Source organism: Staphylococcus sp. FSL K6-0223, assembly GCF_038008285.1.
In genome coordinates this window covers 1,672,475-1,787,817 of the sequence record NZ_JBBOYX010000001.1, presented here as the reverse complement: position 1 = coordinate 1,787,817, position 115,343 = coordinate 1,672,475, and the positions used below count along the sequence as shown (strand labels likewise).

Here is a 115,343-nt window from a genome sequence, read left to right as displayed (position 1 = left end):
ACTAATGTTAAATCTGTTATCTAGTACTTGTGACTGATTTCTTATTGAATTAATAGTTTTTTTAAGAAAAGAGTGTAAAATAATTTTATACTCAATAGAGAATGATGAAATTTCAAGAAAGGATTTGATGATATAGTGTTTCATCAAATTGAACATTGGTTTAATGTGTTACAACAATTAGGATACTTTGCAGGTTTTATTATTCTCTATTTAAGAGCTATGATTCCTGTTTTTCCTTTAACTCTATATGTCATCTTAAATGTTCATGCTTATGGTTTTATTACAGGAACCATTATTAGTTGGTTAGGGATCGTCGCTGGGACATTTACTGTATTTTATTTTTTTAGGAAATTCGTTGATGCATCTTTTATGCAAAGAGTTAAAGCAAAAAAAGGTGTGAAAAAACTTACACATTTTATAGATAAACAAGGACTTGTTCCTATTTTTATATTAATGTGTTTTCCATTTACACCTAATACAGTAGTAAACTTTGTAGCTAGTTTTTCTCATATTAAAATGAAGAATTATTTTATTATTTTATTATTTTCAAAGTTTATTTCCATCTCATTTTTAGCAGTGATGGGTAGAGAAGTGACTACATTTTTAACCCATCCTATAAGAGCAATTATTTTAATTATTGTTACTATAGTCATATGGTTTATTGGAAAAAGAGTTGAAAAACATTTTATGGGAACACATGAGGAGTGACATTTTGCGTCGAATTATAAGTACGAGTATCTCCATTATTTTAGCAATTATTTTTGTGATATTTATCCAAAATTTTTTACTAAGAAGTGCAATTGTTCATACTAATGAGATGGCCCCCACTCTAAATAAAAATGATTATATAATGATTAATAAATTGAAAGTGACATTTAATTTATTAAATGAAGGCGATATTATTATGTATCGTCATCATGATCAAATTCATTTTAGCCGTATTATTGGGAAAGCAGGCGAATCGGTAGAAATAAGGCATGGTAAATTATATAAAGATGATAGACAAGTGAATAAATATTATGCTAAAAATAGAGATATTAATGATTTCGCATTACGAGATTTAGAAAATACTGATGGGGATATTATTCCACCTGACTCATTTTTAGTGTTGAATGATAATAGTAATACATTAACTGATTCGAGAAAATATGGATTAATTAAAAAAAGTGATGTTATAGGAAATGTATATCTAAGGTATTATCCTTTTAGATCATTCAACTATGAGTTTAATAAATAGATGAGGTGTTATATTTGAAAAAAGAAATAACAGAATGGATTGTTGCGATAGCTGTAGGCTTATTGCTTGTATGGCTTGTAGTCACTTTTGTTGCCAAATCCTATACAATAAAAGGCGACTCTATGGATCCAACATTAAAAGATGGACAACATGTAATGGTTAACATTTTAGGTTATAAGGTAGGAAACATAAAAAAAGGAAATGTTATTGTTTTCCATGCTAATAAATCTGATGACTATGTTAAAAGAGTGATAGGCGTACCAGGAGATAGTGTGACATATAAAAAAGATCAGCTATATGTTAATGGAAAAAAAGTAAATGAGCCTTACTTAGACTATAATGAAAAACATAAACAAGGAGAGTACATTACAGGATCTTTTGAAACTAAGGATCTTCTTAATGCTCATCCTAAGTCTAACGTTATTCCTAAAAATAAATACTTAGTGCTAGGAGATAATCGTGAAGTTAGTAAAGATAGTAGAGCGTTTGGATTAATAGATAAACAACAAATCGTCGGTAAAGTATCATTTAGATTTTGGCCACTAAATGATTTTAAATTTAATTTTAATCCAGATAAGTAGGATATCAATTTAAAAATGAAAGTAGAATGTCAATTCAGGTGAATTCACATTCTACTTTTATTTTATCTACTTTACTTTTTAAGAACGTATGTTCCGTGGTAAAATGAGTTTAAAGGAGTGTGTAGATAATGGAATTAAATACATATCTTGGAAGAGCTGGTACCGGTAAATCGTATCATATGATTAAAAATATTAAACAACAAATGAAAGAAAATCCTCTTGGAGATCCTATCATTTTGATTGCACCTACCCAAAGTACGTTTCAATTGGAGCAATCTTTCGTAAATGATCGAGAGTTAAACGGGAGTTTAAGAACGGAAGTTTTACATTTTGAACGTTTGAGCTATAGAATCTTTCAAGAACTCGGAGGATTAACTGAAACACGTTTAACTAAAGCAGCTATTGAAATGATGATATTCAATATCGTTCAACAACACAAATCAGAAATGAAATTATATCAATCTCAAGCAGATTATTATGGTTTTAGTGAAAAATTAAGTGAACAAATCCAAGATTTTAAGAAATATTCTGTAACACCTCATCAACTTGATTCATTTTTAGAAGATAATGAATTACAAACAAGAACCCGACATAAACTAGAAGATATTTCGCTTATTTATCATTATTTTGAAGAACGATTAAATGGAGAATTTATTACCGCTGAAGACAGTCTTAATTATTTTATTGAAATAATGCACAAATCTGAGTGGATTAAGCATGCTGATATTTATATAGATGGATTTTATAACTTTTCAACACTTGAATATCAAATTATTAAAGCATTAGTACAAAATGCTAAACAAGTTACTATATTATTAACTACAGATGGTAATGAAGATCACTTTAGTATGTTTAGAAAACCTTCTGACGTACTTATTCACTTAAAAGAAATTGCAAATGAATTACATATACCTTTAAATGAACATTATTTTACAACACCATATCGTTTCAAAAATAAAGATTTATTACAATTAGAACAACAATTTGACGCACTTCAAGTTAATCCAACTCAATCACATGGTTATATTGATTTACTTGAGTCATCGAATATGAGAGAAGAAGTTAATGAAATAGCACGACGTATTATTAAAGATACACGTGATAAACACTTTAGATATCAAGATATTGCAATTTTATATAGAGATGAAACATATGCTTATCTATTTGAATCTATTTTGCCACAATACGATATTCCTTATAATATTGATACTAAAAAATCGATGACACATCATCCTATAATGGAAATGATACGTTCTTTATTAGAAGTTATCCAAAGTAATATGGGGCTTAGTCCAATGATGAGACTATTTAAAACCAATATTTTATCTCATCAATTTAAAAATAGTAGTTACTTAATTGATCTATTAGAAAACTTTGTCATTGAACGAGGTATTTACGGTAAAAAATGGTTAGATGATAAATTGTTTAATATCGATAATTTTACAAAAATGGGACGTAAAGCGCATCAATTAACTGAAGAAGAAAAAGAAGCATTTGAAGACGTCGTACGCTTAAAGGATGATGTTGTAAATAAAATACTTCGTTTTGAACAAGCCATGCTTCACTCTAAAAATGTTAGAGATTATGCAACTGCATTTTATGAAACAATGGAAGCTTTTGATTTACCTAAATATTTAATGGCTCACCGTGATGAACTAGATTTAAAAGGGGACCATGAGAAAGCAGAAGAAATTGACCAATTATGGAATGGATTAATACAAATACTAGATGATTTAGTCACAGTATTTGAAGAAGAAGAAATGAGTTTAAATCGATTCTTAGAAGTATTTGACATTGGACTTGAACAACTCGAATTTGTAATGATTCCTCAAACATTGGATCAAGTGAGCATAGGGACTATGGATTTAGCAAAAGTTGATAATAAAAAACATGTTTATATGGTTGGGATGAATGATGGAGTGATGCCACAGTCCATGTCATCTTCAAGTTTAATCACTGATGAAGAAAAACGTTTGTTAGAGGAACAGGGAAGTGTTGAATTAAGTCCAACCTCTGATATCTTACAAATGGATGAAGCATTTGTATGCTACATTGCTATGACACGTGCATGTGAACAAATGACTTTTTCATATAGTCTTATGGGGATGCAAGGAGATGAAAAAGAGAAAAGTCCATTTTTAAATCAGATTCAAGCATTGTTCAGTAATTTGGATATCCAAAATATTCATTATCTGCATCATGCTTATCCTCTTACATTAATGGAACATCCACATCAAACTAAAATTCATTTATTTGAAGCATTGAAATCGTGGTTGGAAGAAGAAGCGGTAGCAGATACGTGGCTTGATGCTTATAAAGTTATAAGTGAAAATGAAGAATTAAATGACAGTATAAACTATTTATCAACAGCATTAACATATGATAATGAAACCATTCAACTCACACCACAATTGTCAGAAGCATTATATGGAACGTCTATTAATGCTAGTGTTTCACGATTTGAAGGTTATAATGATTGCCCGTTCCAACATTATGCTACTTACGGTCTTCGTTTAAATGAACGTACCAAATATCAACTTGAAAGTTTTGATTTAGGTAATATTTTTCATAATGCTTTAAAATATATTTCGGATAAAGTAAACGGAGAATTTAGTCAACTGGATAATCAGAAAATCCATGCACTTACAGAAGAAGCTCTACAACATGTTTTACCACAAGTGCAATTTAATTTAATGGATTCCAATGCATATTATCGTTATGTATCTAAACGTATAGGTGTCATTGTTGAAAGTACTTTAAAGGCACTTCGTTATCAAAATGAGAATACAAAATTTAGACCAAAACGTTTTGAAACTGCTTTTAGAAAGAAACCAAGAACTGAAGAAGAATTGATTGCACATCCCTTAATGACGACACAAGGGATTCCGATTCATATTCGTGGACAAATTGATCGTATCGATACTTATACAAAAAATAATACAAGTTTTGTAAATATTATTGATTATAAATCATCTAATCATAGCGCCAATTTAAATTTGAAAAAAGTTTATTATGGTAAACAGATGCAAATGATGACGTATATGAATATCGTATTACAAAATTCAGAGCGACTTGGTTTAAGTTCAGAGGTTAAACCAGGTGGATTGTTATATTTCCACATTCATGATGAACGTTTAAAATTTGAAAAATGGGGCGATTTAACTGAAGAGGCATTAAATAAGAAAAATATTCATCAAGCTATTCTAAAAGAATATAAATTAAAAGGATTAATCAATAGTGATGCTGAAGTTATCGATGCTATGGATATAAGACTTAACGAGATATCTAAATCAGATATTGTACCTGTGACATTGAAAAAAGATGGAAGTATTAGTGCACGGGGAAGCCAAGTTGCTGATGAAACAACGATTCATAAATTTATTCAACACAATAAAAATAATTTTATTGAGACTGCTTCAAATATTATGGATGGTCATACAGAAGTAGCTCCACTTAAATTTGAAGACAAATTACCATGTGAATTTTGTAGTTTCCAGTCAGTATGTCACGTAGATAGCCTTATTGATAGTAAACATTATCGCCATGTAGATGAATCGATTAATCCAATTCAAGCAATTCAAGAGGTCGAATTAGAAAGCGGTGAGGACAATGAATAATATTCCGATAAAACCTAAAGACGCACAATGGACGGATGCACAATGGAACAGTATATATGCAAAAGGACAAGATGTACTAGTTGCAGCAGCTGCTGGCTCAGGAAAAACAGCTGTTCTAGTTGAACGTATTATTCAAAAAATCTTAAGAGATGAAGTAGATGTTGATAAATTACTTGTAGTAACATTTACGAACTTAAGTGCTAGAGAGATGAAACATCGTGTAGAACAACGTATTCAACAAGCTTCATTAGAGGATCCTAAGAATGAACACTTAAAAAGTCAACGTATAAAAATACATCAAGCTCAAATTTCTACACTGCATAGTTTTTGTTTAAAGGTGATTCAACAACATTATGATGTTATCCAACTAGACCCTAATTTTAGAACGATTAGTGAAGTAGAAAACGTACTTTTATTGGAGCAATCAATTGATGAAGTACTAGAACATCATTATGAAAATCCTGATATTGAATTTTTGACTTTAGTCGAACAACTATCAAATGATAGAAATGACGATGGATTTAGAGAAATTTTAAAGCGATTTTATTATTTTAGTATAGCTAATCCTTCACCATTTAAATGGTTAGATTCATTAGTTGATCCTTACGAGAATGATGAGAAGCAACAAGACTACCTTAAAGAATTAAAAATACTTGCAGAAATATATATGAAAGCAGCATTTGACTCACTTCTTGAAGCAGAAAATCTTTTATCCTATTGTAATGCTGTTGAAAAACATTTAGAAGTTGTCCAAAGAGAGAAAATGATATGTCAAAGCATATTAGAAGATGGTGTTTTGAATAGAGATGCACTTCTTAATCATACACCTGAAAAATTTCCACAAATGTCATCAAAAATAAAAAAAGAAAATGAAGATTTAGAGACACTTGAAGATATTAAATCTTTCTATAAAGAATATAATGAAACCATTCAAGATGTAAAAAATAAATATTTAATGCGGTCAGTAGATGAACTTAAAGACGATATGAAACAGTTAGCGCCTCGGATAAAATATTTAGTTCAAATCATTAAAGATATCATTAATGATTTTGCTAAGAAAAAACGTAGTAGAAATGTACTAGATTTTGCAGATTATGAACATTTTGCTTTACAAATATTAACAGATGAAAACGGGATGCCTTCTACTATCGCTAAAGATTATCGTCATCAATTTGAAGAAATACTTATTGATGAATATCAAGATACCAATCAGGTACAAGAGGCAATTATATCTACTATCAAACGTGGTGATGAATTAGATGGCAACTTATTTATGGTGGGAGACGTAAAGCAATCTATTTATAAGTTTAGGCAAGCGGATCCTACATTGTTTATGAGTAAATATCATCGATTCACTAAAGAAGGGCAACAAACGGGACTTCGAATTGACTTATCTAATAACTTCCGCTCAAGAAAGGAAGTACTTTCAACGACTAATTATCTTTTTGATCATATGATGGATGAAGCGGTTGGAGAAATTAATTATGATGCCGATGCGCGTTTATATTTCGGCGCTCATTATTATCCAGAAAAACCAATGCCGCTCGAATTACATGCGCTGATTAAATCTGAAAATGAGGACACAGACTTAGATAGACAGGAACAAGAAGCATATTATGTAGTTGAACAAGTAAAGCATATCCTTGACAATAAACTCGTTTACGATGCGAAAAACAATGCCTATCGTAAAGCAACTTATAAAGATATTGTTATTTTAGAACGTGGAATGAGTAATGCTAGACGTTTGCAAAAAGTATTTAAAGATAATAATATTCCGTTCCATGTTAATAGTAAGGAAGGTTATTTTGAACAAACGGAAGTACGACTAGTACTATCGTTTCTTAGAACGATTGATAACCCATTGCAAGATATTTATCTAGTTGGGTTAATGCGCTCTGTTATTTATCAATTTACTGAAGATGAACTTGCTGAAATTCGAGTAGTCAGTTCAAATGATGATTACTTTTATCAATCAATTTTACACTATATAAAATATGATCAAGCTAACACACAATTAGTTGATAAATTACGTCGTTTTATTGAAGATATACATTTATATCAAGATTATGGGCAAACACATCCTGTGTATCAGTTAATTGATAAGTTCTATAATGATCATTATGTCATTCAATATTTTAGCGGACTGATTGGTGGTAAAGGCAGACGTGCTAATCTTTTTGGATTGTTTAATAAAGCAATAGAATTTGAAAACTCTACGTTTAGAGGACTTTATCAATTTATAAGATTTATCGATGAATTGATAGAGCGTAAAAAAGATTTTGGTGAAGAAAATGTGATAGGACCTAATGATAATGTAGTTCGAATGATGACAATTCATAGCAGTAAAGGTTTAGAGTTTCCATATGTTATTTATTCTGGTCTTTCTAAGAATTTTAATAAAGAAGATATTCGGAAACCTTTAGTATTAAATCAAAAATATGGTTTAGGAATGGAGTACTATGATTTAACAGATAATATTTCTTATCCATCACTTTCATCTGTAGTTGTTAAATCGTTAACAGAAAAAGAATTAATTTCTGAAGAGATGCGTTTAATGTATGTGGCATTAACTCGTGCAAAAGAACAGCTCATTCTAATCGGAACGGTAGATAAAGAAGAAAAGTTAAGAAAGTATGAACGTTTGCCTATTTCAAATCAACTCATTGCACTTCATAAAAGATTATCAGTAGAACGACCTTTTAATCTGGTATATAGTATTTTAGCGAAACACTTATCTCAATCTATCACATCCGATTATCAATTTGAGACATCTATCAATCAATTAGATGACAGTTTGAAACCATATGTAGATTTGAAAATCATTCATTTTGATGAATTATCTTTAATAAGTGATTCAAATGAGACATTACATCGAACTATCAATGATATTGAAGAAGAGGCTCCGAATAATAAAGAAAACGAACAACAAATGATTCATCAATTAACGTTTAAGTATCCATTTATAAAAAATACTCAAAAGCCATCAAAACAATCTGTATCTGAATTAAAACGTCAATTAGAAACTAAAGAAGATGGAACAAGTTACGATAGAGTAAGACAATATCGCATTGGTGCTTATACTTATGAACGTCCTAAATTCTTAAGACAAGAAAGAAAACGTAAAGCTAATGAAATTGGTACATTGATGCATACCGTTATGCAGCATCTTCCATTTAGAGAACAACGATTAACTGAAATAGAGTTAGATGACTATATTCATATGTTAATTGATCAACACATTATTGAAGAAGACGCTAAAAAAGATATCCAATTTGAAAGAATTATGGAATTTATTCGTAGTGACTTATATATGAAAATTGCACAAGCTGATGAAGTATACAGAGAGCTACCATTTGTAGTTAATCAAGCACGTGTAGATGAAATACCAGATTTAGATGAAGATGTCTCCATTATCCAAGGTATGATTGATTTGATTTTTATTAAAGATAATCAATATTATTTTGTAGATTACAAAACAGATGCTTTTAATCGAAGAAGAGGGCTGACGGATCAAGAGATTGGAATACAATTACGTGATAAGTATAAAATTCAAATGAAATATTACAAAAACACCTTAGAAACAATACTAAATAAAAGAGTGAACGGCTATTTATATTTCTTCCAATTCGGTGAGATGAGCATTGAAGATGCTTTATAATATCAATCTTATTTTAGAAAAGATGCGTCAAATTTCTAAAATTTCAGACATATATATTTGTTATTTATTAATAATTAAAGTTATAATATGAAATAAGATATAGATGAGGAGTTGATAATGAATGAAATTTTTATCATTCAAATACAATAACGCTGAATCATATGGCGTTAAAGTAAAGCGTGAAGACGCTGTATGGGATTTAAAACAAATTTTTGCTGAATTTGGTGAAGGAGACTTCCATCCACAAACGTTACTTGAAGGTTTACAACAAAACCAAACACTTGATTTCCAAGAACAAGTACGTAAAGCAATAGTAGCTGTTGAAAATAGTGGAAAAGCAGATCAGTATAAATTCTCATTTAATGATATTGAATTTTTACCTCCTGTAACACCACCGAATAATGTTATTGCTTTTGGTCGTAACTATAAAGATCATGCCTCTGAGTTAAATCATGAAGTGCAACGTTTATATGTGTTCACTAAAGCAGCTTCTTCTTTAACTGGTGATAACGCAACAATTCCAAATCATAAAGATATTACAGATCAGTTAGATTACGAAGGTGAATTAGGAATTGTTATCGGTAAATATGGCGAAAAGATTCCTAAAGGCTTAGCATTAGATTATGTCTATGGCTATACTATCATTAATGATATTACAGACCGCACTGCTCAAAATGCACAAGATCAAGCATTCTTATCTAAAAGTTTAACAGGTGGTTGCCCAATGGGACCATATATTGTTACTAAAGATGAATTACCTACTCCAGAAAATGTTAATATTGTCACTAAAGTGAATAATGAAATTCGCCAAGATGGAAACACTAGTCAAATGATTAATAAAATTGATGACTTAATTCAAGAAATTTCTAAATATGTTGCTTTACATCCTGGTGATATCATTGCAACCGGTACTCCAGCGGGTGTAGGAGCTGGATTACAACCACCAAAATTCTTACAACCAGGTGATGAAGTTAAAGTAACTATTGATAACATTGGTACTTTGACAACTTATATTGCCAAATAATAATGCTAGTTATGTTTAAAAGGAGAGAAGCTAAGGCTTCTCTCCTTTTTAAATTTTAATACTTAAAAAGTGGAAATATGTTATGATAATTAAAAGAAAGTGATTATAAATATTGGAGGTAATCAAGTCTTGTTACATATGCATATTGTGAGTTGGGTTTTAACCATTGTGTTATATATTATTGCATTTTTACACATTTCAAAATCACAGGGGCCAACACCAACTTTTAAATCATTACATATGGGGCTTAGAGTCTTTATGCTCCTTACAATATTCTCAGGATTTTGGGAATTAATTGAAGAGTTTATGGCAGCGAGTCATGGTGAAGGTGGCAACCACATGCTTCTTACTTTAAAAATGTTATGTGGCTTAGGTGTTGTTGCTTTAATGGAAGTATCATTAGCTAAAAGAAAAAAACATGCACCTAGTCATGGCTTATTTTGGGCAACAATTATTTTAATTATTATTACTATGGCTCTTGGAATTATCTTACCATGGGGTCCATTATCTAAAATGTTCGGTTTAAGTTAAGTAAAAAGAATCGTTTGAGTGTCTACTCAAACGATTCTTTTTATATATTGCGTGCTTTGTAACCAATCATATTGATTAAATCTTTAGGATGACTATAAGGAGGCGCATAGGCAACTTCAAATTCAGCCAATTCATCTACTGTAAGTTGATTCATCATAGCCATTGATAAAATATCAATACGTTTATCGGCGCCTTGTTTTCCAACTGCTGCGGCGCGTATTAATTGTCTATTGTCTTTATTAAAATAGACACGTAAGTGTAGGGGTGTATTACCTGGGTAATATCCTGCGTGTGCACCAGACTTAATTTCAACCATCTCATAATTAAATAGACTTAATTCTTCAGGTTTTATTCCTACGCTCGCAAAAGTGTAGTCAAAAAATTTTACAATATTTGAACCAAGAAAACCTTTAAATGTAATATGTTTATTACCTGAGAGTTGTTCTGCTATAATACTTGCTGCACGATGAGCACCCCAAGCTAAAGGTACTTGAGCATTCATATTTACATGGCGATAATGTGAGGTGATGACATCACCTAGAGCATAAATATCAGGTATATTTGTTTTAAAGCAATCATCAACAGGAATAAAACCTTGTTTATCTATATGAATATTTGATGAACGTAAAAATGATGAATTAGGATGAGTTCCTATACCTTCAATAATGATATCGAAATCTTCATGTATACCAGATTTAAAATAAACAGTATGCGCTTGAATTGATTCAATTTCTTCATTTAATCTATATGAAATGTTTCTTTGATCAATTTCGCTAAAAATGGCTGCATTCATATCTTGGTCCATTAATTTATTGACTTTATCTGAACGATGAATCCATGTCACATCAAGACCACGTTGATAAAGGTTTTCTAATACTTCTAATGAAATGTAACCAGCACCGACAACTAATGCTCGCTTAGCTTTATGACGAGAAATATATTGATCGATTTGGTCCATATCTTCTGCATTTCTTAGAGTGAAAGTAAAATTATTAGTAAATCCAAGAGTATTCGCACTAGCGCCAGGACTTAAGATTAATTTGTCATAAGTTTCGTCGAATGTTTCGCCTGTTTGATGATTTAATACACGTACGACATGTTGTTGATCGTTTACTTCAATTACTTCATGATGTGTTTTAACTACAATATTTTTCTTCTCTTTAAAAATGTCTGGTGTAATAGGCAATATTTGATGACGATCAGAAACGAGATGTCCAATATAGTAAGGTAAACCACAATTAGCAAAACTCATATCTCGATCTTTTTCAAAAATGATAATGTCGCTTTCTTTATCTAAGCGACGAATTTGACTTGCACATGTTGCGCCCCCAGCAACAGCACCAACTATAATAATTTTAGACATACATATCCTCCATAACTAAGAAGTAAACAAGTGAGATACAATTATAATTTTTAGAATCTTACTTTAAGTACTCTCATTTTTATTATTGATAAGGTATTTCTAGTTTGAAAAATTCATTTAGGTAACGCCCAATTCCATCTTCGTTATTGGAATAAGTGATATGATTAGCGATATGTTTTAAATCATCTAAACCATTGTCCATAGCAATTCCGTATTGAGCATATTTAATCATTTCTAAATCATTATCTTCATCTCCAAATGCAATAATATTAGAAGAATTTATATTTAAATATGATTTAACATAGTCAATGCCACGAGCTTTACTAATACCTCGTTTTACGATTTCAATAACAGGAAAAGGTGCACCCCAACGACGATGTTCAATATTTTCAGCATAAAAACGAGTTAACATTTGTTTAATACGTGTGATATTTACTTCTTCAGCTTCCACTAATATGGAAGTTGGAGATTCATCAAGTTTTTCTAATAAATTGCCTGTTTGGATTTTAGGATTGCCCATTGAAAAACCTTCAAATAATCGAGGATCATGGTCATTGATAAAGACACTGTCTCTCACTTCAGCAATAATGTTTGTAACATTAGCTTTTTGAAGTGCCTCTATAATACTTCTAGCGATATCTACATCTAATACCTCATGTTTGGTTTCAAAGTCATCTGCTTTTGGATGATGAACGTAGGCACCATTAAAATTAACAATAGGTGTATTCATATTAAGTTCATGATAATATATTTGGCTTGCACGATAAGGACGTCCAGTTGCAATCATCAAGTAATGACCTTGTTTTTGTAAGGAAGTTAAAACTTTTTTTGTATAATCACTAATTTCTTTATTATCATTTAATAATGTTCCATCTAAATCTAAACAAATTAAATAAGGTTTCATAAATATCTCCTTGCATTACAGTTCATAAATATTAGTTTATTTGTATCATAGCATTTTATTGGCGTTTTGTCGGATATTTGATATATTAGTGTAAAGATAATTATTGAGAGGTGATACTAATGGAAGAAGCATTAAAAGATAGTATCCTTGGCGCTTTGGAAATGGTAATTGACCCTGAATTAGGTATAGACATTGTTAATTTAGGTTTAGTATATAAAGTAAATGTTGATGATGAAGGATTATGTACTGTAGAAATGACACTTACATCTATGGGCTGTCCACTTGGACCACAAATCATCGATCAAATTAAGACAGTATTAGCCGAAATTCCAGAGATTCAAGATACAGAAGTTAATATTGTTTGGAATCCGCCATGGAATAAAGATATGATGTCTAGATATGCAAAAATCGCATTAGGCGTTGGATAAATTTAAGTGAGCTCAACAGCATTAATTGTATGAAGCTCTTTATTATGAAGAGCTTCATATAATATTTAATAGAGAGTAGGGGATGAATTTTTCTTCTACTCTCTTTTTTAATATATAAGAATGTGACAATTTTATTTTTAAATGAGTAAAAAAGAAATGACACAATTGTAATATAAATTGAATTTACTTCTAGGTTATACTACAATACATAAGACTTATATCTTAAGAAAAGTATAATTTTCAACAATTAAGAATTAATCAATGAAAATGAATTTATATTTTATTTAATTGTATATCAAATTTTCAGTCAACTTAGTATAAAACACAGAATCATATTATACAGTATATTAAATTCATAGACTATAGAATGACCAATCATACATACAAATTTCTATAATTAACTTTATTGTTATTCTGATTTTAGTGCTTTTATATCTAATGAATTTATTGAAAATTTATTATTTAATAGGGAAAGAATGTGAACAATGAAACAAAATTTAGAAAAGGGCGTTCATGATAAAATAAAAATGCGCTATATGCCTGGTTTAGATGGTCTAAGAGCAATTGCCGTATTAGGCATCATTATATATCATTTGAATAGAAAGTGGCTAACTGGAGGTTTTATTGGCGTAGATACTTTCTTCGTCATTTCAGGATACTTAATTACAAGTTTACTTTTGAGAGAGTATGAAGAAAAAGGAATTATTAATCTTAAACAATTTTGGATTAGACGCATAAAACGTCTACTGCCAGCGGTGATAGCTTTATTAATAACAGTAGGTATTGCGACCTTATTATTTGAACCTCAACAAATTATTAGAGTTAAACATGATATTATTGCGGCGTTATTTTATGTTTCAAATTGGTGGTATATCGCTAAAGATGTTAACTATTTTGAACAATTTTCATTCATGCCTCTTAAACATTTATGGTCTCTTGCTATCGAAGAACAATTTTATTTATTTTTCCCATTCGTTTTAGTGATATTATTACTTACGATTAAAAAATATCGTAATGTGACACTTATATTTTGGATAGTATCATTGGCCTCTTTATTAGAAATGGTCATTATATCACAACCAAATGTGGGATATTCACGTGTTTATTTTGGTACAGATACTCGTTTACAAACATTATTATTAGGCGTCATATTAGCATTTGTTTGGCCACCATTTAAATTAAAAGCTAATCCACCACAACGATTACGTCGTGCAATAGATGGTATTGGTATAGGTAGCCTACTTATCTTAATTATTTTATTCTTTACAGTTAATGACGATAGTGATTGGATATACAATGGTGGGTTTTATTTGATATCTTTAGTGACATTATTTGTTATTGCAAGTGTCGTTCACCCATCTACAATGATTGCTAAATTTTTAGGACATCCTTTGTTAGTGTATATCGGAAAACGTTCATATAGTTTATACTTATGGCATTTCGCCGTCATTAGTTTTCTACATATACATTTTGTTGATGGTCAGTTACCAATATATGTATATATCTTAGATATACTATTAACTGTGGTGTTTGCGGAATTATCTTATCGTTATATTGAAACACCATTTAGACGTGAAGGATTAAGTGCATTTTCTTTTGACCGATTACGTAAACCTAAATTTATAAGAACAATCGTTACTATCATAGCTGTGATTCCATTGTTATTAATATTTATGGGTGCATTTGATCGATTTGGAAAAGATGAAATTGCAAATAAAGCAAACAGTTTTAATACAAGTACTGCTGATAAATATTTAGTCAAAATGATGCCCGGTGAAAATATTAAGTTAAATGGACAAACAAGTAAGAGTGAGAATAAAGATAAAGTTTACACAAATATCAGCCCATTACTTATTGGCGATTCAGTTATGGTAGATATTGGTGAAGAATTTAAATCTCAAGTTCCTAAAGCAACTATAGATGGTAAAGTAGGTCGTCATTTACAAGAAGCCCTGATAGTTGCAAATAATTATACTAATTATAATAAACCATCAAATCAAGTTGTATTAGAACTTGGTACAAATGGAGATTTTACTCAAGATGAGCTTGATCAACTTATTAGTAAATTTGGTAAAGCTAAAATATATTTAGTTAATACAAGGGTACCGAGAAGCTGGCAAGATAATGTAAATAAACAACTTTCAGACGCAGCTAAGCGACATAAAAATGTTGTTTTAGTAGACTGGTATAAACGTTCTGCCGGTCACACTGAATATTTTGCATCTGATGGTGTGCACTTAGAACATAGTGGGGTACAAGCATTATCGGATGAAATACTAAAAAATATGACTAAAAAATAAATAATTAAAAAGGATTAACTAGTTGAGGATGCTCACAAAGTTAATCCTTTTTTAGCATTTAAGAAAAAATTAAGGTAACAATGTTTAAATAGTAAGGTAATATGATAAGTAATGAATGAAACGTAAATGAATGCTTGATATGATAGGATTTATTGAATTGTTAAAAAGATGAGTAAAAGTGTTGATTAATTAGTAAAGAAGGTCTATAATGTAATTAAGGTCAAAGAAAGTCAAAGTCAAACGAAGGAGTATTTGACCATACTCTTATACAAAAAGTAGGGGTGAATACATTTGGATATCAATCAAATGACTTATAAAGTACAAGAAGCTTTGCAAAAAGCAATTGAATTAAGTAAAGAAAATGAATTACAAAATATTGAAATTGAAGCAATACTAAAAGGAACTTTAGAAGAAGACGAAAGCTTGTTTAAAAGTATTTTAGAACGTGCAAATATAGACACTGATCAATTAAATCAAGCGTATAGTGAAAAATTGAAACACTATCCATCAGTACAAGGTGATAATGTTCAATATGGACAATATATTGGCTCAAAAGCAAACGAATTATTAAATAAAGCTGAGTCATATATGAAAGAATATGAAGATGAATATATCTCAATGGAACATATTTTACGTGCTGCTATGGACATTGATGAAACAACACAACAATTTGTAGGAAATAAAGAAGAAATAGTCAAAGAAATTATTACTAAAGTTAGAGGGGGAAATCATGTGACTTCACAAAATCCAGAAGTAAATTATGAAGCTTTAGAGAAATATGGTAGAGATTTAGTAGAAGAAGTTCGCCAAGGCAAAATGGATCCAGTTATTGGTAGAGATGAAGAAATCCGTAATACCATTCGAATTTTAAGCCGTAAAACTAAAAATAACCCAGTATTAATTGGAGAGCCTGGTGTAGGTAAAACTGCAATTGTAGAAGGGTTAGCACAACGTATTGTACGTAAAGATGTGCCGGAATCATTGCTAGATAAAACTATTTTTGAATTAGATTTAAGTGCATTAGTTGCAGGTGCAAAATTTAGAGGCGAATTTGAAGAACGTCTTAAAGCAGTACTTAAAGAAGTGAAAGAATCAGATGGACGTATTATCCTATTTATCGATGAAATTCACATGTTAGTTGGTGCTGGTAAAACAGATGGTGCAATGGATGCTGGTAATATGTTAAAACCAATGTTAGCTCGTGGTGAATTGCATTGTATCGGTGCTACAACATTAAATGAATATAGAGAATATATTGAAAAAGATTCAGCCTTAGAACGTCGATTCCAAAAAGTAGGTGTAAGTGAACCTGACGTAGAAGATACAATTTCAATCTTACGTGGTTTAAAAGAACGCTATGAAGTTTATCATGGTGTGCGTATTCAAGACCGTGCTTTAGTAGCAGCAGCAGAATTATCAGATCGTTATATTACTGATCGATTTTTACCAGATAAAGCAATTGATTTAGTCGACCAAGCTTGTGCAACTATCCGAACAGAAATGGGATCAAATCCAACTGAATTAGACCAAGTTAATCGCCGTGTTATGCAATTAGAAATTGAAGAAAGTGCATTAAAAAATGAATCAGATAATGCAAGTAAACATCGATTAGAAGAATTACAAGAAGAACTTTCAAATGAAAAAGAAAAACAAGCGTCATTACAATCTCGTGTAGAACAAGAAAAAGAAAAAATCGCGAAAGTTCAAGAAAAACGTGCTGAATTAGATCGTAGTCGTCAAGCTTTAGAAGATGCGCAAACAGAAAGTAATTATGAAAAAGCAGCAGAATTACAATATGGTACGATTCCACAATTAGAAAAAGAATTAAAAGAATACGAAGAAGCTTTCCATGATGAACAAGGCGATAATGAACGCATGATTCGCGAAGTTGTTTCTGATGAGGAAATTGGAGATATTGTAAGCCAATGGACAGGTATTCCAGTTTCTAAATTAGTCGAAACAGAAAGAGAAAAATTATTAAACTTAAGTGATATCTTACATGAACGTGTCGTAGGGCAAGATAAAGCGGTTGATCTTGTGTCAGATGCTGTAGTGAGAGCACGTGCAGGTATAAAAGATCCTAATCGTCCAATAGGTAGTTTCTTATTCTTAGGTCCAACTGGTGTAGGTAAAACAGAGTTAGCTAAATCACTCGCTTCATCATTATTCGACTCTGAAAAACATATGATTCGTATTGACATGAGTGAATATATGGAAAAACATTCTGTTTCTAGATTAATTGGTGCGCCTCCTGGTTATGTAGGCCATGATGAAGGTGGTCAATTAACTGAAGCGGTAAGACGTAACCCATATTCAGTTATTCTACTCGACGAGGTTGAAAAAGCACATAGTGATGTATTCAACGTGTTACTTCAAATTTTAGATGAAGGACGTTTAACTGATTCTAAAGGTCGTAGCGTAGATTTCAAAAATACAATTATTATCATGACAAGTAATATTGGTTCACAAATATTATTAGAAAATGTTAAAGATTCTGGTGAAATTACTGAAAGCACTGAAAAAGCAGTTATGGATAGTTTACATGCATTCTTTAAACCAGAAATCTTAAACCGTATGGATGATATTGTATTATTTAAACCATTATCTATAAATGATATGAGTATGATTGTAGATAAAATTTTAACTCAATTAAATATTCGATTAATGGATCAACGTATTTCAATTGAAGTATCAGACGAAGCTAAAAAATGGTTAGGTGAAGAAGCATACGAACCACAATTTGGTGCTAGACCACTTAAACGTTTTGTACAACGTCAAATTGAAACACCACTTGCTCGTATGATGATTAAAGAAAATATGCCAGAAGGTACAAAAGTAAATGTTGATCTTAACGATAGTCAAGAATTAACATTTGATGTACAAAAATCTTCAGCTGAATAGTATATAAAAAGGCATTGGAAAGCAAAGCTTTCCAATGCCTTTTCTTATTATTAAACTTGTTAAGAGCGTTATATTACTCCAAACACGTAATACAATACCATTTAGACGTCTCTATTCCCTTTACGAGCGAAATCATTAGGTTTAATCATAGCACCTAAAATGGCAATAGCAATAGTAATGATGATTGCAATAATAATTGGTTTAATCACATCTAAACTGCCGCCACCATTTAAACTATTAAGTACAAAGTTAACCATTTGTGTTAAGATTAACGCCCAAATAAAAGTTACGAGGTATTTCATATATATGACCTCCAATTTATATATATTATCATTTTAAAGTAAAGTGAATTATTTGTATAGTATTAGTAGAGAATGTATAAAAATTTGTGCCATTTTTTATATGAATTATTGGCTCGTGACTGTTTAACAAAATCGTCTAATAAAGTGTAACTACTTGAGTTAGATTTAAAAAGTATGTTAAATTAATACCTGGTATTAAAAAATGAAGTGAGAAGGTGTACGTTCATGAACGTAGGTATAAAAGGTTTTGGTGCTTATGCACCTGAGAGAGTAGTCGATAACGCCTATTTTGAAGGTTTTTTAGATACGTCTGATGAATGGATTTCAAAAATGACTGGCATTAAAGAAAGACGTTGGTCTCGTGACGACCAAGATACGTCAGATTTAGCATATGAAGCAAGTAAGAAAGCAATTGAAGATGCTGGTATTAAACCGAATGATATAGATATGATTATTGTAGCTACAGCAACTGGAGATATGCCATTTCCATCTGTAGCTAATATACTACAAGAAAAATTAGGTACTGGTAAAGTGCCTACTATGGATCAACTTGCTGCATGCTCAGGTTTCATGTATTCAATGATTACTGCAAAACAATATGTTCAATCTGGAGACTATAAAAATATTTTAGTAGTGGGTGCGGATAAATTATCCAAAATCACTGACTTAACTGATCGTTCAACTGCTGTACTATTTGGAGACGGTGCAGGTGCAGTAGTAATTGGTGAAGTCTCAGAAGGACGAGGTATTATTAGCTATGAAATAGGCTCAGATGGGTCAGGTGGAAAATATTTATATTTAAATAAAGAGACTGGTAAACTAGTAATGAATGGACGCGAAGTTTTTAAATTCGCTGTAAGAATTATGGGCGAAGCGTCTACACGTGTAGTTGAAAAAGCGGGTTTAGAATCTGATGATATTGATATGTTTATACCACATCAAGCAAATATCAGAATTATGGAATCAGCACGTGAAAGATTGGGTATTGAAAGAGAAAAAATGAGTGTTTCAGTTAACCGTTTTGGAAACACGTCAGCTGCTTCGATTCCTTTAAGTATTCAACAAGAGTTAGAAAACGGAAGAATTAAAGATGATGACACTTTAGTACTCGTAGGTTTCGGTGGCGGCCTAACCTGGGGCGCTATGGTAATCAAATGGGGTAAATAGGAGGATTTAATGTATGACTGAAAACAAAAGAGTGGTAATTACTGGTATGGGTGCATTATCACCTATTGGAAACGATGCCCAAACAAATTGGGAAAATGCCTTAAAAGGTGTCAATGGAATTGATACAATTACACGCGTTGATACTGAAGAATATAACGTTCACTTAGCAGGTGAATTAAAAGACTTTAATATTGAAGATCATATTTCGAAAAAAGATGCGCGTCGCATGGATCGTTTTACACAATATGCAGTAGTAGCGGCAAGACAAGCTGTAGAAGATGCTAATTTAACTATCAATGATGATAATGCTAATCGTATCGGTGTTTGGATTGGTTCAGGTATTGGGGGAATGGAAACATTTGAAGTTGCACATACAATACTGAAGAATAAGGGACCAAGAAGAGTTAGTCCTTTCTTTGTTCCAATGCTTATTCCTGACATGGCTACTGGGCAAGTTTCAATTGATTTAGGTGCAAAAGGACCTAATGGTTCAACTGTTACTGCTTGCGCAACAGGTACAAATTCTATCGGTGAAGCATTTAAAATCATTCAAAGAGGTGCTGCTGATGCTATGATTACTGGTGGTACTGAAGCACCTATTACGCATATGGCACTTGCAGGATTCAGTGCAAGTCGTGCATTATCAACAAACGATGATAAAGAAACAGCATGTCGTCCTTTCCAAGAAGGACGTGACGGATTTATCATGGGTGAAGGCGCTGGTATCTTAGTCATTGAATCATTAGAATCAGCACAAGCACGTGGCGCACAAATTTACGCTGAAATTGTAGGATATGGTTCAACTGGAGATGCTTATCACATTACTGCACCAGCACCTGAAGGCGAAGGTGGTTCTCGTGCAATGCAAGCGGCTTTAGATGATGCAGGTATTGAAGCTAAAGATATTCAATACTTAAATGCACATGGTACAAGTACGCCAGTAGGTGACTTGTATGAAATTAAAGCGATTAAAAATACATTTGGAGATGCAGCTAAAAACTTAAAAATTAGCTCAACTAAATCGATGACAGGACATTTATTAGGTGCTACTGGGGGAATTGAAGCAATTTTCTCTGCATTATCTATTCGTGACTCTAAAGTTGCACCGACGATTCATGCAGATTCACCAGATCCAGAATGTGACTTAGATATTGTTCCAAATGAAGCACAAGATTTAGAAATTGAATATGCAATGAGTAATAGTCTAGGTTTCGGTGGGCATAACGCAGTATTAGTATTTAAAAAGTTTAAAGATTAAAAATTAAGTTAAGAGTAGAAAACCATGCAATAAGATGCATGGTTTTCTTATATTATAGAAAAAGTGAAATGAGAATAGTCAAAATGAAGTAAAATGCACATAGTATTAGAGCAGGTAGTAACCATGTTGAAATGGTATAATGCTCTTTTTTTACTTGTTTTGGATTGAAAAAGTCATCGTTCTCTAAAGTTTTTTTCTTAGAGCGAGAAGCGAGTTGATAACGCATGCGTCTAAAACCAAAACTTGTAGCATCAAATATACCTTCTTGTACAAGGAGAATTAAAAATAACAATATAAATAATACAAGTGATATATAAAATAAGATATTAATAAATGAGACAAACGAATATTGAGTTACGAACATCCAAAGTAAAAAAGTACATATGAGTGGCAAAAAGAGCCATATAAACCAAGTTTTAATATTGTTCATGTATACCTCCGACTTTTTTATCTATATAGTCTAATTTACTGTAAACTTACTATAAATAAAATCTAAAATTTATATTCTTTTAAATAATATATATAAAAATTACACTTATATTAAGAAAATGTAAAATTATATTGCAATTTTATGAAAATAGTATATATAATATGTATAAATATTTCTGAAAATTTTGAAGGGAATGTTAATTTTGAATATTTAGTAAAGGGGGACTATATGATGACGCGATATATATTAAAACGTTTGGGATATATGGTTTTATCGTTATTTATTATCATCACAATTACATTTTTCTTAATGAAAATGATGCCTGGATCACCATTTAATGATGCTAAATTAAGTGCTGAACAAAAAGCAATTTTAAACGAAAAATATGGATTAAATGATCCAGTAGCAGTGCAATATCTTCATTATTTAAAAAATGTAGTAACTGGAGATTTTGGCTATTCGTTCCAATATCATAATCAACCAGTTTGGTCATTAATTAAACCGAGATTGATTCCTTCTATGGAAATGGGTATTACTGCAATGATTATTGGAGTGATTTTAGGTTTAATTTTAGGTGTAGCTGCTGCTACGAAACAAAACACTTGGGTAGACTATACAACTACTGTTATTTCAGTTATAGCAGTATCAGTACCTTCATTCGTCTTAGCAGTACTATTACAATACGTTTTTGCAGTACGTTTAAGATGGTTTCCAGTGGCAGGATGGGAAGGATTTTCAACAGCAGTATTGCCTTCCTTAGCATTATCAGCAAGTGTAATGGCCACAGTAGCTCGTTATATTCGAGCTGAAATGATAGAGGTACTAAGTTCTGATTACATATTATTAGCAAGAGCTAAAGGTAACTCTCCGATAAGAGTCCTTTTTGGACATGCATTAAGAAATGCATTAATTCCTATTATTACAATTATTGTTCCAATGTTAGCCGGTATTTTAACAGGGACTTTAACTATTGAAAATATCTTTGGTGTACCTGGTTTAGGGGACCAATTCGTTAGATCGATTACAACAAATGATTTCTCAGTTATTATGGCTACTACAATTTTATTTAGTACATTATTTATCGTTTCAATTTTTATCGTAGATATTCTTTATGGTGTAATTGATCCAAGAATCCGTGTACAAGGAGGTAAAAAATAATGCCTGAAAATTTTAATAAACCATTTGATGACCATTCAAATGCAGCGATGTCACATACCTCTGAGGGAGCGGTTGGGACGGATTTTGTTATTAGAGAACTCGATTTAAATAAAGAACCAGAAATACAACGTGAAAGTAAAAACTTCTGGCAAGATGCTTGGACACAGTTGAAAAGAAATAAACTAGCTATTGTCGGTTTGATTGGACTCATTTTAATTGTCATTCTTGCATTTTTAGGACCAGCATTTAGTAAACATGACTATGCTGAACAAGATGTTACTAGACGAAATTTACCTGCTAAAATTCCAGTACTAGATCAAGTACACTTTTTACCTTTTGATGGAACAGGGGCAGATGGTAAGAGCGCTTATAAAGAAGCGGGCGTGAAAGAAAATTTTTGGTTTGGTACAGACCAATTAGGTCGTGATCTTTGGACTAGAACATGGAAAGGTGCTCAAATTTCATTATTTATTGGCATTGTAGCTGCTGCACTAGATATCTTTATAGGAGTCGTTTATGGTGCTATTTCAGGATTTTTTGGGGGACGTGTTGATAATGTGATGCAACGTATTTTAGAAATTATAGCATCTATTCCTAACCTTATTATTGTTATTTTATTTGTATTGATATTTGAACCATCTATTTGGACGATTATTTTAGCTATGTCTATCACCGGATGGTTAGGTATGAGTAGAGTAGTGCGTGGTGAATTTTTAAAACTAAAAAGTCAAGAATTTGTAATGGCTTCAAGAACATTAGGGGCTTCAAAATTTAAATTAATTTTTAAACATATTTTACCGAATACACTAGGTGCCATTGTAGTAACATCTATGTTTACTGTACCAAGTGCAATTTTCTTCGAAGCATTTTTAAGCTTTATTGGTATAGGGGTGCCTGCACCGAAAACATCACTTGGTTCACTCGTAAATGATGGACGAGCAATGTTGTTAATACACCCACACGAATTATTTATTCCAGCTACAGTATTAAGTTTATTAATTTTATTCTTTTACTTATTTAGTGACGGATTACGCGATGCATTTGATCCAAAAATGCGTAAATAACAAAGGAGGCAAAATCTATGTCAGAAAGAGTGTTAGAAGTCAACAACTTGCATGTTTCCTTTGATATTACTGCTGGGGAAGTGCAAGCGGTTAGAGGAGTAGATTTCTTTTTAAATAAAGGGGAAACATTAGCGATTGTCGGAGAATCAGGTTCTGGCAAATCTGTAACAACAAAAGCAATTACAAAATTGTTTCAGGGTGATACAGGGAGAATTAAAAAAGGGACAATTAATTTTTTAGGGGAAGATTTAGCAATTAAATCTGAAAAAGAATTAAACAAACTTCGTGGTAAAGATATTTCTATGATATTTCAAGATCCTATGACGTCATTAAATCCTACGATGCAAATTGGTAAGCAAGTTATGGAACCTTTAATAAAACATCGTCATTATAGTAAATCTGAAGCTAAAAAACGTGCACTTGAGATTTTAAATTTAGTAGGACTACCTAATGCAGAAAAAAGATTTAAAGCATATCCTCATCAATTCTCTGGGGGTCAACGTCAAAGAATTGTTATTGCAACTGCCTTGGCATGCGAACCTAAAATTTTAATTGCAGATGAACCAACGACAGCACTTGATGTAACAATGCAAGCACAGATTTTAGATTTAATGAAAGAATTACAACAAAAAATTGAAACATCTATTATTTTTATTACACATGACTTAGGGGTAGTAGCAAATGTGGCTGATAGAGTGGCTGTTATGTATGGAGGGCAAATGATTGAGACTGGAAATGTCGATGAAATCTTTTATGATCCAAAACATCCATATACATGGGGATTATTATCTTCAATGCCTGATTTAACAACAAGTAACGAGACAGAATTAATTGCAATTCCAGGTACTCCGCCTGATTTATTACATCCACCAAAGGGTGATGCATTTGCAAGACGTAGTCAATATGCACTAGACATTGACTTTAAAGAAGTTCCACCATGGTTTAAAATATCACCTACTCATTATGTAAAATCATGGTTATTAGACGAACGCGCTCCAAAAGTTGAACCGCCAGAGATGGTACAAAAGAGACAACGTCAAATGCCTAATAATTACGACAAGCCACGTCGAGTAGAAAGGGTGTCGTTCGATGGAGAAGAATAAAGAAATATTATTAGAAATTAAAAACTTAAAGCAGTATTTTAATGAAGGTAAACGTAATGAAGTTAGAGCAATAGAAGATATTTCATTTAATATTTATAAAGGGGAAACATTAGGATTAGTAGGAGAATCTGGATGTGGAAAATCTACGACTGGAAAAGCGATTATTAAATTAAATGATATTACTGATGGTGAAATTCTTTATGAAGGACAAGATATTCAGAAGATTGCTAAAAGAAAAGATTTATTAAAATTTAATAAGAAAATTCAAATGATTTTTCAAGATCCATATGCTTCTTTAAATCCTCGTCTAAAAGTCATGGATATTGTAGCAGAAGGTATTGATATTCATAAGTTAGCAAGTGATAAAAAAGATCGTAAACGTCGAGTATATGATTTGCTAGAAACAGTAGGTTTAAGTAAAGAACATGCGAACCGTTACCCTCACGAGTTCTCTGGTGGACAACGTCAACGTATAGGAATTGCTCGTGCTTTAGCTGTAGAACCTGAGTTTATTATTGCAGATGAGCCAATTTCTGCATTAGATGTTTCTATTCAAGCTCAAGTAGTAAATTTAATGCTGAAATTACAAAAAGAACGAGGTATTACTTTCTTATTTATTGCCCATGATTTATCAATGGTCAAATATATTTCTGATCGTATAGCAGTAATGCATTTTGGAAAAATTGTAGAATTAGGATCGTCTGACGAAATTTATTATCATCCTTTACATGATTATACTAAATCACTATTATCTGCTATCCCTCAACCTGATCCTGATAGTGAAAGAACAAGAAAACGAATTGTGTATGAAGAAGATGAATCTAAAAATGCAGAACGTAGACTGCAAGAAATTAGACCTAATCATTACGTTTTTGTAACAGATGAAGAAGCAGTACGTTTAAAAGAACAAGATCAAACTCATCTTCAACATAATTAAGTCTGAGGAAGGGAGGACAAGAATGTGAAGAAAAAATATAAATATTTAACGCTATTAGTTATTTTCACTTTAATACTATCAGCGTGTAGTAACAAAAAAAGTTTATATTCTGATGAAGGACAGGTATTCAGAAAAATAATTACTCAAGATATAACTACTTTAGATACAGCTCTTATTACAGATGCTGTTTCTAGCGATGTTGCTGGTCAAACTTTCGAAGGATTATATTCAATAGATAAAAATGACAAAGTAACTTTAGGTGTAGCAAAAGAAACACCACAAAAAAGTAATGGTGGTAAAACGCTGACTATCAATTTAAGAAAAGATGCAAAATGGTCAAACGGAGATCCTGTAACAGCGCATGACTTTGTTTATGCATGGAGAAAAGTTGTAGATCCAAAAACCGCCTCTGAATTTGCATATATAATGAGTGATATAAAAAATGCAGATTTAGTTAATACTGGAAAAAAACCAGTAAATTCTTTAGGAATTAAAGCGTTAAATAAATATAAACTTCAAATTGATTTAGAAAGACCAGTACCGTACATAAATGAATTACTTGCTTTAAGTACGTTTTATCCACAAGATGCTAAAATTGCCAAAAAATATGATAAAAAATATGGAACGAATGCTGAAAGAGCAGTTTATAATGGGCCATTCAAAGTTATCAATTGGCAGGTAGAAGATAAAATACAATTGGTTAAAAATAATCAATATTGGGATAAGAAAAATGTCAAATTAGATAAAGTAAATTATAAAGTTTTAAAAGATCAACAAGCTGGCGCTTCTTTATATGATACTAATTCAATCGATGATACAATCATCACTTCTGAACAAGTAGATAAATATAAAGGCAGTCAAGAATTAAACTATCGTTTAACTGCTGCTACTTTTTATATTAAAATGAATGAAAAAACAGTGCCTGAATTTAAAAATAAAAATTTGAGATTAGCTATTGCACAAGCTATCAATAAAAAAGGGTATGTAAAAACTGTTTTAAATGATGGGTCTCTTGCTTCAAATAATTTCACGGGAATAGGTACAGCGAAGACGCCTGACGGTAAAGACTTCGCAAGTACAGTTGAGTCTCCTTTAAAATATAATCCTAAGGTAGCAAAACAAAATTGGGAAAAGGCAAAAAAAGAATTAGGTAAAAAAGAGTTTGCATTTACAATGAATACGCAAGATACACCAGCTGCTAAAATAGCTGCAGAGTATATTAAATCTCAAATTGAATCAAACTTACCAGGCGTTACATTAAAAATTAAACAAATGCCATTTAAACAAAAAACCACTTTAGAATTAGCTAATAATTACGAAGCGACTTATTCAGGTTGGAGTCCAGATTATCCTGATCCAACAGCATTTTTAGAAACAATGACTAAGGATAATGCTCAAAATAATACTGATTGGGATAACAAAGAATATAACAGGCTTTTAAAAGAATCAAATAGTTCATTGTTACGTGAAACAGAAAAAAGAAATGAAGCGCTACAACGTGCGGAAAGTATCTTACTTCATGATGCACCAGTAGCTCCTGTTTATCAAAAAGGTGAAGCACACTTAACTAATCCACAGGTCAAAGGATTACAGTATCATAAAATTGGTCCAGATACTACACTGAAACATGTATATATCGATAAATCAATTGATCGTGAAACAGGAAAAAAGAAAGATAACTAAAATAAGACCACGAGTATTTTACTTATACTCGTGGTCTTATTTATAATGATTTATCTCTTACGTCCTAAGCCCATTGCACGTTCCATTTTTTTCAGTGTTTTAAAAGAAGCTTTTTGAGCTTTGTCACGCCCTTGATCTAAGATGTCATCCAATCTATCTGAATTATAAAATTCGTTATATTTTTCTTGGAAATGTACTAAAAAGTCTTTAACTACTTCTGATAAGTCTGTTTTGAATGTTCCGTATCCTTCATTCTCGTATTGTGTTTCAAGCTCTTTAATAGATTTATTAGTTAAACTTGAATAAATTGTAAGTAGGTTAGAAATTCCTGGTTTATTGTCTTTATCAAACTTGATAATACCATCTGAATCAGTTACAGCGCTTTTAATTTTTTTCGCTGCAACATTTGGTTCGTCAAGTAATGAGATAAAGTTTTTTTGATTATCATCACTTTTACTCATTTTCTTTGTTGGATCCTGTAAACTCATTACACGTCCACCAACTTTTGGCATACGAATTTCTGGTTTAACTAATATATCGTTATAACGACTATTAAAACGTTCTACTAAATTTCTAGTAAGTTCCATATGTTGTTTTTGGTCTTCACCTACGGGCACAATATTTGTATTATAAATAACAATATCAGCTGCCATTAAAGGTGGATAAGTTAATAAACCAGCTGGAATACCATCTGTACGTTTTTGCGCTTTATCTTTATATTGCGTCATACGTTCAAGCTCGCCAACACTTGAAATGGTTGTTAACATCCAACCGGCTTGAACATGTGCTGGAACTTCTGATTGAATAAATAATGTTGATTTATCTGGATCAATACCTGAAGCTAAATAAATTGCTGCTAACTGACGAATTTGTTTACGCAATTTGATTTTATCTTGTGGGACAGTAATCGCATGTTGGTCTACAATACAAAAGTAACAGTTGTAATCGTTCTGTACGTCTGCAAATTGTTTTAATGCACCAATATAGTTACCTAATGTAGGTATCCCACTTGGCTGTATTCCTGAAAATAATGTCTCCATATAGATGCCTACTTTCTTTAAAAATAATTCATTTTAACTAGATTATAACAGTATTTTTTTAAATTGTAAGTTATGTTATAATAGAGATACACATGAGAAATTAGATTTTGTAGAGAAATTTTTAGAAAATTTGAAATTTCTCAGGAAAATTAGGATTTTCTCATTTAATTTTAATGTTAGCATATTATACTTATAATATAAGCTTAAGACAAATTAGCATAATTATTAATATAATGAATAATATTTATTCAATAGGAGAGTGAGATGTATGGTAACATTATTTACATCACCAAGTTGCACATCTTGCCGTAAAGCGAAAGCATGGTTACAAGAACATGACATTCCGTATACGGAGCGTAACATTTTTTCTGAACATTTAACAATTGATGAAATTAAACAAATTTTAAAAATGACTGAAGATGGAACAGATGAAATTATTTCAACTCGTTCTAAAACTTATCAAAAATTAAACGTAGATATTGATTCTTTACCATTGCAAGATTTATATACAATTATTCAAGATAATCCTGGACTATTACGTCGTCCAATTATTTTAGACGAAAAACGCTTGCAAGTTGGATATAACGAAGATGAAATCAGACGTTTCTTACCTAGAAAGGTTCGTACTTTCCAATTACAAGAAGCTCAACGTTTAGTCGATTAATATTTAAAATTTAACAACATATTATTTAACAGCACTGGCTTAGCTATAGTGCTGTTTTTTATAATAAAAAAAGGGAATATAATATGATATAGTGTCCTATTTAAAATAGTGAAATTTAATCAAACAAATAAATTGTAATTTAACTTACGTTCTAATACAATATGGTTACTATTCATCGACTGTAAGGAGTGAGATGATATGAGAATAGAACGCGTTGACGACACAACTGTGAAATTATTTATAACTTATGGTGATATTGAAGCAAGAGGATTTAGTCGTGAAGATTTATGGACAAATCGTAAGCGTGGTGAAGAATTCTTTTGGTCAATGATGGACGAGATTAATGAAGAAGAAGATTTTGTAGTCGAAGGACCTCTTTGGATTCAAGTACATGCATTTGAAAAAGGCGTGGAAGTTACAATCTCTAAATCTAAAAATGAAGAAGCAATGAACATGTCAGATAATCATGCAAATGAACAATTTGAGGAACAAGTGAATGAATTGCTAGCTAATACATTAGAACAAGAAGAAAGTATTGAAGATTTATTTGAACAACGTGCACAACAAAAACAAGCACATAAATCTAAACGTAAATCATCACAACAACGTTCTAGTTTAAGAACAATTATTGTGAAATTCGAAGACTTAGAAGAAGTCATTCATTACGCTTATCATCATAATCTATCTACAGATGAGTTTGAAGATTTATTGTATATGAGTGATTCACATTACTACTATGCAATTCACTTCGATAGTACTGTTAGCCAAGAGACAATTAATGATAGCTATAGTCAATTACTTGAATTCGCTTATCCTAGTGATAAGACAGAAGTGTATTTAAATGATTATGCTAAAATTATTATGAGTCATAATGTTACTTCACAAGTACGTCGTTATTTTACTGATTCAGTAGAATAATATATAACGATTAATCGAGAGTAGAGAAGAAATTTAAAATGAATTTCTTTTCTACTCTCTTTTTTTAAAGTAAATGAATCACCTTAAACGTTTAATAGTATGAGGTGAATGCATGTTAGTAGCGATTAATCGTAATAATGAAACTGTATATGCTCATCAAGCTATCATTACTGAAGAATACCGATGTCCATATTGCAAAGAAAAACTTCTTTTAAAAAAAGGGTTAAAAAAGATTCCGCATTTTGCTCATGTTTCTCAAACTAAAAGAAGATGTATGAAAAATGAAACAGAAAAACATTACTACGTTAAATTTTTTATTGCTCAACGTCTAAAACAATATCACTTTAATGTTGAAATAGAGCCTTATTTTTCTGAAATTATGCAGTATCCTGATATTCTTGTGAATGCAAAAGTAGCTATAGAAGTTCAATTTTCAAGAATAAGTATAAAAGAGGTCAAATCTCGATCAAGAGGACTTGAACAAATTGGAGTAGCAGTTATTTGGATTATCGAACAAGTACAATATCATAAGGGTTATTTATACTTGAACACATTTCAAGCTTATTTCATTAATCCGATTGATAGAACACTATATAGTTGGGAGCATGAAAAACAACTTATAGTAAAATATGTCAATATACAACATATTGGTGGCCGAAAATTTATTGCGCATAGACGAATGATTCAAATTTCTGAATTGTTATCATTCAATGAACAAAAGAATGAGTCATATTGTTATAAATTGTCAAATAGACATATCAGTCGTTATATTTTTAATTGTAGAAAAAAACGTTCAGTGCTAGAACCGTCTTTAAGTGCTATGTATCAATTACAAATAACTGACGATGAGGTATGTAGAGATACAGGTTATATTTTTTCGTATCAAATTTTTATTGAAAATCATCCAGTACAATGGCAACTCAAGCTGAAGTTGTTGTTAAAACATAATCTTCCCAAGCAGTATTTAATGTCCTATTTGAAATTCAGACAATTTTATCTACTGGATATTAATAAAGAAGAAATTACTTTAAAGTTAATAGATGATTATATTCAACAAATAAGCGGGAGTTTAAACGTGCAAAATAAATAAAAGAATGAGAAAATTATAACATTAATTCATTTAGGAGGTACATGTATGAGTCAACAACTTACTAGAGAAGAGCAAGAACGAAAATATCCAAATGAAACTTGGGATTTAACAACTATTTTTGAAAGCGATGAAGCTTTTGAAAAGGCATTAAAAGAGGTAGAGAGCTATCTAGGTAAAGAAGAACAATTTAAAGGACATCTAGGAGATAGTGCTAAAACTTTATATAATGCTTTAGCTTTAGAAGATGAGATTGGAACACAATTAGAAAAGGTATATGTTTATGCACATCTAAAACAAGACCAAGATACATCTAACGATAAATATACTGGTTTTGAATCTCGTGCGCATCAACTCATCATAAAAATTAGCTCAGCATGGAGTTTCTTAGTTCCAGAGATTTTGCAAATTGATGAAGAGAAATTAGAATCTTTTATTAAGAGTAACGATGATTTAAAACGTTATGCATTTGACTTGAAATTAATTAATGAAAAACGTCCGCATATTTTAGATGCTGATAAAGAAAAATTATTAACCCAAGCGCAAGATGCATTATCAACTCCAGAAAATGTCTATGGTATGTTTAGTAACGCTGATTTAGAGTTTAAAGATGCAGTAGATAAAGATGGGAAAAAACATCCTTTAACACAAGGTACATTTATTAAATATTTAGAATCAGATGATCGTAAATTACGTCAGTCAGCTTACAACAACTTATATGAGGCGTATGGTGCATATAACAATACATTAGGTTCAACTTTAGCTGGTGAAGTTAAGAAAAATATTTTCAATGCGCGTGCGCATAACTATAAAACGGCACGTGAACGCGCTTTAAGTAATAATCATATTCCTGAAGAAGTATATGATAATTTAGTTGCAACAGTTCACAAATATCTTCCACTGTTGCATAAATACACTCAATTGAGAAAAGAACTTTTAGGTATTGATGATTTGAAAATGTATGACATCTATACTCCATTAGTTAAAGATGTTAAATTTGAAATGCCATATGACGAAGCTAAAGAATGGATGCTAAAAGCCCTAGAACCAATGGGAAAAGAATATTTAGATGTAGTGAAAGAAGGTTTAAATCATCGTTGGGTAGATGTTTATGAGAATAAAGGAAAACGCTCAGGTGGTTATTCTTCAGGCGCACATTTAACTAATCCATTTATTTTATTAAATTGGTCTGATACTATCTCTGATTTATATACACTTGTTCATGAATTTGGACATTCTGCACATAGTTACTTTAGTCGTAAAAATCAACCATCAAACTCTAGTGATTATTCTATCTTTGTAGCTGAAGTTGCTTCAACATGTAATGAAGCTCTACTAAGTGATTATATGGATAAACATTTAGATGATGATCGACGTTTATTATTACTAAACCAAGAACTTGAGCGTTTCAGAGCAACATTATTCCGTCAAACTATGTTTGCTGAATTTGAACACAAAATTCATCAAATTGAGGAAGCGGGAGAACCATTAACTTCAACTCGTATGAATGAAGAGTATGCTAAATTAAATAGACTATACTTCGGTGATGTAGTAGAAACAGATGATCATATTAGTAAAGAGTGGTCTCGTATTCCACACTTCTATATGAATTATTATGTATATCAATATGCAACTGGATACAGTGCAGCTCAAAGTTTAAGTCATCAAATTTTAACAGAAGGACAGCCTGCTGTTGAAAGATATATAAATGAATTCTTGAAAAAAGGTAGTTCTAATTACCCAATTGAAATTCTTAAGAATGCGGGTGTAGATATGACTACACCAGAACCTATAGAGCAAGCGTGTGAAGTTTTTGAACAAAAATTAAAAGCATTTGAAAAATTAATGAAGCACTAAAAAGAGTGTATTCGTTTTCAATGTGTCTAATTTGTGACATTTAGGGTGGAAATGTAGTTTAATATTGAAACGACGTTTTGAGCGTGTTATATTATATACATGAAATTAATCACATAACAAACATACCCCTTTGTTTGAAGTGAAAAATTTCTCCCATCCCCTTTGTTTAGCGTCGTGTAATCAGACACGGCGTTTTTTTAATGCTTAATTATTAAATCAAGTTAATATAAAAAAAGCGATACACTTCATATAAGTGATCGCTCTTTGTTATTTCTTAGGCATTTTAGATTGCCAAAATTCGCCGTCAGGATAATTTAGTTTTTCAACTTTTTGTTGTAAAGCTAATTTTTTCAATTCTTTTACGAGTAATTTTTCCGGCCATTCATAAATAGTAAGCAATTCTTCCATCGTTACTAATTGTTTGGATTGAATATAAGTTTCGAGATTTGGAGGTAATTCTTTTTCGATAGGGCATCCCATTAATTCATTAATAATATAAGTATAAATATGATAAGGATAAAGGCCTTCGACTTTCAAACCTTCTTCATGTACATCTTCACTAAAAAATACAAGTGAAGGCGCTTGTTCAATTTCCATTTCTCTTGCAATATGCAAATCTATTTTCAAACTTTCGGTAAGTTTATTTTTTTGTAAGTCTTCTTTGAAAACATCATAATCTAAACCAGCATTTTTAATACAATTACAAATCATTTCTTCAGTGATAATATCTTTTTTCGGTATAATTTCGTTTTGCATTAAATGAATAAAACGTTCCGCTCTTAATCTACCTTGTAATTCAGCAGCTTTATATGCTAAAGCAATATTATCAAAATCTGAAGTACTTTGAGCTTGACATTTAGTCAAAACCTTTAATGAAGGATTCAAAATATGTCTGATTCGAATATATTGATTATACTCAATTCTTAATTTAGAAATAATTGCGGATAATTTAAAACAATCTTTATTAAAAGGATCAAAGAATGAATAAATTTCTATTTTATTTACAGGTGACAGATTAGTGTTTTCACGACTCGCATTATCTACAATTTTAAGTTCTTCAGCCATGTTTAACTCACCTTCAATTATATTTAGGAATTCACCATATGGTTAGCAGTTAAACGCAATCTTTCATACAAGTATTCGCCAACTCCTGCTGGAAATTGAGCTTTATTGATTGCTTTATACATATTTTCTAACCATGCATCTCTTTCATAAGTAGTAATTCTAAATTCCATATGTCTTTTTTTTAACATTGGGTGACCATGTTCTTGAGTGTATAAATCAGGACCTCCTAGAAATTGTGTTAAGAACTGCTTTTGCTTTCTACTTGTTTCTTTAAAATCTCCAGGAAATAAATGGTTGATTCTTTGATCATTCTCTACAAGAAAGTAGAAATAATCAATCATATCATACAAAGCTTTTTCTCCTATTACATCATAAGGTGTTGTAGCCATAGTATCACCAATTTCTATTAATATATTTCTAATATAACATGAATTTTTACATTTAAAAGTAATTTGACTTTTCACAAGTTTATCTCATATCTATCTTAATTGAGCTTGATATTCAAAAAAGCGTTGAACTTTATTTTTAGGAGGCTCATGAACTAAGTCAAATTGTTTTAATAAATTTTGAAATTTTTCAAAGCCTATTTGATAATCATTGACTTCAAATTCTAGTTCATAGTCTGTTTTATCAAAGTATTGACTTTTATCTAATACTAATAGTTCATTTTGAAATTCAACTTCTAATCTTTCAGTTGTCAATGCACCTAAAACACTTAATTCGTTTTCATCAATATCAAATTCAGTAAGAATTTTTTGAATATCGTTAGGTAATGTTGATTTGACAATTGTTTGTCCAATATGAGGCTTAATATCGATTGGATGATTATATTCTATCAAGCCAACTTTAGCTGGTACTTTTAGTGTGATTTCAAATATATTTTGTTTAACACGTATTCTTAAAGCAGAACGATGATCACGTAGTTTGAAACTAGATGATTCAATATAATAATTTGTTTGAGTGAATGGTGTGAGTTGTTTAAAATAAGAATCTTTAATCGCGTTATATGTATTGAAATCAATTAATTGCTTAAATTCAATTTCATTATTAGTACTCATAATTACACCTCATTAGAAAATCTTTAGTATATTATTGTAGTTCATTATGACGGACATTTGTAAAAAATTAAAGTAATAACAATACTAAAAATAAAATATATGGAGCTAAATATTTAATCGTTTAGGGCATACTTGAACTATGGTACTCTAATGTGTGTTTGAAAGTTAAATTATGTTAAACTAATAAGGAATAATAAGGAGGAACAAGCATGCGTATATATGTAAATGAAATTAAAATCAAAGATGATAGCATTTATTGCTACTCAGAAGATCCAACTGATGGATTAGATGAAGTAGGACAAATGCTTGTAGATAGTGATAATTTTAGTTTTGCTTATTTATTAGATGATGGCTCGTCGTATTCATATTTGATTTTTGTACAAGAGACGTGGTCAATGTTACATAATAATAGAGATAAAAAAGTAATTATTAACGATGAATTAGAATTAGAACATTTTCAAGATGAATTAAGTTATATCCTAGAAAATGTTGAAGGAAATAATAACTATGGTAAGGAGTTTGTTTCAGCAGTTGAAGAAACTTTCGAACTAAAGTGAAACGGAGTGGAACCATATGAATCAATGGGAGCAATTTTTAACACCATATAAACAAGCAGTCGATGAATTAAAGGTGAAATTAAAAGGCTTACGTAAGCAATATGAAGTTGGAGACAACGCCTCACCCATTGAATTTGTAACTGGTCGTGTAAAGCCTATTACAAGTATCATTGATAAAGCGAATAAAAGGAGAATTCCTTTTGATCGATTACGTGAAGAAATGTACGACATAGCTGGTTTAAGGATGATGTGTCAATTCGTTGATGATATTGATGTAGTTGTTAACATGCTTAGACAACGACAAGATTTTAAAGTTGTAGAAGAAAGAGATTATATTAACAATACAAAACAAAGTGGTTATCGTTCATATCATGTAATTATCGAGTATCCAATTGAAACATTAAGTGGTCAAAAAATGATATTAGCTGAAATTCAAATTCGAACATTAGCAATGAATTTTTGGGCTACAATCGAACATACATTAAGATATAAATATGATGGAGATTATCCTGCTGAGATACAACATCGTCTAGAAAGAGCTGCTGAAGCGGCTTACTTATTAGATGAAGAGATGTCTGAAATTAAAGAGGAAATACAAGAAGCTCAAAAATATTATACTCAAAAACGTGCAAAAAAACATGACTGATGAGGTGTCAATACATGCGTTATACGATTTTATCTAAAGGTGACTCTAAATCAAACACGCTTAAACATAAAATGATGAATCAAATGAACTCTTTTCATATGATGGAGGATACAGAAAATCCAGAAATAGTAATATCTGTCGGTGGAGATGGAACACTTTTGCAAGCTTTTCATCAGTATAGTCATATGTTATCAAATGTAGCATTCGTTGGAGTACATACTGGTCATTTAGGTTTTTACGCAGACTGGTTACCTCATGAAGTTGAAAAATTGATTGATGAAATTCATCATTCTGAATTTCAAGTGATTGAATATCCATTACTTGAAATTATTGTTAAATATAACAACGCTAAGAATGAAACACACTATCTAGCACTCAATGAAGCAACTATGAAAACTGAAAATGGATCAACATTAGTAGCAGATGTCGCAATTAGAGGTAAACATTTTGAACGATTTAGAGGAGATGGTCTATGTATTTCCACACCTTCTGGGTCGACGGCTTATAATAAAGCGCTGGGTGGTGCACTGATTCATCCTTCTCTTGAAGCCATACAAATTGCTGAAATTGCATCTATTAATAATAGAGTATTTAGAACGGTAGGTTCACCATTAGTATTACCTAAGCATCATACATGTTTGATTACACCTGTAAATCATAATACAATTAGAACAACAATTGACCATGTCAGTCTAAAACATAAAAATGTGAGCGACATTCAATTTAGAGTCGCAAATGAAAAAGTACGTTTTGCTAGGTTTAGACCATTTCCTTTTTGGAAAAGAGTTCATGATTCGTTTATTGAAAGTGAAGATGATTGATGAAATTTGTATACCATATTCATAGCGAAGAAATGCTTAAGACATTTTTACAACGTCATAATTATTCAAAGAAAACAATTAGCGCCATTAAACGTGATGGCGCTTTAATTATTAATAGGCAACCTGTGACAGTTAGATATATGTTGAAAAAAGATGATCAACTTATTGTTAAACTGCCGGAAGAAGTTCCAAGTACATATCTTCGTCCTTCAAACAAACATATTGAAATATTATATGAAGATACATATTTAATTATCGTTTCAAAACCGGTGCATTTAAATTGTGCACCTTCAAGAGAACATCCTCATGATAGTTTAATTGAGCGCGTGATGTATTATTTAAATCATTCTACAAATAAAGTACAATATGTAGTACCTCATATTGTTACAAGATTAGATCGTAATACGACGGGCATCGTTATCTTTACTAAACATGGTCATATTCATCACCTTATGTCGACATTTGAAATAGATAAGCGATATATATGTGTGTGTTACGGTAAAACTAAAGAACAATCTATGATAGAGGCACCTATTGGTAGAAACAAAGATAGTATTATTACTCGGTGTATTACGCCATCTGGTAAACATGCAAAAACTGAATATAAAACGTTGAGTAGTCATCACAGTGCAAGTTTATGTGAAGTTAAATTACATACTGGACGAACACACCAAATTAGAGTTCATTTTAAGCATATTGGTCATCCACTTATTGGGGATGACTTATATGATGGTTTTCATCCTCGGATTCAAACACAATCTTTACAGTGTTATAAAGTAAAATTTAGACATCCAATATATAATAAAGAAATCGAGATTATTTTAGACTATAAAAACTTAGAAAAAATATATCAAAGTGTAAATTAAAATTAGGAGGTACATTTGATGTCATTAAATACAGAAACAACTGACATACAACATAATAAAGTATACAATCAAAAACTACTAGATGACAGTTTAAACCGCAATGATATAGATCAATTCAGAAAAGAATTTCTAACTATACATCAATATGAACAAAGTGAATATTTTGAAAATACAACGAATCAGAATAGACAAAGAATATTCGAATTTTTATCGCCTCAAGAAGTGAGTAGATTTTTTAATCAATTAGATATTGAGGGGAAAGAATATGAAATATTATTTGATTCAATGCATGCACATTATGCAAGTGAAGTATTAGAAAATATGTCTACAGATAACGCAGTTGATATTCTAAATGAATTATCTAACTCAAAAGTTGCCAGTTTATTAGCTTTGATGGATAACAGAGTCACAGATAAAATCAAAAAGTTATTACATTATGAAGAAGATACTGCTGGCGGTATCATGACTACTGAATATATTTCATTGGATATTGGTACATCTGTAAAAGAGGCACTCATGCTAGTTAAAAGTCAAGCACCTGACGCAGAAACGATATATGTGATTTATGTCGTTGATACTGCCGGTCAACTCGTAGGTGTTCTATCTTTGAAAGATTTAATTGTAGCAAATATTGATGCTCATGTTGAAGAAGTAATGATTCGACGTGTTGTAAGTGTAAATGTAGAAGAAGATCAAGAACGTGTTGCTCAAAAAATGAAAGATTATGACTTTATTGCTATGCCTGTGATCGACTATCAACATCATTTAGTAGGGATTATCACAATAGATGATATTTTAGATGTTGTAAATGAAGAAGCAGATGAAGATTATTCACGTTTAGCGGGGGTTTCTGATACTAAGTCTACTGATCAATCAGTATTTAAGAAAGCATTGAAGAGATTACCGTGGCTTATTATTTTAACATTTTTAGGTATGATAACAGCAACGATTCTGGGTGGTTTTGAAGATACCTTGTCGCAAGTTGCATTATTAGCAGCATTTATCCCTATTATAAGTGGGATGTCAGGAAATTCAGGAACACAATCATTAGCAGTGTCTGTTCGTAATATTTCTAATGGTGATATTAAAGAAAAAAGTAAACTTAAAATAGCTTTAAAAGAAGCAGGTAGTGGGTTAATCACTGGTTTTGTATGTGCAGTGATTTTATTCTTAATTATTGTCATTATTTATCGTCAACCATTCTTGGCACTGATTGTAGGTGCAAGTTTAACTATTGCCATGACAGTAGGTACGTTAGTAGGATCAATGATTCCAATCTTAATGAATAAAATTCATATCGATCCTGCTGTCGCAAGTGGACCATTTATTACAACTATCAATGATATTGTAAGTATGTTAATTTATTTTGGACTTGCAACAACATTTATGTCATATCTAACATAGGGGGATGAAATGGAATTTTTTTCTTTGGTCATAGTCGTCGTCGCAGCATTTCTTACACCGATTATTGTTAATCGATTAAACGTCACTTTTTTACCTGTTGTCGTAGCTGAAATATTAATGGGAATTATTATAGGAAATTCATTTTTAGGACTTGTCCACAAAGATGAAATGTTAAATATTCTGTCAACATTAGGTTTTATCTTTTTAATGTTTTTAAGTGGATTGGAAATTGATTTCAGCGCATTTAAAAAAGACACAAGAAAGAGACAGGGTATTGATAAAAATGAAAAGAATTTACCAAGTCATTTACAATTAGCACTTACAGTTTTTTCATTAATAATGGTGCTTTCAATCATTTTAGCATTTGCATTTAAATGGTTAGGCTTTGTAGATGATGTATTATTAATGGTCATTATTATTTCAACTATTTCATTGGGTGTAGTTGTGCCAACACTTAAAGAAATGAATATCATGCGCACAACAATAGGACAATTTATATTATTAGTAGCAGTATTAGCAGATTTATTTACGATGGTTTTATTAACTATTTATGGTGGAATCAATGGTGAAGGCGGAGGGTCAATTTGGCTATCTGCAATTTTAATCGTGTTTACTGCAATATTTTATTTGTTAGGTTCTGTATTTAAACGGTTAAATTTTATGCAACGCTTAATGGGTGGTACAACACAAATTGGTATACGGGCCATTTTTGCATTAATCATTTTACTGGTTGCTCTTGCTGAGGGTGTTGGTGCTGAATATATATTAGGTGCTTTTTTAGCTGGTGTAGTTGTATCACTGTTAAAACCTGATGAAGAAATCATTCATACTTTAGATTCATTTGGATACGGATTCTTTATACCGATATTCTTTATTATGGTCGGTGTAGATTTAGATATACCATCTTTAATTAAAGAACCCTCTTTACTTATTATAATTCCGATACTTATATTGTCCTTTATCGTTTCTAAGTTGATTCCTGTCTTATTTATTCGAAGATGGTTTGATACTAAAACAACTATTGCATCAGCATTTTTATTAACATCAACACTTTCGCTTGTTATTGCTGCAGCAAAAATTGCTGAAGAATTAAAAGCAATTACTTCTGAAATGTCAGGAATATTAATATTAAGTGCAATTATTACATGTGTATTTGTACCTGTTGTATTTAAAAAATTATTCCCAATTCCAGATGAAGTGAACCGGAAAATTGATATTGCGTTAATTGGTAAAAATCAATTGACTATTCCAATTGTTCAAAATCTGACTTCACAGTTATATAATATAACGTTGTTTTACCGTAAAGATTTAGGTGATCAGCGTAATTTACCTGACAATGTGACTGTTATTGAAATTAGTGAATATGAAGAAAGTTTATTAGAGAGACTTGGCTTATTTAATCAAGATATTGTCGTATGTTCTGCTAATGATGATGGCTTAAATAAAATGATAGCAAAATTAGCTAAATCTCATGGTGTAAACAGAGTTATTTGTCGACTAGAAAATAGTGGTGATGATGAAGAGTTAAAAACAGATGGTATTGAAGTATTTAGTAATTTTATTAGTAATAAAATTTTCTTAAAAGGTTTAATTGAAACACCAAATATGCTAAATATTTTAAGTAACGTTGAAACTTCACTATATGAAATTGAAATGTTAAATTATAAATACGAAAATATTCTATTGCGTCATTTCCCATTTGGTGGGGACATCATATTTGTACGTATTGTTAGAAATAATGAATCCATTGTACCACATGGAGATACGCAACTTAGATATAAAGACCGTTTAATTGTAACAGGTTCTAAAGAATATGTAGATGAACTCAAATCTGAATTAGAATTTTATTATTAATCTATTTAAAAGAGAGGACAAAATAAAGGGTATCTTTGAAAAATAACATAAAAAGATACATTACTTTATGTACCTCTCTTTTTATTGAGATGATTTGAAAATTTATTATTACTTTATTAAATATTATTAACAATGGTAAAATATGTATGTTAAAAACGTTTATAATGAACGGATTAATATAAAGTAATATAAGGAGATAATTTATATGATTAATTTAGAAAATAAAACCTTTGTCATTATGGGTATCGCTAATAAACGTAGTATTGGTTTTGGCGTAGCTAAAGTATTAGACGAATTAGGTGCTCATCTCGTATTTACATATCGTAAAGAGCGCAGTAAAAAAGAATTAGAAAAATTATTAGGCCAATTAAATCAAAAAGAGCATCATTTGTATCAAATAGATGTTCAAAAAGATGAAGATGTCATTAATGGCTTTGCGAAAATTGGTGAAGAAGTTGGAACTATTGATGGCGTCTATCATTCAATTGCATTTGCTAATATGGAAGATTTACGTGGTCGTTTTTCTGAAACATCTCGTGAAGGATTCCTACTTGCACAAGACATTAGTTCATATTCATTAACAATTGTAGCTCATGAAGCGAAAAAAATTATGCCGAATGGGGGTAGTATTGTAGCTACAACTTATTTAGGCGGAGAATTTGCAATTCAAAACTATAATGTGATGGGTGTTGCAAAAGCAAGTCTTGAAGCAAATGTTAAATATTTAGCATATGATTTAGGCCCAGATAATATTCGAGTCAATGCAATTTCTGCTGGACCAATTCGTACATTAAGTGCTAAAGGTGTAGGTGGTTTGAACTTAATTCTTAAAGAAGTTGAAGAACGTGCACCGTTAAGACGTAATGTAGATCAAGAAGAAGTGGGCAGAACTGCTGCTTATTTATTAAGTGATTTTTCAAGTGGTGTGACTGGAGAAAATATCCACGTAGATAGTGGTTTCCACGCAATTAAATAAGTTTAAATTGAAAAATAGATATAAGATATATGATAAATCCAAGAGTCTGAGACAATGAGTTGTCTTAGACTTTTTTAATAAATTGACAGTTGATGACTGAGTTGAAAATGCATTTGTATCAAGCTTTATTCAATTTCACTTCCAAGGCTAGAACATAGAGACTTTTAATAAGAACATCTATATTCAACGCAAATTGGAGAGGCATAGGCATTGATGATGTAGAACGACGACTTAAAAATGAATTTTATCCCTCTTCTAGCTTTATATTATTTAATGTGATATGACATAAAAAAACTGCGAATAGAATATGTTCTATCCGCAGTAAGTAATTAAAAAGCATTAATAATTAAATTAATCTTTAACATCGCTATTTGCTTTATCAATGATACGTTGACGATACTTAAATACATTTCTTGCTACTGTTTTTAATACTGCATAAAGTGGAACAGCAATTAAAATAAGTGTGAATCCTCCTAAATCACCCGCTGCTAAGATAACAACAATGATTGTAAGTGGATGAATACTTAATGATTTACCCATGACGTTAGGTGTGATGACATTACCTTCAAGTTGCTGTGCAATTAATGTAACAACACAAACCCAAATAAATGTTGATGGACCATCGATAATTCCTAATATTGCAGCAGGCGCAAATGATAACCATGGTCCTAAAAATGGGATTAAGTTTGCTACACCAGCGAATAATACAAGCAATGGAGTATAAGGTAACCCAATAAGGGTATAACCAATATAAAGAATAATACCTAAGATGAAACTAACAGTAACTTGACCTTGAATATACGATTTTAACGTATAATTTAAATCTTTAAGTAAATCAACAACAAAAACTTTACGTTCTCCTTTGAAAAATTTACCAATTGCTGGAATAAATTTTTCATGATCTTTTAACATATAAATCAAGAAGAACGGTACCATAATCAATAAAAAGATGGTTGAAATAAGAGATGTGATATAAGTGATTGAATTTGCTAATATACCAGTTAAACTATCACTGATTGATTTCATTGTTGAATTAATTTTCGCTGTTACATCACTTGGTAATTTATCCATTTGATTTAATGAGAAATTAACCACTTGCTCTGCATCACGTTGTAAAGTTGGTGTTGCTTTGATTAAATTATTAACATTAGAAATAATAATAGGCGCAATGAAAGCTACTACGATAGCGATAATAGCGATTAATACGATAAAGATAGTTAAAATACTTGCCCAACGTGGGAAACCCCATTTTTCCAAAAGTGTTTGAAAAGGTAAGCAGATATAAAATAAAAATCCACTTAACAAGAATGGAAGAAACACTGAACCAATAATAGTTGCTATAGGTGTAAATACACTATGCACTTCCATAAATAACTTTATAAGTACGAACAGGATGATTAAGAAAATCCCAGTTCGAAACCATACTTTATTAAGCATAGACTTACTTCCTCCTAAAGTAATGAATTCATTAGTAATAAGTATATCTTAAATAAGAGATGTTAAAAAGGAAAAGTTGATTAACTAAAAAAGAATTATATTATAATATTTAGTTGTATAAAAATAGATGAGCTTAATTAAACAATTCCTAATTCTCTTAAAAAAGTATATAAAATCTAAAATAAAAAAGCTTATTATAAACGTTTATATCACTGTCACTAATAAATAAAATTGATACAATATGAATATATATGAAGGAGAGAAGATAACATGGGAGAATTTAAAGCTGGAAAAATTAATAAATATATTTTGAGTAGTGACATTCTAGAAAGAGATATCACATTGTCGATTTATCTTCCAGAAGATTTTACTGAATTATTTAAGTCTCAGGTGATTATTTGTTTTGATGGATTGGATTTTTTCCGATTTGGAAGGATTCAGCGTGAATATGAACGTCTAAGAAAAGAGGAACATATTGAACGTGCTATTATTGTTGGATTTCATTATGAAGATGTTGAGAAACGTAGAGAAGAGTTTCATCCTCAAGGTAGTCGTAGTCAAAAGACGATTCAGTCAGTAGTTAAAGAGCTTTTACCTTTCATTGATCAAACGTTCCCTACATATAAGGTGGGAAATTCTAGATTATTAATAGGAGATAGTTTAGCTGGAAGTATTGCCTTTCTTACTTCATTGACTTATCCTTCAATATTTAGTCAAATAGCTATGTTTAGTCCGCACTCAGATCATACTGTTCTTGAAAAATTTGAGACATGTAAGCAACGTAATCGATTAACGATTTGGCATGCGATTGGTAAAGATGAAGTCGATTTTAAATTACCAACGACTGGTGAGCAAGCGGATTTTTTAACTCCAAATAGAAAGCTAGCAAACCTTATTGAACAAGATGAGCGTGTCACTTACGTATACAATGAATTTAATGGTAGTCATAATTGGAAATCATGGAAACCTATGCTCGGAGATATTCTCTATTATTTTTTAAATAATAATAAATAATAGTACATATTAATAGTTTACAAATCTTTTTTGAAAGCCTTTTCAAAAAATGTTGTATCTAATAACGTATTAAATAGAATTTTGATATAATAGAAGTATGTTAAACAAAGGAGGAATTTCAATGAAGATAGGATTAGCACTTATTCCGTCACAATCATTTCAAAATGAAGTAGATGGCTATCGTAAGCGTTATGATACTGAGTATGCACGTATTATGCCACATATTACGATTAAACCTCACTTTGAACTTAAAGAAACAGAATTAGATTCATTTAAAGACGAAGTTAAACAAACATTAGATGGATTTAAACCTGTAGAGGTCCACGTGACAAAAGCTTCAAGCTTTAAACCGACAAATAATGTTATTTATTTTAAAGTAGAAAAAACAGAAGAATTAGAAAATTTATTTAATACATTTAATACCGAATCATTTTATGGTAAAGCTGAACATCCATTCGTTCCTCATTTTACGATTGCTCAAGGCTTAACGAGTCAAGAATTTGAAGATATATTTGGTCAAGTGAAGCTTGCAGGGGTAGACCATAGAGAAACCATCGATGAACTTTCATTGTTACATTACAATGAAGATGAAGATAGATGGAACATTGTTGATAGTTTTAAACTAGCATAATATGTATATAAAAAAAGAAGTCAAAACATTTTAGTTTTGACTTCTTTTTTAAGAATATTTTTGATGCTTTCTACTTTTGATAAAATAAATGCCATAAAAAATAGCGAGTAATAGAAAAATCAAAGCTGAGACATAGAATGTATTATTTAATCCATTTGAGAATTGAGCGATAAGGCCTCCGAAAAGAGGACCAATCATTGAACCAAAGCCTTGGACGCTATTAAATACACCCCAAGTTTCTTCTTGTTCAGATGGATCGATATGTCCAGCCATAAAAGTATTCCAAGCAGGTAATAAAATGCCATACATTAAACCTATAAAGGCGGCAACTATCCAAACAACAATAATATTGTTAACTAGTGAGAGACCAAAAATAAATAGCGTAAACAATATGAATCCTACAAAAATAACGGTATACATAAAGCCAGTGCTATTTTTATCGATCATTTTAGATAAAAATAACATTGATATTGCGCAACCAATACCACCAATAGCGATAGCAGCAGTATATTCAATAGTTGTTACCCCTACAACTTTTGTAGCATACGTCGGCAATATTGGAAGTAAAGCTGATATTGAAGCACCTTGCAACAAAATGCCTGGGAATAAAATCATATGACGTTTCATTACCTCTACAATTTGACCCAATTGTTCTTTCACAGGTTTAGTATTATAATTTGTGAGTTTTACATCTACAAAATAATAAAGTATCCATGCAATGATAACGACAAGAGACATCGCAAATGCAAATCGCGTTGGATGTATTTTGACTAGAACATTCATAAACGCCCAGCCTACAAGCAAACCTAATAACCATGAAAAGTATACATAACCCATTTGTTTGCCACGTTGACTTTCTTCCACACTAGATAACATGATTACCCATATTGGACTTACTGCAATCCCTAGCATAATTGCACTAATAATGATAATGATGGGATTAGCTGGAAAGAAAATAATTAGAAACAAGCTTAAAAAAGCTAATAAAAAACCTAAATTAAGGACGATTTTAGTCCCGAATTTCTTTAATAAAAATCCAATCACAAAGTTTGTAGCTGCATCTGAAATAAAATGAATAGATAGTGCTACTGAAGTCACAGCTACAGCGATAGAGGTTACAGTAGGTAAATAGTTAACATAACTTAATACATACATTCCTCTAGCAAATTCCATTAAAAATAAAATAACGAGCATTATTTTAAAGTTTTTACTTACGCTTTTATTGTTTGACAAAGAACTTGGCATATAATGGCACCTTTCCATAAATTTCTTGCTGTTGAGATGAATGATCGAGCATATTCAATAAATCGATACAAAGTCGATGGGTTGAATAATCTACTCTATCTTGACGCATTGTATTTATCATTAAAGTTAATTTGTTCGAATCATGTGTTAATTCAGAGACAATGTCAATTGCATCTTCAGGAGTATCAGCAATTCTACCATACCCTTTTTCTTGGAAATAATACGCATTTTCTAGTTCTTGTCCTGGAGCAGGATTTAAGAAAATCATTGGGATACTTCTTGTCAAACCTTCGGATATTGTAATCCCACCTGGTTTAGTGATCATTAATTGACTTGAAGCCATCCATTCATTCATATGTTTTGTATATCCTAAAATAAGAACGTTGTCGTAAGATTTAAATCTAGCTTCCAAATTACGTTTAAGTCCTTTACTTCTACCACAAATCATAACGACTTGAGAATGAGGACTTTTTTCTAAGATACGTTCTATCATATGTTCAAAACCTTTTGATACTCCAAAAGCACCTGCAGACATAAGAATAGTAGTTTTTTTAGGGTCTAAATGATATTTTTTTAGCCAAGCCTGTTGATCAATATCCGCTTCAAATTTATCAGAAATAGGGATACCTGTGACTTTAATTAAAGATGCCGGTACACCAACGTTTACAAAGTCTTCTTTTGTATCTTCAGTAGCCACATAATATCTATGAGAATTTGGAGTAATCCAGTTCTTTTGTAGACGATAATCCGTCATGACTGTTGCGATAGGAATACGCATGTTAAATTGTTCAGTTAATACTGACATCACGGGCGTTGGAAAAGTCATTAAAATCAAGTCAGGCTTTTCTTTTAAAAGTAGGTTAATTAATTTATTTAAACCATAGTATTTATAAAAACATTTATCTAATTCATCTGGTCGACTATAATAAAAGTTTTTATACATATTTCTAAAATATTTAAAGCTATTGATATACCATTTTTTACAAATAGACGTAAGGATGGGATGTGCTTCCATAAATAAATCATGCTCAATAACAGAAATATGAGATAGATTCATGTCATTCAATTGATTGACAATACTTTGTGTCACTTGTAAATGACCATTTCCAAATGATCCAGTGATAATCAATATCTTTTTATTTTGAGTAACCATTAATAGTCACCCTCCAATAATTTAAGTTTAATCCATCGAATAATGTATTACAGTAAAAAATACATACGGGTATAAATAATATGTATTTTATTCAAGAAAGTCATAAAATTCATTTATAGTGAATTATAGCATATTCGAACAATGATTACTTTAACTTTATACCCTTATCCTAGCACTAATAAAGTGAAATGTATGGGACTTACACTAAGATAAGAAAAAATTTATAAATAATTAACTTGGAATTAATATTAATAATATAGAAGATACAAAAATGATTTGATTTTGAGTAGTTCAGAATTTACTTTTTTAGGTGAGAATAAATTTATCAACAACTTTAAAATGTGTATAATAGAGATATTGAAAAAAAGGAGCGATACATTTTGAATGCGAATGAGTTGTTCAATAAAATAAGAGTTAAACAAGTTATAGGAACTTTAGATATAGATATCACTGATATTACTACAGATTCTCGAACTGCTAGTGGAGAAAGTATCTTTGTAGCCTCTAAAGGATATACTGTAGATAGTCATAGATTTTGTCAAAACGTCATTGACCAAGGAACTAAAATTATAGTTGTAAACCGTAAGCAAGAAGTTAAAGGAGAAGTCACACAAGTTATTGTACCTGATACTTTAAGAGTAGCCAGTATATTAGCGCATACATTATTTGATTATCCAAGTCAACAACTCACTACCTTTGGCGTCACTGGTACAAATGGTAAAACTTCAATCGCGACAATGATTCACTTAATTTATAGAGGATTAGACAAAAATAGTGCGTATTTAGGTACGAATGGATTTCAAATTAATGAAGAAAAAACAAAAGGGGCAAATACTACTCCTGAAACTGTATTGCTTACTAAGAAAATTAAGCAAGCTGTAGATAGTAAAGCTGAAGCAATGACTATGGAAGTCTCAAGTCATGGATTAGCTCTAGGACGATTAAGAGGGGTAGAATTTGATGTAGCTATTTTTTCAAATTTAACCCAAGATCATTTAGACTTTCATGGCACAATGGAAGCTTATGGACATGCTAAATCATTACTATTTAGTCAATTAGGTGAAGATTTATCAAAAGAAAAGTATGTGGTATTAAATAATGATGATGATTTCTCTAAATATTTAGAAACGGTAACACCATTTGAAATATTGACATATGGTATAGATAATGAAGCACAGTTTATGCCTCAAAATATCAAAGAATCTTTACAAGGTGTACAATTTGATTTTGCGACTCCATTTGGCACGTATCATGTTTCATCACCCTATGTAGGTAAATTTAATATCTCAAATCTTATGGCAGCTATGATAGCAGTGTGGAGTAAAGGAGTCGATTTCAAAGATATCGTAGAAGTGGTGAAATCTTTAGAACCTGTTGAAGGGCGTCTAGAGGTTTTAGATCCATCACTTCCAATCGATTTAATTATTGATTATGCACATACTGCTGATGGTATGAATAAACTGATTGATGCAGTGCAACCTTTTGTTAAACAAAAGCTCATCTTTTTAGTAGGCATGGCTGGCGAACGTGATTTAACAAAAACGCCTGAAATGGGGGCTGTTGCATGTCGAGCAGACTATGTTATTTTTACACCTGACAATCCAGCAGATGACGACCCTAAAATGTTGACTGCAGAACTTGCTAAAGGGGCAACACATAATAACTATGTAGAATTTGAAGATCGAGCTGAAGGCATTAAACATGCTATCGAAGTCGCGAATCCAGGTGATACAGTTGTACTTGCTTCTAAAGGTAGAGAACCTTATCAAATTATGCCAGGACACGTGAAAGTGCCACATCGTGACGATTTAATTGGTTTAGAAGCTGCGTATAAAAAGTTTGGAAAATCCAACTATGATCATTAAGCAACTTTCTGAACAAAATGAAATAATCAATGTATATCTATATGAAAATGTGGATCATTCTTATTATATGATAGCTATTCCAGATATGTTTTGGTCTGTAGAATTAAATGTACAACTCAATGAACAGGAAATAAATGAAGAGTTAATAATGCAATTATTTACATTTAAAGAAGAAAGTGAAGCATTGCGTATAGCTTCTCAGTTATCTAAGTGGATAATAAAGGATTTAAAGGAGAATAATGAATGAGTTTAAAAGAAGAAATAGAATCAAGAAAGACGTTTGCTATTATCTCACACCCGGATGCTGGTAAAACGACGCTAACTGAAAAATTATTATATTTTAGTGGTGCTATTCGTGAAGCGGGTACTGTAAAAGGGAAAAAAACAGGGAAATTTGCAACCAGTGACTGGATGAAAGTGGAACAAGAACGTGGTATTTCTGTGACCAGTTCAGTCATGCAATTTGATTATGATGATTATAAAATTAATATTCTAGATACACCAGGACACGAAGACTTTTCTGAAGATACATACCGAACATTAATGGCGGTTGATAGTGCAGTAATGGTTATCGATTGTGCGAAAGGGATCGAACCCCAAACATTAAAATTATTTAAAGTATGTAAAATGAGAGGCATTCCTATCTTTACTTTTATCAACAAATTAGACCGTGTAGGTAAAGAACCATTTGAACTATTAGAAGAAATTGAAGAAACATTAAATATTGACACCTATCCAATGAATTGGCCAATAGGAATGGGTCAAAACTTTTTTGGTATTATCGATCGTGAGTCTAAAACTATTGAACCTTTTAGAGATGAAGAGAATGTATTACATTTAAATGATGAGTATGAACTTAAAGAAGAACACACTATTAGCAATGATAGTGCTTTCGAACAAGCGATTGAAGAATTTATGTTAGTTGAAGAAGCTGGCGAAAAATTTGATAATGAAGCATTATTAAATGGTGATTTAACTCCTGTATTTTTTGGCTCAGCATTGGCTAATTTCGGGGTTCAAAATTTCTTGAATGCATATGTAGATTATGCGCCTATGCCTAATGCTCGTCAGACGAATGAAGAAGTTGAAGTTAGCCCGTTTGATGACGAGTTCTCGGGTTTTATATTTAAAATTCAAGCGAATATGGATCCAAAACATAGAGATAGAATTGCATTTATGAGAGTAGTCAGTGGCGCGTTTGAAAGAGGTATGGATGTGACCTTGCAACGTACCAATAAAAAACAAAAAATCACACGCTCTACCTCTTTTATGGCAGATGATAAAGAAACCGTCAATCACGCTGTAGCTGGAGATATTATTGGATTATACGATACAGGTAACTACCAAATTGGTGATACATTAGTTGGAGGTAAACAAAAATTTAACTTCCAAGATTTACCACAATTTACACCTGAAATTTTCATGAAAGTCTCTGCTAAAAATGTCATGAAACAAAAACATTTCCATAAGGGAATTGAACAGCTTGTGCAAGAAGGTGCGATTCAATATTATAAAACACTTCATACGAATCAAATTATTCTCGGTGCAGTGGGTCAATTACAATTTGAAGTATTCGAGCACAGAATGAAAAATGAATACAATGTAGATGTCGTCATGGAACCTGTAGGTAGAAAAATTGCACGTTGGATTGAAAATGAAGAGGATATTCAAGATAAGATGAACACGTCACGTTCTATTTTAGTGAAAGACAGATATGATAAGTTTGTTTTCTTATTTGAAAATGAATTTGCTACACGTTGGTTTGAAGAAAAATTCCCAGATATTAAACTATATAGTTTATTATAAAAAATGACAATATAAGGTTTAATTTAAAATAATAATAAAGAAATACAATATTTTTAGCTTTAACATTGTTTATATATAACAAATCTGGTTATAATACTCTTAACAAATAAATACCTATGACTTAATGTCAGAGGGGAGTAACTTGAGAATTTGAGGGGCTATATTACTAACATCTTAAATTCAGCATTTTATCGTCATTACGAAGTTGATACTTCCGGTAAAATGAGCAAATTTGCTAAGTGAGACCTTTGCTATGAATTAGCATAGGTCTTTTTATTTGTAAAAAATAAATAAAGGAGCTGTCTTTTCATGGATCCAAGCTTAATTTTACCTTATTTGTGGGTAATATTAGTGTTAGTATTTTTAGAAGGATTACTAGCAGCAGATAACGCGGTTGTAATGGCAGTAATGGTTAAGCATTTACCACCAGAACAGCGTAAAAAAGCATTATTCTATGGTTTACTAGGAGCATTTATTTTCCGTTTTATTGCTTTATTTTTAATTAGTATTATTGTGAATTTCTGGTTTATTCAAGCGATTGGTGCTGCATACTTAATTTTCATGTCTATTAGAAATCTTTGGAATTTCTTCCATAAGAAAGATGAAGAGGAACAAGTTGGGGATGAACATCATTATGATGAAACTGGCGCTGAAAAGAAAGTAAGTGCTGGAAAATTTTGGGCTACCGTATTTAAAGTAGAGTTTGCTGACATTGCCTTTGCAATTGATTCTATGTTAGCAGCAATGGCTATTGCAGTGACACTTCCTAAGATGGGTATTCATTTTGGCGGTATGGATTTAGGTCAATTTGGAGTCATGTTCATCGGTGGTATGATTGGTGTTATTTTAATGCGTTTTGCAGCAACATGGTTTGTTGATTTATTAAATAAATATCCAGGTTTAGAAGGTGCCGCTTTTGCAATTGTTGGCTGGGTAGGTATTAAATTAGTAGTTATCGTATTAGCTCATCCAGATATTGGCGTATTATCAGAAGACTTCCCACATAGTACGTTATGGCAAGCAATCTTTTGGACTGTAATGATTTTATTAGTTGTGATTGGATGGTTAACATCAGTACGAAAAAATAAAAAGAATGCTAAGCATTAGATGTAATCGATACCTTTTGAAGTTTTTTTATAAAAGACTTCAAAAGGTTTTTTCAATTAATAACTATTTGTCAAATATTTTTAGAAAATATTTGACAATCGTTTGCTTATTAACACTAATGATATTAAAATTTAAGTAATATATAAATAAATTAAGATAGATATATAACCACATAAAAGTAAATCATTTTTTAGTGATATATATTGTGATTTCAAGGTTAGGAGTGGGCATCTTTGGATAATGATAAAAAACAAGTGATACCGCGTAGTAAATATGGGCGTAAACGTCACGAATACTTTCATAATGAAGAACGTGAGGAACGTATTGAACGTGAAAGACAAAAGCGTGAACATTTAGCAGAAAAAGAACAGCATCAAGCAAAAGTAAATGAAGAACGTGTCAAAGATAATTTAAGAAAAGCTAGAATTGAGAAATTAACACAAGAAGAAATTCAACAACAACAACATTTAGCTAAGTTAAGATCAAAAAGAGATGCATCAAACACAGCTAAGAAAAATAATAGGCATCATTTAACTCTGCCTGAAGAACAACACCTTAAACAAGAAGACATACATAATGAGGAATTGAAACAGCAAAAACCAATTTCGAGTAATGACTCAAAAAGTGAAAATGAAACGAATAAATCTATAGAACCAACTTATAGTAGATTGAATAAAAATAATGAATCTCGTCCAAAGTCTAAACAAGAAAAAGACAATCAACATAATGATACAATTAAAACACAATCTAAACATCCAACAATCACTGAAGAATCATACACTTCAACTAAGGATAAAGAATCAATCCATACTGAGAAAGAACAAGTTTCAACTCAGCAACGTTCAACTCAAGTAGAACATACTAAGAGTGAACAATCAAAGCACATATCTAATTCTGATAAGAATACGACAGAAAATATATCGGATCAACAATCTCATGAATCACATGAACAATCATCAAATGATACAAAAAATAAAGTCGTTGACTTTTTAAAAGAACATTGGATTAAAATTTTAATCGCAATTGCGTTAATATTAATTTTAGTTTTAGTAAAAGCTATTTTTACTGAACCTTCACAAGAACAACATTCAAATCAAACACATACACAAGATAAGAAGTACACAACAACTATGAAAAACGCTAATAATACTGTCAGATCAGTGGTAACAGTAGAAAGTGACGCACCTAAGAATACTTCAGTTCAAAAAACAAATTCAAAATTAGATAGTGAACTTGGCTCAGGTGTCGTCTACAAAACTGTAGGCGATACTTTTTTTGTATTAACAAATACACATATTGTTGGTGAAGCAGATAAAGTTAAGATTACATATGGAGAGAATAAAAGTATAAAAGGTGACGTGGTCGGAAAGGATAAATGGTCAGATATTGCAGTAGTGAAAGCAAAAATCAATGATAAAAATATTAATTCTATCCATATTGGAAATTCAGATAAATTAGTTTTAGGGGAATCGATATTAATTGTAGGTAATCCTCTAGGAGAAGAGTTTAGAAATACGGTATCAAAAGGGATTATTTCGGGGCTAAATCGGTTGGTTCCTGTTGATTTTGATAAAGATAATAAAAATGATGAATTGATGCAAACGTTTCAAATTGATGCTTCTGTTAATCCAGGAAATTCAGGTGGGGCTGTAGTTAATAAAGATGGAGAGCTTATTGGTATCGTTTCATTAAAAATTAATATGCCAAGTATAGAAGGAATGGGTTTTGCTATTCCCATTAATGAAGCTAAATCAATCGCTAAAGAGCTTGAGAAAAATGGGAAAGTAAATTACCCCAATACTGGAATAGCTTTAGAAAATGTAAATGATTTAAATCATTATGAACGCTCACTTTTAAAATTACCTAATGATATAAATGATGGGATTTTAGTGAAAAAATTAAAAGATGACGGTTTAGGTAAAAAATCAGGTTTAAAAATTGGTGATGTCATTGTAAAATTAGAAGGTAAAACATTAAAAGATAATTTGCAGTATAGACACATCCTGTTTAACCATCGACAAGATTTAAAAACGTTAACGGCTAAAATTTACAGAGATGGAAATATTCAAGATATAGAAATTAATTTGAAATGACATTGAGGTGACAAACTAATGTCTATTTTCAGTAAATTATTCAAAAAATCAACGCCTCAACAAGGTATTGTTTTATATTATTTAATTGCAATTGTCGTTGCATTTTTATTACTCAATTTACCTTTTGTACATAAACCTGGCGTGAAGGTGAGTCCTATAGATACATTGTTTGTAGCTGTATCTGGAATTAGTGTGACCGGTTTAACGCCAGTCAGTATTATTGATACCTATTCATCATTTGGCCAACTTATCATTTTAATTATCTTAAACATCGGTGGCATAGGCGTAATGGCGATAGGTACAGTGTTGTGGGTAGTACTTGGTAAACATATTGGTATGCGCGAACGTCAACTTATCATGCTTGATAATAATAAAGACACAATGAGTGGGACAGTTAAGCTTATTATTGAAATTGTTAAAACCATCATGACTATCGAAATTGTAGGTGCACTCTTGCTTGCATTTTATTTTTACAGAGACAATCCTGATTTAAAAAATGCTTTAATGCAAGGTTTGTTTGTATCTATTTCAGCTACTACAAATGGTGGGTTAGATATTACTGGCCAATCACTAGTTCCATATGCCAAGGATTACTTTGTACAAACTATTGTAATGTTTTTAATTATTCTTGGATCAATTGGTTTTCCAGTATTACTTGAAATCAGAGCTTATATACGAAATAGAGTAAGTCATTTTAGATTTTCTTTATTTACTAAAATTACAACAACGACTTACTTTTTCCTATTTATATCTGGATTTTTATCTATTTTAGCACTTGAGTACAATCATGCATTCAAAGGATATAATTGGCATCAATCTTTATTCTATGCATTATTTCAATCTGCAACTACACGTAGTGCTGGATTACAAACCATTGATGTGACACACTTTAGTGATGCAACAAATGTCATTATGAGTATTCTCATGTTTATTGGATCTTCTCCGAGTTCAGTAGGAGGAGGTATTCGAACAACGACATTTGCGATACTTATTTTATTTGTGATTAATTTTAATAACAATACAGAAAAATCATCGATTAAAGTATTTAATAGAGAAATTCATACCATCGATATACAGCGTTCTTTTGCTGTGTTTATAATGGCGACAGTACTTACTTTTGTAAGTATCATTATTATATTAGCAGCAGAAGCCAATAATTTATCATTCTTACAGGTATTTTTTGAAGTCATGTCTGCATTTGGAACATGTGGCTTATCACTTGGGGTGACAGATAATATTAGCAGTATTACCAAGGTCGTCTTAATGCTTCTTATGTTTATAGGACGTGTCGGTTTAATATCATTTATTATTATGATATCTGGGCGTAAAGAACCTGATAAATTTAGTTATCCAAAAGAGAGAATTCAAATTGGATAACTAAAAAAGGAAAGTGGGATACATTCATTTTGAATTCGTTATCCCACTCTTTTTTGTATGTAGATAGTTATGTTTTAAATAAAAAAAGAATATCGTTATTGAAATGAATCGTGATACCAATTAAAAAAACCTTTTCTTAGTTTTAGCAACTAAGAAAAGGTTTTTATCCATGAAAGATAAGTAATAAAATGATGGCAACAATTTGACCTAAAGACGATGTAACAATACGTCTTGTATACTGATAACTCAATGATAATATGACTTGAGCTATAAAGATAAAAATAACAATCCACCATTTATCAAGATAGATAAATAAAGAACTAGAACATAATGCAGGTATTAAAATTGTTAGCCAGCGAGGTAGTCTAAATTTATTTAACTCTTTTTGTAAGACAGCACGCATGTATAACTCATGACAAGGGATGACAAATAAGATAGTAACTAACATTTGCCATTTAAAATATACACCTGTTCTTGATAATTCTTTAATTAATTCGGTATAAGTAATTTGTGACGATATAAGTGAAAATATAAGTTGTATTATCACTAATACAACACCTGTGATTACGCCCACACCAATAGAGGTTAATAGACGTTTTGATGTGATATCACGTTGATAAAATACATAACTAATGCCAGCAATTAACATTATACCAGTATATAAATACCAATATTCTTGATGTTCTCCCCACATTATAAATAAGATAAGATGAAATACAATAAAACTTGCAACAAACCAAATTAAGGGTTTAGATGTATTTTTCATTTAATATTAACCTTCTTATTCAACGATTTTATATCGTTTGTGATTAATAACTGTTTTTTCAGGTAAATCTAGTTCATTAAAATTTTCCATAATTGTCAAATCAACAATAACTGAATTATCATTAATTTTTTCAACACGGCCTCTTAAACCGTCATAAAATTCTACAATATTTCCAACTTCTGCAACAGTCATTTCGAGTCCTCCTCAAATCATAGCTAGACTATATTGTACTAAAATTTACACTACAAATAAACAAATATATACTAAAATCAGAAAATATTATATTATTTTTGAAAATAATGCCATAATTAAGTTAAATAATCGATAGTGGAAGATATATTGCATTATTAAATTTTAAAAGAAAGAGAAAGGTGAGAGCTATGAAATTTGTAAGTAATAATAATATTACTGATCCTACAATTAACTTAGCCATGGAAGAATATGTACTTAAATATTTACCTGCAGATGATAGTTACTTTTTATTTTATGTTAATGAACCCTCAATCATTGTAGGTAAAAATCAAAATACAATTGAAGAAGTTAATAAACAGTATGTAGATGAGCATCATATTCATGTTGTACGACGAATTTCTGGAGGAGGAGCTGTGTACCATGATAAAGGCAATTTGAATTTTAGTTTTGTAACGAGTGATGATGGTAACAGTTTTCATAACTTCAAGAAATTTACTGAGCCTATTGTTCAAGCTTTACAATCTATGGGTGTAGATGCAGAAATGACAGGCCGTAATGACATTCAAGTAGGCGCAGCTAAAATTTCTGGAAATGCTATGGTTAAGGTTAAAAATCGTATGTTTAGTCATGGTACATTAATGCTAAATAGTGATTTAGAAGAAGTACAAAACGCATTAAAAGTGAATCCTAAAAAAATTCAATCTAAAGGTGTGAAGTCTGTACGTAAACGCGTAGCAAATATTGAAGAATTTTTAGATGACTCTATTACAATTGATCAATTTAAGCAAATTATTTTAAAAAACATCTTTGGTGAGCATGAAGTAGAGGAATATCATTTAACGGAAGAAGACTGGAACAATATTAAGCAATTAAGCAATGAAAAATATCGCACTTGGGATTGGAATTATGGTAAAAATCCGAAATATAATTTTGAACGTGACGAGAAGTTTGAAAAAGGATTCATTCAAATTAAATTTGATGTCAAAAAAGGAAAAATTGAGCATGCTAAAATCTTTGGCGATTTCTTTGGAGAAGGAAATGTCAATGAATTAGAAGATGCTTTAGTAGGAACATTACACGATTATACTCATATAAAAGAAGTAATGGAAGACTATGACTTTTATCATTACTTTGGTGATATTGATAAAGACAGTATATTGAAGTTAATGGCGTATTAGTTTAAATATAAAAAAGGAGTCAAATTGTAGAAACATTGGCTCTTTTTTTATAAAAAAAACTCTTTACTTAAAAAGTAAAGAGTCAAATGACGGAAACGGAGGGAATGTCTGTTGCCTTTAAATAGGCGTTTTTAAGCACTTCGTTGTCGACTTGTTGTCGGTTTTAGAAAAAAGAGAGTTTTGAATCTAACATTTCGTCTTCTTGTAACTTCATTTCATCTAGTAAATGACTATACACTCGCCATGTAATTTCTATGTTGGCATGGCCAAGTCTTTTACTAACATATTGTATACTAAAGCCATGGCCTAATAACATAGAAGCGTGAGTATGTCGTAATGAGTGAAGTCCATAATCACTTTTTAATTCATGTTTGGCCAGAATATTTCTCATTGTAGTTGTCACTGCTTTATTAGTAATGAGTGAAACACCAGTATTAAATATATAGCCATCTTTATGAAGCGGTCTAGAATTGATTACTTCTATTATATGTTTCATATCTTTAGAAGTAATGGTCACATAACGATCAGCTGATTTTGTTTTAGTTCCTCTCAAATGAATAGTATTCTTACTCTTATTAATATCCATTCTTTTGAGTTTCTGAACTTCTCCAAATCTTGCGCCAGTCGCAATTAGAATATAAATCGCTAGGTATGATAAATGTGGTTTAGTTGAAGCGGTCTGTTTTAACAGTTGATAATCTTTTAAAGATAAATACTTTTGTTTTTCACTCATTGCTGCTTTTTTCTCATATATTGGCGCATTCCAAGTTGGATCTTTATAAATTAAACGTTCATTTAATGCATCTTTGAATGCTTGAGAAAAACAATTATTTAATTTTTTTACGCTTTCTTTTGTTCTTCCTTCTTTTCGACCACCAATAAATTGACCTTCAGCATATTCTTTAAGCATTTCTCTATAACCTAATTGGCTAACATCTTTGATAAGAACAGAACCAAATTTTTCTTCAAAGACATTTAAAGCGCTATAATATCTGTTTAGCGTAGATTGAGACACTCTATCTACTTTATTGACTTTTATCCATCTTTCAAAGTATTCTATAAAAGTAATATCATCTGCTAATTGGCCACCTCTACTCAAATCAATATATAATTCTTTTTCAGCTTGTGAAGCATCTCTTTTGGTTCTAAACCCTCTTTTTCTGTATCTCTTACCATTATATTGAAAGTCATAAGTCCAAGTGCTATTGATTTTTTTTACAGACATAAATTTCCTTCCTTTCTAAAGTGATGATTGTATTAAAAACTCACCTCCTTAAAGAACATACGTTCGTATTAATTGTTAAAAAATAATAAGGGTAGGTGGACTACCCTGAAATATAAGAATAAGTTATAACATAATGATTAATATATAAATATATGTTATTATTTATAAAAAAGAAGGTGGTACTATGGAATTTACAAAATCAGAAATTGCCATAATTTATGACGCTTTACATCACCTAGAAAACACTACAGATGTTTACTCAAATCCATATGATGAATCGTCTAAAGCTCGTTACACTGAATCTTTCAAAAGTGTATTTAATAAAATTGAAAATAATTATGCAGATATTGCTAAAAAAGGAGTGTTTTACTTTGAGTAATGACTGTCGATCAATGTTTTAATACATGATAAAATTATCTGACAGTCTGCTTTCGAAACTTCTCCAGGATTAGAGTGTGAAACAGAATTTCTTAAAGAATAAGTAACATCAATTCTTTTATGCATTCTGTAATTAATCTTACCTTCTTGAAGTAAACGCTCACCTAGATAATTCATCATTGTATCAGTAGCATCTTTGCTTTTTAGTTTTACATTCTCTTTATCACAAATTGCCATTAGTAAAGTTTCTAAGGCTACACTTAAAGTGGCTGCAGCAGGCAAAAACAGTTTTCTTTTATAGCATTCATTCGCTTGATTCATTTGATATTCAAAGTCATCACGATATTTTTTGCTATCAAAATTAGCGATTATTCCTTCATAATCTAAATGAGAATAAGGACTAATTTTTTCGTGATCATAGCTATCTACTGGAGTTTGATTTTCTCTGCGCCAGTCTTTAAAATCGAATTCTGCATAGATTTTGCCTACACTAGATAAATCTTTAATATAAACATCGACATCTATTATTTGTAATACATTTTTCTCAAATAATTCTTTATGATATTCTTTTAAAAAAATTTCGAACCTTTTTCGTTTATCAGTGTCCATAATAACTCTTTTTTTATCTTCAAAATCATTATTATTAACTGTTTTTATTTCTTCTAAATCTTTCATATTGTCTACGATAACCAAAAAAGAAGGTTTATGGAATATATCTTTTGGTACATTGAAAAGACAATAATTTAAATACTTACCAAACTTTAATAATGGAAAAGCATCTTCCATAGAATCACCTAAAAAGTCATAGTTCGCTGCTTCTTTTTTATAACCCTCAATAAAACTGTTAAATAGTGTTTCAGAATTCATTATTTACTCCTTTACAGTTTATTAGCTATTTGTTTCAATAACTCAATAATTTCATCATTTATCAATTTCTTATTTGAAAACAATTTTATCTTCATCATAAGCATCAACTGAATAACCTACATATGCATGTGTTTTTAATATTAAATGTTTTGGTTCGCTTTTAAATTCATATTCATAAATATTAAATTTGAATTCTTCTGTTATTGTATCGTGTTCTTTTAATTCAACATTTGTGTGTAATGTAAATGTTTGTAATTCATTTTCTAAAACAGGAAATTGACTCTTTTTATCAGGATTTTCATATCTTTCTACTAAAGTTAATGAAACTTTGTTAATAGTTTGAGAAGAATTACCACCCTCTATTCTTACAATTCCTTCCAAAGTATCATTACTATGAATACTTTTATTTTTTACTAAAGTTTCAACTTTCACAGAGTTTATTCCAATAGAAGCAAGTAGATTTTCAAACATAGAACCAAATCCTTTCTGATTAAATATTTTAATTAAACAATTACCATAACACTAATCAATTTTATGCAACTTATAAACCCTCAACGGCTCAAACTGAATGACATATTTACCATACCGAGTGGAACATCCGTATTTCTGTTTATAATGTTCAATACTTTGTAGGACAAAACTTTCTGTAACTTCAAAAAAATTAGCAAGTTCATATAAGTTATGAATACCTTGCAAGAAAGCGTTTATTAATTCTTTAAGTGGTATTAGAATTTCACTAGCTAACCTACGAGCTTTCAACTCATATTTTCTATTTTGTATGTCCTTATCATCAAGTATGTTCCCATAAGTAATCTCATGGTGTGCTAGTTCTTCAGCTAAAGTTTCCAGCTTTATTGTAGTAGGGCGATTACTGTTAATAAATATTTCGCCATTCATATAGAAACCAGACATAAATTTAGGTATGCTTCCAGTTTCGTTTATTGATATGTAATCATACTTTTTTAATAAATCTTCGTATCTCCCCATACAAAACACACCTTATTTATTTCTATTTCTGATAAATTGAATAAATTGTTCTACTTCTTTTTGCTCATCTTCAGTTAAATCTGAGTAGTCCAAATGTGCAGCCATCGTATCTTGTTGTTGGTTGAACTCAGCTCTAGATTTATCATCAATTCTTGCGCGATCTACGTCATAACCTAATAACCAAGCTTCACTTACATTTAAAATTTTAGCTAGTATGTACAACTTTTTCTGACCTGGAGTTACTTTACCATTAACATATTGACTTAAATCAGTTTTCGTAAGTTTGATACCAGTTTCCTTCTCGAGAGATTTAGCCTTATTTACTATATCTATTTGTTTTAAGTTCGACGAATTCATAGCTTGTTTAATTCTAGTGCTAGTTGTAGAGTTCAATGGGAACTCCCTCCTTCATTAATATAGTTATAGTATAAGTTCAATTGAATAAAAGTTCAAGATAAAAATTCAAAAATATTGAACTTTTGTATTGCAAACTCTTTTTTAACGTGTTAAGGTTTATGTAGTTCAAAAATATTGAACTTAGAAAGAGGTGACACAATGTGCTTTAATTATTCAGCTTTGATAGGACGCATAATTGAAAAGTATGGAAATAGATATGCTTTTGCATATGCGATAGGCCTGTCAGAAAGAAGTTTATCTTTGAAACTAAACAACAAAGTTAGTTGGAAAGATAAGGAAATTGCAAAAGCTTGTGAATTATTATCTATTCCCAAGCAAGATATACAAGTATATTTTTTTGATTATGAAGTTCAAAATAATTGAACTAATTAGTTGTCAAAGGAGAAATTAAAAAATGAATGAATTACAAGTTTTTCAAAATTCACAATTCGGAGATTTAGAAATTTTAACTATTGAAGGCAAAGAATGGTTCCCAGCAATTCAAGTAGCAGAAATTTTAGGATATACAAATTCTTATGATGCTATAACTAGACACACTAAAAAACGTGGGGTCGTGAAACACGAGGTCATCGATAAATTAGGTAGAAAGCAAAATAAAAAATTCATTGATGAAGGGAATTTATACAGATTAATTACTCGCTCTAAATTACCCCAAGCAGATGAATTTGAAGAATGGGTGTTTGAAGACGTTTTACCTTCCATACGAAAACATGGACTGTACGCCACAGACAATGTAATTGAACAAACACTACGTAATCCAGACTACATTATCAACGTACTCACAGAATATAAGAAAGAAAAAGAACACAACTTACTACTGCAACAACAAGTGGGAGAGTTAAAACCAAAAGCAGATTACTATGACCAAATTTTAAAAAGTAAAAAGCTCATTACTGTAAATGCGATTGCAAAAGACTATGGAATGTCAGCGCAAGCTTTAAATAAGATACTTCATGATTTAAAGGTGCAATTTAAACAATCAGGACAATGGTTATTATATGCAAAATATCATGATAAAGGTTACACGTCTTCAGAACCTCATAAATACACTAAAAAAGACGGAACAGAAGATTTCAAATTGCATACGAAATGGACACAAAAAGGTCGTATTTTCTTATACAACTTACTGAAAGATAACGATATTTTACCCACAATCGAACAAACAACTTAAAGGAGGAACTAAAAAATGAATGAAAAAATCAATTACGCAAAAATAGCGCTCTTAACTATTATCTTGGCAGACCTAGTTAAGAACACTATTAAAAAGAACAAAGCAACAATAACTACTGAGTCATTTATTATACCGAAAGATTCTGAAAGTGCTACTGATTCTGCTCGTCGTCTTTTAAAATCTGCCGAGCAACATTGTAAATGAGCGTTTCGGAATAAAGCTTAGAACATTCGTTCATAGCTAGTGAATATAAAAATTCTTCTGAGAAACCTTCAGAATTATCTCTTTTTAATTCTGATAATAAATCACGGAAGTATTCGCTATCGTTACCAAATTGCTTTTCAACCTCTGGTTGGAAAGAACTAAAATATTTTTCGAATTCATACCAAGTCATATCAATCACCTCCAAAGGTGATTATACCAAAACAATCGAACAAACAATTTAAAGGAGGCATAACATGAATATTTTATACAAAATAACCCTCCTCACCACAATGGCAGTTGTGATATGGAAGGTTATGAAAATTGAAAAGAATACTAGAAAAATCGATTATTCTTTATCAATTTCTACACTAGACTTACCAAAACTATCAGCAAAATCTATTGCGTCAATGTACTCATTGAAATAAAGATTACGGCGTTTTTTTAAGTATTCCCAATAATCAGCATTGCTATTAAACTCCTCTATGTCTTTGGCATGCGGGAGAGTTTGAATGTAAGCAGCAGCAAATTCTTTGGGACTATAATGTGTACCTTTAGCCATAGATAGTACACCTCCTTCCAATAAGGGATAACTACATTATACAAAAAGGAGGCATAGCAATGCTTCAAAAACTAAAAATAGCACTCCTAATCGTCATCTTGGCGGAGGAGATTAGAAGTGCTAAGCGTGTGAGTGGCCTAATCATCAGTATCATCTTCAACAAAACAATTTGCTATTAAAAAACAAGTGAACAATATCGCTATTACTGAAGAAAATACAAAGTAATTCACATATTGATCAAGAATAGTTCTTAGTAAAACTGATCCAGTAACACTAGTAGCAGATTCTACTGAAACTTTTTTTACAAATTTAGCGGAGGGATAAATGAACTTATGATTGAGCGCTTCTTTGAATATGTTGTTGTAATAATCGCGATATACCTCATCTATTGGATGGGGAGAATCGATGGTTTCACTAAAAGAAGAGACATCGACAGTATTGATAAAAGATTGTCTCAAACGATAACTAATTTTCAAAACTTCGTTTTTCTGAAAATTAGTAGAGCTTATGAAATCATTAAGAAGTTTTTCAGAAAATAAATTATTTCTAAAATTTCTAGCAATATTAATACTTGGTGCTGAAATTTTAAGCAAGTTAGAAGTATCGAAATTATTTGATTTTAATTGAATTGCAATTTTACCAATATCTTTATAAATATAATCAAATTTCATAGTTTGATTCATAACTTGTCTGATTTCTCTCGAAGGTGTAGTTGCTGTCATTGCTGCATTTCTTAATTCATAGAAATTTTTATCAATTATCGGCCTAACACTTTTTAGAGGATCAATATACATTATCACACCCCCAATCTAACGCAGTAGCGATAACTAAATTATACATGAAAGGAGCATACAGAATGAGTCAAACACTAACAGTTACCATACCAGATACACATGTACTGATACCTAAAGTAGAACTTGAAAAGTTAATTAGTCAAACATTGCCAGTCACTTGGACAATGGAAGATCTCATTAAAGAATCTAAATTGAGTAGGTATCTAATATTTAAAAGGATATTAGAAGTCCCTAGATTCAATAAGTATTTAAAAGAAAATGGCATTTGGTTTGAAGGGCAAGGTGGAAGTTCATCACATTATTTTGATGCTGAATTAATGCGGAAGTTCTTAAAAGATTATAAGAAAGAAATTTATAACGGTTAATCAAAAAATCGCTAAAAGGAGGTGATATAGATGTCGTATTCAGAAGCAGCATTTATTGTCGCAAGTCTAATATTCACATTAGTTTCAATCATACTAATTACTGCGCAATTCTACATTATGCATGCACTAGGAATTTCACTATTTGCAGCAGTAACAACGTTTCTCTATTTCGATAAAGAATTCGAGAAATTAAAAAAAGACTGAATGCTATCGGCAAATAGCAAACAGTCGAAAAGTCATTAAACGATTAATTTTATCTTACAACGGGAGGCGTAAATGTGCAAGAACCATATGTAAGTATTTTGCAAAGTGAACTACGTAATCTTTTATTAAAGGCATCTAAAGTAGAAAAGCTAACAGTTCAACTCGAACATGCAAACAATCAATTAGAAAATGCATTGGAATATATATCAGAATTACACAGACAAAATGATGATAAATCGAAAAGTATAGCAGATTTAGAAGTTAATTATAAAACGTTAGAAACAAATTACAACGAAGTTATTAGCTATAAAGCTAACTAAGTTAAGGAGAGATTTATTTGATTAATAGAGCGACGTTAGTAGGAAGACTAACAAAAGATCCTGAATATCGTGTAACACCTTCAGGGGTAGCAGTAGCGACATTTACTTTAGCGATCAATAGAACATTCACTAATGCAAATGGAGAAAGAGAAGCGGACTTTATTAACTGTGTAGTATTTAGAAGACAAGCAGAGAACGTTAATAAGTATTTATTTAAAGGTAACTTAGCTGGCGTTGATGGGCGCTTACAATCAAGAAGTTATGAAAATCAAGAAGGACGTAGAGTATTTGTAACCGAAGTGGTGGCAGATAATGTTCATTTCTTAGAGCCGAAAAATAGTAAGAGTGGCCAATCATCTAAAGGCAATGATCAACCAGTAGGTAATAATCCATTCCAAAATACTAATGGACCAATCGATATTAGTGATGATGATATGCCATTCTAAGGCGATAAGTGATGTCAAAAATTATAGGTTATCAAAGAAACGATAATGGAACGATAACTGCAGTTATTAATGATGTTCAACTAACACAAGATGAACTGCAGCTTATAGATAACGGAATAGCATTACCTATTGAAGTAAGAAGTATTGATACAAACAAGATTACTGATAAGCAAAGAAAGAAAATATTTGCATTATGTAACGATATAGAAATTGATATTGGCCAACCTAGAGATTACATGCGCTATATGTTCCAAGAATATATCAGAGTGTTATATGGATATGAAAAAGAGATTTCTTTATCGAATTGTACTAAAAAACAAGCATCACAAATCATTGAAGCCATTATTGACTGGATGTTTTTCAACAACATTACTTTTACAGTTAAAACGAGTAGTTTGCTTAAAGGTGATAAGGCAATGCTCTATTGGGCTACAGTCAATCGCCAGTGTGTGATTTGTGGTAAGCGAGCGGAACTAGCGCATTATCAAGCGGTTGGTCGTGGACGTAACAGACGGAAGATAGAACATACAAGTAATAAAGTTTTAGCTTTATGTCCAATACATCACAGAGAACAACATACTATGGGCATTCATAGTTTTAATAAAAAATATTCACTTACAGATAGTTGGGTGGATGTAGATCAAAGACTGAATCGTTTACTTAAAGGCCAGAAATTAAATCAATCATGAAAGGAGCATTGAAATGGCTACGTTTAGAGTTTTTAAAGAAAGTGGAGAGTTTGTAACTGTTCACAAAGCATTTATTCATGATGCATCACTAAGTTGGAAAGCGAAAGGCATACTTCTTTATTTACTAAGTCGTCCAGACGATTGGCAAATTTATGAAACAGAATTAATAAAGCATACGAGTGATAAACTAAGCAGCTTAAAGAGTGGATTAAAACAATTAGAAGAAGCGGGTTATATCAAACGTAAAAGAAAACGTGATGATAAAGGACGTATGCAAGGATATGAATACGAAGTATATGAACAACCTACCCACATTCGAAAATCAAATGTGGATGAAAAAGAATCTATCCACATGCGAAAATCCAACGTTGGAAAATCCAACGACGGAAAAACCAACGTCGGAAAATCCAACGACGGAAAATCCAACGACGGAAAATCGCACACTACTAATAATAATAGAACTAATAATGATAGTACTAAAAATAAAAGTACTAATAATAACGGTAGTAGCACAAGTGCTACTCAACCACCACAGCCACCTTCAGTGTTTAATTTTTATCAGGAAAACGGCTTTGGCATTTTGAGACCAGTCATTGTAGATCAAGTTAATGCATGGATAAATGACTTCGGAGCTAATGGTGAAGACATTGTAATTAGAGCATTAAAAGAAGCTGCTGAAAACAATGTTTATAAATGGAACTATGTAAATCAAATACTAAAAAATTGGTATGAAAACAATATTAAATCCATTGAAGATGTTGAAGCACGTAAGAAAGAACGAATAAAAAATAACAACCAAGCTATAGAGAAAGATTATGATAACTCTCAATACAGTGATTTGTTTTAAGGAGGTTAGTCATGAAAGGTTTTAACGAATTAAACTTCAATATCAAAACTAAAAGTAAAATCATTGAACAAAAGAATGATTTACGTTGTCCTCACTGTGGCAATCTTTACGACTATGTAAAATTCGATAATGGCCAAGAAGAAAAAATAGGATGCGATTGCAAAATTAAACAAATGGCCAAAGAACAAACTATTAGATATAAAAACAAAATTAAACGTCTTGAGATAGAAAAAGTTTTTAAAAACTCAATCATACCTGAAGACTTATTGTCCGCTTCTTTCGATAATTATGAACCTAGAAATGAAAGTCAAGAGAAACTACTAAAACATGCGAAGCGGTATGCAGATAACTTTAGTTTAGATAATAAACAGTCGTTACTGCTACAAGGAACTTATGGCTTAGGTAAATCACATATTGCTATGTCAGTTGTTAAAGAAGTTAAAGATAAAGGTTTTACTGCACTGTTTATGGATGTGCCACAACTGATTACAGCTTATAGAGATACATTCAATAAAGATAGCAATCTTAATGAAAGACAACTTGATCAAATTATTAAAAACGTGGATTTACTGGCACTTGATGATTATGGTACGACGGTTAGCCAATTCGGAAATCAGAAACTCTTTGATGTGATGAATATGAGACAAGGCAAACATAATATTCTCACAACAAATAATAGTGCAGAAGAACTTTCGAGAAATAAGGACTTTGGAAAAAACTTTAGTCGAGCTTTAAAGAATACAACAATTATTAAAGTTTATGGTGATGACTACCGAATGAAAGGAGTTAAAACTCTATGATTACTGTTGAAGATATACAGAAATATTTAGAAGTATCACCAACATATGCACAAAAACTGATTGATGATGCTAATGGTGATGAAGACAAAGCATATAAAACATTTATTAGAAAGTTGAATGAAAAAAACTCAAGACCTGCAATTATGGAGGTTATGTAATGGGTGTTATAGAAGGCGTTAAACATAAATATATTCTCTATGCCAGTGATGGTTGGGAAATGTGCAGCGTTATTCCTTTGAATGATGATTTGTATAACCTAGGAAATTTAGCTGGTATGTATTATCGAAATATCTTTAAAGGTAACGTAAGCAAAAAAGAATTAGAAAAACTTAAAAGAAAGCACAAGTTATACAGAAAAGAAGAACTGAACACTCAACTCAAACTATTTTAGGTGGAGTGATGCAAATGATAGTTAAAGTGTTTAGCAATGATAAGTCAATTGAGATTGGCAAAGATAATGTTTCGAATATCGAATTCTTAAAGCATGTGAGTGGCAATATTGATATTTATCGTCTTACTAACAAAGATGGCCAAACAATTGGATGGGAAGGTTTCTTTGTTGGCCAGTACAAAGTAATTAAGAAAGTCGAAGCGGAGCAATTAAATATATTCAATATACTGGAGGCTAAATAAATTTGAAAGTAGAAGATTTAAAAGTAGGTCAGAAGATTAGATTTGCTGCATCTGAATACAGTCTCAGTTATCCAGGCATTGTTGAAGAAAAGTATTCCGATTGTGGCCAAGATAAAGCAGTAATTAAAGTGGCCAACTACAAAATCATTATAGATGATAGTTATTTATTATTCGATGAAGCGGACGTGATCAAGTGAAACGTGAAAATCGAGTTCGTAAACATGGCAAGAAGTATTACAAGTTAACAGTAGATGGAAAAGTCTATTTAGTTCCAGAAAGATTAGGAAATTATGCTTTAGAAAATGGTGTATCTGAGCAAGCCATAAGACAAAGATTGTCTCGTGGCTACTCAGTCACTAGAGCATGTACGGAGGGAATTGTCAGATGAGTGAATTATATGAATACAATCCAGGTCAAATTAGTGAAGAAGAATTAGCAATGATTAAGCTCGAAGAAGAGCGCTTTGAGCAAGCACTAAAACAAAGACAGCAGCAAGTCCGTTTAGCACGTAAACGTAGATGCGAAGAAAACTTACGTAAATATAGTGTGCGTGGTGAATGGTTTGAACATTTAGAAAGTAACAATCTTATAGCAACAGTGAAAACTGATAGATATGGCCGAGTACAGAGGGGGTAGCAATATGACTAGAATTAAAGACTTACAAGAAAATGATGTTATCGTATTTCAAAATATTACGAAAGATATGAAAAATAATTGTGAAGCAATCGTAAATAAAAAATGGAGCGAAATCGATCTATCAATTGGAGAGAAATGGTATGCGTCGGTTGAAATGGCTAATGGTAATACAACGATCATAGATGACAACTTTGACTTTGTAAAAGTGAAACTTCCCTTCACAAGAAAAATTAATACTGATGATTGGCCAAGAACATCAAACAATGTTCCATCACATTATGAAGGTAAAGGTGGCATAGATGTTATTGAGTTTGTCAGACAACAGTTGACCGAAGAGCAATTCGAAGGTTTTATGCTAGGAAACATAATTAAATATGCTGCTCGATATGGACTTAAAGATAATAAAGTAAACGATCTTAAAAAGATTGGAGATTATCAACAAAGAATGTTGGAGGTAGTTACAAATGATTAACTTAAAAGAATGTAAAACAGCGTATCACGTTTATGAAACAAATGATTATGGACTATTTAGTTTTATAGAGTCTAATCGCAATCCAAGTAGAAAACATGTAGAAAATCTTAAAAGACAAATCAAAAATGGTTATGAATTACCTCCAATCATCGTTAGAGAAAATGGTGAGATATTAGATGGCCAACATAGATATATAGCATTAGTAGAGTTAGAAAAACCTATACAGTTTCTGATTAAAGAAGATATTAGAAAAGATGTTTTACAGAAAAGTAATTCATTCGTATCAAAATGGACAATTAATGATCATGTGAACTATCACCGTAAAGAAGGTAATCAAGACTATCAAGATTTATACGAATTTTGTCAATACAGTGGCTTAGGTGCAAACATTGCTGCAAGAATACTAGGTTCAGCTAAAGGAAACGGTATAACAACAAAAGCTATAGAAGAAGGTAAGTTCTTTGTAAAAAGTAAAACAGATGCTTATCAATTTGTAGATGATGTATTAATGAGAATCAGAATGGAACATCCAACAAGTAAAATCATTAACTCATTAAGAACACTATATAACATTGGAACAGATACTAAAACGTTAGTCACTGTTGTAAATGCATTAGAAGAAGAACTGCTGATGTTAAATAGTATTAATAAAATTTCAGAACGTATTGTGAATCTATATAACAAGAAAGTTTCAAAATCAGAAAAAATCAAAGTGACCTATAACAAAGCAGGTAAGGCGGTGTATAAATTGTGATTTATATATATGAACCGTTTAACCATCAGATTATAGAAACAACTGTTAAAGACTTTGCTAATCAAATAGGTATCTCCAAAATGACTATTCATCAATATTTATATAAAGGTATGTATTATCAAAAATTAGGTTGTTACTTATTGAAAGAAAAACCAACTTTAGCAAAAAGAAAAATCTTAAATGAGCAACTTAATCCAAAAGAAGAAATTTGGAGATTTAATGAAGAATATCAACTATATGTCAGTAACTTAGGCCGCTTCAAAAGTAAAGAAGGTATATACAAATTTCCAAGTGATGTACACGGAAGAATTACTTTATTCCAGGAAGGAAAAGCCTATAAAGCAGCAAATATTGTATATGAGACTTTTAAAGGAAACATTGAAGCGGGTTTCCATGCTTATCCTAAAAATGGAATTTATAACGATATCAAAGCAGATAACTTATATATTGCTACATTTAGTGAGTATTGCTCTACTAAAAGAATTGCAGGTCGTTCTAAACCAGTAATGCTTATTGATAGTAATAATAACATTATTGAAGAATTCACGAGTACGACTGAAGCTCAAAACTACTTATATCAAGATCGTAGTGTGATTACTCGTAAATGTAATAAGCGTTTGGAAGAAAATGGATTAACTTATATATGGGCTAAAGACTATGAGGTGATGGCATGTTGCTAAGTGACACAATTAAACAAAATTATAAATATCCATGTAAAGGTAAAACGCCAACACAAGTCGAAAAAGAATTAGCTGCAATGGGTGTAGAAGGTTTTGTTATTCACATGACAAATGTACATGTAACAATGCGAGTGCCTAAAGAAAATAAAATTATAAATAGGAAGTGTTTAAGGGATGGAAGCAGTAGAGAAGAAGTTTCTATCTAATAAGAACTTCATTAGACATCAAAGACTTTACGATGGAATGCAATATCTATTTAAAGAAGATGATACAGATAATTATTTCAGTGTAGTGAAACATCAATTTTCTTATGGATATAAAGAAGGTTTATATGAACTTGCAAAATGTAAACAAATCAATGGAATAAACCATCTTATAAGTGAACCAATCGGATATCTTTCAGTAGAACAAGTATTAGAAATTATTAATGGAGGAGAAATCAATGGCTAACTCATTAGATCAATTAGTAGAACAAGTACAAGCGTGGAGTGTAGATAAAAACTTACACAATGGTAATCCAGATAGACAAGCACTTAAATTCTACGAAGAAGCTGGGGAAGTTGCATCAGCATTATCTCGTGGACAAATGGATGCATTAAAAGACGGTATAGGCGATACAGTCGTTACATTAATCATTTTGGCACAACAACATGATATGACGTTACAGGAGTGTTTACAGTATGCATATGACGAGATTAAAGGGAGAAAAGGAAAGACAATCAATGGCACATTCATCAAAGAAGCAGACCTTAAAGAGTAAGGACATAGTAGCAGAGATTAAAAGAATACTACGCAAAGAGTAACGAGGAGTAGATAAAGTGAGTAATTTTATCGGAAGTTTCAACATGCCTAAACAACAATTAAAAGAATTGTCTGATGCAAAGTTGGCTATGCACTTTACGTATATGGAAGAACGATTTAAGCAATTAAATAAAATGAAGTTTGATTGTTTATTACCACTTGATAAAGATAGTTCAGAGATATTGGAAATACCTCATAAAACACAGAAAGAATTTAAAAATATATTCAGACAAGTTATGAAAGATAAAATTGCAGAGGCGCATGCTGAATTTGTAAAACGTAATATTGGAACATACGAAACTAATGTGAAAGAGGTGCTGGGGAAGTGACACAATTCTTGGTTAGGGAATTCACAGATAGCACAGGTTATGTGCATATAAATGTAGAACAACCTAGAGAGAATGAACGCATGACGGTGGTAGAGGCGGAGGATAAGGAAGAAGCGAAAGAGAAAGTCGAGGAGACGTACAATGGCTAAAAGACTGAAACATGATATTTATAGAGCTTTAGGAGAATACATCATTAATAAAGATTCTAGATTACTGAATGAAGAACAACTAAAAGTAGCTAAAGAGCATGAACCTATATTAACAAAAATGTATGGCAAAGTATTAAGAGAAAAAAGAAAACGTAAAATCAAAAAATTTGTCAAACAGATACCTGAATATATTTTGTCTTTTATTTATGCATTGATGTATTGGATCACAATACCTTTTGATTACATTGGCGATAAAGCAGACGATTTGAGAGTATCTTATGGTAATAATCATGGCTATGCTCGTTTTTCAAAGGCACGAAAAGAATTAAACGAGTATGCTTATAACGAAGTTTTACCACGTTTAGAAGAAAAAGAAACTGATGATATGACAGAAATTCATCAACGAATTTCAAAAGCCAAAGGTATTGTAAGAAAATCAATAAAAAGTAAGGAGTGAACAGAATGAGTGATTTCAAAATAATAACTTCAGAATTAATTAGCAAAGGCATTGAGTTTGAAATAGAAGATGACACCTTGATTGTCGGTGATTGTTCAGTAATCAATTATAGCGACGTGTATTTTTTAAAATTGTCCGGAATTAATACTCAACAAGGAATGGCTGTTATGCATCCTATAGTTATAGCAGATTTCTTATCTAGTTATTATTACTTATTAGAAGATCATAATAGTATCACTGTAAAAGATATTAATTTTAAAAGTGAGGTACGTAGTAATGATTAAACGCATACTAAAAATATGGTTCATCATTGCTGTATATGAACTTAGTAAATATATAACTAACGAATTAATTGTTATGTTGCAGAGTGAAGACGATATTGATACTGCACCATCAGATTACGCTTTGAATGATGATCAGGCAGATTTGAATGAGGTAATCGAATGAGCTGGTGGATCATTTTAATACCAGTCACTTATCTAGTATGGATATGTATAAAGAGTAAGGGGGAGCATAAGTGATGTGGATAGCATTAACCATTATACTCGGCATACTTCTACTTATAGCGATAGGTAACAACACAGTTTTACGTCAGGAGTTAGATGCACAGAGATACACGAATGTATATCTGTTTACTAAGTACGTGAGAGATTGCGATATAGAAGATGTGGAGTTTGAAATAGAAAGAGCGAAGAAACAGTTTAAGTAATGGAGGTAATCACTTGTACACACACGAACAAATCAGGGATATGATATTTGAATACCATTGGCGTAGAAATAGATTAGTAGATGAGGGATATACCAAAGAGAGTAATGGTACTGCTCAATATGGTATAGAGGCTACTATGCCTAAAGGTAAAGGACATACTTCAAATAAGATATTGAATATCGTTACACGTAATGACACATTGTATAGAGTGTTGTACAAACATATAGAAGTTGTAGAGTTTATAGATAAGTATGAACATAAGATAAATGATGACATGAATCTTAATATCTTGTATGAGTTTAAGAAAGGAAAGAACTTCACACAAGTTAAAAAGATTATGAAGATTGGTAGAGATAACTTAAACAAAAGGTTAGATGAGATTGTGAACAGTTATATCAATCAACAAGAACAACACAAACAACAACATCAACACAAACAACAACATCAACAAGATAAGCAACATCAACACTAATTTTTAATATACTTATATAAGTTTTATAATTGAGTTAACACGATATGAATATACAGGCACATCACTAATGTGGTGTGTCTTTTATTATGGAGGTGAGCTTGTGGATATTATTATAGTATATGGTCCACCTGCAAGTGGTAAGACTACATATGTTAAGCAACATATAACTAATGAAGACATGGTTTATGATTATGATGCTATATCACAATCAATCACACTAAGTGATAAATACTGTATGCCACAGGCTCATGACACTTGTATACTCATACGTAATATGATGCTCGATTATACACAACATATAAGTAAAGGTAAGTTATATGTCATTACTACTTATTTATCCAAGAAGATAACAGATAGAGTATCTAACTATCACATAGTTAGAATGGATACTGATATAGATACGTGTATCGAACGTGTGAACAATAGTGATAGACCAGATAAAGATAAAATCAAGCAAGTTATAAGAGAATGGTTTAATGATGGTAAAAGTAAACCTGCAAGTGATCGTCATGTGGATAAAGAAACAATGAGATTTTATAAATCAAAAAAGTGGCGTGAACTCAGAGAAAAAGTTTTATTAAGAGATAATTATGAATGCCAAGAATGCAAAAAGGAAGGCATAGTAAAAACTATAGATTACACAAAACACAAGTCTCTTGATATTGACCATATTAAAGAGTTAGATAGTCATCCTGATTTAGCTTACGATATGGATAATTTAGTCACGTTATGTGTAAGTTGTCACAATAAAAAGCATAATAGATATCAAAAAGGAAAAGCATTTCCTAAAAAAGAAACAAAATGGACCGGTGACGAATGGTGGTAAAAAAATAAAATACCCCCCTCCTAATTATTTTTGAATAAAATAAATTGTGGGGAAACGGGGCAGGGGAGTCTTTTCTCGAGATTTATTGTGATTTTTTCACATACGACCCCCTCCTAGATAAACTGAAATGAGGTGATATTGCGATGGAACGTAACGAAGAACAAATTAAACAACATGAAGCTCGTGTAAAAAAAGAAAAACGACGACTGGATAAAATATTTAAATCTATACCTGATGATAAAAAACGGGTAGCACAAGGTTTAATTGTTCAAGCTTCACGAATGCGTATATTATTAGATGATGCATGGTTGGACATTCAAGAAAAAGGCGATTATGAGTTATTTACTCAATCTGAGAGCGCTCCTCCATACGAAAGAGAAAGACCTATTGCTAAGCTCTTCAACTCACGAGATGCGGCTTATCAAAAGATAATCATGCAATTATCTAAACTACTTCCAGAAGAAATAGATGTTGTGGTTGATAAAGAGACTGGCAATTTAAGGAGTATGTTGAATGGAGATAAATAAACATGTCAAATGGTATATTGACAAGTACAAGCATGGAGAAATTAAACTTAATAACGATAGAATAAAGTTGATTGATCATCTAGAAAACAACATCTTATATAGAAATGATCTATACTTTGATAATGAACAAATTGAACTATGTATAGCTTTTATTGAACGGTTTTATTTCAAATTACAACCCTTTCAGAAATTTTTAATAGCATTTGTATTTCTCTTTGATGAGGAAAATGAACTTTATTTCGAACAATTCTTTTGGCTTGTTGCGCGTGGTGCTGGTAAAAACGGTCTAATAAGTGGATTATCGACATATTTCATTAGTGAATTGCATGGTATTGATAATTACGATGGTACTGTTGTAGCCAACACAGAAAAGCAAGCTAAAACATCATTTGAAGAAATGCATAGAATGATAATCAAACATAGATTATATGAAGGGAAAATCAATGACGTAGAAGGTGAAGGTGTATTCGACCCTACAAAACTTAGAATAACTTCTACTAAAACGCAAAGTAAGTTTGAGTATGCAACTAGTAATGCAGGAAGTAAAGATGGTGGTCGTGAAGGATTTATAATTTATGATGAGGTTCACAGGTATGAAAATAACGATATTGTTGATGTATTCTCTAGTGGCTTAGGTAAAGTTAAGCATCCTAGAGAATTTTTTATTGGTACAGATGGATTCGTGCGTGAAGGTTTCCTAGATAAAATGAAAGAACGTTCAAACGATATTTTAGAAGGAAGGGCAACAGATGACCGGCTGTTTCCATTTATCTGTCGATTAGATCATAAAGATGAGAAGGATGACCCATCTAAGTGGTCTAAAGCAAATCCTATGTTTGAAGAACCTATGAGTGATTATGGCAAACGTCTTTATCGTAAAGTTTTAAATCAATATAACGACTTGAAACATAGCCCAAGTGGTTATGAAAATTTTATGACTAAGCGAATGAATCTACCTGAAGAAGATTCTAGCAAAATTGTAGCATCTCGTGATGATGTACTTGCAACAAGTCGTGATATACCACCACTAAAAAATAAAACTGCAATCGGAGGCGTTGATTATGCTAGTATTAAAGATTTTGCAGCAGTAGGCTTGTTATTCAAACAAGGTGATAATGTTGTTTGGATTTCTCATTCTTTTGCTCGCAAGGAATATCTTGACCAAGCTCAGTTAAAACCTCCGATAAAAGAATGGGAAAGACAGGGGCATTTAACAATCGTAGATGAGCCTTCAATAAACCCTGCTCACATTGTCAACTGGTTTATAAAAATGCGTGAAAAGTACGCTGTTCAAAAAGTAGTTGCAGATAATTTCCGTATGGATTTAATGCGACCTTTATTTGAAGAAGCTGGGTTTGAAATAGAAGTATTACGAAATCCAAGAGGTGTCCATAGTAAGTTAGCGCCTAGAATTGAAACATTATTTGCAAATCATAGAATTATATTCGGAGACAATCCTTTAATGCGTTGGTATACAAATAATGTTGCAGTCCACGTCAAAAAGGATGGCAACAAAGAATTCATCAAGAAGGATGAACATAGACGAAAAACTGATGGTTTTCATGCTTTTTTACACGCTTTATACAGTATAGATGAAATACAAGAAATCGATTTAGATAAAGCGTTTGATTTATTAGATCAACTTAATTTTTAGTGATAAAGGAGGTGGTTAATTGGGCTTTCTGGATGCAGTATTTAAACGCAATTTAGAATTAAGAGATATGCTCGATTTAGAATTAGCAAACGACCCAGCCAATCGTTCATATTTGAAGCGTATGGCTATTGAAACTGTAATTAATTTTATATCACGGACATTTAGCCAATCTGAATTTTGGGTTAAAGATGGCCAAGAACTAAAGCAAGATAAATTGTATTATAAACTGAATGTAAGACCTAACACAGACTCAAGCGCTACTGATTTTTGGCACAAAGTTATTTACAAATTGGTTTATGACAATGAGGTTCTAATCATTAAAAGCGACTCAGACGACTTATTGATTGCTGATGATTTTTATAGAGAAGAATTTGCTGTTTACGAAGATGTTTTTAAAGATATTATTGTGAAAGACTTCAAATTCGAACGTTCTTTTAGGATGGATGAAGTTATATATTTAAATTACAACAACGATAAGTTACAAAGATTTGTTGAGAGCTTATTTGCAGATTATGGAGAACTTTTCGGACGCATGATGGATACGCAACTTCGTAAAAATCAAATCAGAGGGATTGTTAGCGTTGATTCTGGCGGTGGAAATATTGATAATGTAAAAATGACAAGATTGCAAAAGTATATTGATAAAATTTATAGTCAATTTAAGAATAATGGTGTTGCAATCGTACCTCAAGTACCAGGGTTCGAATATAAAGAATTGTCGAAAGATAGCACAACCGGTAACGATAATGGCGGAGAGAATTTGCAAAAAGTTAAGCGCATGATTATTGATGATGTTGCGAAAATTGTAGGGATACCATCGAACTTAATACATGGAGATGTTGCTGATTTAAGTAATGCTATGAGTGCATATATAGATTTCTGCATTAATCCTTTAATTTCAAAAATCGAAGATGAATTGAATAGCAAGTTTTTTACTGAAAGAGAATTTTTAAGTGGTAAACGTATAAAAGTTGTTGGTATCAATACGGTAGATCCAATCAAGAATGCAGAAAAAGTAGACAAATTAATATCATCAAGCGCAGCTAAACAAAATGAAGTTCGTGAAATGCTCGGTCTTGCACCTGTTGAAGGTGGAGACCGTTTTATTTTAACCAAAAACTATCAACCAGAGGATGAATTGAAAGGGGGTGAGAATGAAAATGAAGACGAAACAAGAGCTAATGAAAGCAACGTCTAAATATGCTTTTAAAAACGAAATGAAAGACGATAAAGTTGTTCTCACTCTTAGTGGACCAGTGGCGCAATCTTCTATCTTTGCTGATGAAACCATTAACAGTCAAGATATTGCCGAAGCATTAGATGGTGTAGATAAAGATATTGTAATTCGCTTAAACAGCCCTGGTGGTGACGCCTTTCAAGGAATTGAAATTTATAATTATCTAAAAAACCACTCTTCACACATTACAATTGAAGTTACTGCTTTGGCTGCAAGTGCGGCATCTATCATTGCAATGGCGGCCGATGAGCTCATTATGAGCAAAGGTGCTTCGCTGATGATTCATGAAGCAGCGACCATCGCAATTGGTAATAAGGCGGACGTTAAGAAGACGCTAAATGCCTTAGAGACAGTAGATGCATCTATTGTTGAAGTTTATAAGGATAAAACAGGACTTGATAATGAAGAGATTGAACAACTCATGACTGACGAAACTTGGTTTACAGCAAAAGATGCCGTAGACAAAGGTTTTGCGGACAAAACGAAAGATAAGGTTGAAACACCTAAAGAAGCTCAAGAAGATATGAAAAACAATAGTGAAATGATTGCAATGAAGAATGAAATCGAGGGGTTAAAAATTCAATTAGCCAATTTCAAAAATAGTAATAATAAACCAAAGAAAAAACGTTATTTATAGGAGGAAAAAAGTATGACAATAAAATTTAAAGATTCAATCAACAAAGATGTTGAGAATTTAAAGAATGAATATTTTGAGGCAGTAAGAAATGACGCTGACCCTGAAACGATTGAAAATAAATATGCGGAATACATGGCTGCTTTCTCTTCTAATTTGCAGAACGAAGTGTTAAAAGAAGCGCGTGAAGAAGTTTATAACACTTCGACAGATAAGCAAGTGCGTATGAATCGTGGAGAAAACATTCTTACTGCTGAAGAATCACGTTTCTTTACTAATTTAGTAGAAGATGACGCAAACTTAGACACTTACAAAGAAGAGGTTATTTTACCGGAATCTACAGTATTACGTGTATTTGAAGATATGCAAAAAGCACGACCTCTATTATCTAAAATTAATTTTCAAATCGCTGGAATTAAAACGCGTTTAATCGTTGGAGACCCTAAAGGTGCTGCTGTTTGGGGAGAAGTATTCGGTAAGATTCAAGGGCAAATTCAAGCGAATTTTAAAGAATTGAATTTCTCACAAAATAAATTAACTGCATTTGCCATCGTGCCTAAAGATATGTTGGAGTTTGGCCCAGAATGGATTGAGCGTTATGTTCGCTTACAATTAGCAGAAGCGATGGCACTTAAATTAGAAGAAGGTATTGTTAAAGGTAACGGTGCAGCATCAAACCAACCTTATGGACTAACAAAAGATTTAACATATGATACGGACGGTGTAACTATTACTGGCGCGACTGATAAAGCATCAGCAGGGACATTGACATTCGCGGATGCTCAAACTACCGCTAATGAATTAGCGCAAGCGCTTACGACGCTTTCAACTAAAGAGAATGGAGCGCAAGTAGACGTAAGTACAGGTGTAACACTTCTGGTTAACCCAGCAGATCAATTCTATGTAAAAGCACAAAACACTATGCAAACAGTAAATGGCGCTTGGGTAACGTCGTTGCCATTTAACGTAGATGTTGTAGCATCAGAATTTGTAGATCCTGATAAAGCTATTTTTGTTGTGGGAAGTCGTTATTATGCAGTCCAAACCGGCTCAGTAACAATCAAGTCATATGACCAAACGCTTGCGTTACAAGATGCTGATGTGTTTATCGCAAAACAGTTTGCACACGGTATGCCAGACGATAATAAAGTAGCTTTGGTTTACGACTTGGATATCGCATCAAAACCATCTGCTGACTCAGTATCACCTGATGTAGGCGCATAATTGAAAGGGGTGATTAAATGATCACTCAAAATCATGTTGAAGAAATGAAAAGACGATTAAAAATTTTTCATACTTTTGAAGATGCACACTTAAAATCCTTGTTAGAGCAATCCTACGAGGATATTAAGCATCGTTGTCAGGAATTTGATATGGACAAAGATATACGTGGTGCTGAATTGGTTTATGAGCGTACAAGGTATGCATATAATGATAGCCTAGAGTTTTTTCATGATAATTTTTTAGGACAAATAACCTCTTTTGCATTAGAAAATATGAAGGAAGTTGATTATGAACAAGAATTATAAACCACCTAAAATAAGTAGCGGTGACTTACGAGTACCCGTTACTTTTTTTCGTATGGTAGAAAATGACGGCCCATTTCCAGGAAGTAAAAAGAAAAAAGAAGCGTTTACGACGCTTTGTGAAGTTTACGAAAGTTCTACAAAAGATTTAGAAAAAACAAACGGTATAACTGGTGTTCATAAAATTACGATTAATTTTAGAAATCCACATACTGATTATCAAATCAATCACTCAGATACGTTCGAACTTATTTATGGATTGTATGAAAATTCTACATTTAAAATAATCGACTTTGCGCCTAATTCAAGTAATAAAGAAATGATTAAAGTAGTAGGTGTAGCAAATGGCGATTAAATTAAAAGGTATGAAGGAACTGGAACGCGAACTTGAAAACAGATATGGTAAAGCAAAAATGAAACGCATCGTGGATGAAGCTTTAGTTGCTGGTGGTCATGTAATTGTTCAAAAAATCAAAAGCAACTTTGAAACCTTTAAAGACACAGGCGCTAGTAAAGCTGAAGTAAAATTATCTAAACCCTTCACTTTAAATGGTGTTCGGACTATTAAAATACATTGGAAAGGTCCTAAGGATCGCTACAGAATTATTCATTTAAATGAATTTGGTACGATCAAAAACCCTAACCCCCGAGGGAAAGGTGCGGTAGAACGTGCTTTAAGAAGTGGGCAAGAGACTTATTTCCAAATTGTTAAACAAAGGTTGAAAAGGGGCTGATGCGATTGAGAGATATTTTAATGGAAATTTACAATGTTCTTATTGAGGATGCGTTAGTACAAAAATATGTCGGCAATCGTATTAAGTTTTATGAGTACCCCGAACCGTCAGACATGACCAAACCTTATATTGTAATGAGTGAGATTGATGATACATTACCTGTCGAATATGCTGATAATGATAACCTTGCATTAAGTTATCTAGTACAAATTGATGTATTTGTGCCTGAATCTGAGGAGTATCAAGCGTATTTTGTAAGGAATAAAGTCAGTTATCACATTTCACGATTAATGAAAGAACAATTGAAAATGGAAAACACATCAAATGCAAAACCGGAATACGACGAAGAATCAAAAATGTATAGGTCCGCTCGAAGATACGAGGGGACCTTTTATCGTTCTGAATTAAATTTATAGGAGGAATTACGAATGGCAAAAAAATATAATTCATTTACAGGTATTACAGGATTTTACTATATGCCTTTAAATTCAGAGAAAGTTTCAGGTGTAACAGATCCTGAGCGTATTAAATATTTACAAGAAATTCAGGTATCAAAAGAACAATCTATTGAAAAAGCATATGGGGATAATAGTGTTGCTGAATTAGCAGTTTCAAATGGAACTGTTGAATTAGAATCTACATTCCACCACTTACCGATAGAAGATAGAGAAGTGTTGTTCGGTTTAGATAAATCTGATGATGGTGTGATTGGTGTAGGTAATAATACACCACCGTATGTTTCAGTTATCTTCGAAAAAACAACAGAAACTGGAGCGTCTGAATATGTTGGATTGCTTAAAGGTATGTTCACATTCCCTGAAGTTAGTGGACAAACTAAAGAAGATGGTGTCGAATTCTCTCAAGACCAATCTACAGCTGAATTTATGCCTGCTGAAGTTGAAGGTTTTGATAAAGAACAAACAATGCTTTTAGGTCGTGATGAAAAAGGTGTAACTGTTATGCGTGATGCTATTTGGCAAAAAGTTTTCGGTAAGCCACACCCTAATGCGGCTGTTTCTGAGGAACCTGCTTCATCTGATATCGGAGCATAATTATAAGGAGGATTTACTTAATGGCTAAATATGAAGTATTAAAAACTTTTAAAGATTTACAAGATAACGAGAAATTATACGAAAAAGGTAAGACATTTCCACGTCCTGCCAACAAAAAAATCGACGAAGAACGTATTCTTGAGCTTTCTTCAAGCGACAATCGTCAACGTAAACCATTGATTAAAAAGATTGAAGACTAATTTTGAGGGCATATAGCCCTCTTTTTATTTGTAAATAAAAATTATTATATTAAAAGGAGATTTACACATGAGTAAAAAAATTAATTTCATTAAACTAGTAGTATTAGATAAAGAAGGTAACGCTAAAGAAGGTAAAAATGGTGATTTTGAGGTTGAGACATATTTCACACCTAACTTTATTCCATTCCGTAAAATTTATGAAGCAACTGACATTATGGAAGGTACTTCTGAAGACGGCAACGAATTAACAGAAAAAGAAATGTTCAAACGTATGACTGATTTTGTAGTAGATGTATATAACAAACAATTTACAAGTGATGATTTATTAGATCGTTTACATGCACCTGATGCAATTGAAGAGATTCAATCACAAGTACAATTTATTGCTCAAGGTCAAATGGATGAACAAAGAAAAAAGCAATTAGCGAAGATGATTTAAAGAATAAAGTCATCACATGGGCTGATCATAAACAAAATTTAAAAAAAGTAGCATATGACATGATGAAAGAGGGCGGAAAAGATATCAACGATGTCTTGGACATGCCCTTTTCTTTTTTTATGGATGTTATTGAAGATGGCAGGAAGCCAAGTAAATCAGTTGATAAAAAAGACAGCATGTTAGACGCATTCACCAATTTATAAGTAAGGAGGTGGAAATATGGCAGAAAGAATTAAAGGTTTGCAGATTGACCTATCTATGCAAGATATGGGTATTGGCTCGACATTAGCTGGCATTAGGCGCAGCTTTAGACAATTGAATTCTGACTTGAAATTATCGAGTAACAACTTTAAATACTCAGAAAAGTCTATGACAAGTTATAAAAATAGAATTCGTGAGTTAGATGCTGCGACAAAGCAACAGAGGAATAATGTTAAAGAACTGCGTAATCAATATATGCAGACTGCGAAAGAGCAAGGTGCAAATAGCGCAAAAGCAGTTAGATTAAGAACTGAATATAATAAACAAGCCGATACATTAAATAGACTCGAACACGAGCTAGACCAAACTGTAGATGGTTTCAAAAGATTCCAAAAAGAAGCGCAAGAAGCAGCTAGAGTCTCTAATAGTAGTTTTGGTCGATTAGGTCAAAAGTTTACTGATATCGGACCTAAACTTACCAGTGTCGGAGAATCGATGAAAAATGTCGGTCGTTCCATGTCTATGTATGTTACAGCCCCTATTGTAGCTGGATTCGGCCTTGCGGCTAAAAAGAGTATTGATTTTGATGATTCAATGCGTAAAGTTAAAGCAACATCGGGCGCTACTGGTGGCGAGTTTCAACAATTAAGAGACAAAGCCCTTGAAATGGGAGCTAAAACTAAGTTTAGTGCATCCGAATCAGCAGAAGCTCTTAACTACATGGCCTTGGCCGGCTGGGATACCAAAGATATGCTAGGCGGTATCGATGGTGTCATGCAGTTAGCAGCTGCATCAGGTGAAGATTTAGGTGCAGTAAGTGACATCGTTACTGACTCGTTAACAGCATTTGGTATGAAAGCGAAAGATAGTGGACGATTTGCAGATGTATTAGCACAGACAAGTTCTAAAGCTAATACAGATGTACGTGGTTTAGGCGAAGCGTTTAAATATGCTGCTCCAGTTGCAGGCGCGTTGGGATATACTGTGGAAGATACATCAATAGCTATTGGCCTTATGAGTAATGCTGGGATAAAAGGTGAAAAAGCCGGTACAGCATTACGTACAATGTTCACTAACTTGGCCAAACCAACAAAAGCTATGAAAGATAAAATGGAAGAGTTAGGTATATCTATAACAGACAGTAACGGTAAAATGCTACCTATGCGAGATGTTATGGGTCAGTTACGTAATAAATTTAAAGGTTTATCTAAAGATCAACAAGCAAGCGCTGCAGCTACCATATTCGGTAAAGAAGCAATGTCGGGTGCATTAGCTGTCATCAATGCTTCAGATGAGGACTACAAAAAATTGACTAAGTCTATTGATAACTCAACAGGTGCTTCTAAACGTATGAGTGACGAAATGGAAGGTGGCATTGGCGGTTCGATTCGAAAAATGAAGTCAGCTATAGAATCATTGGCGATTAGTATAGGTGATGTTCTAGCACCACATATACGTAAAGCCGCTGATTTTCTTGCTATGTTAGCTGATAAGTTTACAAATATGCCTGGTTGGGTGAAAACAGGAGTAGTAGGATTAGGTATATTCGCTGCAGCTTTAGGACCTTTAATCTTAACCACAGGTGCGTTTACCGCAGCGCTAGGAAGTATTATGACTACAATAGGTCCTGTGATGACAGATATCACAAAAGCTGGCGGTTTAATGAATTTCCTAGGAACTAAAGCACCGTTTGCTGCTAAAGGTTTAACTTTAGTAGGTGGCGCATTTAAATTCATGCTTGGTCCAGTAGGATTAGCAATTGCAGCAATAGTAGCAATCGGTACAGCATTTGTAATTGCTTATAAAAAATCTGAAACATTTAGAAATATTGTTAATACAGTTATAGGTCCGGTCGTGAATGCATTTAAAAACCTTCGGAATACAGCTGAAGTAGTGTTCAATGCGTTGAAGAATCTATTTTCAGGGAATACTTTACCTACTGTAGACATTCTTTCAAAAATTATGCCTAAAGCCACAGCTATTAAAGTAACGGCAACTTTAATGCAAATTAGACAAGTATTTATTGATGTATTCAATGCCATTTGGCAATTTGGTCAGGATATAGGACTCAAGTTAGGTCAGTTCTGGAATCAAAATGGCGCTACTATCATGCAGGCTGTAACTAATATCTGGAATACGATTGTTACAGTATTTACTGAAGTTAAAAACTTTTTATGGCCGATACTACAAGAATTAGGCGGTATTGTAAAAACGGTGTTTATGAATGTGATTGTTCCTGCAGTCAAAATAGGTATGCAGATTATCTGGGGAGTCATGAAATTTTTATGGCCTTTAATCAAGACTTTAGTAGTTGATACTTGGAATAATATTAAAAATATTATCAACGGGGCTTTGGACATTATATTAGGTATCGTAAAAATATTCAGTGGATTATTTACAGGACAATGGAAACAAGTTTGGAACGGTATTAAACAAGTGTTCAGTGGAGCATTGACGCTTATATGGAATCTTATCCAACTTTGGCTTATCGGCAAAATACTCAAAGTTGTTAAAATATTTGGTGGATTTTTCAAAAGTATAATTAGTAAGGCGTTTAATGGTGTTAAAACTGTAATCGGAACCGTACTGAAGTTTATATGGTCTATTATTAGTACTATCTTTAAGAGAATACTTTCAATAACGCGTTCTATTTTTGGTGCTGTATTGAAATTTATACGTTTTATTTTTAATAGTATTAAAAATTTCATTTCAAAAACTGTGAAAGCAATATATAACAATGTGAAGAAATGGTTTACATCAGTATGGAATGTTACGAAAGTCATATTTGGAAAATTAAAAAATTGGGTCATTAAATTATGGTCATCTATCAAAAATAAAGTTGTTGGATTTGCTAAAGGTCTATACAACGGCGTTAAAAATCGCTGGAATGCACTATGGAGTGTAACGAAATCTATATTTAATAGACTTAAAAATTGGGTTGTAAAACTTTGGAGTTCTTTAAAAAATAAAGTAATAGGTTTAGCAAAAAGTTTGTGGAACGGTGTAAAAAATCGTTGGAACGCATTGTGGAACGGGACTAGATCTATCTTCAATAAGGTTAAAAACTTCATGAGTAGTGTTTGGCGTAACATCAAGAATACAACAGTAAGATTAGTAAAATCTCTATGGAGTAGCGTCAAAGGTACTTGGAGTAGTTTATCAAATGGAACGCGTAACATTTTCAACAAAGTTAAAGGTTTTATGTCTAATACTTGGCGCAGTATCAAGAATACGACAGTCAACATGGCTAAAAGTTTATGGAATAGTGTTCGGAGAACGTTCAATAATATGGCTGGTGGACTTAAAAACATTATTGGAAAAATCAAAGGTCATATTACTGGAATGGTTAAAGCTGTAAAAAGCGGATTGAATAAACTTATAGATGGCGTTAACTGGGTAGCTGGAAAATTAGATATGCCTAAGTTACCTAAAATAAAACTCTCTACTGGTACTGAAAGTACACATACTCAAAGCTATATTACAAAGGGTAAACTTAATCGTAATACTTTAGCGACTGTAGGGGATAAAGGTCCAGGTAACGGTCCAGGTGGTTTTAGACATGAAACAGTCATTCCACCTAACGGTAAAGCTTTCATCACACCAGCTACAGATACAACAATTCCGCTTTCTAAAGGAACTCGTATCTTAAATGGCGCACAAACTCACGCAATGTTAAGTAGTGGTATGGTTCCTAAATTCAATATAGGTACTAAGATTAAAGAGTTTGGGGCTAATATGTTTGATAGTGGTAAAAGTTTAGTTAAAAAAGGTGTAGGCAAAGCTAAAGACATTGGTGGTACTGTTGAGAAGAAGACTGCTAAAACTGTAGCTAAAGGAATTGAAATAGGGACTAACGTTGCTGATACAGCTAAAGCTGTGAGTAGTACAGTGATTAAAGGTATTGGCGATGTATTTGATTATGTTTCACATCCGGGTAAGTTAGTATCTAAAATCTTTGAGAAAGTCGGTTTTAACTTTGACTTCTTAAAAGGTGCTGAACTCCCTTATATGCTTATGCAAGGCGCATATAAAAAATTAAAAGAAGGAGTTAAATCGCTATTTAGTGGTTGGTTAAGTGATGCAGGCGGCGGTGACGGTTCATCATTCACTCATTTCCCAATAACTACTGGTTATTACCCTCGTGGTGGCGCACCTGGTTATGGGTTTAATAGTGGTGCTCACTTTGGTATCGACTATGGCGCTCCATATGGTACAACAATTAATGCTACAAATGATGGTGTAGTAAAAGGTATTCATAACTTCGGCGGAGGACTTGTAGCTAGATTATTAACAGGTCAATTCACATTGTTCTTTATGCATTTATCTAAAATATTAAAAGAAGGTAAAATTAAAGCTGGAGAACCGATGGCTAAAACAGGTAATTCTGGAAATTGGACTACAGGTCCGCACCTTCACTTCCAAGTTGAAAAAGGCCGACATGATACAATCACCAATGCAAACACAGTTGATCCAGCCAAATGGTTAGCAGGCCATGGTGGTGGTGGAGGCAGCGCGCCTAAAGCTGGTATAAAATGGGCACCACAAATCAAACAAGCATTGCGTATGAATGGCTTACCAACATCATCTGCTTATGTTAATGCATGGGCACGTCAGATTGATAGTGAAAGTAGTGGTAATCCAAGAGCAGTTCAAGGTGGTTACGTAGATGCAAATACCGGTGGCAATGAAGCTAAAGGTCTAGTTCAAGTTGCGAGAAATACATTTAATTCAATGAAGTTTCCTGGACATGGTAACGTATTTAATCCATTAGATAACTTATTAGCTGGTATCCATTGGGCTAAATACAAATACGGTAAAAATATGTTAAGTGTTATCGGACACGGACATGGTTACGCCACAGGTGGCTTAATCAAAAATGCAGGTTGGTACAACATTGCAGAAGGCGGTTATCCTGAGTGGATAATTCCTACTGATCCTAATAGAAGAACAGACGCAATGAAATTGTTAGCACTTGCTGCAAAAGACATTGAAGGCAGTAAAACATCAGGTAATAAACGACCAAGTAATTTCTCAAGCGCTAAAATAAGTTCTAGTCAATCTGACAATAGTAAATTAGAACAAAAATTAGATATGCTTATTGGATTAATGAGTAAATTAGTTCAAAGTAACGATACTATTGCCAATAAAGATTTTGAATTAAGTTTAGATGGTAAAGAGTTAAGTAAAAATAATTCAAAACAACAAGCATTAAAAGCTGCAACTCAATTAATGGGAGGATGAGTATAATTGAAAGTTGGATTTAAATTATATGACCCTAATATGAATGAATTAAAATTTCCAGTTGGTTTAAAACCACTGGATTTTTTAGTTTCATCTATTGAAAAAGAAAGATACACAGAAAATGTTAAAGGAATACCTGGACCTATCGATTACGGATTTGATTATAAAGATCGTGGAGATTGTACATTGTCATTTTGGCTCAGACATTTTCATGATGAACACGATTATCTCTTACTAGAGTCTGAAATAAATGAATTATTAGATAGTCAACCATACTTTTATATAAGTCGTAATAATTTACCTACCAGAGTTTTAAAAATTGTAATAGATTCCAGTTATAAACCTGAAAGGATATTAGGGAGTATGTATGCAACTTTAGAAGTTACTGCAACTGTTATTGGCTTACCATTTTGGCGTACAAAATATACCACTCAAGATATCGAAAAAGAAGGATATGAAGCTTTAGCCGAAGAATTTGGTATGGCTGACGGTATTAATCAAGATATGGCAAATTACAGATTTCAATCTTCTGACTTTAGTGTATGGAACGGCGGTAACGTTACCATTGATCCACGTCAAATGCATTTAGATATTAGAATATGGCACTCAACAAGTAAAGGTAACGCAACCATCGAAAATCTAACAACAAGGGATAAAGTAATCATTTATCGTGAACATACAGATAGTTTTATTAATTTAGTAGGCTCAAAAGTGATGTTAGCAGATACGAATTGGTTAAGAGAATCAAATAGACAATATATCACACTAGCACCTGGAGAAAATAAAATACGAATCTCCAATACTAACTTTAGCGACGTAACGTTTGATTTTCCTTTCTATTTTAAATAAGGAGCGTGATTAGATGGGTAGAAGAGTAATTAAGAGCCTATGGAATCGTGATAATTTATTAGATTTAAATGAAAATTTTGTAGAACTCTATAAAGATGTAAGAAATAGTTATAGCATAAGTGCTGGTTTTTTATCAGAAGCACAAAATGTTTTAGAAAATGCAAAAAAGTATAATTTAGAAAATCAAGATGTTAAAAGACAATTAGATAACATTGTTTTAGAATCAGGAGACTCTAATGCTGAAGTAGCGCAAGCAAGACGTACATTTCCAACATTAAATGCACGATTAGATAATGAATTTCAAAGATTAATGGATAACGAAGCGAATGCTAATAGAGCAGTTATTGCTACATCAAAGAGAAAGTTTCCTATGCTTACTTTTATAGATGATGATGGTAGAACAGAATTAAAACAAAAATGGGAGCCTATCTTAAAAGAAAAGAAAAATAAACTAACTGTTGCATTAGTCACGAGTTGGGTAGATAGAGAAGCGCCTACAGTTATTCATTGGGATGAAATCCATCGTTGGAAGGAAGAATACGGTGTAGAATTTGTAAGTCATACACATACTCATCAACGTGCAAATAGTTTAACACCAATTCAAGTTGAAGATGAACTAAGTCAAGCTAAAGCGATATTAAAAAGAGAAGGTCTAACACATGATATTATTGTGCAGCCTTTTGGTGAGAATACAGAAGATGTTAGACGTATTAGTAGAGACTATGCTAAAGCAAATTTTGGTATTAAAGAGTTTGTTAACCAAACACCTTTTGACACTTTTAATGCTAAAAGAATATCACTTGCAGATAGTTTTAATAATACATGGGAAGATTATAAGAAAGTATTAGATGAAGCTATTGCTACAAATGGTTGGGTAGTCTTTAAATCTCATTCACAGTACACAAGTTTTGACAGTAATCAAATTGAACTCATTAAAAAAATCATTGATTATGCAAGAACTAATGGCATAGTAAATGTGGATTTAGAAGAAGGGTTACAATACTTTGGTAATATTATTGACTTAGGAGACTATACAGCACGCGAACAAGCAGGAGTACATTACTATGTTTTAGATCGTGATGGCAAGGTTTATTCAAATACTAATTCAAAAGATTTTTGGGCATATAAATATAATTCTGTAGACTTCAATACACCTGTCACTTTCTTTGAACCTAATACAACAAGTACAACCACCATTGTAAGTTCAGCTTCATCACCATTTCCGACTACTAAGCCTGGTACTTTAATTACATTTAGGGGAGATAGCATTACTTTAAGCTATCAATTATATATCCCTTCAATAAACGATCAGATTTATAAACGCCGTTGGGATGATACAGCACAGGGTTGGACATCATTCAAAAAAATAGTGACAGATAGTGTGGAACACTTTACAAGACATTACACGTCAGCAATTAAAATTAATGCTAATAGTACGTATGATGTTGATATCTCTAATGCAGTGTTAACAAGTTTAGGATTTAAAGCAGGGGATTTAATATATGGTTCTCCAGAAATTAAATTGCCAGACGGAGTAATTTATAACGTTATGATAGTTACTGATAATACAATCACTGTAAGATATGCAAATACAACAAGTAGTCCTATTAATATTAATGCAACAAACTTTAATTTTAAAATTAGTAGAGTGAAGTAGGTGGAATAGTGGCATTTATTAAATCACCTTATGAAAATATATATGACGAAACGTTATATAATGGTAATGGTTATTATAATTCAAACGGAACATTTATAACCGATAAGACGTTTAAATATATGGGCAAGCAAAGAACTGATTTTTTAGGTAGAGGATATGTAGTTATGCGTAACTACACTCTACCTTATTTTTATGCGACTTATTGGGATAGATTTGGTAATTTCTTGTATACAGAAAAATGTACTTTAACTAATGGAGTGTATCGTTTTCCAGTTTTATCTACAGAAGCTAATGACGTTTCATTTTCCTTTCATGAAAGTCAAGAAGATATTGAGATTTTTAAATATGGTAAGTATTACTATTTAGAGGCTGTCATCCAACACAGTCAAGAAATTAATGGTGATGAAAAACTCGAATTAGATATTGAATATACTCAGAATAATGGTGAATTTTTATCTTTACAGAAAGATTTGAACATGTGGATCATCGAATTTGAGAATAAAGAATATGTCATTATCAATAATGAAAAACAAGGCTATGGCGATAAGTATAGAGTCAGTTGTACTGCTATTCTCTATGCATTATATAAACTCAATTCAGATAGAATTTATGAAAGAATCGATGAAAGTTTAACAACAACTGAAGGTTTTAATTATGTGTTTAAAGGTACGCCATTCAGTTATGTTGTTGTTGATAGTGCGCCTTCAAGTCGATTTCAAGGCTTAGGTGAAGGGGAAAGTAGATTAGAGGTACTTAAAAAATTAATAGATCGTTGGGGCTATGAATTAAAAATAGTTGGGAACGTCTTTTATTTTCACAGTCAAATCGGTAATGATTCAAACTTTGAATATCGTTATAAAATAAATGCGCAAAATATCTCGCAATCAAGTGATGCAAGTGAAATGTATACTTATTGTCGAGGTTATGGAGATTATGCTGGAGATGGTGGCGACGAGGTAGGAGATGAATCTGATGATATAGATTCAACTGAAACAACAAGTACAAATGAAATAGAAACAGAAGAAAATTCAGGAGACAACAGACCAGTTGCAGAAAAAGCAAAACTAAAACGTGAATATACATCTCCACTTGCTAAGTTCTTAGGTAAAATTCACGCGCCACCTGTCATGGATGGGCGTATTAAATTAGTTGAAACAATGGATCAACGTTTAATTCAAAGAGTTGAAGGTAGTATTGTTTTATCATTTACTGCAGATATTGTTGATATGAGTGAAAATGGTTATGACTATCAGCATTCTGAATTAGGCGATCGTGTATTTTTAGTAGATGAACGTATTAACATAAATAGAGAAATAAGAGTGATTGCAATGAGTCGTACTATTGATGCATTAGGACGATTGATTGCAATGGAAAATACTTTTGGCACAGCTAGTCTTACAGATAAATATGAAGCTAAATTTAATACAGCAGTAAATGATATTACAGAAGTGATGAAAGGTAATAAAGCAATTCCGTTTAATGCTTTAGATACTGTAGCGCAGTCTATGGTTTCAAAAATACAAAATACTTCCACAGAATTATCATTCGGTAATAACGGTATATTAGCAATAGATAAGAATAATAAAAATAATATAGTAGCTATGAATAGTAGTGGTTGGATGCTATCAACTGATGGTGGTAAGACCGCTAAAACAGCACTTACTGCAGAGGGTATAGTTGCCGACTCGATTACAACAGGCTCATTAATGACTTCTTTAGTAAATATTGTAGGTCGAGATTCGTTAATGTATATGGATGGAGATCAATTTATAGCAAAGAGCCAAATTGATAAGCGTAAAACAGTGATTAGTCCATCGGGTATAACAATAACAAGGCCTGATGGCGCTACGTGGGTTGAGAACGGTATTTTCAAATCATCAATGGAAATACAAATGGCTGCACCTCAACCACTTTCGGCAGGTGTAGAAATATATGGTAGTTATTATAAAACTTCAAACTTTGAAAAATCATATATAGAAGAATATTTCTTCCAACATAAAGCAAGGTATTTAAGAATACTTGGAAGAGGTAAAATGGTGCATTCTACTGATAACAAGTACAACGGAATCGTATTTGTTGAAAGTGTAGAAAACGGTGAAGCAAAAGTTGTAGGTAGTCAAAAGGTTTTAAAAAGTGAAGAGTTCGAAGATGGTAATGCTGGAGAATTAGTAGATATTACTATAGATTTAGGCACACCAACATATGGATATAAACACTTTTATATTGCTTTTAGATCAACGAGTGCTAAATCTGAAATATATTTTAGACGTTCATTAGTAGAATTAAAAGATTAAGAGGTGCAAGATATGTGGGTACTATTTTTAAAATTAATTAATGGCGAGTATGAAATTGTTCAAGCTGGTTATAATCTTGTTCCTACACAGGAATATGATAAAACACTACCAACAACCGAAAAGATTGTAAGTCAATTTGAAAAAGTTTATTTTGATGGTGAAAAATTAAGACTTAAAGAAGGAGAAACCTTATTAAGTATAGAAGAATTAAATGCTCAAAATAATCAAACTTTAGAAGATGATATACCAACCGAGCCTATTATATACGATATTGAGTAAGCCATAGCCAGTCGAGGTTATGGCTTTTAAATTTGTGTAAGGAGTTGAGAATATGAAAGAAAATTCATTTAATTATAAAGTGTTAGCTATCTTTATTTTCGGTTTTGGCTTATTAATGTTCGAAAGGGGTTTCTTTTGGACTAAAGAACAAAACACAGTTTTAAATGATAGTGAATTTTACCTAGCGCTCCATCAAGTCATGCCTATTTGGTTATGGGGCATTTTAGGAATGCTTTTCAGTTTGTTTATCATTCTTGCACCTGTTTTCTTACCTAAACAACAGATAAGTAATAAGTTTAATTTTTTACTTATCTTTGGTGGAAGTGGAAATGCAATTTATTATTTCTTATTAACTTCTGCAAGTGTTTTTAATGCGATTAACTGGCTAACTCCAGTGCAATTTGCCACTTTAGCAATGATTAACGGATTAATTGCTTTTAACGGAGGTGCAGACGTTGCAAGAAAAAGATGAACGTTTTGTATCTAGAAAAGAATGGATGGATAATACAAGTGAAATTCATCGAAAAATAGATGAGAATGATAAACGACATACTAGCGAATTGAAAGATTTAAATAATAAAGTAGATAAGCAAATTATTTATCAAAAGCAAGCATTTGAAAGTCAAGCACGTTCAGAAAAGCATTTAGAAAAACTATCTGACACAATGAGCAACTTTGGTAAAGAATTTACAGATATGAAGTATCAAGTTAAAGATCACACTAAACAACTTGAAACGTTTAGTGAAGTAATCAAAGAAAAACAAGGTTATAACGTAAAGATTATAGTTGCAATTATCAGTGGTATTGCTTCGGTACTTGTCGGAGCATTAGGTTTTGCAGCTGCATTCTTTTAAGTCGGCACTTATGTGTCGGCTTTTTTTAATACAAAAATAGGAGTGAATTAGATGGAAAAAGATAAGATTAAACAATATATTTCTCAATTCGGTGGGATGCTTGCACTTTTATATCTAGCATTACAAGCAAGTGGAATTGAAGTAGATTTTTTAAACCCTGACCATGTGCAACCATGGATAAACTTCTTAATGGTTTTTATTCCAGCATTAATTGGTCTGTATGGTGTGTATAAAAACTCATACATTTTACGTAAAAAATCACGCGAACAAGAAAAAGTTTTAAAAGATAATAACTTAAAATAGGAGTGATTAAATGTTAACTGCAATTGATTATTTAACGAAAAAAGGTTGGAAAATTAGTTCTGATCCACGTGGATACGACAACTATCCTAATGATTATGGATTTAGAAACTATATTGAAAATGGTATTAACTATGACGAGTTCTGTGGTGGATATCATAGAGCATTTGATTTATATAATAATGCAACTAACGATATTCCAGCAGTTACAAGTGGTACAGTTATTACGTCTGAAACACATGGTAATTTTGGCGGAACAATCGAGATTAGAGATGCTAACGGAAATGATTGGATTTATGGACACTTACAAAGACAATCACTTAAATATAGTGAAGGTGACAAAGTTAATCAAGGCGATATTATCGGCTTACAAGGTTCAAGTAACTACTACGACAATCCAATGAACGCACATTTACATCTTCAGTTACGTCCTAAAGGTACTAACTTGAAAGAGGAAAAGGCAGAAGTATGTAGTGGTATTCCTATTGAAAAATACGATATTTCAAAACTAAATCAAAAATTAGAAAAAGGGAGTAATGTTAAAATGAAAAATATTTATTCATCACATATCAATGGTTCTAAAATCACTAATCGTAAAGCAAGTATTGCAGGAGTGGTGTAAGAAAATAATTCTCAAATATATGGTATAATACACCTATAATGATTATGGCAGGTGTATTATAGTATGGAAGAAATTTGGAAAGATATACCCGGTTACGAAAATTTTTATCAAGCGTCTAATTTAGGTAAAATACGTTCAAAAGACAGATATATTTATTTACCACAAAATAAGAGTGAAATACTAAAAAAAGGACGTATCTTAAAAACCAATAAAGTAGCATTCGATTATTTACAAGTAACATTATATAAAGATAAAAAGCGACGTTCTTTATATGTATCTAATCTAGTAATGTTAACTTTTGTTGGTCCAAAACCTAAAGGTTATGAGGTTAACCATAAAAACGAGAACAAAAATGATAATAGTCTAGAAAATTTAGAGTACATTACATCAAAAGAAAATAATAATTATGGAACAAGAAAATCTCGAATGATTTCAAAAAATACTAATGGTAAAAAATCAAAACCAGTAAAAGCAACTTCTTTAAAAACTGGTGAAGTTTTTTATTTTCCTTCTCAAGCCGAAGCTGAAAGAAAGGGTTATGGAAATCAAAGACACATTTCGTCTGTTTGCTTAGGAAAAAGAAAACAATGTAACGGGTATAAATGGGAATTTATTTAGCACTGCATATATCGTGAGGTATATGTACTTAAAACATAAATTGCTTTGAAAAACCTAAGAGCCTTCACACTACAATACAACCGAAAGGATTGTATGAGAGTTTAACAAGTTGAAGGATTGGTTAGTTTAGCAGCACTACCCCTAAGTCAATAGATATGGGGAATGTTCAACGACTACGGGATTGCCTCCCGGTAGGACTCAAGCGAGTTCGAAAGAAGAACTATCTCACGTAGATAGAAAGAAATAGTCTGCTCACGTCTTGTAATGAGAGTGCATGTGAATCGACACAGATTTATAGAGTAGCGTCTATAAGTAAACAAAAGGATACACAACGACTACGGAAGTATGACACCAAGTCAATATTTACCATGGTTATATGCAAGAGAACAAAATGGTACACACGTAAATGGTTTTGCTAGTGTATATGTTAATCGTAATGAGCGTTTATGGTATCATCCAACTAACTTTGTTGAATGGCACTGCGCTAACTTTTGGGCAAATAATAACTTAATTGGATTTGAAGTGTGTGAAAGTTATCCAGGACGCATTTCTGATAAATTATTCTTAGAAAATGAAGAAGCGACATTAAAAACTGCTGCTGAAGTAATGGTATCTTACAACCTACCTATTAATAGAGATACAGTACACTTGCACAATGAGTATTCTGAAACATCTTGTCCACATAGATCATGGGAAATTCACATCGGTAAAGGACAACCTTACACAAGAAGAAATCAATTGAAATTAATCGATTATTTCATTAGTCGTATTAAATACTATGCTAATGGTGGTAAATTAAATACTTCTAATGCCGAAGAAGTTACTGAAAAGCATATCGAACAAGAAGTGAAAAAAGAAATCGCTAAACAAGAAGTATTGCCTACTGGTTGGAAGAAAAATAAATATGGTACTTACTACAAAGCACAAAGAGGTTCATTCATTAATGGTAACCAACCTATTCAAGCACGTTACGTTGGTCCATTCAGATTGAGAAATAATGCAGCAGGAGATTTACCAGCCAACACTAAAATTGAGTATGATGAATTGATGTTACAAGACAAGCATGTATGGATCGGTTATGACAGTTTTGAAGGCGAAAGAATTTACTTGCCTGTAGGAACATGGAACGGTAAAAAACCACCTAAAAACAAAATGAAACAAGTATGGGGAACTTTAAAATAATATGCTATAATAAAAAAACGCGATTTTCATTTTATTCACAGGGGCAAGTTTAGTGCTTGTCCCTCTTTTTTTATGTTATAACCAGTTCACATGCAGTCATAAACATTTCCTTTTATATGTATAACCACCTAACATGTCACTGGGTGGTTATTTTAATATGTAATTAATGATAAAATAAATATATTATTAATAAAATGAGGTAATACACATGGATTGGAAATTGGAAACAGATGTAAATTATTATGTTAAAGATTATTTAGATAAATTAGGATTAATAAAATTAAAAGATTATAATGATGAAACTTCAATGTCAGATTATATGAAAGAAGCGTTGAAAGGGAGCTCAAAGACTGATAAGAAAACAGGTGTTGGAACACCTGATTTTCATGTAGAGAAATATAATATACCTGTCATTATAGAAAATAAATTAGGATTAAACAAACTGAAGTCGACTAATAAATCAGGTATTAAAGATGATAACAAGGCGATATCTAATTTTGCTGTTAATGGTTGTTTGCATTATGCAAGAAATATGATTAAAAGTAATAAATATAGAGAAGTTATAGCTATCGGAATTGCTGGAGACAATGAAGATAATGTAACGATAGATATTAACTATGTTTTTGGTAGTGCAAAAGATACATATAAGCATGTGAAAAATTATAAAAACTTAAATTTTCTAGAAAGCCAGGATAGTTTTGAAGAGTTTTATAATGATGCGATTTTAACCGAAACAGAAAAACATGGAATTCTTATTGATAGTAGAACTACATTACAAAAATATGCAAAACAATTAAACAGATTAATGCACAATCATAATATAACAGCGCCACAAAGAGTTTTGTATGTTTCAGGTATGCTTCTGGCAATGCAAGACATTAATGATGACGAAGGAAATGTAATACAAAAAGGGCTAGAGCCTCACGAATTAAAAGGACTGCCAACAGACACCAAACGTGATGGAAAAATTATTATTGATCAAATAAAAGAATATTTACATATGAAAAATATTGAAAGTGGAAAAATGCAATTAATGATTTCTTCTTTTCAAGAAATATCCAAAGATAAACAAAGAGATGAAAAAACAACTTTAGATAAAGAAGTTAGTAAATTACTAAATTCCGAGAGTAGTACTAATAAGCAAATATTTACTTTTATTTATGAAAATATTTATAGTTCTATAGATTCGATGACTGGGCATATAGATATAATGGGTGAAATGTATTCAGAATTTCTAAAATATGCTTTAGGTGATGGTACAGAATTAGGAATCGTACTAACTCCACCTTATGTAACTAAAATGATGGCTGAGTTGCTTGATGTACAAAAAGATAGCAAAGTAATGGATTTAGCAACAGGAAGTGCAGGTTTCTTAATCAGTTCTATGGAGTTAATGATTGAACAAGCAGAATTGGAGCACGGAAAGAGAACCAATGCTGCGGAAAAAGAAATAAAAAATATTAAAAGTAATAATTTATTAGGGATTGAATTAAATGCAGAAATGTATACTCTCGCAGCAACTAACATGATATTACGTGGAGATGGTTCAAGCAATATAAAAAAAGCTAATACATTTAATACTCCCAAAAATTTATATGAAGAATTTAAAGCTACAAAATTATTATTGAATCCTCCTTTTAGCTTTAAAGAAAATGGTATGCCATTTATTGAATTTGGATTAAATAATATGGAGAAAAATGGAGTTGGCGCGATAATTATTCAAGACAGTGCGGGTACAGGTAAGTCCGTGAAAACTAATAAATCTATTTTAAAAAATCATACACTTTTAGCAAGTATAAAAATGCCTGGTGATTTATTTCAGCCTATGGCAGGTGTACAGACAAGTATTTACGTTTTTGAAGCTAAGAAACCGCATGATTTTGAAAAAACAGTGAAATTTATCGACTTTAGGAACGATGGATATAAAAGAACAGCTAGAGGTATTCAAGTAAAAGATTCACCAGTAGAAAGATATCGTGATATTTTAAAAATATATAAAGCAGGTAATAAAGCCAAAGTTAATGAGAACTTATGGGATCTCAATAAGGTTTATATAGAAGACTTTATTGATGATTCAGGCGTCGATTGGAACTTTGATCAACATGTGACAATAGATACAGTCCCCAAAATAGAAGATTTTAAAAAAACTGTATCTGATTATTTATCTTGGGAAGTTACTCAAATTTTAAAAAATAAAAAGACTGTGGGAAAGATGTAAGCCCTCGTTTAAATAAATTAGAAAAAAATTTTGTTGAAAACGGGGGCGAATTTAAAACGTTTCAAATAAAAGAATTATTTGAAAAACGTACTATGAAAGGCTTCCCTAAAAAAGGTGAAAATCTGGTTGAAAATAGTGAAGGCTATCATGTATTTGGTCAAAATATAAAATATCAATATGAGCAAAAGGTTCTACTAGATGAGAAATATTTACATCGAGTTGACCCTAAAAAGCCTATATTGGCTTACACATCTAGTGCAGCAGAAATTGGTATTATTTCTGAAAGTTTTTATAGAAGTGGTGACAATGGTGCCTTTCAAGGTTTAATACCGAAATTTCAAGAATATAATTATAAACATATATTATATTTTTTAGCTATCTTATCTCTTCATTTTAAAAACATGGGTTATACAACAGGTATGTCTCATATTAATGATTTGAATATTAAACTCCCTTATAAAAATAATGAAATATATTTTGAATACATGGAAAAATATATTGAAGAATTAGAAGCAGAACGTATTGAAGAATTAGAAGCATATTTACAAGTGACAGGATTGTCTGATTATAAAATTACAAAAAAAGAACAAGAATCGCTTGACAAATATAACTCCATGGTTAAAAATCCAAGAGCAGAGCAGAGCAGAGCAGAGCAGAGCAGAGCAGAGCAGAGCAGAGCAGAGCAGAGCAGAGCAATAATGACGTTTAACTCTAGAGAATTATTTGGCAAAGCTACTAGGGGGAAACGTTTGAAAAGCGCTGACCGCGTCCCTGGTGATTTGCCTTTTATCACAGCGGGAGAATCGAAAACAGGTGTTTCTGACTATATCGGTAATGTTGTTCAAATATTTAGCCCAAACACAATTACAATAGATATGTTTGGGTCATCTAAATATAGAAATTTTAAATATGGAGCAGATGACCATGTAGCAGTTATAGATACTTCTAAATATAATTTAAAAGTAGGTCTATTTTTAACCTCTGCTTATAATAAAGCTGCAAATACAGGCATATTTTCATACGCACGTAATTTTTATGCAAAAGATGCAGATAATTTAAATTTATCCTTACCTGCTTCTGAGAATAAAACGCCTGATTATACATTGATGGAAGAAGTAATTAAAGTAATTGAAAAACAGTGTATAAAAGAAGTTGTGAAATACTCACGATATAAATCAGAAATAACCAAAAAGATAATTCAAAATTAAATGTATCTTATTGATATTATATTCTACTAACCGTATCTTAATTGATACGGTTATTTTATACATACAAGTGTCAAGTGCGTGTCAAAAATGTTCTAATTCATTCTATTTAGTTCTAAAGTTTATCTTAAAAAATGCGATAATTAAGCCATTTTCATACATATCACAATGTACAAAAATGGCCTTAATCAGATAATAACCTCATCAATTTATTCATTGATGGGGTTTAATATTGATGAAAAATCAATAAGTAGTCATTACAATTAAAGCTTAGAGCAGCAAGGAGTATAGAGATTAGGTCGACAACATAACCGACAACTTTTAATATAAAATAGTAAGTTGTCGACCACGTTGTCGGCTTAATATAAAAACTATTTAAAAGTATAAAAAGAAAACCCCGTAATAACGGGGTTTTTAAAGTTATTATAACCTATTTAAATATAACAGACGGAAACGGAGGGATTCGAACCCTCGCGCCGCTCTCGCGACCTACACCCTTAGCAGGGGCGCCTCTTCAGCCAACTTGAGTACGTTTCCATATGGCTCCGCAGGTAGGATTCGAACCTACGACCGATCGGTTAACAGCCGATAGCTCTACCACTGAGCTACTGCGGAATAATATAACGTGTTCTTCAATCAATACAAATACAATTATATCAATAATCTTAAAATTTGCAAGAGATTATCTTTAAAAAATATACGGAACATTTACACTAAATTAATATAATCGTTCCGTATATTTTAAAAATAAACATACAGCTATTTATCTTCTAATAAAGAATAGTGTGAAAGTGCCTCAAAAATATTTAAAGATGTTTTTTCATAATCGATTGGCATATCTGGATTATTAGATTTCATTCTTGCTTGTTTATCAATCATATAGTAATAGAAAATAGAATTAGAATATTGATGCCATAAACTATGAAAAGATACATTTAATGTTAGTGCTTCTTGATTTGCAAAGATAATTTTACTCTTTCTGTTTTTTAATGGCTTAATATCAGAAATATAATGCATATTAATCCATATATTTTCTTCTAAACGGTCTGAATGTGTTGGGAAAAAGTAAGTTGGAAACAATGGTGTGAGAAGGATGGGAGGTTTACTAGTTATTCCAGCAATGCGTTGAGTTTCAGCTTTCTTGCTTAAGTAGTTATTGCCATAAAATCTACAAGATCGTTCAATAATTTTTTGAGTTTTAAAAGGACTTATTTCTCGTGAGGTATCGAATTTGAGGATTTCTGAGCCGTTCGGTTGTTGATGATCGTCAAATGTAGGTCTAATCACCATATCACCTTTACGTATGACATAAATCGTATTAGGAGGTTTATTGAACTGAGTCATAAGATCAGCTCCTTATTTAATTATTTATTATTAAACACGAAGAGTGATTAATAATATAAAATTATTATATAAAAAAAGTATATGTTGTCAAGTTATTATTTAAAAATAAAATTACACTAATTTATTTAGAAAAGTCTGAATATTCATTGATTTCAAAATAAAAAGCTTGTATACTATTTTTAAATTAATAGAAAGGTAGTGAATCTTATGTATTACAATACAAATGTTAAACATACCACACTAGAAGAATTTGTAACGACGGTGAATGATTTAGGTGTAGAACTTGTGATTGACGAAGCGTTACGTTTAGAAAGAAAGAAACAACTTGTAACATTAATTGATGAAGCTTTGGTTAATAGAAATGAAGATGATTTTAATCAATATACTACTGAATTAAAACATTTGGAGGCATTTCTCAATGAGTAAATCCGGTTCCAATGAATCACTATAAAAAGGTCTATTCTCTAAAATAAAGTGAATAGACCTTTTTAAATTATTTTCTTTTTGAATTTCCTTCTATTTTATTTTTAATCCATTTTAAGACATAGCCTGTAATAATTGTTCTCACAATACGTTTAATAAAGTTTTTCATAGTCACATTCTCCTTTTTAAAACTATTATTAATTTATACCCCATTTTCTTTAATTTAAAGAAGAAAGTTTAAAAACTTTCGCTTGTTTTTATCTGGGTATAAAAATATATCCATTATTATCAGCTTTAGTAGTAAAGATAATGATAATGCCATGAATAATCGAAACAATTGTTGGAATAAGTGTCCAAAAGAAGACCAAATGTAATACACCTTGTCCAACTTTATCTGCATAGAACTTGTGAATCCCAACACCACCTAAGAACAATGCACATAATACATATAATGTTTTGTTTACTCTCATATTATGGATGCCTCCTTATTTTTATATTGTAAGTAATTTATGACTAAAATCAAGAATGTCACTTATAAAAGAATCAGTTTATACTTACTATAATATTTAATTTCTTGTAAGAAGATGAGTATGATGTAGATGGAGGGATAAATATGATTAGAAAAGCGACACCAAGTGATAATAAGCAAATTGCAAAACTTTATTATTTAATATGGAAAGATATGGAACTTGACATTGTAAAGGAAATTTCTAAAAAACGTATGATTAATTTGCTTGAACTTAGTATAGTTAATGTACATTATCGTACCTATTATAAAAATATATGGGTATATGAAAAGAATAATGAAGTGGCCGGTTGTATTATCGCTTATGATGGTTCAAAAGAAATGGAGTACGAAGAACAATGGAACCAACTGCCTCTTGAAGAAGATATCAGATTAGTTGGAACACCTTTACCTATAAAAGAAGCTAAAAATGATGAGTGGTATATTGAAGCAGTGGTCACATCGCCTGATTATAGAGGACAAGGTATTGCGACACAATTGTTGGAACACTTGATCACCACAAGTTTTAATAAAAAATGGAGTTTAAATTGTGATTATAATAATGAGAAAGCACTTAAACTTTATAAACAACTAGGTTTCAAATGGGTTGAAGATATTAATTTATATGGCCATGATTATCTACATATGATATATATATAATAATAAAAAAACTAGCATTGTTAAAACACAATGCTAGTTAAAACAAATTAGATTCCACCTAAAAGTGCGCTGATATAAATACCCAAAGCGTACAAAATACCAAAGACTGTATTCGTTTTGCCAGTCGCTGCCATCGCTGGCATCATGCTTGCTGGTGTATCATTTTTATTAAAACGACGAATTGCTTTGATTGGCATTGGGAATGAGAATAATACTAACAAGTAGAATAATGAGCCGCCTGATTTGAATAAAGCAGTAAATATTACGATTAAGTAAGCTAAGATATACATTGCTGCCATAAACGTAATAGAAGCTTTTTTACCTAATAAAATAGATAAGGTTTTACGACCACTTGCTTTATCTTTAACACGGTCACGAATGTTATTAGCCATATTAATTAACCCGATTGTAATGACAATAGGTAAGCTAATCCAAACAATAAAACCATTCACATTACCTGTTTGAATAAAGAATGCAAGTAAAATGATAATCATACCCATAAATAATCCGGAGAATAATTCACCAAATGGCGTCCATGAAATAGGAATAGGTCCACCAGTATATAAATAACCAATTGCCATACATACAATACCAACTGGAATAATCCAAAATGAACTATTAACAGCTAGATATATACCAAGTAAAGCGGCAATAATATAAAAAGCAATTGCTAGATTCATGACAAGTTTTGGACTCATACCATTTCGAACAATCGCGCCACCGATGCCTACAGATGTATGATCGTCTAATCCTTTTTTAAAATCATAATATTCATTAAACATATTAGTCGCTGCTTGAATTAAAAGGCATGCGATTAACATTGCTAAGAATAGGCTGAATTTAATATGATCTTGACTGCCCAGTAAGAAAAGTTTAGCTGTCGCTGTTCCTACTAATACAGGGACAATAGACGCGGTTAAAGTATGAGGTCTCATTAAATGCCAATATTTTCTAACAGTTGAATATTGTTGATATTGATCTGCCATAATGTAATCTACCTCTTATAATATAAAGTTTTAACATATGTATTTTATAGGAATAGGTAAGAAAGGTCAATCAACGTGAAATATTTCTCTAAATTGATTAAGCAATTATGATACGATGAATAACGAAAAATGTTACAATACTTTAATGAGTAAAAAAAGATAATGAAAGAAGTGAAATGAATGGCTGCCAACCTAATGGAAGACAAAATTATGGAATCTATATATGAAAGCAATAAAAACTGGGTTTCTGTTGAAGTCGTGTTAAATAAATCTTTAACACCAAGTGAATTATTTAATTTAACTGAAAAACAAGCTGGAGATCGATTTTATTTGCGATTAAACGATAATATGTCTTCATTTTTCGGCTATCATGCAATTCAAAGATTTAAGAATAACTTTGAAAATAAACAATCTATCTTTCGGGAATGGGAAAAATTTAAAAACGATGTAGAACTAATTCATGTTAATACGCAAAAGCATCACCTTAAAATAGTAGGGGGATTCCAATTTTCAAATCATAAGTCTGATGATGAGTGGCGTGAATTTGGGATTAATCATTTTGTGGTACCTGAAGTACTTATTTCTTCAGTTAACAATCAAACCATTTTGACATATACAGTTGAAAAAGCTCAATTTGAAATGGAAAAATTAAATCAAATTATTAATTATTTTGAAAATACTCAAGTCGATACGACAGAACGAGAGACAGCTTTAGGCAATGTAACACGCATGGAAGATATTTATGTTGATGAGTGGAAAGATCTTGTAAGTCATACGATTGAACAACTTGATAAAGATCAAAAAGTAGTGCTTGCGAGACGTCGTTTAATTAAGTTTGATAAGCCAATTAGTATTCCTTATGTACTTAATCGTGCGTTAAACAATGAGAAAAATAGTTACTTATTTATTCTAGAGTCTAACCAATCTGTATTCTTCTCTCAAACACCAGAGCAATTATTAAAAGTTGAAGACGGTGTATTATCTACGAAGGCTGTAGCAGGAACCATTCCTCGAACACAAGATGCTGAAAAAGATGAAAAAAATGTTCAAGCATTTCTACAAGACAGTAAAAATCTAGGTGAACATCAATTTGTCGTTAGAAGTATTTTAAATGATATTGAACCTTATGTAGAAAATGTAGAGTACAATCAAAAACCTAATATTTTAAAAAATGATCATATGTATCATTTGTATACTGAAATAAAAGGAACATTATTGAATCATTCGTATATTAGTTTAATTGATGAGTTGCATCCTACACCTGCCTTAGGTGGTTATCCTAAGAAAGAAGCAGTTGATTATATTGAAAAAAATGAGTTTGGCACACGAGGATTATATGGGTCTCCAGTTGGATATATCGATGTAGATGATGATTGTGAATTTATTGTGGCTATTCGTTCTATGTTAATTAAACAAAATCAAACTACTTTATTTGCAGGTTGTGGTATCGTAAAAGATTCTAATGCTGAAAGTGAAGTTGAAGAAACGTCGGTGAAATTTTCACCAATGATGAATGCTTTAGGAGTAGTGAATGAGAATGAATCATAAAGAAGCTTTAACTAAACAAGTTTATACATTTGCATCAGAGTTATATGCCTATGGTGTGCGAGAAGTCGTTATTAGTCCGGGCTCACGTTCGACTCCTTTAGCGATTGCATTTGAAGCGCATCCAAATATAAAAACTTGGATACATCCTGATGAACGTAGCGCAGCTTTTTTTGCTTTAGGATTAATTAAAGGAAGCGAACGTCCAGTTGCGATTTTATGTACTTCTGGAACAGCGGCTGCTAATTACACGCCAGCTATAGCCGAAAGTCAAATCAGCCGTATACCGCTTATAGTATTAACTAGCGATCGTCCACACGAACTTAGAAGTGTAGGCGCACCACAAGCGATTAACCAAGTCAATATGTTTGCAAATTATATTAACTTCCAATTTGATATGCCTGTAGCTGATGGCAGTCAAGAAATGCTCAATACTATCAATTATCAAATGCAAATTGCAAGTCAATATTTATATGGTCCACACCGTGGTCCAATACATTTTAATTTACCATTTAGAGAACCGTTAACACCAGATCTTGAAATGACTGAGAATTTAAAATCTGAACATAAAATATTGCCTCATTATCAAAAAAATATAGATATACAAGATATAAAAAATGTATTAAAAGATAAGAAAGGTCTTATTATTGTAGGGGATATGCAGCACCAAGCAGTCGATCAAATTTTAACTTACGCTACAATTCATGATTTACCAATTCTTGCAGATCCACTTAGTCAATTACGCAAGTTTAACCATCCTAATGTTATTACAACATATGATTTATTATACCGTTCTCATTTAAATATTGATGCTGATTTTATTATACGTGTAGGTAAACCAGTTATTTCTAAAAAATTAAATCAATGGCTTACACGCACAAATGCATTTCAAATATTAGTTCAAAATAATGATAAAATTGATGTATTTCCAACACCGCCACACATCTCATATGAAATATCAGCAAATGATTTCTTCAGAAGTTTAGTGAATGAACCAACAGTAAATCGTAAGGATTGGATTGAACGTTGGCAATCTATAGAAGCACAATCTCGTAAAGCAATCACTCAACATATGTCTCAAGCGACAGATGAATCAGCATTTGTAAGTACACTGATTCAAAAACTCACTAAAGATGATGCATTATTTGTAAGTAATAGTATGCCTATTCGTGATGTAGATAATTTATTATTTGATAGTGAAGTAGAAGTGTATGCTAATCGAGGTGCAAATGGTATTGATGGCGTTATTTCTACTGCTTTAGGTATGGCAGTACATAAAAGAGTGACATTACTGATTGGAGATTTAGCTTTTTATCATGATATGAATGGATTATTAATGGCTAAATTAAACGATATTCATATTAATATTGTTATACTTAACAACGATGGTGGAGGTATATTTTCTTATTTGCCTCAAAAAACAGCAGCAGAGCAATACTTTGAACGTCTATTTGGTACACCAACTGGACTAAATTTTGAGTATACTGCCATGTTATATGATTTTTCATTTAAACGTTTGAATAATATTACCGATTTTTCTCAAGTATCATTTTCAAATATGAATTCATATATATATGAAATGATTACAAATCGTGAAGATAACTTAGAACAACATCAACTTTTATATCAGAAATTGAGTGAGATTTTAAATGTTACATTATAATTTTTATAAATCTGATCATCCAAGCAATCAATTATTAATTTTACTTCATGGTTTTATTAGTGATAGTCAAACGTATATGAATCATATAGAGGCTTTTCTTACTCAATGTAATATTTTAACTATTGATTTACCTGGACATGGCAAAGATGACTCACCTATAGATCAAACATGGGACTTTCCGTATATAACGGAACAAATAAATCGAGTTTTATCTCAATTTGAGAAATATAAATTCAGTTTATTAGGCTATTCAATGGGTGGGCGCGTAGCACTTTACTATACAATATATGGTCAATATGAAATCAAACAGTTAATATTAGAAAGTACATCGCCAGGCATTGCTGACGAAGCCTTACGTAAAGAACGACAGGCTATCGATCAAGCACGTGGACGTGTATTAGAAATAGCTGGAATTGAAGTGTTTGTAAATGATTGGGAAAAACTCCCTTTATTTCAAACACAATATCTATTAGATGATAATAAAAAACAGGCAATGCGTCGTATGCGACTTTCGCAGGATCCTAATAAATTAGCGAAAGCTTTAAGAGATTATGGGACTGGACATATGCCTAATTTATGGGGAGATATTAAGCGTATAAAAAGTGATTGCCTTATTCTAGCAGGAGAATTAGATGAAAAATTCGTTAATACTGCTAAAAAAATGGCACAAGAAATTAAAAACTATCAAATTCGTATTTTAAAAAATGTAGGTCACACAATTCATGTGGAAGATGAAGCGGAATTTGATACAATAGTATTAGGCTTTTTAAAGGAGGAGCAAAATGACTAGACAGTGGGAAACACTAAAAGAATATGATGAAATTAAATATGAATTCTTCGAAGGAATTGCAAAAGTAACAATTAACCGACCAGAAGTACGTAATGCATTTACACCTAAAACAGTAGCTGAAATGATTGATGCATTTACTAGAGCACGTGATGATCAAAATGTTTCTGTTATTATCTTAACAGGTGAAGGCGATAAAGCGTTTTGTTCAGGCGGAGATCAAAAGAAACGTGGACATGGTGGTTATGTTGGTGAAGACCAAATTCCTCGTTTAAATGTATTGGATTTACAACGTTTAATTCGTGTTATTCCTAAACCAGTTATTGCAATGGTTAGAGGTTATGCAATTGGTGGAGGTAACGTATTAAATGTAGTATGTGACTTAACAATTGCTGCAGATAATGCAATCTTTGGTCAAACTGGACCTAAAGTAGGTTCATTTGATGCTGGTTATGGTTCAGGATACTTAGCTCGTATCGTAGGCCACAAAAAAGCACGTGAAATTTGGTACTTATGTCGTCAATACAATGCTCAAGAGGCATTAGAAATGGGCTTAGTTAATACTGTAGTACCTTTAGATAAAGTAGAAGATGAAACAGTAGCTTGGTGTAAAGACATTATGAAACATTCACCAACAGCATTACGTTTCTTAAAAGCTGCAATGAATGCAGATACAGATGGTTTAGCTGGTTTACAACAAATGGCTGGAGATGCTACATTACTGTATTATACTACTGATGAAGCAAAAGAAGGTCGTGACGCATTTAAAGAAAAACGCGATCCTGATTTTGATCAATTCCCTAAATTCCCATAAACAATAGTAATAAAAAAACGCAAAATTGACTTAGTCAATCTTGCGTTTTTTTTAATTATCTAACACGTTAGGATAGTGTTCTTTTAAATATAATTCTAAACGACGCATACCTTCTTTTAAGACGTTCATTTCATAAGCATAAGAAATACGAATATAGCCTTTTCCTATATCTGTGAAAGAAGAGCCTGGCACCATCGCAACATGTGCCTCTTCCAGTACATTGACACAAAAGTCAAAATCATTATTAGTGAATCGTTTAATACTTGGGAAAATATAAAATGCACCTTCAGGTTGAGCTTCAAGTTCGAATCCTAGAGATAACAATTTAGCTTTTAAATAATCACGGCGTTCAATATAAGCTTTGTTCATATATTTTGGTGCTTCTAAGCCCTCATTTAATGCAGTGATACAAGCAATTTGAGCAGGAACATTAGCACAAATACAGTTATATGCATGCATGAAAGTTAATTTTTCAATTAAATATTCAGGACCGATTAAAAAACCGATACGGATGCCTGTAGCTGAATGTGATTTACTTAAGCCACCAATGAGTAATAGTTGGTCACGTATCTCTTCATATTCTGCGAAAGAAGTATGTGTTCCTGTAAACGTATTTTCAGCATATATTTCATCACTGATAATAAATATTTCTTTAGTTTTTAAATAATGTACAAGGGCTTCAACTTCTGAGCGCTCTAATATAACACCAGTTGGATTAGTAGGGTAATTTAATAAAATTGCTTTAGTTTGATTAGTAAAGTAAGTTTCAATTAGCTCAGGTGTTACCTTAAAGTCAGAATGTGTGGTATCAATATAAATAGGTTTACCACCTAAAGTTTCAACTAATGGAATATATCCGGCATAAATAGGACCAGGGATTAAAATTTCATCTCCAGGTTCGATTATACTTCTTAGCGATGTATCTAACGCTTCACTTGCACCGTTTGTAACAATAATTTCTTCTTCGCTATAAAAAAATCCATATCTACGTTTAAAATATTGACTAATCGCTTGACGCGTTTCAGTAAGACCTTTGTTATGTGAATAACTTGTTTTATCTTCACTTATTGCATTAATATATGCTTGCTTAACCACATCAGGCATTGGAAAATCAGGTTGGCCAATAGTTAAATTAACACAGTCGTCAATATTTTTTATTCGACTTGAAAACTGTCGGATACTTGGCGCTCTTAAAAACTTAGAATTTGAATTTAAAGTTAATTTCATATTTACACCTCTAAATATAATCATTCAAAGTATTATGACCTCATTACTTTGAAATAGAATATAATTATCATATCATATTTTTATTTATAATATTTAATTAATAAAATCTCATTTTCTCTCAATTTAAATAGAAAAATTAGAAATCGTGTATAATGAATAGATAATATCATATTATTAAAATGAATTTAGTCAATTTATTGAATAGTATTGTCTAATTATAAAATTAACTTTATAATATAAACAATTACTAGAGTGGAGTAGAACAGCTATGTATAATCAACTAGAAAAACTTATTACCCTAACAAACAATGATCTTAATTTAGTAAATAGACGCTTTGGCCAACGGACTGATATAACAAATGACCAACTGGAATTATTAAGAATTCTTTATAACTATGATCGATTATCACAATATGATTTAACAATGAAGATTAGTAGAGAGCAGTCCATTGTATCTCGTTGGATAAAGAAATTAGTTCATAAAGGTTATATTACAAGTCAACAGTCACACGAAGATTTACGTTGTAAGGATTTATGTTTAACAACTGAAGCTAGAGATTTAATTAAACAAATCAATATAGCAAGATGTGAATTAATCGAAGCGAGATGTCAATGTTTAACAGAAGAGGAAATCAATAATTTGAATCATCTTTTAAATAAACTTAATAGTCGTCATCTTTATATCTAACATAGCACCCATCTTATTGTTCTTTATAACATAGTCCAATAAGATGGGTGCTTGTATGAAATATAAAATTTAGAGCAAAAAAGAATCTGAGACAGAAATAAGTGTCTCAGATTCTTTTAAGTATGGGTAGGCGATAACTGAAGGGCAACTGAATTCAGTCTCACTCCCAAGTAGTATTATTGATTAAATACTGGTATTTCAAAATATTTACCAACTGAATTAATTTGATCGTATAAGTATTTTAAACCTTCAGCATTCACATTTGCCCAATTAATATCAGTAGCATATTGATGTGTACCAGGTTGATCAGGATTCCAACGCATTTTATAAAGTGTATTTTGACCAGATTTAATATAATCTTGAGCAATAAATTTAGCTCCATCAATAATAGCTTTAGAAATACTATTCCAGCCAGATCGTTTTGCGTAATTAATTCCATTTACAAGTGGTGCATAATCATAAGCACCAATACCATATACATTATAGTATTTAATAGGGGAATTAGAAACGACTTGATTATTAACCAAATTTGCACCTTTAGCAAGTTTAGATTGGCCATTACCCGTTTCAAGTAGGGCATGAGCAATTAAGTAAATTTCATTAACACCTGTCAATTTTGCAGCATTAGCAAATGCTTGACCTTGGTTTTCTAACATTCCCTTACCTTTAAGTAGTCGATTTAAACGATCTACAGATAATGATTGTGGGCGATCTAAACGTAAAAATTGATATTTTAAAGTTGGATGTTTAGCAAGTGTTTTCGCGTTCATCGCATTTTTAATTTCACTATACGTTGCATTTGACCAACCGCTATTATTACGTTGAACTTGTGGTGGTGCACCGTAAACATTTTGTTGAATTTTAGTGACATCATCAAGTGTTCTATAGTTTTTAGATAGTTTAACTAATTGTTGTTGTAAATCGCTTTTCTTAATCCATACTGATTTACCATTACTTAATTTACCATAATACCAAGGGATACCATTTACTACTTTTCGTTTTGTAACTTGAAAAATTTGTTCATTAAATGGCTTGAGTAAGTACCCTTTAGCTGAAGTAGGGTCGTCATAGTAAAAACTATTACCATTAGTTATAACTAAATCATCGTTATAGTCTTCTACTGTATCGAAAGATGAAGCGTTAGTTAAATCATTTAGTGCAATCCAACCTGTTTGATTATTAACTGTACCGTATAAATACGTTTTACCATCAACAATTGTCGATTTAGAAGCTGTGAAAGTTTGATTAGCAATGTTGTTTTTATCTAATCGTTGTTGATTAGTGCCCCAAGCAATCGTATACAAGCCCTTATTATTTTGATTGACAGTATAAGTACCTTTCACTTTTTGTTCTTTATCTAAATTTTTAATATTTAAGTCTTTAACATTATACCAACCTAATGGGGTATTTCCAGAAGTACTAGATAATAAAACATATGTATTATCATCTAATTTTTTTTCTTTAGTTACAACATATGTTTTGTTAGCATATTGCTTTGCATGCTTACCACTTGCATCGTAAATACTTGAACGTATACCATCATTTGTTGAATTTACTTGAGCAATTTTTGAAACAGTTTGAACACTACTTGTTTTTTGACTCGTTTTTACAGTTTGAACATCGTCTGATAAAATCCAGCCCCAAACATTATTGATAACACCGTGAAGATACGTATTTGAGCCTACTTTTAAAGCGTCTATAGATTTTAGAACATCTCCCTTTGAAGGAACAGTTGCTTTAATTTGAGACGAACTGCCCCAAGGTGTTTCATATATATTACTATTTCCTTTGATATTGTAATTTTTAATACCATCATTTATAGGTGTTGTAGTTTGAATATTAATTTCTGATGAAGGAATCCAACCGTGTGATTGATTACCATTAAAGTCAGAAATCAAATAAAAGTTTTTATTATTTAATGTCGCTTTTTTAGTTACACGATAAGTATTACCGTTAATAGAAGGATTTATTTTTCCTGATGAGTCATATACTGTTGTGTAAGCACCACTATTTTTTTTAGCTACTTGTCCTAAAGTGTTATTTAATTGAGAAACATTAAGTACATTAGTTGTATCCGCTTTGTTTTGAATATCATTTAAATAATATTTACTTACCCAACCAGTTAAACCATTTACTGAACCATATACATAAGTTGATTTACCTACTTGTTGTGATGTACTCGCTTTAAATGGAGATTGATTTGATTTAGATACTGTTCCAGCAATTTGATTATAATTACCCCATGGAACCGTGTATAGTGTCGTTCCAGGTTTAATAGTATACGATTTATTTACTTTTGTTTTAGAAGTAGTAGTATTATAAATCGTTTCACTTTGTTTAACCCATCCATATAATTTTCCACTATTATAATCGGATACTAGGTAATATTTATCTTTACCAAGCTGTGCAGATTTTGTAACTGCTAAAGTATTATGAACTTGATTCGTTGTTTTTCCCTTAGAATCATATACAGTAGTATAAAGACCGCTATTATCTGATTTAATTTGAGCTAAGCCATTATTAGATGTTACTGTTAATTTTTTATTATTTACACTTGGTTTAGTAGTAGGAGTTGAATTATTTGTAGATGTTGTACCCCATGGTGCAACTTTACCCATTTTAATTAAATATTTTTCGTTAATTAAATCATATAATTCATCATAACTATAATTATGATTACTCAAGTAGGCATGTGGATCAGCGTGATCTGTACCTCCAAGATAACGACTAATAGCATAATGAGTCCATACTGTTCCTTTAGCATCATATTCAGCACTATCTGGTTTTAATCCATAATATTGTAATTGTGTAGCAGCGTAATCTGCATAGTTATTCATTGAACGTGCAAATGAAGCATAATCATGTGTATGAACAATTTCAACATTAATAAAACGATTATTTCCATATGGTCCAGCTCCCCAAGATAAATAATCAGTAGGGGCAGTTTCAATAATACGATTTCCATCTACAAATGCATGTACAAACGCATTTGTATAATTATTTCTCATATAATTAATTTCGCCTTCAATCGTTGAATTGTCATTTGCAGTATCATGCACGACGATGCCTTCAGGTTTTCCTACTCCATTTCGATACCCATATTTAGGGAAGTAAGATGTATAATGTTCTTCAATCGAAGGAGCTTTCAAATTATTTGAGCGAATATAATTATTAATTGAAGATTTAACTTGTGGTACATATTTTGGTAGTGAAGAAGTAGTTGAATATGTACTTACTGTAGCTGGACCACCTTTTCCACCGATACCTTTATACACTGATGATGTAGAGTCAGAGACAGATGCATCATTTGATTGAGTTGAAGTTGTAGTTTTATTATTAACATTAGTATTATTTAAAGCTGCACTGTATGCACGTACTTTTAAAGTATTATGCATTGGTGAAGTTTGAGTATTATTATTTTGAAGAGTAGTATCTTCATTGTTAACTGTAGTGTTGTCTGATTTATTTGATAAATTGTTAGACGTACTGTCACTTTCAGTAGTAGAAGTAGAAGATGTTGATACTTTATTATTGTCATTATTTGTCGTTGTCGTATCATCATCTACTTTTTGTTGCTTATTATTAACGAAAGTAGTGCTTGATTGAGTTTTTGATATGCTATTGTTTTGACTATCTACGTTATTTAATGTTGTTTTAGGCTCAT

127 protein-coding genes, 2 tRNA genes, 1 pseudogene and 1 riboswitch (1 of these 131 cut by a window edge) are annotated in these 115,343 nt (G+C 31.6%); of the genes and pseudogenes, 101 read left to right on the top strand and 29 right to left on the bottom strand.

What is annotated here, in order from left to right; all coding sequences use genetic code 11:
- Positions 1-132: 132 nt before the first annotated feature.
- The 7 genes from MHI13_RS08845 to MHI13_RS08815 all read left to right on the top strand — a co-directional run bounded on the left by MHI13_RS08845 (position 133) and on the right by MHI13_RS08815 (position 10,648).
- Complete coding sequence (locus MHI13_RS08845) at positions 133-708, top strand: TVP38/TMEM64 family protein (RefSeq protein ID WP_025987168.1); 576 nt, start codon at positions 133-135, stop codon at positions 706-708.
- A gap of 4 nt (positions 709-712) precedes the next feature.
- Complete coding sequence (gene lepB, locus MHI13_RS08840) at positions 713-1,237, top strand: signal peptidase I (protein WP_049382051.1); 525 nt, start codon at positions 713-715, stop codon at positions 1,235-1,237.
- A 14-nt stretch (positions 1,238-1,251) separates the two neighbouring features.
- The gene (gene lepB, locus MHI13_RS08835) at positions 1,252-1,818 is read left to right on the top strand and encodes a signal peptidase I (RefSeq protein WP_017175839.1); all 567 of its coding nucleotides are present in this window, start codon (positions 1,252-1,254) and stop codon (positions 1,816-1,818) included.
- Between the two features lie 128 nt (positions 1,819-1,946).
- The gene (addB, locus tag MHI13_RS08830; RefSeq protein ID WP_070548395.1) at positions 1,947-5,435 is read left to right on the top strand and encodes a helicase-exonuclease AddAB subunit AddB; all 3,489 of its coding nucleotides are present in this window, start codon (positions 1,947-1,949) and stop codon (positions 5,433-5,435) included.
- A complete protein-coding gene (addA, locus tag MHI13_RS08825; RefSeq protein ID WP_049379474.1) occupies positions 5,428-9,093 on the top strand; it encodes a helicase-exonuclease AddAB subunit AddA in 3,666 nt (1,221 codons plus the stop codon). The genes addB and addA overlap by 8 nt, the downstream gene beginning before the upstream one ends.
- Before the next feature lie 121 nt (positions 9,094-9,214).
- Positions 9,215-10,117 carry a fumarylacetoacetate hydrolase family protein gene (locus MHI13_RS08820; protein ID WP_017175836.1) on the top strand — a complete coding sequence of 301 codons (903 nt, stop codon included), beginning with the start codon at positions 9,215-9,217 and terminating at the stop codon, positions 10,115-10,117.
- A gap of 129 nt (positions 10,118-10,246) precedes the next feature.
- Positions 10,247-10,648, top strand: coding sequence for a YisL family protein (locus MHI13_RS08815; RefSeq protein WP_017175835.1), 402 nt, complete (start codon positions 10,247-10,249; stop codon positions 10,646-10,648).
- 40 nt (positions 10,649-10,688) lie between these two features.
- Here the strand turns inward: MHI13_RS08815 and MHI13_RS08810 are convergent, their stop codons facing one another.
- Positions 10,689-12,011, bottom strand: a complete 1,323-nt coding sequence (locus MHI13_RS08810; RefSeq protein WP_061544377.1) for a CoA-disulfide reductase — start codon at positions 12,009-12,011, stop codon at positions 10,689-10,691.
- A gap of 82 nt (positions 12,012-12,093) precedes the next feature.
- Positions 12,094-12,915 (bottom strand): Cof-type HAD-IIB family hydrolase, encoded by an 822-nt coding sequence (locus tag MHI13_RS08805; protein ID WP_070508349.1) that lies wholly within the window; start codon positions 12,913-12,915, stop codon positions 12,094-12,096.
- Between the two features lie 119 nt (positions 12,916-13,034).
- On the opposite strand from MHI13_RS08805, the gene MHI13_RS08800 reads away from it, so the two are divergent.
- The 3 genes from MHI13_RS08800 to clpB all read left to right on the top strand — a co-directional run bounded on the left by MHI13_RS08800 (position 13,035) and on the right by clpB (position 18,544).
- Positions 13,035-13,343, top strand: coding sequence for a metal-sulfur cluster assembly factor (locus MHI13_RS08800; protein ID WP_002448080.1), 309 nt, complete (start codon positions 13,035-13,037; stop codon positions 13,341-13,343).
- 485 nt (positions 13,344-13,828) lie between these two features.
- Positions 13,829-15,643, top strand: coding sequence for an acyltransferase family protein (locus MHI13_RS08795; protein ID WP_017175832.1), 1,815 nt, complete (start codon positions 13,829-13,831; stop codon positions 15,641-15,643).
- 291 nt (positions 15,644-15,934) lie between these two features.
- The gene (gene clpB / locus MHI13_RS08790) at positions 15,935-18,544 is read left to right on the top strand and encodes an ATP-dependent chaperone ClpB (RefSeq protein WP_070548390.1); all 2,610 of its coding nucleotides are present in this window, start codon (positions 15,935-15,937) and stop codon (positions 18,542-18,544) included.
- 101 nt (positions 18,545-18,645) lie between these two features.
- Here clpB and MHI13_RS08785 read toward each other — a convergent pair whose 3' ends face one another.
- Positions 18,646-18,846: a DUF2929 family protein gene (locus tag MHI13_RS08785; protein ID WP_017175830.1), complete on the bottom strand. Its 201-nt coding sequence runs from the start codon at positions 18,844-18,846 to the stop codon at positions 18,646-18,648.
- Between the two features lie 225 nt (positions 18,847-19,071).
- Here MHI13_RS08785 and MHI13_RS08780 point away from each other — a divergent pair, with 225 nt between their 5' ends.
- Together MHI13_RS08780 and fabF are read left to right on the top strand one after the other, a co-directional pair.
- Positions 19,072-20,013 carry a beta-ketoacyl-ACP synthase III gene (locus MHI13_RS08780; RefSeq protein ID WP_017175829.1) on the top strand — a complete coding sequence of 314 codons (942 nt, stop codon included), beginning with the start codon at positions 19,072-19,074 and terminating at the stop codon, positions 20,011-20,013.
- Between the two features lie 13 nt (positions 20,014-20,026).
- Positions 20,027-21,271: a beta-ketoacyl-ACP synthase II gene (gene fabF / locus MHI13_RS08775; RefSeq protein ID WP_049382334.1), complete on the top strand. Its 1,245-nt coding sequence runs from the start codon at positions 20,027-20,029 to the stop codon at positions 21,269-21,271.
- Between the two features lie 52 nt (positions 21,272-21,323).
- On the opposite strand, the gene MHI13_RS08770 is transcribed toward fabF, so the two are convergent.
- Positions 21,324-21,701 carry a DUF3899 domain-containing protein gene (locus MHI13_RS08770; RefSeq protein ID WP_054105355.1) on the bottom strand — a complete coding sequence of 126 codons (378 nt, stop codon included), beginning with the start codon at positions 21,699-21,701 and terminating at the stop codon, positions 21,324-21,326.
- A gap of 231 nt (positions 21,702-21,932) precedes the next feature.
- Here MHI13_RS08770 and opp3b point away from each other — a divergent pair, with 231 nt between their 5' ends.
- Genes opp3b through MHI13_RS08745 form a run of 5 tightly spaced genes read left to right on the top strand, consistent with a single transcriptional unit; the run spans position 21,933 to position 27,646 of the window.
- Positions 21,933-22,859: an oligopeptide ABC transporter permease gene (gene opp3b / locus MHI13_RS08765; RefSeq protein WP_017175826.1), complete on the top strand. Its 927-nt coding sequence runs from the start codon at positions 21,933-21,935 to the stop codon at positions 22,857-22,859.
- Positions 22,859-23,923, top strand: a complete 1,065-nt coding sequence (gene opp3C / locus MHI13_RS08760; protein ID WP_048761203.1) for an oligopeptide ABC transporter permease — start codon at positions 22,859-22,861, stop codon at positions 23,921-23,923. The genes opp3b and opp3C overlap by 1 nt, the downstream gene beginning before the upstream one ends.
- 17 nt (positions 23,924-23,940) lie before the next feature.
- Positions 23,941-25,026, top strand: coding sequence for an ABC transporter ATP-binding protein (locus tag MHI13_RS08755; RefSeq protein WP_019835660.1), 1,086 nt, complete (start codon positions 23,941-23,943; stop codon positions 25,024-25,026).
- A complete protein-coding gene (locus MHI13_RS08750; protein WP_019835659.1) occupies positions 25,013-25,963 on the top strand; it encodes an ABC transporter ATP-binding protein in 951 nt (316 codons plus the stop codon). The genes MHI13_RS08755 and MHI13_RS08750 overlap by 14 nt, the downstream gene beginning before the upstream one ends.
- A 24-nt stretch (positions 25,964-25,987) precedes the next feature.
- Positions 25,988-27,646, top strand: coding sequence for a peptide ABC transporter substrate-binding protein (locus MHI13_RS08745; protein ID WP_048761206.1), 1,659 nt, complete (start codon positions 25,988-25,990; stop codon positions 27,644-27,646).
- 50 nt (positions 27,647-27,696) lie between these two features.
- On the opposite strand, the gene trpS is transcribed toward MHI13_RS08745, so the two are convergent.
- Positions 27,697-28,686, bottom strand: a complete 990-nt coding sequence (trpS, locus tag MHI13_RS08740) for a tryptophan--tRNA ligase (protein WP_054105357.1) — start codon at positions 28,684-28,686, stop codon at positions 27,697-27,699.
- 268 nt (positions 28,687-28,954) lie between these two features.
- Between trpS and spxA the strand changes: the two genes are divergently transcribed.
- The 4 genes from spxA to pepF all read left to right on the top strand — a co-directional run bounded on the left by spxA (position 28,955) and on the right by pepF (position 33,212).
- The gene (spxA, locus tag MHI13_RS08735; protein ID WP_002448146.1) at positions 28,955-29,350 is read left to right on the top strand and encodes a transcriptional regulator SpxA; all 396 of its coding nucleotides are present in this window, start codon (positions 28,955-28,957) and stop codon (positions 29,348-29,350) included.
- A gap of 198 nt (positions 29,351-29,548) precedes the next feature.
- Complete coding sequence (gene mecA / locus MHI13_RS08730; RefSeq protein WP_048761209.1) at positions 29,549-30,268, top strand: adaptor protein MecA; 720 nt, start codon at positions 29,549-29,551, stop codon at positions 30,266-30,268.
- A 112-nt stretch (positions 30,269-30,380) separates the two neighbouring features.
- Positions 30,381-31,358, top strand: a complete 978-nt coding sequence (locus MHI13_RS08725) for a competence protein CoiA (RefSeq protein WP_048682892.1) — start codon at positions 30,381-30,383, stop codon at positions 31,356-31,358.
- A 45-nt stretch (positions 31,359-31,403) separates the two neighbouring features.
- Positions 31,404-33,212 (top strand): oligoendopeptidase F, encoded by a 1,809-nt coding sequence (gene pepF, locus MHI13_RS08720; RefSeq protein ID WP_048761211.1) that lies wholly within the window; start codon positions 31,404-31,406, stop codon positions 33,210-33,212.
- A 267-nt stretch (positions 33,213-33,479) separates the two neighbouring features.
- On the opposite strand, the gene yjbH is transcribed toward pepF, so the two are convergent.
- The 3 genes from yjbH to MHI13_RS08705 all read right to left on the bottom strand — a co-directional run bounded on the left by yjbH (position 33,480) and on the right by MHI13_RS08705 (position 35,335).
- The gene (gene yjbH / locus MHI13_RS08715) at positions 33,480-34,277 is read right to left on the bottom strand and encodes a protease adaptor protein YjbH (RefSeq protein WP_048761214.1); all 798 of its coding nucleotides are present in this window, start codon (positions 34,275-34,277) and stop codon (positions 33,480-33,482) included.
- A gap of 23 nt (positions 34,278-34,300) precedes the next feature.
- Positions 34,301-34,666, bottom strand: coding sequence for a truncated hemoglobin YjbI (locus MHI13_RS08710; protein ID WP_048761221.1), 366 nt, complete (start codon positions 34,664-34,666; stop codon positions 34,301-34,303).
- Between the two features lie 90 nt (positions 34,667-34,756).
- On the bottom strand, positions 34,757-35,335 hold the full coding sequence (locus MHI13_RS08705; RefSeq protein WP_054105359.1) for a CYTH domain-containing protein: 579 nt from the start codon (positions 35,333-35,335) through the stop codon (positions 34,757-34,759).
- Between the two features lie 209 nt (positions 35,336-35,544).
- Here MHI13_RS08705 and MHI13_RS08700 point away from each other — a divergent pair, with 209 nt between their 5' ends.
- The 7 genes from MHI13_RS08700 to fabI all read left to right on the top strand — a co-directional run bounded on the left by MHI13_RS08700 (position 35,545) and on the right by fabI (position 42,459).
- The gene (locus MHI13_RS08700) at positions 35,545-35,892 is read left to right on the top strand and encodes a UPF0738 family protein (protein ID WP_002448177.1); all 348 of its coding nucleotides are present in this window, start codon (positions 35,545-35,547) and stop codon (positions 35,890-35,892) included.
- A gap of 16 nt (positions 35,893-35,908) precedes the next feature.
- On the top strand, positions 35,909-36,538 hold the full coding sequence (locus MHI13_RS08695) for a GTP pyrophosphokinase (RefSeq protein WP_054105360.1): 630 nt from the start codon (positions 35,909-35,911) through the stop codon (positions 36,536-36,538).
- 14 nt (positions 36,539-36,552) lie between these two features.
- Positions 36,553-37,359, top strand: coding sequence for an NAD kinase (locus MHI13_RS08690; RefSeq protein ID WP_054105361.1), 807 nt, complete (start codon positions 36,553-36,555; stop codon positions 37,357-37,359).
- Positions 37,359-38,225: an RluA family pseudouridine synthase gene (locus tag MHI13_RS08685; protein WP_019835655.1), complete on the top strand. Its 867-nt coding sequence runs from the start codon at positions 37,359-37,361 to the stop codon at positions 38,223-38,225. The genes MHI13_RS08690 and MHI13_RS08685 overlap by 1 nt, the downstream gene beginning before the upstream one ends.
- 18 nt (positions 38,226-38,243) lie before the next feature.
- Positions 38,244-39,629: a magnesium transporter gene (gene mgtE, locus MHI13_RS08680; RefSeq protein WP_019835654.1), complete on the top strand. Its 1,386-nt coding sequence runs from the start codon at positions 38,244-38,246 to the stop codon at positions 39,627-39,629.
- A gap of 9 nt (positions 39,630-39,638) precedes the next feature.
- Positions 39,639-41,483: a monovalent cation:proton antiporter family protein gene (locus tag MHI13_RS08675; RefSeq protein WP_049434452.1), complete on the top strand. Its 1,845-nt coding sequence runs from the start codon at positions 39,639-39,641 to the stop codon at positions 41,481-41,483.
- Between the two features lie 205 nt (positions 41,484-41,688).
- Positions 41,689-42,459: an enoyl-ACP reductase FabI gene (gene fabI / locus MHI13_RS08670; protein WP_019835652.1), complete on the top strand. Its 771-nt coding sequence runs from the start codon at positions 41,689-41,691 to the stop codon at positions 42,457-42,459.
- A gap of 351 nt (positions 42,460-42,810) precedes the next feature.
- Here the strand turns inward: fabI and cozEa are convergent, their stop codons facing one another.
- The gene (gene cozEa, locus MHI13_RS08665) at positions 42,811-43,896 is read right to left on the bottom strand and encodes a lipoteichoic acid biosynthesis protein CozEa (RefSeq protein ID WP_017175806.1); all 1,086 of its coding nucleotides are present in this window, start codon (positions 43,894-43,896) and stop codon (positions 42,811-42,813) included.
- A 270-nt stretch (positions 43,897-44,166) separates the two neighbouring features.
- Between cozEa and MHI13_RS08660 the strand changes: the two genes are divergently transcribed.
- A complete protein-coding gene (locus tag MHI13_RS08660) occupies positions 44,167-44,910 on the top strand; it encodes an esterase family protein (protein ID WP_017175805.1) in 744 nt (247 codons plus the stop codon).
- Positions 44,911-45,031: 121 nt separating this feature from the next.
- Positions 45,032-45,541, top strand: a complete 510-nt coding sequence (locus MHI13_RS08655) for a 2'-5' RNA ligase family protein (protein WP_017175804.1) — start codon at positions 45,032-45,034, stop codon at positions 45,539-45,541.
- 48 nt (positions 45,542-45,589) lie between these two features.
- Here MHI13_RS08655 and ltaA read toward each other — a convergent pair whose 3' ends face one another.
- Positions 45,590-46,786: a lipoteichoic acid biosynthesis MFS flippase LtaA gene (gene ltaA, locus MHI13_RS08650; RefSeq protein WP_017175803.1), complete on the bottom strand. Its 1,197-nt coding sequence runs from the start codon at positions 46,784-46,786 to the stop codon at positions 45,590-45,592.
- Positions 46,761-47,939 carry a diglucosyl diacylglycerol synthase gene (locus MHI13_RS08645; protein WP_017175802.1) on the bottom strand — a complete coding sequence of 393 codons (1,179 nt, stop codon included), beginning with the start codon at positions 47,937-47,939 and terminating at the stop codon, positions 46,761-46,763. Before MHI13_RS08645 ends, ltaA begins: the two co-directional genes overlap by 26 nt.
- Positions 47,940-48,319: 380 nt before the next feature.
- Between MHI13_RS08645 and MHI13_RS08640 the strand changes: the two genes are divergently transcribed.
- The 6 genes from MHI13_RS08640 to MHI13_RS08615 all read left to right on the top strand — a co-directional run bounded on the left by MHI13_RS08640 (position 48,320) and on the right by MHI13_RS08615 (position 56,187).
- Positions 48,320-49,804, top strand: coding sequence for a UDP-N-acetylmuramoyl-L-alanyl-D-glutamate--L-lysine ligase (locus tag MHI13_RS08640; RefSeq protein WP_017175801.1), 1,485 nt, complete (start codon positions 48,320-48,322; stop codon positions 49,802-49,804).
- Positions 49,794-50,051, top strand: a complete 258-nt coding sequence (locus tag MHI13_RS08635) for a YueH family protein (protein WP_017175800.1) — start codon at positions 49,794-49,796, stop codon at positions 50,049-50,051. Before MHI13_RS08640 ends, MHI13_RS08635 begins: the two co-directional genes overlap by 11 nt.
- Positions 50,048-51,610: a peptide chain release factor 3 gene (locus MHI13_RS08630; RefSeq protein ID WP_017175799.1), complete on the top strand. Its 1,563-nt coding sequence runs from the start codon at positions 50,048-50,050 to the stop codon at positions 51,608-51,610. The genes MHI13_RS08635 and MHI13_RS08630 overlap by 4 nt, the downstream gene beginning before the upstream one ends.
- Positions 51,611-51,730: 120 nt before the next feature.
- A riboswitch (yybP-ykoY riboswitch) is annotated at positions 51,731-51,863 on the top strand.
- 56 nt (positions 51,864-51,919) lie between these two features.
- Entirely contained in the window at positions 51,920-52,717 is a 798-nt protein-coding gene (locus tag MHI13_RS08625; RefSeq protein WP_048682477.1) for a TerC family protein, read from the top strand.
- A 233-nt stretch (positions 52,718-52,950) separates the two neighbouring features.
- Positions 52,951-54,810, top strand: a complete 1,860-nt coding sequence (locus MHI13_RS08620) for a trypsin-like peptidase domain-containing protein (protein WP_054105367.1) — start codon at positions 52,951-52,953, stop codon at positions 54,808-54,810.
- A gap of 18 nt (positions 54,811-54,828) precedes the next feature.
- Complete coding sequence (locus tag MHI13_RS08615; protein WP_002488327.1) at positions 54,829-56,187, top strand: TrkH family potassium uptake protein; 1,359 nt, start codon at positions 54,829-54,831, stop codon at positions 56,185-56,187.
- Between the two features lie 163 nt (positions 56,188-56,350).
- Here MHI13_RS08615 and MHI13_RS08610 read toward each other — a convergent pair whose 3' ends face one another.
- Complete coding sequence (locus MHI13_RS08610) at positions 56,351-56,953, bottom strand: CPBP family glutamic-type intramembrane protease (protein ID WP_019835286.1); 603 nt, start codon at positions 56,951-56,953, stop codon at positions 56,351-56,353.
- Between the two features lie 15 nt (positions 56,954-56,968).
- Positions 56,969-57,145 carry a YkvS family protein gene (locus tag MHI13_RS08605; protein WP_002448045.1) on the bottom strand — a complete coding sequence of 59 codons (177 nt, stop codon included), beginning with the start codon at positions 57,143-57,145 and terminating at the stop codon, positions 56,969-56,971.
- A 188-nt stretch (positions 57,146-57,333) separates the two neighbouring features.
- Here MHI13_RS08605 and MHI13_RS08600 point away from each other — a divergent pair, with 188 nt between their 5' ends.
- Positions 57,334-58,323 carry a lipoate--protein ligase gene (locus MHI13_RS08600; RefSeq protein WP_048762301.1) on the top strand — a complete coding sequence of 330 codons (990 nt, stop codon included), beginning with the start codon at positions 57,334-57,336 and terminating at the stop codon, positions 58,321-58,323.
- A gap of 163 nt (positions 58,324-58,486) precedes the next feature.
- Here the strand turns inward: MHI13_RS08600 and MHI13_RS08595 are convergent, their stop codons facing one another.
- Complete coding sequence (locus tag MHI13_RS08595) at positions 58,487-59,548, bottom strand: site-specific integrase (protein ID WP_311054251.1); 1,062 nt, start codon at positions 59,546-59,548, stop codon at positions 58,487-58,489.
- A 184-nt stretch (positions 59,549-59,732) separates the two neighbouring features.
- On the opposite strand from MHI13_RS08595, the gene MHI13_RS08590 reads away from it, so the two are divergent.
- Positions 59,733-59,927, top strand: coding sequence for a hypothetical protein (locus tag MHI13_RS08590; protein ID WP_049415141.1), 195 nt, complete (start codon positions 59,733-59,735; stop codon positions 59,925-59,927).
- Here the strand turns inward: MHI13_RS08590 and MHI13_RS08585 are convergent.
- From MHI13_RS08585 to MHI13_RS08570, 4 genes are all read right to left on the bottom strand, one after another.
- Complete coding sequence (locus MHI13_RS08585) at positions 59,915-60,793, bottom strand: hypothetical protein (RefSeq protein ID WP_049415143.1); 879 nt, start codon at positions 60,791-60,793, stop codon at positions 59,915-59,917. The genes MHI13_RS08590 and MHI13_RS08585 overlap by 13 nt on opposite strands.
- A gap of 69 nt (positions 60,794-60,862) precedes the next feature.
- Complete coding sequence (locus MHI13_RS08580) at positions 60,863-61,264, bottom strand: sporulation protein (RefSeq protein WP_311054252.1); 402 nt, start codon at positions 61,262-61,264, stop codon at positions 60,863-60,865.
- A 51-nt stretch (positions 61,265-61,315) separates the two neighbouring features.
- Entirely contained in the window at positions 61,316-61,780 is a 465-nt protein-coding gene (locus MHI13_RS08575; protein WP_311054253.1) for an ImmA/IrrE family metallo-endopeptidase, read from the bottom strand.
- Positions 61,781-61,792: 12 nt separating this feature from the next.
- The gene (locus tag MHI13_RS08570; protein WP_311054254.1) at positions 61,793-62,173 is read right to left on the bottom strand and encodes a helix-turn-helix domain-containing protein; all 381 of its coding nucleotides are present in this window, start codon (positions 62,171-62,173) and stop codon (positions 61,793-61,795) included.
- Between the two features lie 162 nt (positions 62,174-62,335).
- Between MHI13_RS08570 and MHI13_RS08565 the strand changes: the two genes are divergently transcribed.
- The gene (locus tag MHI13_RS08565; RefSeq protein WP_180538667.1) at positions 62,336-62,560 is read left to right on the top strand and encodes a DUF739 family protein; all 225 of its coding nucleotides are present in this window, start codon (positions 62,336-62,338) and stop codon (positions 62,558-62,560) included.
- A 31-nt stretch (positions 62,561-62,591) separates the two neighbouring features.
- Complete coding sequence (locus tag MHI13_RS08560) at positions 62,592-63,368, top strand: phage antirepressor (RefSeq protein ID WP_311054255.1); 777 nt, start codon at positions 62,592-62,594, stop codon at positions 63,366-63,368.
- A 151-nt stretch (positions 63,369-63,519) separates the two neighbouring features.
- Here the strand turns inward: MHI13_RS08560 and MHI13_RS08555 are convergent, their stop codons facing one another.
- Positions 63,520-63,762, bottom strand: coding sequence for a hypothetical protein (locus MHI13_RS08555; RefSeq protein WP_137689653.1), 243 nt, complete (start codon positions 63,760-63,762; stop codon positions 63,520-63,522).
- A gap of 64 nt (positions 63,763-63,826) precedes the next feature.
- On the opposite strand from MHI13_RS08555, the pseudogene MHI13_RS08550 reads away from it, so the two are divergent.
- A pseudogene (locus MHI13_RS08550) lies at positions 63,827-63,913 on the top strand (hypothetical protein); the annotation flags it as partial.
- A gap of 5 nt (positions 63,914-63,918) precedes the next feature.
- On the opposite strand, the gene MHI13_RS08545 reads toward MHI13_RS08550, so the two are convergent.
- Entirely contained in the window at positions 63,919-64,131 is a 213-nt protein-coding gene (locus MHI13_RS08545) for a hypothetical protein (RefSeq protein ID WP_137689654.1), read from the bottom strand.
- Between the two features lie 137 nt (positions 64,132-64,268).
- Positions 64,269-64,853 (bottom strand): hypothetical protein, encoded by a 585-nt coding sequence (locus tag MHI13_RS08540; RefSeq protein ID WP_340761055.1) that lies wholly within the window; start codon positions 64,851-64,853, stop codon positions 64,269-64,271.
- Between the two features lie 134 nt (positions 64,854-64,987).
- Between MHI13_RS08540 and MHI13_RS08535 the strand changes: the two genes are divergently transcribed.
- The 53 genes from MHI13_RS08535 to MHI13_RS08280 all read left to right on the top strand — a co-directional run bounded on the left by MHI13_RS08535 (position 64,988) and on the right by MHI13_RS08280 (position 101,040).
- The gene (locus MHI13_RS08535) at positions 64,988-65,290 is read left to right on the top strand and encodes a DUF771 domain-containing protein (RefSeq protein WP_311054257.1); all 303 of its coding nucleotides are present in this window, start codon (positions 64,988-64,990) and stop codon (positions 65,288-65,290) included.
- 30 nt (positions 65,291-65,320) lie between these two features.
- Positions 65,321-65,494: a DUF1270 family protein gene (locus MHI13_RS08530; RefSeq protein WP_141754072.1), complete on the top strand. Its 174-nt coding sequence runs from the start codon at positions 65,321-65,323 to the stop codon at positions 65,492-65,494.
- A 74-nt stretch (positions 65,495-65,568) separates the two neighbouring features.
- Positions 65,569-65,814, top strand: a complete 246-nt coding sequence (locus tag MHI13_RS08525) for a hypothetical protein (protein WP_311054258.1) — start codon at positions 65,569-65,571, stop codon at positions 65,812-65,814.
- 17 nt (positions 65,815-65,831) lie between these two features.
- Positions 65,832-66,260: a single-stranded DNA-binding protein gene (gene ssb / locus MHI13_RS08520; RefSeq protein WP_311054259.1), complete on the top strand. Its 429-nt coding sequence runs from the start codon at positions 65,832-65,834 to the stop codon at positions 66,258-66,260.
- Positions 66,261-66,271: 11 nt separating this feature from the next.
- The gene (locus MHI13_RS08515) at positions 66,272-66,949 is read left to right on the top strand and encodes a putative HNHc nuclease (RefSeq protein WP_107636291.1); all 678 of its coding nucleotides are present in this window, start codon (positions 66,272-66,274) and stop codon (positions 66,947-66,949) included.
- Between the two features lie 13 nt (positions 66,950-66,962).
- Positions 66,963-67,796 carry a DnaD domain protein gene (locus tag MHI13_RS08510; RefSeq protein WP_340761054.1) on the top strand — a complete coding sequence of 278 codons (834 nt, stop codon included), beginning with the start codon at positions 66,963-66,965 and terminating at the stop codon, positions 67,794-67,796.
- An 11-nt stretch (positions 67,797-67,807) separates the two neighbouring features.
- Positions 67,808-68,596 carry an ATP-binding protein gene (locus tag MHI13_RS08505; RefSeq protein WP_340761053.1) on the top strand — a complete coding sequence of 263 codons (789 nt, stop codon included), beginning with the start codon at positions 67,808-67,810 and terminating at the stop codon, positions 68,594-68,596.
- Positions 68,593-68,754, top strand: a complete 162-nt coding sequence (locus tag MHI13_RS08500; protein ID WP_242269057.1) for a hypothetical protein — start codon at positions 68,593-68,595, stop codon at positions 68,752-68,754. Before MHI13_RS08505 ends, MHI13_RS08500 begins: the two co-directional genes overlap by 4 nt.
- A complete protein-coding gene (locus tag MHI13_RS08495) occupies positions 68,754-68,987 on the top strand; it encodes a hypothetical protein (RefSeq protein ID WP_053022116.1) in 234 nt (77 codons plus the stop codon). Before MHI13_RS08500 ends, MHI13_RS08495 begins: the two co-directional genes overlap by 1 nt.
- Before the next feature lie 14 nt (positions 68,988-69,001).
- Positions 69,002-69,229, top strand: a complete 228-nt coding sequence (locus MHI13_RS08490) for a hypothetical protein (RefSeq protein WP_107636309.1) — start codon at positions 69,002-69,004, stop codon at positions 69,227-69,229.
- 2 nt (positions 69,230-69,231) lie between these two features.
- Complete coding sequence (locus MHI13_RS08485; RefSeq protein WP_053022117.1) at positions 69,232-69,426, top strand: hypothetical protein; 195 nt, start codon at positions 69,232-69,234, stop codon at positions 69,424-69,426.
- Positions 69,423-69,617 carry a hypothetical protein gene (locus MHI13_RS08480; protein WP_053022118.1) on the top strand — a complete coding sequence of 65 codons (195 nt, stop codon included), beginning with the start codon at positions 69,423-69,425 and terminating at the stop codon, positions 69,615-69,617. The genes MHI13_RS08485 and MHI13_RS08480 overlap by 4 nt, the downstream gene beginning before the upstream one ends.
- Positions 69,614-69,865 (top strand): hypothetical protein, encoded by a 252-nt coding sequence (locus MHI13_RS08475; protein WP_311054262.1) that lies wholly within the window; start codon positions 69,614-69,616, stop codon positions 69,863-69,865. Before MHI13_RS08480 ends, MHI13_RS08475 begins: the two co-directional genes overlap by 4 nt.
- Positions 69,866-69,869: 4 nt before the next feature.
- Entirely contained in the window at positions 69,870-70,337 is a 468-nt protein-coding gene (locus MHI13_RS08470; protein ID WP_311054263.1) for a DUF3310 domain-containing protein, read from the top strand.
- Positions 70,330-71,091: a ParB N-terminal domain-containing protein gene (locus MHI13_RS08465; RefSeq protein WP_311054264.1), complete on the top strand. Its 762-nt coding sequence runs from the start codon at positions 70,330-70,332 to the stop codon at positions 71,089-71,091. The genes MHI13_RS08470 and MHI13_RS08465 overlap by 8 nt, the downstream gene beginning before the upstream one ends.
- On the top strand, positions 71,088-71,771 hold the full coding sequence (locus MHI13_RS08460) for a hypothetical protein (RefSeq protein ID WP_311054265.1): 684 nt from the start codon (positions 71,088-71,090) through the stop codon (positions 71,769-71,771). Before MHI13_RS08465 ends, MHI13_RS08460 begins: the two co-directional genes overlap by 4 nt.
- Positions 71,762-71,977 (top strand): hypothetical protein, encoded by a 216-nt coding sequence (locus MHI13_RS08455; RefSeq protein ID WP_311054266.1) that lies wholly within the window; start codon positions 71,762-71,764, stop codon positions 71,975-71,977. Before MHI13_RS08460 ends, MHI13_RS08455 begins: the two co-directional genes overlap by 10 nt.
- Entirely contained in the window at positions 71,946-72,221 is a 276-nt protein-coding gene (locus tag MHI13_RS08450) for a hypothetical protein (RefSeq protein ID WP_311054267.1), read from the top strand. Before MHI13_RS08455 ends, MHI13_RS08450 begins: the two co-directional genes overlap by 32 nt.
- Positions 72,214-72,531 (top strand): MazG-like family protein, encoded by a 318-nt coding sequence (locus MHI13_RS08445; RefSeq protein WP_311054268.1) that lies wholly within the window; start codon positions 72,214-72,216, stop codon positions 72,529-72,531. The genes MHI13_RS08450 and MHI13_RS08445 overlap by 8 nt, the downstream gene beginning before the upstream one ends.
- A gap of 58 nt (positions 72,532-72,589) precedes the next feature.
- Positions 72,590-72,901, top strand: coding sequence for a hypothetical protein (locus tag MHI13_RS08440; protein WP_311054269.1), 312 nt, complete (start codon positions 72,590-72,592; stop codon positions 72,899-72,901).
- Positions 72,898-73,050, top strand: coding sequence for a DUF1381 domain-containing protein (locus MHI13_RS08435; protein ID WP_141744499.1), 153 nt, complete (start codon positions 72,898-72,900; stop codon positions 73,048-73,050). The genes MHI13_RS08440 and MHI13_RS08435 overlap by 4 nt, the downstream gene beginning before the upstream one ends.
- Positions 73,043-73,507: a hypothetical protein gene (locus tag MHI13_RS08430; RefSeq protein WP_070548337.1), complete on the top strand. Its 465-nt coding sequence runs from the start codon at positions 73,043-73,045 to the stop codon at positions 73,505-73,507. Before MHI13_RS08435 ends, MHI13_RS08430 begins: the two co-directional genes overlap by 8 nt.
- Before the next feature lie 5 nt (positions 73,508-73,512).
- On the top strand, positions 73,513-73,791 hold the full coding sequence (locus MHI13_RS08425) for a hypothetical protein (protein ID WP_285327716.1): 279 nt from the start codon (positions 73,513-73,515) through the stop codon (positions 73,789-73,791).
- Complete coding sequence (gene rinB / locus MHI13_RS08420; RefSeq protein ID WP_285327715.1) at positions 73,784-73,954, top strand: transcriptional activator RinB; 171 nt, start codon at positions 73,784-73,786, stop codon at positions 73,952-73,954. Before MHI13_RS08425 ends, rinB begins: the two co-directional genes overlap by 8 nt.
- Positions 73,955-74,027: 73 nt before the next feature.
- Positions 74,028-74,216 carry a DUF1514 family protein gene (locus MHI13_RS08415; protein ID WP_032603858.1) on the top strand — a complete coding sequence of 63 codons (189 nt, stop codon included), beginning with the start codon at positions 74,028-74,030 and terminating at the stop codon, positions 74,214-74,216.
- Between the two features lie 13 nt (positions 74,217-74,229).
- Positions 74,230-74,688, top strand: a complete 459-nt coding sequence (locus MHI13_RS08410; protein WP_311054270.1) for a hypothetical protein — start codon at positions 74,230-74,232, stop codon at positions 74,686-74,688.
- 526 nt (positions 74,689-75,214) lie between these two features.
- Positions 75,215-75,514 carry an HNH endonuclease gene (locus MHI13_RS08405; protein WP_285327764.1) on the top strand — a complete coding sequence of 100 codons (300 nt, stop codon included), beginning with the start codon at positions 75,215-75,217 and terminating at the stop codon, positions 75,512-75,514.
- Positions 75,515-75,657: 143 nt separating this feature from the next.
- A complete protein-coding gene (locus MHI13_RS08400) occupies positions 75,658-76,041 on the top strand; it encodes a hypothetical protein (RefSeq protein ID WP_340761052.1) in 384 nt (127 codons plus the stop codon).
- A complete protein-coding gene (locus MHI13_RS08395) occupies positions 76,028-77,695 on the top strand; it encodes a terminase TerL endonuclease subunit (protein WP_340761051.1) in 1,668 nt (555 codons plus the stop codon). Before MHI13_RS08400 ends, MHI13_RS08395 begins: the two co-directional genes overlap by 14 nt.
- Positions 77,696-77,714: 19 nt before the next feature.
- On the top strand, positions 77,715-78,893 hold the full coding sequence (locus tag MHI13_RS08390) for a phage portal protein (RefSeq protein WP_285327711.1): 1,179 nt from the start codon (positions 77,715-77,717) through the stop codon (positions 78,891-78,893).
- A complete protein-coding gene (locus MHI13_RS08385) occupies positions 78,856-79,569 on the top strand; it encodes a head maturation protease, ClpP-related (protein WP_340761050.1) in 714 nt (237 codons plus the stop codon). Before MHI13_RS08390 ends, MHI13_RS08385 begins: the two co-directional genes overlap by 38 nt.
- Positions 79,570-79,581: 12 nt before the next feature.
- The gene (locus tag MHI13_RS08380) at positions 79,582-80,790 is read left to right on the top strand and encodes a phage major capsid protein (RefSeq protein WP_285327709.1); all 1,209 of its coding nucleotides are present in this window, start codon (positions 79,582-79,584) and stop codon (positions 80,788-80,790) included.
- 17 nt (positions 80,791-80,807) lie between these two features.
- The gene (locus MHI13_RS08375) at positions 80,808-81,095 is read left to right on the top strand and encodes a phage gp6-like head-tail connector protein (protein WP_285327708.1); all 288 of its coding nucleotides are present in this window, start codon (positions 80,808-80,810) and stop codon (positions 81,093-81,095) included.
- Positions 81,079-81,447 carry a hypothetical protein gene (locus MHI13_RS08370; protein WP_145435301.1) on the top strand — a complete coding sequence of 123 codons (369 nt, stop codon included), beginning with the start codon at positions 81,079-81,081 and terminating at the stop codon, positions 81,445-81,447. The genes MHI13_RS08375 and MHI13_RS08370 overlap by 17 nt, the downstream gene beginning before the upstream one ends.
- Positions 81,437-81,826: an HK97 gp10 family phage protein gene (locus tag MHI13_RS08365; protein ID WP_070671866.1), complete on the top strand. Its 390-nt coding sequence runs from the start codon at positions 81,437-81,439 to the stop codon at positions 81,824-81,826. Before MHI13_RS08370 ends, MHI13_RS08365 begins: the two co-directional genes overlap by 11 nt.
- Entirely contained in the window at positions 81,826-82,242 is a 417-nt protein-coding gene (locus tag MHI13_RS08360) for a hypothetical protein (RefSeq protein ID WP_340761049.1), read from the top strand. Before MHI13_RS08365 ends, MHI13_RS08360 begins: the two co-directional genes overlap by 1 nt.
- A 12-nt stretch (positions 82,243-82,254) precedes the next feature.
- Positions 82,255-82,878, top strand: coding sequence for a major tail protein (locus MHI13_RS08355; protein ID WP_145435305.1), 624 nt, complete (start codon positions 82,255-82,257; stop codon positions 82,876-82,878).
- A gap of 20 nt (positions 82,879-82,898) precedes the next feature.
- Positions 82,899-83,078, top strand: a complete 180-nt coding sequence (locus MHI13_RS08350) for a hypothetical protein (RefSeq protein WP_070671871.1) — start codon at positions 82,899-82,901, stop codon at positions 83,076-83,078.
- Between the two features lie 67 nt (positions 83,079-83,145).
- On the top strand, positions 83,146-83,517 hold the full coding sequence (gene gpG, locus MHI13_RS08345; RefSeq protein ID WP_077700336.1) for a phage tail assembly chaperone G: 372 nt from the start codon (positions 83,146-83,148) through the stop codon (positions 83,515-83,517).
- Between the two features lie 59 nt (positions 83,518-83,576).
- Complete coding sequence (gpGT, locus tag MHI13_RS23470; RefSeq protein WP_186301991.1) at positions 83,577-83,720, top strand: phage tail assembly chaperone GT; 144 nt, start codon at positions 83,577-83,579, stop codon at positions 83,718-83,720.
- 16 nt (positions 83,721-83,736) lie between these two features.
- Positions 83,737-88,959, top strand: coding sequence for a phage tail tape measure protein (locus MHI13_RS08340; protein ID WP_340761048.1), 5,223 nt, complete (start codon positions 83,737-83,739; stop codon positions 88,957-88,959).
- Between the two features lie 6 nt (positions 88,960-88,965).
- Positions 88,966-89,808, top strand: a complete 843-nt coding sequence (locus MHI13_RS08335; protein WP_340761047.1) for a phage tail family protein — start codon at positions 88,966-88,968, stop codon at positions 89,806-89,808.
- 13 nt (positions 89,809-89,821) lie between these two features.
- Positions 89,822-91,465: a polysaccharide deacetylase family protein gene (locus MHI13_RS08330; RefSeq protein ID WP_340761046.1), complete on the top strand. Its 1,644-nt coding sequence runs from the start codon at positions 89,822-89,824 to the stop codon at positions 91,463-91,465.
- 8 nt (positions 91,466-91,473) lie between these two features.
- Positions 91,474-93,759 (top strand): phage tail protein, encoded by a 2,286-nt coding sequence (locus MHI13_RS08325; protein ID WP_340761045.1) that lies wholly within the window; start codon positions 91,474-91,476, stop codon positions 93,757-93,759.
- A gap of 12 nt (positions 93,760-93,771) precedes the next feature.
- Complete coding sequence (locus MHI13_RS08320) at positions 93,772-94,038, top strand: hypothetical protein (RefSeq protein WP_070548292.1); 267 nt, start codon at positions 93,772-93,774, stop codon at positions 94,036-94,038.
- A gap of 52 nt (positions 94,039-94,090) precedes the next feature.
- Positions 94,091-94,510, top strand: coding sequence for a hypothetical protein (locus MHI13_RS08315; protein ID WP_340761044.1), 420 nt, complete (start codon positions 94,091-94,093; stop codon positions 94,508-94,510).
- Positions 94,494-94,892, top strand: a complete 399-nt coding sequence (locus MHI13_RS08310; RefSeq protein ID WP_340761043.1) for a hypothetical protein — start codon at positions 94,494-94,496, stop codon at positions 94,890-94,892. Before MHI13_RS08315 ends, MHI13_RS08310 begins: the two co-directional genes overlap by 17 nt.
- Before the next feature lie 51 nt (positions 94,893-94,943).
- A complete protein-coding gene (locus MHI13_RS08305) occupies positions 94,944-95,195 on the top strand; it encodes a phage holin (RefSeq protein WP_070654012.1) in 252 nt (83 codons plus the stop codon).
- A gap of 10 nt (positions 95,196-95,205) precedes the next feature.
- On the top strand, positions 95,206-95,814 hold the full coding sequence (locus MHI13_RS08300; protein WP_340761042.1) for a M23 family metallopeptidase: 609 nt from the start codon (positions 95,206-95,208) through the stop codon (positions 95,812-95,814).
- 63 nt (positions 95,815-95,877) lie between these two features.
- Complete coding sequence (locus MHI13_RS08295; protein ID WP_049379105.1) at positions 95,878-96,432, top strand: NUMOD4 motif-containing HNH endonuclease; 555 nt, start codon at positions 95,878-95,880, stop codon at positions 96,430-96,432.
- A 345-nt stretch (positions 96,433-96,777) separates the two neighbouring features.
- The gene (locus MHI13_RS08290; protein WP_340761041.1) at positions 96,778-97,614 is read left to right on the top strand and encodes an SH3 domain-containing protein; all 837 of its coding nucleotides are present in this window, start codon (positions 96,778-96,780) and stop codon (positions 97,612-97,614) included.
- 208 nt (positions 97,615-97,822) lie between these two features.
- A complete protein-coding gene (locus MHI13_RS08285; RefSeq protein ID WP_340761040.1) occupies positions 97,823-99,832 on the top strand; it encodes an HsdM family class I SAM-dependent methyltransferase in 2,010 nt (669 codons plus the stop codon).
- Positions 99,833-99,924: 92 nt separating this feature from the next.
- Complete coding sequence (locus tag MHI13_RS08280; protein WP_340761039.1) at positions 99,925-101,040, top strand: restriction endonuclease; 1,116 nt, start codon at positions 99,925-99,927, stop codon at positions 101,038-101,040.
- Between the two features lie 445 nt (positions 101,041-101,485).
- Here the strand turns inward: MHI13_RS08280 and MHI13_RS08275 are convergent.
- The 3 genes from MHI13_RS08275 to MHI13_RS08265 all read right to left on the bottom strand — a co-directional run bounded on the left by MHI13_RS08275 (position 101,486) and on the right by MHI13_RS08265 (position 102,381).
- A tRNA-Ser gene (locus MHI13_RS08275) sits at positions 101,486-101,574 on the bottom strand.
- A 3-nt stretch (positions 101,575-101,577) separates the two neighbouring features.
- Positions 101,578-101,652, bottom strand: a tRNA-Asn gene (locus MHI13_RS08270).
- Between the two features lie 144 nt (positions 101,653-101,796).
- A complete protein-coding gene (locus tag MHI13_RS08265) occupies positions 101,797-102,381 on the bottom strand; it encodes a competence protein ComK (protein WP_017175793.1) in 585 nt (194 codons plus the stop codon).
- A 207-nt stretch (positions 102,382-102,588) separates the two neighbouring features.
- Here MHI13_RS08265 and MHI13_RS08260 point away from each other — a divergent pair, with 207 nt between their 5' ends.
- Entirely contained in the window at positions 102,589-102,807 is a 219-nt protein-coding gene (locus MHI13_RS08260; protein ID WP_002488353.1) for an IDEAL domain-containing protein, read from the top strand.
- Between the two features lie 67 nt (positions 102,808-102,874).
- Here the strand turns inward: MHI13_RS08260 and MHI13_RS08255 are convergent, their stop codons facing one another.
- Positions 102,875-102,973 carry an SAR1012 family small protein gene (locus MHI13_RS08255; protein WP_017175792.1) on the bottom strand — a complete coding sequence of 33 codons (99 nt, stop codon included), beginning with the start codon at positions 102,971-102,973 and terminating at the stop codon, positions 102,875-102,877.
- Positions 102,974-103,061: 88 nt separating this feature from the next.
- A complete protein-coding gene (locus MHI13_RS08250) occupies positions 103,062-103,274 on the bottom strand; it encodes a TM2 domain-containing protein (protein ID WP_017175791.1) in 213 nt (70 codons plus the stop codon).
- A gap of 143 nt (positions 103,275-103,417) precedes the next feature.
- On the opposite strand from MHI13_RS08250, the gene MHI13_RS08245 reads away from it, so the two are divergent.
- Complete coding sequence (locus MHI13_RS08245) at positions 103,418-103,969, top strand: GNAT family N-acetyltransferase (RefSeq protein WP_017175790.1); 552 nt, start codon at positions 103,418-103,420, stop codon at positions 103,967-103,969.
- Positions 103,970-104,016: 47 nt separating this feature from the next.
- Here the strand turns inward: MHI13_RS08245 and MHI13_RS08240 are convergent, their stop codons facing one another.
- Entirely contained in the window at positions 104,017-104,955 is a 939-nt protein-coding gene (locus MHI13_RS08240; RefSeq protein ID WP_049379560.1) for a 1,4-dihydroxy-2-naphthoate polyprenyltransferase, read from the bottom strand.
- 180 nt (positions 104,956-105,135) lie between these two features.
- Here MHI13_RS08240 and MHI13_RS08235 point away from each other — a divergent pair, with 180 nt between their 5' ends.
- From MHI13_RS08235 to menB, 4 genes are read left to right on the top strand one after another with little or no spacing between them, the layout of a single operon-like run.
- On the top strand, positions 105,136-106,503 hold the full coding sequence (locus tag MHI13_RS08235) for an isochorismate synthase (RefSeq protein ID WP_017175788.1): 1,368 nt from the start codon (positions 105,136-105,138) through the stop codon (positions 106,501-106,503).
- Positions 106,493-108,163 carry a 2-succinyl-5-enolpyruvyl-6-hydroxy-3-cyclohexene-1-carboxylic-acid synthase gene (gene menD, locus MHI13_RS08230; protein WP_025987184.1) on the top strand — a complete coding sequence of 557 codons (1,671 nt, stop codon included), beginning with the start codon at positions 106,493-106,495 and terminating at the stop codon, positions 108,161-108,163. Before MHI13_RS08235 ends, menD begins: the two co-directional genes overlap by 11 nt.
- Positions 108,150-108,953 (top strand): 2-succinyl-6-hydroxy-2,4-cyclohexadiene-1-carboxylate synthase, encoded by an 804-nt coding sequence (gene menH / locus MHI13_RS08225; protein WP_054105421.1) that lies wholly within the window; start codon positions 108,150-108,152, stop codon positions 108,951-108,953. The genes menD and menH overlap by 14 nt, the downstream gene beginning before the upstream one ends.
- Positions 108,946-109,764 (top strand): 1,4-dihydroxy-2-naphthoyl-CoA synthase, encoded by an 819-nt coding sequence (menB, locus tag MHI13_RS08220; protein WP_002448062.1) that lies wholly within the window; start codon positions 108,946-108,948, stop codon positions 109,762-109,764. Before menH ends, menB begins: the two co-directional genes overlap by 8 nt.
- A 51-nt stretch (positions 109,765-109,815) precedes the next feature.
- Here the strand turns inward: menB and MHI13_RS08215 are convergent, their stop codons facing one another.
- On the bottom strand, positions 109,816-110,991 hold the full coding sequence (locus tag MHI13_RS08215; protein WP_054105422.1) for an aminotransferase class I/II-fold pyridoxal phosphate-dependent enzyme: 1,176 nt from the start codon (positions 110,989-110,991) through the stop codon (positions 109,816-109,818).
- A 268-nt stretch (positions 110,992-111,259) separates the two neighbouring features.
- Between MHI13_RS08215 and MHI13_RS08210 the strand changes: the two genes are divergently transcribed.
- Positions 111,260-111,679: a MarR family transcriptional regulator gene (locus MHI13_RS08210; protein WP_002448073.1), complete on the top strand. Its 420-nt coding sequence runs from the start codon at positions 111,260-111,262 to the stop codon at positions 111,677-111,679.
- 176 nt (positions 111,680-111,855) lie between these two features.
- Here the strand turns inward: MHI13_RS08210 and MHI13_RS08205 are convergent, their stop codons facing one another.
- Positions 111,856-115,343 carry the 3' portion of a glucosaminidase domain-containing protein gene (locus MHI13_RS08205; RefSeq protein WP_070654020.1) on the bottom strand. 553 nt of this gene lie beyond the right edge of the window, so 3,488 of the gene's 4,041 nt are visible here — the last part of the coding sequence; its start codon lies off the right edge, out of view; the stop codon is at positions 111,856-111,858.

Excerpts from the sequence above, each read along its gene's own strand:
- opp3b (WP_017175826.1), top strand. The coding sequence starts at position 21,933 with ATGACGCGATATATATTAAAACGTTTGGGATATATGGTTTTATCGTTA.
- yjbH (WP_048761214.1), bottom strand. The coding sequence starts at position 34,277 with ATGGCTGAAGAACTTAAAATTGTAGATAATGCGAGTCGTGAAAACACT.
- MHI13_RS08495 (WP_053022116.1), top strand. The coding sequence starts at position 68,754 with ATGGGTGTTATAGAAGGCGTTAAACATAAATATATTCTCTATGCCAGT.
- MHI13_RS08375 (WP_285327708.1), top strand. The coding sequence starts at position 80,808 with ATGATCACTCAAAATCATGTTGAAGAAATGAAAAGACGATTAAAAATT.
- MHI13_RS08280 (WP_340761039.1), top strand. The coding sequence starts at position 99,925 with ATGAAAGGCTTCCCTAAAAAAGGTGAAAATCTGGTTGAAAATAGTGAA.
- MHI13_RS08490 (WP_107636309.1), top strand. The coding sequence starts at position 69,002 with ATGATAGTTAAAGTGTTTAGCAATGATAAGTCAATTGAGATTGGCAAA.
- MHI13_RS08340 (WP_340761048.1), top strand. The coding sequence starts at position 83,737 with ATGGCAGAAAGAATTAAAGGTTTGCAGATTGACCTATCTATGCAAGAT.
- pepF (WP_048761211.1), top strand. The coding sequence starts at position 31,404 with ATGAGTCAACAACTTACTAGAGAAGAGCAAGAACGAAAATATCCAAAT.
- MHI13_RS08635 (WP_017175800.1), top strand. The coding sequence starts at position 49,794 with ATGATCATTAAGCAACTTTCTGAACAAAATGAAATAATCAATGTATAT.
- MHI13_RS08400 (WP_340761052.1), top strand. The coding sequence starts at position 75,658 with ATGGAACGTAACGAAGAACAAATTAAACAACATGAAGCTCGTGTAAAA.
- MHI13_RS08540 (WP_340761055.1), bottom strand. The coding sequence starts at position 64,853 with ATGACAGCAACTACACCTTCGAGAGAAATCAGACAAGTTATGAATCAA.
- MHI13_RS08585 (WP_049415143.1), bottom strand. The coding sequence starts at position 60,793 with ATGAATTCTGAAACACTATTTAACAGTTTTATTGAGGGTTATAAAAAA.
- MHI13_RS08700 (WP_002448177.1), top strand. The coding sequence starts at position 35,545 with ATGCGTATATATGTAAATGAAATTAAAATCAAAGATGATAGCATTTAT.
- fabI (WP_019835652.1), top strand. The coding sequence starts at position 41,689 with ATGATTAATTTAGAAAATAAAACCTTTGTCATTATGGGTATCGCTAAT.
- MHI13_RS08725 (WP_048682892.1), top strand. The coding sequence starts at position 30,381 with ATGTTAGTAGCGATTAATCGTAATAATGAAACTGTATATGCTCATCAA.
- MHI13_RS08590 (WP_049415141.1), top strand. The coding sequence starts at position 59,733 with ATGGAATTTACAAAATCAGAAATTGCCATAATTTATGACGCTTTACAT.
- MHI13_RS08500 (WP_242269057.1), top strand. The coding sequence starts at position 68,593 with ATGATTACTGTTGAAGATATACAGAAATATTTAGAAGTATCACCAACA.
- MHI13_RS08300 (WP_340761042.1), top strand. The coding sequence starts at position 95,206 with ATGTTAACTGCAATTGATTATTTAACGAAAAAAGGTTGGAAAATTAGT.
- MHI13_RS08365 (WP_070671866.1), top strand. The coding sequence starts at position 81,437 with ATGGCGATTAAATTAAAAGGTATGAAGGAACTGGAACGCGAACTTGAA.
- MHI13_RS08810 (WP_061544377.1), bottom strand. The coding sequence starts at position 12,011 with ATGTCTAAAATTATTATAGTTGGTGCTGTTGCTGGGGGCGCAACATGT.
- MHI13_RS08250 (WP_017175791.1), bottom strand. The coding sequence starts at position 103,274 with ATGAGAGTAAACAAAACATTATATGTATTATGTGCATTGTTCTTAGGT.
- MHI13_RS08555 (WP_137689653.1), bottom strand. The coding sequence starts at position 63,762 with ATGACTTGGTATGAATTCGAAAAATATTTTAGTTCTTTCCAACCAGAG.
- MHI13_RS08785 (WP_017175830.1), bottom strand. The coding sequence starts at position 18,846 with ATGAAATACCTCGTAACTTTTATTTGGGCGTTAATCTTAACACAAATG.
- MHI13_RS08235 (WP_017175788.1), top strand. The coding sequence starts at position 105,136 with ATGGCTGCCAACCTAATGGAAGACAAAATTATGGAATCTATATATGAA.
- MHI13_RS08625 (WP_048682477.1), top strand. The coding sequence starts at position 51,920 with ATGGATCCAAGCTTAATTTTACCTTATTTGTGGGTAATATTAGTGTTA.
- MHI13_RS08645 (WP_017175802.1), bottom strand. The coding sequence starts at position 47,939 with ATGGTTACTCAAAATAAAAAGATATTGATTATCACTGGATCATTTGGA.
- gpG (WP_077700336.1), top strand. The coding sequence starts at position 83,146 with ATGAGTAAAAAAATTAATTTCATTAAACTAGTAGTATTAGATAAAGAA.
- MHI13_RS08255 (WP_017175792.1), bottom strand. The coding sequence starts at position 102,973 with ATGAAAAACTTTATTAAACGTATTGTGAGAACAATTATTACAGGCTAT.
- MHI13_RS08425 (WP_285327716.1), top strand. The coding sequence starts at position 73,513 with ATGAGTGATTTCAAAATAATAACTTCAGAATTAATTAGCAAAGGCATT.
- MHI13_RS08465 (WP_311054264.1), top strand. The coding sequence starts at position 70,330 with ATGATTAACTTAAAAGAATGTAAAACAGCGTATCACGTTTATGAAACA.
- MHI13_RS08750 (WP_019835659.1), top strand. The coding sequence starts at position 25,013 with ATGGAGAAGAATAAAGAAATATTATTAGAAATTAAAAACTTAAAGCAG.
- MHI13_RS08350 (WP_070671871.1), top strand. The coding sequence starts at position 82,899 with ATGGCTAAATATGAAGTATTAAAAACTTTTAAAGATTTACAAGATAAC.
- opp3C (WP_048761203.1), top strand. The coding sequence starts at position 22,859 with ATGCCTGAAAATTTTAATAAACCATTTGATGACCATTCAAATGCAGCG.
- MHI13_RS08505 (WP_340761053.1), top strand. The coding sequence starts at position 67,808 with ATGAAAGGTTTTAACGAATTAAACTTCAATATCAAAACTAAAAGTAAA.
- mecA (WP_048761209.1), top strand. The coding sequence starts at position 29,549 with ATGAGAATAGAACGCGTTGACGACACAACTGTGAAATTATTTATAACT.
- MHI13_RS08470 (WP_311054263.1), top strand. The coding sequence starts at position 69,870 with ATGACTAGAATTAAAGACTTACAAGAAAATGATGTTATCGTATTTCAA.
- MHI13_RS08330 (WP_340761046.1), top strand. The coding sequence starts at position 89,822 with ATGGGTAGAAGAGTAATTAAGAGCCTATGGAATCGTGATAATTTATTA.
- MHI13_RS08295 (WP_049379105.1), top strand. The coding sequence starts at position 95,878 with ATGGAAGAAATTTGGAAAGATATACCCGGTTACGAAAATTTTTATCAA.
- MHI13_RS08285 (WP_340761040.1), top strand. The coding sequence starts at position 97,823 with ATGGATTGGAAATTGGAAACAGATGTAAATTATTATGTTAAAGATTAT.
- MHI13_RS08315 (WP_340761044.1), top strand. The coding sequence starts at position 94,091 with ATGAAAGAAAATTCATTTAATTATAAAGTGTTAGCTATCTTTATTTTC.
- MHI13_RS08405 (WP_285327764.1), top strand. The coding sequence starts at position 75,215 with ATGAGATTTTATAAATCAAAAAAGTGGCGTGAACTCAGAGAAAAAGTT.
- MHI13_RS08660 (WP_017175805.1), top strand. The coding sequence starts at position 44,167 with ATGGGAGAATTTAAAGCTGGAAAAATTAATAAATATATTTTGAGTAGT.
- MHI13_RS08430 (WP_070548337.1), top strand. The coding sequence starts at position 73,043 with ATGGCTAAAAGACTGAAACATGATATTTATAGAGCTTTAGGAGAATAC.
- MHI13_RS08560 (WP_311054255.1), top strand. The coding sequence starts at position 62,592 with ATGAATGAATTACAAGTTTTTCAAAATTCACAATTCGGAGATTTAGAA.
- MHI13_RS08710 (WP_048761221.1), bottom strand. The coding sequence starts at position 34,666 with ATGGCTACAACACCTTATGATGTAATAGGAGAAAAAGCTTTGTATGAT.
- cozEa (WP_017175806.1), bottom strand. The coding sequence starts at position 43,896 with ATGCTTAATAAAGTATGGTTTCGAACTGGGATTTTCTTAATCATCCTG.
- MHI13_RS08210 (WP_002448073.1), top strand. The coding sequence starts at position 111,260 with ATGTATAATCAACTAGAAAAACTTATTACCCTAACAAACAATGATCTT.
- MHI13_RS08805 (WP_070508349.1), bottom strand. The coding sequence starts at position 12,915 with ATGAAACCTTATTTAATTTGTTTAGATTTAGATGGAACATTATTAAAT.
- ltaA (WP_017175803.1), bottom strand. The coding sequence starts at position 46,786 with ATGCCAAGTTCTTTGTCAAACAATAAAAGCGTAAGTAAAAACTTTAAA.
- menD (WP_025987184.1), top strand. The coding sequence starts at position 106,493 with ATGAATCATAAAGAAGCTTTAACTAAACAAGTTTATACATTTGCATCA.
- rinB (WP_285327715.1), top strand. The coding sequence starts at position 73,784 with ATGATTAAACGCATACTAAAAATATGGTTCATCATTGCTGTATATGAA.
- MHI13_RS08615 (WP_002488327.1), top strand. The coding sequence starts at position 54,829 with ATGTCTATTTTCAGTAAATTATTCAAAAAATCAACGCCTCAACAAGGT.
- MHI13_RS08795 (WP_017175832.1), top strand. The coding sequence starts at position 13,829 with ATGAAACAAAATTTAGAAAAGGGCGTTCATGATAAAATAAAAATGCGC.
- MHI13_RS08780 (WP_017175829.1), top strand. The coding sequence starts at position 19,072 with ATGAACGTAGGTATAAAAGGTTTTGGTGCTTATGCACCTGAGAGAGTA.
- MHI13_RS08370 (WP_145435301.1), top strand. The coding sequence starts at position 81,079 with ATGAACAAGAATTATAAACCACCTAAAATAAGTAGCGGTGACTTACGA.
- MHI13_RS08395 (WP_340761051.1), top strand. The coding sequence starts at position 76,028 with ATGGAGATAAATAAACATGTCAAATGGTATATTGACAAGTACAAGCAT.
- MHI13_RS08545 (WP_137689654.1), bottom strand. The coding sequence starts at position 64,131 with ATGGCTAAAGGTACACATTATAGTCCCAAAGAATTTGCTGCTGCTTAC.
- MHI13_RS08455 (WP_311054266.1), top strand. The coding sequence starts at position 71,762 with ATGTTGCTAAGTGACACAATTAAACAAAATTATAAATATCCATGTAAA.
- MHI13_RS08535 (WP_311054257.1), top strand. The coding sequence starts at position 64,988 with ATGAGTCAAACACTAACAGTTACCATACCAGATACACATGTACTGATA.
- MHI13_RS08685 (WP_019835655.1), top strand. The coding sequence starts at position 37,359 with ATGAAATTTGTATACCATATTCATAGCGAAGAAATGCTTAAGACATTT.
- MHI13_RS08260 (WP_002488353.1), top strand. The coding sequence starts at position 102,589 with ATGTATTACAATACAAATGTTAAACATACCACACTAGAAGAATTTGTA.
- MHI13_RS08265 (WP_017175793.1), bottom strand. The coding sequence starts at position 102,381 with ATGACTCAGTTCAATAAACCTCCTAATACGATTTATGTCATACGTAAA.
- MHI13_RS08655 (WP_017175804.1), top strand. The coding sequence starts at position 45,032 with ATGAAGATAGGATTAGCACTTATTCCGTCACAATCATTTCAAAATGAA.
- MHI13_RS08320 (WP_070548292.1), top strand. The coding sequence starts at position 93,772 with ATGTGGGTACTATTTTTAAAATTAATTAATGGCGAGTATGAAATTGTT.
- MHI13_RS08595 (WP_311054251.1), bottom strand. The coding sequence starts at position 59,548 with ATGTCTGTAAAAAAAATCAATAGCACTTGGACTTATGACTTTCAATAT.
- MHI13_RS08450 (WP_311054267.1), top strand. The coding sequence starts at position 71,946 with ATGGAAGCAGTAGAGAAGAAGTTTCTATCTAATAAGAACTTCATTAGA.
- MHI13_RS08515 (WP_107636291.1), top strand. The coding sequence starts at position 66,272 with ATGTCAAAAATTATAGGTTATCAAAGAAACGATAATGGAACGATAACT.
- spxA (WP_002448146.1), top strand. The coding sequence starts at position 28,955 with ATGGTAACATTATTTACATCACCAAGTTGCACATCTTGCCGTAAAGCG.
- MHI13_RS08580 (WP_311054252.1), bottom strand. The coding sequence starts at position 61,264 with ATGTTTGAAAATCTACTTGCTTCTATTGGAATAAACTCTGTGAAAGTT.
- MHI13_RS08705 (WP_054105359.1), bottom strand. The coding sequence starts at position 35,335 with ATGAGTACTAATAATGAAATTGAATTTAAGCAATTAATTGATTTCAAT.
- addB (WP_070548395.1), top strand. The coding sequence starts at position 1,947 with ATGGAATTAAATACATATCTTGGAAGAGCTGGTACCGGTAAATCGTAT.
- MHI13_RS08770 (WP_054105355.1), bottom strand. The coding sequence starts at position 21,701 with ATGAACAATATTAAAACTTGGTTTATATGGCTCTTTTTGCCACTCATA.
- MHI13_RS08415 (WP_032603858.1), top strand. The coding sequence starts at position 74,028 with ATGTGGATAGCATTAACCATTATACTCGGCATACTTCTACTTATAGCG.
- MHI13_RS08600 (WP_048762301.1), top strand. The coding sequence starts at position 57,334 with ATGAAATTTGTAAGTAATAATAATATTACTGATCCTACAATTAACTTA.
- MHI13_RS08820 (WP_017175836.1), top strand. The coding sequence starts at position 9,215 with ATGAAATTTTTATCATTCAAATACAATAACGCTGAATCATATGGCGTT.
- gpGT (WP_186301991.1), top strand. The coding sequence starts at position 83,577 with ATGATGAAAGAGGGCGGAAAAGATATCAACGATGTCTTGGACATGCCC.
- MHI13_RS08355 (WP_145435305.1), top strand. The coding sequence starts at position 82,255 with ATGGCAAAAAAATATAATTCATTTACAGGTATTACAGGATTTTACTAT.
- addA (WP_049379474.1), top strand. The coding sequence starts at position 5,428 with ATGAATAATATTCCGATAAAACCTAAAGACGCACAATGGACGGATGCA.
- trpS (WP_054105357.1), bottom strand. The coding sequence starts at position 28,686 with ATGGAGACATTATTTTCAGGAATACAGCCAAGTGGGATACCTACATTA.
- MHI13_RS08695 (WP_054105360.1), top strand. The coding sequence starts at position 35,909 with ATGAATCAATGGGAGCAATTTTTAACACCATATAAACAAGCAGTCGAT.
- MHI13_RS08215 (WP_054105422.1), bottom strand. The coding sequence starts at position 110,991 with ATGAAATTAACTTTAAATTCAAATTCTAAGTTTTTAAGAGCGCCAAGT.
- MHI13_RS08290 (WP_340761041.1), top strand. The coding sequence starts at position 96,778 with ATGACACCAAGTCAATATTTACCATGGTTATATGCAAGAGAACAAAAT.
- MHI13_RS08510 (WP_340761054.1), top strand. The coding sequence starts at position 66,963 with ATGGCTACGTTTAGAGTTTTTAAAGAAAGTGGAGAGTTTGTAACTGTT.
- MHI13_RS08755 (WP_019835660.1), top strand. The coding sequence starts at position 23,941 with ATGTCAGAAAGAGTGTTAGAAGTCAACAACTTGCATGTTTCCTTTGAT.
- MHI13_RS08475 (WP_311054262.1), top strand. The coding sequence starts at position 69,614 with ATGAGTGAATTATATGAATACAATCCAGGTCAAATTAGTGAAGAAGAA.
- MHI13_RS08605 (WP_002448045.1), bottom strand. The coding sequence starts at position 57,145 with ATGACTGTTGCAGAAGTTGGAAATATTGTAGAATTTTATGACGGTTTA.
- MHI13_RS08360 (WP_340761049.1), top strand. The coding sequence starts at position 81,826 with ATGCGATTGAGAGATATTTTAATGGAAATTTACAATGTTCTTATTGAG.
- MHI13_RS08675 (WP_049434452.1), top strand. The coding sequence starts at position 39,639 with ATGGAATTTTTTTCTTTGGTCATAGTCGTCGTCGCAGCATTTCTTACA.
- menH (WP_054105421.1), top strand. The coding sequence starts at position 108,150 with ATGTTACATTATAATTTTTATAAATCTGATCATCCAAGCAATCAATTA.
- MHI13_RS08385 (WP_340761050.1), top strand. The coding sequence starts at position 78,856 with ATGAAGACGAAACAAGAGCTAATGAAAGCAACGTCTAAATATGCTTTT.
- MHI13_RS08445 (WP_311054268.1), top strand. The coding sequence starts at position 72,214 with ATGGCTAACTCATTAGATCAATTAGTAGAACAAGTACAAGCGTGGAGT.
- MHI13_RS08380 (WP_285327709.1), top strand. The coding sequence starts at position 79,582 with ATGACAATAAAATTTAAAGATTCAATCAACAAAGATGTTGAGAATTTA.
- MHI13_RS08610 (WP_019835286.1), bottom strand. The coding sequence starts at position 56,953 with ATGAAAAATACATCTAAACCCTTAATTTGGTTTGTTGCAAGTTTTATT.
- MHI13_RS08240 (WP_049379560.1), bottom strand. The coding sequence starts at position 104,955 with ATGGCAGATCAATATCAACAATATTCAACTGTTAGAAAATATTGGCAT.
- MHI13_RS08565 (WP_180538667.1), top strand. The coding sequence starts at position 62,336 with ATGTGCTTTAATTATTCAGCTTTGATAGGACGCATAATTGAAAAGTAT.
- MHI13_RS08575 (WP_311054253.1), bottom strand. The coding sequence starts at position 61,780 with ATGGGGAGATACGAAGATTTATTAAAAAAGTATGATTACATATCAATA.
- MHI13_RS08690 (WP_054105361.1), top strand. The coding sequence starts at position 36,553 with ATGCGTTATACGATTTTATCTAAAGGTGACTCTAAATCAAACACGCTT.
- menB (WP_002448062.1), top strand. The coding sequence starts at position 108,946 with ATGACTAGACAGTGGGAAACACTAAAAGAATATGATGAAATTAAATAT.
- MHI13_RS08530 (WP_141754072.1), top strand. The coding sequence starts at position 65,321 with ATGTCGTATTCAGAAGCAGCATTTATTGTCGCAAGTCTAATATTCACA.
- mgtE (WP_019835654.1), top strand. The coding sequence starts at position 38,244 with ATGTCATTAAATACAGAAACAACTGACATACAACATAATAAAGTATAC.
- MHI13_RS08630 (WP_017175799.1), top strand. The coding sequence starts at position 50,048 with ATGAGTTTAAAAGAAGAAATAGAATCAAGAAAGACGTTTGCTATTATC.
- fabF (WP_049382334.1), top strand. The coding sequence starts at position 20,027 with ATGACTGAAAACAAAAGAGTGGTAATTACTGGTATGGGTGCATTATCA.
- MHI13_RS08245 (WP_017175790.1), top strand. The coding sequence starts at position 103,418 with ATGATTAGAAAAGCGACACCAAGTGATAATAAGCAAATTGCAAAACTT.
- MHI13_RS08800 (WP_002448080.1), top strand. The coding sequence starts at position 13,035 with ATGGAAGAAGCATTAAAAGATAGTATCCTTGGCGCTTTGGAAATGGTA.
- MHI13_RS08305 (WP_070654012.1), top strand. The coding sequence starts at position 94,944 with ATGGAAAAAGATAAGATTAAACAATATATTTCTCAATTCGGTGGGATG.